Origin of the sequence: Pseudonocardia oroxyli, from assembly GCF_900102195.1 — a bacterium.
Taxonomy (GTDB): Bacteria; Actinomycetota; Actinomycetes; order Mycobacteriales; family Pseudonocardiaceae; genus Pseudonocardia; species Pseudonocardia oroxyli.
This window is the reverse complement of the sequence record NZ_FNBE01000009.1, coordinates 55679-168057: the sequence shown is the minus strand read 5'-3', so window position 1 is coordinate 168057 and position 112379 is coordinate 55679. Positions and strand designations below refer to the sequence as shown.

Here is a 112379-nt window from a genome sequence, read left to right as displayed (position 1 = left end):
ACAGCGCCGCGCCGCCGACGACCGCGACGGCCAGGCTCATCCAGACCGGGCGCCGGGTCAGCGCGCGGAGCTCGTCGGCGAGCCGCGCGGGCTCGCCGTCGGGCCGGACGTCCGGCACCACGAACCGGACGGCGACCGCGGTGGCCAGCGCGATCACCCCCACCAGGGCGAAGGTCCAGCGCCAGCCGACGAGCTGCCCGAGCAGCGTGGACAGCGGCACCCCGACGATGTTGGCGACCGTCAGCCCCATGAACACCTGCGCCATGGCGCGCGCCCGTCGCTCCGGGCGGGCCAGCATCCCGGCCACGATCGCCGCGATCCCGAAGTACGCGCCGTGGGGAAGGCCGGAGAGGAACCGGGCGACGAGCAGCAGCGGGTAGTTCGGCGCCACCGCCGACAGCAGGTGGGCCACGCCGTAGAGCCCGATCGTGAGGATCAGCGCCTGCCGACGCGGCAGCCGGGTGGCCGCGGCGATCAGCAGCGGGGCGCCCACGACGACGCCGATCGCGTACGCGGACACGAGGTTGCCCGCCTGGGGGATGCTGATCGCCAGGTCGGAGGCGACCTGCGGCAGCAGCCCCATCACGGTGAACTCGCCGGTCCCGAGCGCGAAGGCGCCCAGGGCCAGCACGAGCAGCGGGAGCCGCACGGCACTGTCCTCACTGATCCGGGAACGGAGACGACCGGTTCAACTCTAAAGCGCTTCAAAGCCTTCCGCGGAGTGTCGCGCGTCTCGTTGCACTCAGTGCAACGAGGCTCCTACGCTCGATCGAGTGACCTCCGTGGCGCGTGATGCGCAGAAGGCGCGCACGCACCGTGCCCTGATCGACGCCGCGTTGGCCCTCACGAGCACGCACGGCCCCGAAGGGCTGACGGTCGACACCGTGGCCGAACGGGCCGGTGTCTCGCGGCGGACGGTGTTCAACCACTTCGCCACGCTCGACGAGATCCTGCTCGCCGCCTGCACCGAGGTGCTCGACGTGCTGGTCGACGGCTTCCTCGCCGCGGCCGCCGCCGCTCCCCCGGGCGAGCCGACGATCAAGGCCGTGGTCGACGACGTCGTCGGGGCCATGCGGGTCACCGACCTCGTCGGCCCGATGGCCTACCTCACCCGCGCGCTCGGCGGCCACCACGACGACCCCCGCGTCCGCGGTTTCGTCGAGACCGCCTTCGGCCGCTGCACCCGGCACCTGAGCGCCGCCGCGACCGAGCGCTACCCCACCGTCGACCGGCTCGACGTCGAGCTCGCCGTCGGAGCCCTGCTCTCCGGGGTGCTCGTCCTGCACGGGCACTGGTGGGAGCGCACCGGCGCCACCGACGACGCCGCCACCCGGGCGGAATGGGACCGCCTCCTCGACCACCTCGTCTCGACCCTGCGAAAGGCCTTCTGATGGCTGAACTCCTCCACCGCCTCGGCCGGTTCTCGGCCCGCCACGCCTGGCGGGTCGTGGCCGCGTGGATCGCCCTGCTGGCCGCGGCGGTGGCCGGGTTCGCGCTGTTCGGCGGCGCGCTGACCACCGCGATCACGATCCCCGGCACCCCGACGGACGAGGTCTCACAGCGGCTGTCGGCCGAGCTGCCCGAGGCGGGTGGCGGCGTCGGCCTGGTCGTGCTGCACACCGCGGACGGCTCGCCGTTCACCGCGGCGCAGCGCCAGGAGATCTCCGCCGTGCTGGCCCGCGCCGGGCAGGTCGACGGTGTCCGCCAGGTGGTCGACCCCTTCGCGATCGCCGCGCAGCGCGAGCAGGGCGCGCAGCAGCTCGCGGCCGGCCGGGCCCAGCTCGACCAGGCGCGGGCCCAGCTCGACGCCGGCCAGGCCCAGCTCGACGCCGCGCGCGCCGCCGGGGCACCGGCCTCCGCGCTCGCCCCCCAGCAGCAGCAGATCGACGCGGGCCGCGCCCAGCTCGCCGCCCAGACCCCGCAGATCGAGCTCGGCGAGTCGCAGCTGCGCCTGGCCGAGGGCATCCGCACCGTCTCGGCCGACGGCAGCGCCGCGATCGCCACCGTCGCGTTCACCGCCCCGCAGATGGAGGTGACGACCGCGACCAAGGACGCGGTCGTGGCCGCGGTGCGGGGCACCGACGTCCCGGGCGTCGTGGTCGACGTGTCCTCCGAGCTCACCCAGAGCGTCGACGGGCTGGCGGGCCCCGGCGAGATCATCGGCGTGGTGATCGCCGGGATCGTGCTGGTGGTCATGCTCGGCACGCTGCTCGCGGCCGGGCTGCCCATCCTGACCGCGCTGATCGGGGTCGGGGTGGGCGTGGCCGGGGCGATGGCGCTGTCCGGTGTCGTCGACATGACGTCCGTGACGCCGATCCTGGGCCTCATGCTCGGCCTCGCCGTCGGCATCGACTACTCGCTGTTCATCCTCAACCGACACCGCAGGCAGCTCCGGGCGGGCATGGCGGTGGAGGACTCGATCGCGCTGGCCAACGGCACGTCCGGCAACGCCGTCGTGTTCGCGGGGTTCACCGTCGTGATCGCGCTCGCCGCGCTCAACGTCACCGGCATCCCCTTCCTCGGCATGATGGGCACCGTCGCCGCGGCGTGCGTCGCGATCGCGGTACTCGTCGCCGTCACGCTCACCCCGGCACTGCTCTCCCTGCTCGGCCCGCGGGTGCTGCCGCGCAAGGTCCGCGGCACCCGGTCGAGCTCGCACGCCGCGCCGGTCCCCCCGATGCGCACGCGCAGCGCCGTCGTGCGGACGGTCGTCGGGATCGGCCTGCTCGTGGTCGTCGCGCTGCCCGCGTTGTCGCTGCGCCTCGGCCTGCCGGACGGGTCCTCGGAGCCGCAGGACTCCACGCAGTACCAGGCCTACTCGGTGGTGGCCGAGAAGTTCGGGGCGGGCCAGAACGGCACCCTGGTCGTCGTCGCGGACGGGCCGGTCGACCCCGCGTCGCAGGTCGCGGTGGCCTCCGCCATCGGCGCGGTGCCGGACGTCGCCGGCGTCGCCCAGATCGCCGCCACCGCGGACTTCACCGTCTACCAGGTCGTCCCCGCACAGGGGCCGACCGCGGAATCGACCGAGGAGCTCGTCGACACCCTGCGCGCCGACGGGTTCGCGGTCGCGGGCGTGCCGTCGGGCAACATCGACATCTCGGCCAAGCTGGCCGCCGCGCTGCCGCTCTACCTCGGGGTCGTCGTCGGGCTGTCCCTGCTGATCATGATCCTGGTGTTCCGCTCCATCCTGGTGCCGGTCACCGCGACGGCCGGGTTCGTCCTCTCCTACTTCGCCGCCATGGGCGCGGTGGTCGCGATCTACCAGTGGGGCTGGCTGGGCGGCGTCTTCGGCGTCCACGACCCGGGCCCGGTGCTGAACTTCCTCCCGACGATCCTGGTCGGCGTCCTCTTCGGACTCGCCATGGACTACCAGCTGTTCCTGGTGTCCGGCATGCGGGAGGCGTTCGCGCACGGGACGCCTGCCCGCCGCGCGGTCATGGAGGGCCTGCACGCGGGCCGCGCCGTGGTCACCGCCGCCGCGATCATCATGTTCTCGGTGTTCGGCGGGTTCGTGTTCTCCCACCTCGCGATGGTCCGGCCGATGGGCTTCGGCCTGGCGATCGGCGTCCTGCTCGACGCGTTCGTCGTCCGGATGCTGATCATCCCGGCGGTCATGCACCTCGCGGGCGACGCGGCGTGGTGGCTGCCCCGGTGGCTCGACCGCATCCTGCCCGACGTCGACGTGGAGGGTGCCTCCCTCGAGCGTCGCCACCCGTCGCCCGAGATCCCGGACCCCCGCTCCGAGAGCGAGGGCGCCCCGGACCGCGTCGACGCCTGACCATGCGCGAGCAGGCCCTCCAGGGTGCCCGGCGGCGGGTCGCCGACGCCGTGGTCGGGGGCCGTGCCGACGGCCGTCGCGAACACGACGTAGCGAGCCCCGAAGGAATGGGCGAGGTGGGCTCCGGCGGAGGTCCATCGCAGGTCCAGGCCGTCCGGCAGCGCGACCTGCGTCCGCCAGACCAGCTCCGCCACCAGGTCGCGCAGCTCGGCGGGGACGGCGATCGGCCGCGTCCAGAGATCGTCGTCTCCGATCAGTGCGTCGAGGCGCGCCCAGGTCCCGGGCCGTCCCGCGGCCTCGTGCAGCAGCCGCACGGACCGCCGCGGACTCTCCCCGCCGCGAAACCCCACCGGCCCCATCGCGACCACCCGCGCACGCCGCCCGGAGACGAACCGCACCACCTGCTCGACGATCACGACCCGACGCTAGCCGGCACCAGCCGGATCCCTCGACGCCCCGACCGCCGACGCAAACACACCGCAACACGGTTCCGAGAGCGGAAACGAGTACCACGGCGGCGGTCCTGCCGAGTACGGTCCGCCGGCGCGGCTCCGGAGAGGCGCGCCGACCCCGAGGAGCCGATCGTGCCAGTGGCCGTACTGCGAGGCGTGACCCTCGACTGCGCCGACCCGCAGACCCTGGCGAGCTTCTACGGTGCACTGACCGGGATGCGCACACTCTTCAGCTCGGACGGGTACGTCGCGCTGACCGACGACTCCGCCTTCGCACTGGGGTTCCAGAAGGTCGACCGATACCGGGCCCCGCAGTGGCCTGGTCAGGACGTGCCCCCGCAGCTGCACCTCGACTTCCGCGCCGACGACGTCGATGAGCTCGAAGAGCTGGCCCTCCGACTCGGCGCGGTCAAACCGGACCATCAACCCGGCGACGGACGGTGGCGCGTCCTCCTGGACCCGGCAGGCCACCCCTTCTGCCTCACCCCCTGACCCCGCGCCGGCCGCCCCGGATGTGCCCCAGGCCCCCGAAGGGCGCGGGGAGGAGAAGGAGAAAGCCACGGTAGGCTCACCGCAGGCCCTCGTAGCTCAGGGGATAGAGCACCGCTCTCCTAAAGCGGGTGCCGCAGGTTCGAATCCTGCCGGGGGCACTCAGGTCAGCGTGGGTGTGGTCGACCTCGCCCGCAGGTTCGGAGCGGGCGGCCGGCTTCCGTCCTGGCTCTCCGTCGTGCGCCAGCCGGGGTCACGCGGGCTCCGAATCTCGCGGCTCACGCTCCCGCACAGCGCGGCTCGGCGGTGTAGTTTCACTCCGTCGGGAGCATTCCGCGCCCGGGCGTCGGAGCCCGGGTCGTTGTCGATGAGCGGCTGTGCCGGGCCCTGCGTCCGGGGATCCGGAGCATCGACATGACGTCGACGACCACTGCCGTGCGTCCCTCCGTTGTGGACGCCGGGCTCGACGACCGGCCGGAACCGCCGCGGGTGAGGCTGCGCAGCGGACCTGCGACCGGGAGGATCGATGGGGCGTGGTGGCCTCGGACCTGCGTGCCGGCGTCGGAGCTCCCGACGCTGATGGGCCCCCTCGCCCAGGTGCTCGGCACCCTGACCCGGGTCGGTTTCCACCCAGCGGACTGGAGCGAGGCCGACCGGCTGCGGTCCGCCGCGGGTCCGGTCGCGATGAGCGCGTCGGCCGGCCTGCACACGGTGCGGGTTCAGGGTTCGCACGGCGGCCGAACCCTGCTGATCCTGCCTCCTCGGACCGGGGAGATGAGGGCGGCGGACATCCTCGCAGCCGTCCTCGTCCACGGACACCGCTTGGGAACGTCCGAGCTGTTGCACCCGATCGGGCGAGCGCTGATCCGGACTCCGGCATACCCGGCAGTGCCCGCTGCTCGTGGCGAGACGACCCCGCTGCAAGCTCCCCGATGACGTCGACCCCGGGGGCGGCGCCAGGTGCAGCACCTCGGGTCGTCGGGGCACAGACGGCCCCGGGTGCTGCGAGGGCTCGCGGCCGGTGGGCTCGGCTCACCGGCCGCGATCGTCGAGACCCGTTCGCGCAGTCGGCGGCCCGCCGCCACGGCTCTGGCGGCGCAGGTGGCCCGGGAGCACCCCGCCCACATCGGCGGGCCGCGGCGGTCAGCCGGTGATCGGACTCGGCTCAGTGGCGGGCGCGACGACCCCGGCGGCATATCCGACGACGTCCGCGACACTGCCGCGGTGGCCGAAGTACCCGTCCGGCCGCACGCCCAGCAGCGTCCCGTCGACGGCCGCGTAGGCCGCGCGGAACTCGCCCGCCGCGTCCTGCAGCACGGGTGTCACCAGCCCCGCCGCCGCCACGCCGTCCGCCAGGACCGCGTGCACGACGAGGTCGTCGCCGAACGCCGCCCGTGCCGCATCGGCGACGTCGTCGAGGACGGCGACCGTCGCGGCGGAGTCCGTGTAGAGCAGCAGCGAGTGGCCCGGCGTGCGGAACAGCTCGAAGAGCCGGACCGGGAACCGCACGATGTCGCGGACGAGCCCGCGGGCGTCGGGAGCCCGGTCGCAGGCCTGCGGCACGCCGGGCGCGAGGGCCTCGTCGACCGGCCCGACGATCGGGCTCCCCCGGTACCCGACGAGCAGCTGCGCCTCGCGCCGGATCGCCAGGAACGGGTCCGCCGTGTCGAACCGCACCCCGGTTGCGGCGGCCTTCACCGTGCGACCGACGACCTCCTCGCCGATGGGGCGGCGCTCGGCGTCGTAGCCGTCGAGCAGGCCGGGCGCCGCGGTGCCGCGGACCGCGGCGGCGAGCTTCCAGGCCAGGGTGGATGTGTGCGGCGTCGCCCGCGATGAACACCCGTCCCGACGAGTACGCCCCCGCGATGCGGTGACTGATCCGGAACACCGAGGACCAGCGCAGGGTGTGGGCCGTGGTGGGCTCCGGTGAGAGCCGGTCCAGCACGGCCTGGATGTGGTGCAGCTCAGGGGCCCGCCCCGCCTCGAAGCCGTGGGCGATCTCGCCCGACGCGGGCGCGGCCGAGGACAGCTCCGGCGGGACGAGCATCGACATCCGTTAGCGGCCCCGGCCCGGCAGCGGGATGCAGACCAGCAGGTCCTGGACCCTCCCGCCCTCCTCGCGGGTGGCACGGATGCCGTAGCCGGGCGGGATCGACCACTCGACCTCGACGTCGCCGAGCATGTGCTCCTCGGTGAAGGCGCCGCCCTCGAAGCGGAATCCGAGCGTCTTGGGCACGATGCTGTGCGCGGCGTCGCCCCCGACGAGGTAGCGGGCCCGCACGGTCTCCGCCCCGGCCGGACCGACGAGCTCGGCGGTCACGCCGTCCTCGTCCTGGGTGAAGGAGATCGGCTCGACGCCCCGCTCGGGCTCGACACCGTGGCGCGCCAGTGCCTGACCGAGCAGCCGCTCGGTCTCGTACTGCGGCAACGCCGCGAACCCGTGGGACATGTCCGGCGGCAGCGCCGGCTCCATCGCGGCCACCTGCGCACCGGTTGCGGTAGACGAGCCGGCACTCGGCCGGCCGCACCGACCCCTTGCCCCGCCTCGCGCTCAGTGCGCACGCCTCCCGCCGGACTCGTCCACGGGGCTCAGCAGCCGCCGCACGAGCCCCCGCGCCGCCATCAGCACGACGATGAGCGAGGACACCGCCAGGAATCCGCCCAGGTCGGCCCGGTCACCGAAGACCAGGTCGACGAGCTCGAGCACCGCGAACTTGCTGCCGAACAGGACCAGCCACAGCAGCAGCCCGGCACCGATCCTGCCGGGCACGGTCTCGGCCGCCCGGAAGCGGTCGACCGCGCGGCCCTTGAGCAGGAGGACGACCTCGAGCACCACCTTGAGCAGCACCGCGGTCAGCAGCGAGACCGTGAAGGTCTCGGTGACCACGCCGGGCAGGTACTCGACGAAGAGGTTGAGCACGACGACGTAGACGAACACGTCGACGAGGGCGGCGGCTCTGGCCTGCTGGTCCACTGTCTCGCTCCCGAGGGGTCGGCTGCGGGGCCCGGCCCCGCGACGCCCTCTGCCGAGAGGGTGCGCTCAGTCTGCCGCGAGAAAGGGCTGCAGGAGGATGTCCGCGACCTCCGCCGCGATCTCCTCCAGGGTCAGCGGGCCGTCGGCCCGGTACCAGGAGTGCAGGGACTTCTAGAGGACGATCGAGGGGGACTCGGGTCGGCGCCTGCCGTGCTCGGGCCCCAGCACGTCGGGTTCGGGAGTGGACAGGGCGGACCGCAGGAACCGCCGCATCACCGGCGAGTCCTCGTCCGGCCGCCACAGCGCGGCCGTCTCCACCACGGCCGTGTGCCGGCGCAGCTGCCGGGCCACGAGCCCCTTCCAGGCAGGCCCCACGTACTGCGCGGGCAGCAGGGTGACCCCGACGCCCGCCTCGACGAGAGCGAGCGCGTGCATGATCGAACCCGCCTCGTGGCGGGCCCCGGCGGAGCGCCCGTCCCCGGCGACGAGCCTCCAGACCGCGCGGGTGTGGGCGGCGAACCCCTCCCCGGCGGAGTCGGCGAGCACGACGCGCGGGCCCGCCAGGCTCGCGAGGTCGACCCGCTCGTCGGACGCGGCCGGGTGCCCCTCCGGGAGCACCGCGACGAGCGGCTCCCGGGCGACCACCGCCACCTCCAGCCCCTGGGCCCGACCGTGGACGTGGCGGGTGTCGCCCGGGACCGCGGGCGGGAGGTGCAGGAGTCCCGCGTGGGCCTCGCGGTGGTGGACCCGCTCGACCACGTCGACGTCGGTGACCTCGCTGAGCCGGAGGTCGACGTCCGGCCCCAGGGTCGCGCTGCCGGTCAGGTGCGGCAGCAGCCGCGGCGAGACCGTGTGGCCGACGACCACCCGCAGCGCCCCCCGCGTTCCCGAGCCGACGGCCCGCACCATGTCCGAGGTCGCCGCGAGGTCCGCCAGGTGCCGACGGCTGCGTTCGGCCAGCAGCCGCCCGGCCGCCGTGAGGGTCACGCCCCGCCCGTGGCGCACCAGGAGCGCGGTGCCCAACTCGCGCTCGAGGGCCTGCAGGCGCACCGTCAGCGGCGGCTGGGTCATGTGCAGCGCGGCGGCGGCCCGGCTGATCGAGCCCTCCTCGGCGACGGCCAGGAAGCACTCCAGATCCCGCAGAACCATATGCTGACGCTATACGAGTACTCCCGAATCGGTATTGGACGAATGAATCAGTCGTCCATAGCCTGGCTTGTGAGCTGAGGCACAGAGGTGCCGGACGACATCGCACCCCAGAGACGAGGCGGCGTGAGCGCAACGCAGGACAGTGCCGAACAGATCCTCAGCACGGACGTGCTGGTCATCGGGAGCGGCCCGGCCGGAGCGTCCGCGGCCCTCTTCCTGGCGACCTACGGCGTGGACCACATCGTCATCACCAAGTACCGCTGGACGGCCAACACCCCCCGCGCCCACATCACCAACCAGCGGACCGTGGAGATCCTCCGCGACATGGGGATCGAGGACGACATCCGGGCGCAGGGCACGCCGTCGACCCTCATGGGCGACACGGTGTTCTGCACCAGCCTCGTCGGCGACGAGATCGGCCGGGTGCGGACGTGGGGCACGCACCCCGCCCGGCGCGCGGACTACACCCTGGCCAGCCCGTCGGACAACTGCGACCTCCCGCAGACCCTGCTCGAGCCGATCCTGATCGGCCACGCCGCCGAGCGCGGCAGCCGCATCCGGTTCGACACCGAGTACCTCTCCCTCGCCCAGGACGACGAGGGCGTGACGGTGACGGTCCGGGACCGGCTGTCCGGACACACCTACGCGATCCGGGCCAAGTACGTGATCGGCGCCGACGGCGGCCGCAGCCAGGTGGCCCAGGACGTCGGCCTGCCGTTCGAGGGCCGGATGGACCTCGCGGGCAGCATGAACATCGTGTTCCACGCGGACCTGACGAAGTTCGTGGAGCACCGGCCGAGCGTCCTGTACTGGGTGCTGCAGCCGGGCTCGAACATCGGCGGCATCGGGATGGGCCTGGTCCGGATGGTCCGGCCGTGGGACGAGTGGCTGGTCGTCTGGGGCTACGACATCGATCAGGCCCCGCCGGAGGTCGACGACGCCATGGCGACCAGGATCGTCCACGACCTCGTCGGCGACGACACCGTCCCGGTGACCATCCGCTCCACCTCGTTGTGGGGCAACAACAAGATGTACGCCACCCGCTACCGGGCGGGCCGGGTCTTCTGCGCCGGGGACGCCGTCCACCGGCACCCGCCGTCGAACGGGCTCGGCTCGAACACCTCGATCCAGGACTCCTACAACCTGGCGTGGAAGCTGGCCGCGGTCCTCTCCGGCGAGGCGGGCGAGGAGCTGCTGGACAGCTACGACGCCGAGCGCGCACCCGTCGGCAAGCAGATCGTGCTGCGCGCCAACAAGTCCATCGAAGAGTTCGGCCCCATCTTCGAGGCGCTCGGCTTCACCGACTCCGACGACCCCGCCGCGCAGCTGGCGAGCATGCGCGCCCGGTCCGAGGACACCCCGGAGGCGGCCGCGCAGCGGATCGCACTCCGCGAGGCCCTCGAGCTGAAGGACTACGAGTTCAACGCCCACGGCGTGGAGCTGGGCCAGCGGTACCGCTCCGGCGCGGTCGTCGGCGACGACACGCCCGAGCCGGAGCACGACCGCGACCCGGAGCTGTACTACCACCCGACGACCTGGCCGGGCGCCCGGCTGCCGCACTGCTGGCTCGGGCGGGGCGGCCACAAGGTGAGCACCCACGACATCACCGGCAAGGGCCGGTTCACGGTGCTGACCGGCATCTCCGGGCAGGCCTGGGCCGAGGCCTCCGCGGGGGCCGCGCGGACGCTCGGCCTCGAGATCGACGCCCACGTCATCGGTCCCGGCCGCGAGTACACCGACGTGTACGACGACTGGGCGCGGCTGCGCGAGGTCGGCGAGTCCGGCGCGGTGCTCGTCCGGCCGGACGCGCACGTCGGGTGGCGGGCCCACGAGCTGCCCGCCGATCCCGAGAAGGCGCTCACCGAGGCCCTCGCCCAGCTACTGTCCCGGTCCTGACCGCGCCCCGAGAAGGAGGCACCTCCGTGGTGACGAGCTTCGTCCGCACAGTCCACCCGGCCCGGATCGTGTTCGGCCGCGGCACGCTGGAGACCGTCCCCGAGGAGGTGGAGCGGCTCGGCCGCACCCGGGCGCTGGTGCTCGCCTCACCGGAGCTCGCCGAGCTCGGGGACCGGGTCGAGAAGGCCCTCGGTCCGCTCGCCGTGGCCCGGTTCGACGGTGCCGCGATGCACACCCCGGTGGAGGTGACGACCACCGCGCTCGAGGTGCTGCGCGAGGTCGGGGCCGACTGCGTCGTCGCCGTCGGCGGCGGCTCCACCACCGGGCTGGCCAAGGCCCTGGCCGTCCGGACCGGGGTGGACCAGGTGGTGCTCCCGACCACCTACGCCGGCTCGGAGGTCACCCCGGTCCTCGGGGAGACCGCGGACGGTGTCAAGACCACCCGCTCGGCGCCGGAGATCCTGCCCGAGACCGTCGTCTACGACGTCGAGCTGTCCGCGGACCTGCCCGTCGCGATGTCGGTGACCAGCGCCGTCAACGCGCTCGCGCACGCCGTCGAGGCCCTGTACTCCCCGGACGCCGAACCGGTCACCGACGCCCTCGCCCTCCAGGCGATCCAGCTGCTGGCCCGCGGGCTGCGCGCACTGCCCGCGGACCCCCGTGACCTCGACACCCGCTCGGACCTGCTGCGCGGGGCCTGGCTCGCCGGGACCTGCCTCGGCTCTGTGGGCATGGGCCTGCACCACAAGCTCTGCCACACCCTCGGCGGCAGCTTCGACCTCCCGCACGCCCCGACCCACACCGTGGTCCTCCCCCACGCCATGGCCTACAACGCCGACGCCGCCCCGGAGGCCATGCGGCGCATCGCCGAGGCGCTCGGGGCCACGAACGGGCAGGACGCCCCGACCGCGGTGTTCGACCTCATCGGCCGGGCGGGCGGGCCGACGTCGCTGCGGGAGCTCGGGCTCGCCGAGACCGACCTCGACCGGGTGGCCGACCTGGCGAGCGCCACGCCGTACCCGAACCCCGCCCCGCTGACCAGGGACGGGCTCGCCGGGCTCCTGCGCCGGGCGTGGGCGGGCGAGCGCCCCGCGGGGAGCTCCACAGCGGCGACGGCAGCGGCGACGGCCCGCATCACCGAGCAGGTCGTCGAGAGCGTCGCCGACACGCCGGATCCGCGGCTGCGCCACCTGCTGACCGACCTCGTGCGGCGCCTGCACGCCTTCGCCGTCGACAACGACCTCACCCAGCCCGAATGGCAGTACGGCATCGACTTCCTCACCCGGGCGGGCCACATCACCAGCGACACCCGCCAGGAGTTCGTGCTGCTCTCGGACACCCTCGGGTTGTCCAGCGTGGTCGACCTGCTGACGAACTCCCGCACCCCCGACAGCACGCCGTCCGCGGTGCTCGGCCCCTTCTACGTCGAGGGGCCGCCGGAGCTGCCGCAGGGCAGCGACATCAGCCGCGGCGCCCCCGGCGTCCCGCTGTCCGTGGACGTCCTGGTCACCGACACCGCCGACCGGCCGGTGCCGGACGCGGTCGTCGACGTCTGGCAGTCCGACGACAACGGCTTCTACGACGTGCAGCTGCCCGACCTCGACGGTCCCGTCCTGCGCGGGCGGCTGCGCACGGACGCCGAGGGCAGGCTGCGGTTCCGGTCCATCCTCCCGTCGGAGTACCCGATCCCGGACGACGGGCCGGTCGGCGGCATGCTGACCGCGACCGGGCGGCACCCCTACCGGGCCCCCCACCTGCACTTCCTGATCCGCTCGCCCGGCCACCAGCAGCTGGTCACCCAGCTGTTCGTGCGGGGCGGACGCTACCTGGACTCGGACGCGGTCTTCGGGGTCAAGGACGATCTCGTCGTCGACTTCACGCCGCACACCGGCCCGGACGGCGAGGAGCGGCGCGAGCTTACCTTCACGTTCCGACTCGCCCCGGCCTGAGCGCCGGGGCGGCTCGACCCGCATCCGGGCGGGGCGCTCACGGGACGGGGTCCGGGGCGACGGCGAGCGCCGCTCGGACCTCGACGTAGCGGCGGAGGAAGGCGTTCTCGTCGAGCCGCTTGCGGCGCATCCAGCCGGTGACCTCGGCGTTGCACTTGCTCGCGTTGCACGAGCGGCAGGCGGGGACGACGTTCTCGACGGTGTAGCGCCCGCCCCGCGAGATGGGCAGGACGCAGTCGCGCTGCGGGGCGTCGTCGAGCGCGCCGCAGTAGGCGCACCCGCCCCAGGCCTCGCGCAGCGCGGCCCACTGCGCGTCGGTCAGGTCGTTGACGGCCGCGGCCACCCGCCTGCGGCGCCGCGCGCCGATCCGGGCCTTGCGAGTCACCACCAAGGCAGTCTAGGAGCGGCCACCCGGGATCTCGGGTTGCACACGCCCGGCGAACCAGGTGAGCACCGCCAGCACGCGCTGGTTGTCCTCGGGCCCGGCTTCGAGCCCCAGCTTGTCGACGATCGAGCGGAGGTGGGCCTCGACCGTCCGTTTGGAGATGACCAGGTCCGCGGCGATGCCGGCGTTGCTGCGACCCGACGCGACACGCCCCAACACCTCCACCTCGCGGTCGGTGAGCACCGCGAGCTCGGCGTGGCCGTCCAGCACCGCCGGGTCGATGACGGTCCCCCCGGAGCCGACGGTCTCGATGTCGTCCAGGAACACGGCGGTGTCCAACACACGGTCCTTGAGCAGGTACCCGAAGGCCGTGACCCGGCCCCCGGCGAGGTCGGCGACGAGTGTGGGGTCGATGGCCTGGCTGAGCACGAGCACGGCGAGCTGCGGGAACCGGTCGCGCAGGTAGACGGCGGCGCGGGCGCCGTCGTCGGTGTAGGTCGGCGGCATCCGCACGTCCGCGATCACCAGGTCGGGGCGGTGCCGATTGACCTCCTCGACCAGCACGCGGGCGTCCCCGACCTGCGCGACGACGATGTGTCCTGCCGATTCGAGCAGCCGGACGAGCCCGTCGCGCAGCAGGACCTGGTCCTCGGCGATCACGATCCGCACGGGACCACCGCCTCGACGGCGGTGCCGGTGGGGACACCGTCGCGGACCACCAGCACCCCACCTCCGGCGGCGACCCGCTCGGCGAGGCCGCGCAGTCCGGACCCGAGGCGCGGATCAGCGCCGCCGCGGCCGTCGTCGGTCACCGTCACGGTGAGGGCGCCCGCGGCGAACTCGACACGGACGTCGACCCGGCTGGGCGAGCCGTGCTTGAGCGCGTTCGCGACGGCCTCCCCGGCGACGTAGTACGCCGTGGTCTCGACCTCGGGCGGGAAGCGGGCCGCGGTCACGTCCAACGAGACGACCGGCCGCGCGGCGCGGAAGAGCGAACCCAACGCGACCGCGAGTCCCTCGCGGGCCAGCAGCTCCGGCTGCCGACCGCCCCCGAGCGCCCGCACCTCCTCCACGGCCGACCGCAGCGTCCCGACCGTCTCCTCGAGCAGCAACCGGGTCGCGGGATCGTCGACCCCGCGGCCACTGAGCTGCAGGTTCAGCGCGAGACCGAGCAGGCGCCCCTGGAGGCCGTCGTGCAGATCCTGGGCGATGCGGCGACGTTCGTCCTCGGCGGCTGCCGCCGCACGGCCGGACGCGTACTCGAGTGCGGCCTCCTGGGCAGCCGGGCGCAGGATCGCCGCGAGGTCGCCGAGGGAGTCCAGCCGGGCCGCGCCCTCCGGTGCGCCCGGCAGCGCCACGACGGTCGGCTCCCCGTCGGTGGTGGCGAGCACGACGTGTCCGGGCAGGTCCCGCATGGTCCCCTCCATCCCGATCCAGGTGCCGGGGGCGACCCGGAAGGCCAGCGTGAGATCCGGGTCCTCCACCAGTCGGCGCAGCACCACCAGGACGCTGCGGCGATGCTGCCCCTCCCCGACGTCACCGACCAGGGACAGCTCGTGGCGCAGCTCGGCGGAGGGGTCGACGACCCGGGCGAGCCATCCGTGCAGCCGCAGCCAGGGCCAGGTCAGCAGCCCGGCCACGGCCGCGCCGGCGAGCAGCGCCCAGCCCGCCGCGATCGCGGGCATGAGCAGCGCGGCGACGGAGCCGACGATCAGCACGAGCGTGCCGAGGACCCCGTGGAGCGCCAGGACCACAACCCGGGTCCGTAGGATGGGCGAGCCCGCGGGGGCCGTCGTCGCCGTCGCGATGAGGCCGCAGAGCAGCGCGCCGACCGCGAACCCGAGGAACAGTGCGGTGAGCGACGCGTCCTCACCGGCTCCGACCCCGGCCGCGAGGAACCCCAGCGCCGTACACCACACGATGATCGCGACCGGGATCATCGCCGCCACCGCGGCGAGGATCGCCCGCCGTCGGGTCTCGCCGCCGGACCCGACGACGGCTCGCCAGGTCGCGATGGGGGCGAGGAGGAACGAGCCGAACCAGAGCACGCCTGACGGCACCTCGGCGCCCGGCACCCCCGCAAGAACCAGCCCGACCATCCCGATCCCGACGACCGCGAGCAGCAGGATCGCGGTCTCCCAGCGCCGGTCCCGGTTCCCGACCACCCTGGTACGGGCCAGCACCGGCACCAGCTGGACCAGCGTCAGCGGGAAGATGTGCCAGCCGTCGGCGAGCAGGCCGACCACGAGTCCGAGCATCAGCACGGTCGGGTACGCCGCCGTCGTGGCGCCGAGCAGGCCGACGCCGGGGACCACGCCCCGGGTCGCGCCGCGCGGCCGGGAGGCCGCGACCAGCAGGACGGCGACGCCCGCGGCGAGCATCGCGGGCCCCACGCCCGGGCCGAGCCGGAGCTCGGCAGCGGGCAACGGCATGAGCGACACGGTCACGTACGCGGCGACGAACGCGCCCGCAGCCACGGCCCAGACCGGCCTACTCGGCTTCATCGGGCCATCCTGCCGGAGCTCGGGGCCCGGAGGATCGGTGTTCACGCCGATGTTCCCGGGGCACGGGCCACCTAGCGTCCTCGCTCACCATCCGCCGAACGAGCGAGGTCGTCATGAGCTCCACCATCGCCCCCACCACGTCGAGTGCATCGGTGACGCCACTTCCGGGCGGCGCCGCCGCCGCGATCGGCGGCGCCCTCCTGCTCGCGGTGTGCAACGTGCTGTCCGCCCTCGCTCCCCAGACGGGGACGACCCGCGACACGATCGCCTGGTTCGGGGAGAACCCGGGTCTGGCCGAGGCCGTGAGCGCCACCGGGCTCCTCGCCGCACTGCTGCTCGTCCCCGGCATCTGGGCGGCCGTACAACGGCTGCGGGGGGTCGTCGCGGGCGTCGGCGGATGGCTGATGGGCAGCGGATACCTGCTCTCTACCGTGCTCTCCTTCGAGACGCTGACGGTGTCGGCGATCCTCGCTGCGGGCGGGGATCCCGGGCTCCTCGCCGTGGCGTCCGACGCCCACGCGCCCACTACCGCCTTCGCGGTCTACGTCCTGTTCGGGCTCGGCGCGCTGGTCGGCACGCTCCTGCTCGGCATCGCCATGCTGCGGTCGGGGGTCCCCTCCTGGGCGGGCTGGGCGATGATCGCCAGCGTCCCGGTGCGGATGATCGGGCTCCTGACCGGCCTTACCCTCGTCGGCCCGCCGCTCGCCTCGCTGCTGATCGCGGTGGGTTTCGCGGGAGTGTTCGTCGCCCGGCGTCGATGAGAGGTCCCGGATGTCGTGCACGCTTGTCCCCTCTGTGTGCCCCCACGTAGGGTCGAACGCACCGCGCGACGCGGCGGCGTCGATGCCGGCCGTGTGGGCGGCGGCGAGCACGAGGTCGAACGTCGCCGGGGCCACCGCGGGGAGCGGGGCGGCCGCCCCACCGAGATCAGCCTGGTCGCCTTCCTCGCCCTCGACGCGGCCCGCGGCTACGCCGCCCGTGCGCGGTAAGTGGTGCCAGAGCACCACTTACCGCGCACGACAATGGCGGGATGAGCCTCGTCGAACTGGTGGTCGGCCGCGCGCCCGGCCCGGGCGGCTGTCGGTTGGTGACGATCGACGGCCGCTCGGGCGCGGGCAAGTCCACCCTCGCGGAGCGGCTGGGTGCCGAGCTCGGTGCACCGGTGCTGTCGATGGAGGAGCTTTACCCGGGCTGGTCGGGGCTGGCCGCGGCCGTACCCCTGGCCCGGGACTGGATCGCCGCGCCGCTGTGGCGCGGCGAGCCCGCGCGCTGGTGGCCGTGGGACTGGGCCCGCGGGGAACGCGGGTCCGCGCGGGTCCAGCCGGTGGCGCCGATCGTGCTGGTGGAGGGCTGCGGCTCCGGGGCCGCGGCGCTGCGGCCCTTCACCTCCACCGCGGTCTGGCTCGAGTGCCCCGAGCCCGACCGGGACCGCAGGTTGCGGTCCCGGTCGGACTGGTCGGGCTACGCGCCGCACGCGGCGGACTGGCGTGCCCAGGAGGACGCGCTCTACGCGCACCACCCGACCCCCGACGTCACGCTGCGGTGCCCACCGCACGGCTCCGCAGCGTGAGGACCGGGCCGGGCCTGCCCACCCCCCAGCGGGCGGGCCCGGCGGCCGGTCACGGCTGGGCCCGCCGCAGCAGCAGGTACGTCACGCCCCAGAGGACCACCGCCAGGACCGCGGGCACCAGCGCCAGCGCGGTCAGCGGCGGGACACCCGCCAGGAACGAGCCGAACGCGCCCCACGCCTGCCGCCAGGTCAGCAGGGCCGCGCCCAGCCCGACCGCCAGGACCACCACGATCGTGGCGACCCACATGCCCGCCTGGCCGAACCGCTTGAAGATCGCGCCCGTGACCAGCCCCAGCCCCGCCAACCCGAGGAACGGCACGGAGTAGACGAGCCACTGCAGGAACCAGTTCTCCTGCACCAGGTACGGCACGCCGAAGAAGGTCAGGTCGATCCCCCAGCCGCCGGTCAGCTCCTCGACCGCGCGCAGCAGGGTCAACACCAGCCCCTGACCGAACGCCTCCACCACCGTGAGCCCCGCGGTCCCGAGCAGGAAGTGCCTGCGCGTCACCGACAGCCCGAGTGCGAACGGGAACCACTGCACGACCGTGAAGGCCTGGCCGATCAGCACGAAGATGTAGATCGACAGGACGCCGCCGGTGATCCGCGGCTCGTTCGGACTCTCCGGGATCAGCGACCAGATCAGGAGGTTGACCACGAAGGCGGACCCCAGGATCGCCCACGGCATCCCGAGCGAGAGGCCCTTGTTCACGTTCTGGATCCGCGCCGCGGCCAGGACGCGGTGGCGCCGCAGGGGCGCGTCGAGGGCGAGGGTGCTCGTACTCATCAGACGGCCACCTTCCGGTCGTGGAGGTCGCCCCGCGCCTGCTGGGTCGTCCGCACGACCAGCTGCTGCAGGGACACGGGCTCGAACTCGAGGCCCTCGGCGCGCAGCCGCGGATCGGGGCCCGCACCCTGGAGCGTCACGCGCAGGAAGCCCCCCAGCTGCTCGCGGTGCAGCTCGGTGTAGCCCGCGGCGAAGGCCTGCACCGCCGCCGTCGGGCCGGTGACGGTGACGGCCCGACCCCGCAGGACGTCCGCGTCCTCGTCGATCACCACCCGGCCGCGGTCGACGACGACGACGTGCTCGATCAGGTCGCTGACCTCGTCGATCAGGTGGGTGGACAGCACCACGGTGCGCGGGTGCTCCGCGTAGTCCGCGAGCAGCCGGTCGTAGAACAGCTGCCGGGCGACCGCGTCGAGCCCCAGGTAGGGCTCGTCGAAGAAGGTCAGCGGCGCCCTCGATGCGAGCCCGATGATCACCCCGACCGCGGAGAGCTGACCGCGGGAGAGCTTCTTGATGCCCTGCTTCGGGCGCAGGGCGAAGTCCTCGACCAGCTCGGCGGCGAAGGCCGCGTCCCAGCTCGGGAACAGGATCGCCGCGGCGCGCAGCGCGTCCCGCACCCGGTAGCCGTCCGGGTAGCGCTGCGCCTCGCGGATGAAGCAGACCCGGTCGAGCACCCGCGCGTTCTCGTAGGGGTGCTCCCCCAGCACCTCGACCTGCCCGGCGGTCTCGACGTTCTGACCGGTCAGGATCTGCATGATGGTGGTCTTGCCCGCGCCGTTGCGGCCGAGCAGACCGTGGATGGTGTTCTCCCGGAGCTCGAGGCTCACGGCGTCGAGCGCGGTGACGTCGCCGTAGCGCTTGGTGACCCCCCGCATCCTGACGGCAGTCATGTGTCGTCCCCCCAGACGTCGATCATCTTCTTGATCTGCTCGGCGTCCATGCCGAGCTTGCGGGCCTCCGCCAGCAGCGGGGCGATGTAGCCCCTCGCGAACTCCTCGCGGCGCCGCTCCAGCAGCTGTGTCCGCGCCCCGGTGCTGACGAACATCCCGATCCCCCTCCGCTTGTAGAGCACCCCGTCGGCGACCAGCCGGCTCACGCCCTTGGCCGCCGTCGCCGGGTTGATCCGGTGGAACGCGGCCAGCTCGTTGGTCGACGGGACCTGCCCCTCCTCCGGCAGCGTGCCGTCGACGATCGAGTTCTCGATCTGTTCGGCGATCTGCTGGAAGAGGGGCTTCCCGTCGTCCCTCACGGCGACCGCACCACCCGGTCCGGGTCCGTTGGTTCGTTACTCATGTAGGTAACCATGCAGCCACTGCACCCACGATGTCAAGCGGCGGGACCGGTCAGCGGCGGCGCGCGACGCCGACCGCCACCGCGGAGGCGGCTCCGACCAGCAGGAACGCCACCGCGAGCGGCACGAGGAAGGCGCTCGGCCCACGATCGTCGGCGAGCGCCGCGACGGCCGCCCCCACCGGCGGGAGCCACGGCTGCACCGCCGTACAGAGGACCACGATCAGCCCGATGAGCAGCGACCACCCGATGCGGGCGACCAGCGGCCGCGCGACGAGCAGGCCCACCGCCGTGCCGGTCACCCCGGCGGCGAGGTGGGCCAGCACGCCCTCGACGACGTGTGCGGCGCTCGCCCCGCGGGCCACCATCGACCCCGCACCGACGGACAGCGCGGTGAGCAGGACGACCCCGGCCAACGCCACGAGCACGGTCCCACGCACGACGGGCCCCGGCCCGCCCGCCGCGGCGACGGTCACGCTGCGCTGCACGGGGTCCTCGGTGTTCGCGACGGCCACCGCGAGCCAGGTCGCCACCGGGTAGAGCGCGAGCGACGAGGCCGCCCACGGTGCGGGCAGCGGGCCGGGATCGCCGCCGAAGAGCACCGCGAGCACCGCGAGCTGCGCCACGATCGGGATGAGCACCCGCTGCGCACGCCAGACGTCGGAGAGCAGGTAGCGGGCGACGGCGAACGAGGTCACGCCGGACCCACCGACACGACCGAGCCACCGTGCCGCAGCGCGGCGAGCAGCACGGCGTCGACCTCGCCGGGCGGGAGCGTGAGACACGCCCGGTCCGCGTCGACCCGGCCGCGGAGGCCGAGCTCGGCGAGCAGGGCCGCGGGGTCGACCGCGCGCAGCACGACCGCCACCGCGGGCGCCGCGAGCGGGCCGGTGTCCGCGTCGGCCGGCTCCGGGATCAGCACGCCGTCGACCAGCCGTACGTGCCGCGCCCCGGGGATCCGGGCCGCGCGGCCGGTGTGGTCGGTGACCAGCAGGGGCACGTCCAGGTGCGCCAGCAGCACCGGCAGGTGGTCGGCGGCCGCACGGTCCAACCCCGCCCACGGCTCGTCGAGCACCACCAGCCCGGGACCGCCGCCGAGCGCCTGGGCGAGCCCGACCTTCTGTGCGTTGCCCTTCGACAGCCGCGCCATCGCCTCCTCGCGCGGCCCGGCGAACCCGAGCGCGTCCAGCAGCTCCGGTTCGGCCGCCGTGCCGCGGATCGCGGCGAGATGACGCAGGTAGACCCCCGCCGGCATGCGGAGCTGGGCGGGGAACCGGTCCGGCAGGTACCCGACGACGCGGGGGCGGCCTCGCACCCGTCCGGCGGTCGGGGAGGTGCACCCGGCCACGATCCGCAGCAGCGTCGACTTGCCCGAGCCGTTGGCCCCGGACAGGACCACCGGGCCGTCGAAGGCCAGGTCCACGCCCGCGAGCACGGGTGGGTTCCGTCGGTACCGCTTGTGGATCCCCTCGGCCCGCAGCACGCCCTCAGGCTGTCAGACGCCCCGGCGGGCCGTGCTCACAGCTCCCCGCGCCGGGCCGCGAGGGTCTCCGCGACCTGGGCGAGCTTCACGTTGAGGTCCTGGGAGGTCCGCCGCAGGATGTCGAACGCCTCCTGCGCGGTGATCCCGCGCCGCTCCATGAGGATGCCCTTGGCCTGGCCGATCACGTCCCGGCTGCGCAGGGCCTCGCGCAGCTGGGCCGCCTCCAGCTCCGCCGCCTCGCACGACCGGGTCGCCGCCAGCGCGGTCGACGCGTACGCCGCCAGCACGAGGGTCAGGTCCCGGTCCTTCGCGTCGAGCGCGCCCGGGGTCAGCGAGTACAGGTTCAGCGCCCCCATGCGGGGCGTCTCCCCCTGCGGGAACAGCCCGACGGCGAGCACCCCGCCCACCCCCAGCTCCAGGGCGGCGGGCGCCCACCGGGGGAACTGCAGCGCGTCGGCCAGCGCAGGCTCGTGCACCACGCCCAGCCCACCCTTGCGCGTCGCCGCCACGCAGGGCCCCTCGTCGAACCGGTACTGCAGCTCGTCGAGCCGGGTGGCCAGGGCGTCGGTCTCGACGGGGGTGCGGAAGAGGTCCGCGGAGTCCCGGAGCGTCACGCTCACCAGGTCCGCCCCCGGCACGACGGCCCGCGCGGCGTGGACGACCTGATGCAGCACCTCGGACACCGTGGAGACCCGCGACAGGCTCTCCCCGAGGCGCACGAACTCGTCCGCCAGCGGCCCGGTGTCCGCACCGCCTGCGGCCACGAAGAGGTCGCGGTCCTCCGTCCACTCCTGCTCGGTGGTCACTCACATCCGCCCTTCGCTCGGCCCGACCAGGAATCGTGTCCTGCTCCGGCGACGAGGGCAACCCGGCCCACGCGCGTGTCCGCGCGGGCGGGCGCGCGTCACCGCCGGTGTTGGCCCTGGTAGGCGTTGCGCGCGCGGAGCCGGCGCAGGACGAGCCAGACCACGACCAGCACGCCGACGACGAGCATCACCTTCGAGACGGGGTCGACGTATCCCTCGACCTGGTCCCAGTTCTCGCCCAGGACCCACCCGAGGCCGATGAACAGGCCGTTCCACACGGCGCTGCCGAGGGTGGTGAGCAGGGTGAACCGCCACAGCGGCATCCGCGCCAGGCCTGCCGGGATCGACACCAGGCTGCGGATCAGCGGGACGCACCGGGCCAGCAGGACGATCTTGCCGCCGTGCCGCTCGAAGAGGGCGTAGCCCTTCTCCAGGTCCTTCTGGCTCGACAGGACGAACCACTTCTTGCCCGCCAGGTGGTGCAGGCGCTCGTAGCCCAACCAGGCGCCGACGCCGTAGAGCACCAGGGCGCCGAGCACCGACCCCGCGGTGGCGGCGGGCCACACCCAGAAGGCGTCGACGGCGCCGGTGCGGGCGCGGAAGCCCGCCAGCGGCAGGATCAGCTCGGACGGGATCGGCGGGATCACGTTCTCGAGGAAGATCAGGAACCCCACCCCGGCGGCTCCGAGACGGTCGACGATCGAGAAAATCCAGTCGGCCACGGGCTGCAGTTTGCCCGATTCGCCTGAAAGCTTCCTGAGGAGACGACGCGACCGACCCGTGAGTGGCGATAGTCGCCATAGCGACTATCGCCACTCACGGGGGATCAGGCGGTGGCGCGCTCGCGGAGGGACTTCGGCACGTCGAAGCGGGGGCCGTACTTGTCGCGGAACTCGTCCGCGCGCTTCACGAAGCCCGCGACGCCACCGGGGTAGCCCTCGACGTACTGCACGACGCCGCCGGTCCAGGCCGGGTAGCCGATGCCGAAGATCGAGCCGATGTTCGCGTCCGGCACGGTCTCCAGCACGCCCTCGTCGAAGCAGCGCTGCGTCTCGATGGCCTCGATGAACAGCATCCGCTCGGAGAGCTCGTGCAGGTCCACGTCGTGGTTGGTGGCGTGGAACGTCGAGCGCAGGTCCTTCCACAGCCCGACGCGCTTGCCGTCGACGTACTCGTAGAACCCGGCGCCGCCGGACTTCCCGGTGCGGCCGAGGTCGACCAGCGTGTCGACGATCGCGTCCGCCGGGTGGGCCACCCAGGCGTCCCCGGCGGCGGCCTGGGACTCCTTGCGGATCTTCTGCGGCAGGGTGAGCGTCAGCTCGTCCATCAGCTGCAGCACCGGCGCGGGGTAGCCCGCCTGCGAGGACGCCTGCTCGATCGTCTGCGGGTCGATGCCCTCGGCCAGCATCGAGACGCCCTCGTTGATGAACGTCCCGATGACCCGCGAGGTGAAGAAGCCACGCGAGTCGTTGACCACGATCGGCGTCTTGCGGATGCCCAGGGTCACGTCGAAGGCCTTGGCCAGCGTGGCGTCCGACGTCCGCTCGCCCTTGATGATCTCGACCAGCGGCATCTTGTCGACGGGCGAGAAGAAGTGCAGGCCGATGAAGTCACCGGGCCGCTCGATGCCCGCCGCGAGCTCCGTGATCGGCAGCGTGGAGGTGTTCGAGCACAGGAGCGCGTCCGGCTCGATCACCTTCATGGCCTCGCGGAAGACCTCCTGCTTGAGCTCCACCGACTCGAACACGGCCTCGATGACGATGTCGCAGCCGGCGAGGTCGTTGTAGTCGGCGGTCGGGGTGATCTTCTCGAGCAGGGCCTCGCCCTTCTCCAGCGTCACCTTCCCACGCTTGACGCCCTTGGCCACCAGGCCCTCGGAGTACGCCTTGCCCTTCTCGGCCGCCTCGAGCGAGACGTCCTTGAGCACGACCTCCCAACCGGCCTGCGCGCAGACGTAGGCGATGCCCGCGCCCATCATCCCGGCGCCGAGCACGGCGGCCTTGCGCGGCGTGTACTTGTCGTACCCGTCCGGGCGGGACTTGCCGCCGTTGATCGCCTGCAGGTCGAAGAAGAAGGCCTTGGTCATGTTCTTGCTGACCTGGCCGACGACGAGGTCGACGAAGTAGCGGCCCTCGATGCGCAGGGCGGTGTCGAAGTCCACCTGCGCGCCCTCGACGGCCGCGGCGAGGATGTTGCGTGGCGCCGGCATCGGCGCACCCTTGAGCTGCTTGCGCAGGTTCGCCGGGAAGGCCGGGAGGATCGCGGCCAGCTTCGGGTTCGACGGCGCGCCGCCCGGGATCTTGTAGCCGGGCTTGTCCCACGGCTGGGCCGCCTCCGGGTTCGCCGCGATCCAGGCCTTCGCGAGCGTGATCGTCTCCTCCGTGGAGGTGGCGAGCTCGTCGATGATCCCCAGCTCCAGTGCCTTCTGCGGCTTGTGCCGCTGACCCTGCGCGAGGACGTTCATGAAGCCGTTCGCGATGCCGAGCATCCGGGTGATGCGGGTGACGCCGCCACCGCCCGGGAGGAGCCCGAGGGTGACCTCCGGCAGCCCGTACACGACCCCGCGGGCGTCCAGCCCGACGCGGTGGTGACAGGCCAGCCCGATCTCCAGGCCGCCGCCGAGCGCGGTGCCGTTCATCGCCGCGACGACGGGCTTGCCGAACTTCTCCAGCCTGCGCAGCTGCGCCTTGACCTCGGTGACGTTCTCGAACACCGCCGGGCCGTCGTCCGGGCCCGCGGAGGACAGGTCGTCGAGGTTGCCGCCGGCGAAGAAGGTCTTCTTGGCGGACGTGATCACCACGCCGCTCAGCTCGTCCCGCGCCGCCTCCAGCTCGGTGATCACCTCACCCATGGCCTGCTTGTAGGCGTCGTTCATGGTGTTGGCGCTCGCGTTCGGATCGTCGAGCGTGACGATCGCGACGCCGTCGGAGTCCTTCGCCCAGCGGACTGCCTTGTCAGACACAGATTTCCCCTCAGACCCGCTCGATGATGGTCGCGATGCCCATGCCGCCACCGACGCACAGCGTGGCGAGCCCGCGCCGCAGGTCGCGGCGCTCCAGCTCGTCCACCAGCGTGCCGACGATCATGGCGCCGGTGGCGCCGAGCGGGTGGCCCATGGCGATGGCACCGCCGTTGACGTTCGTCTTCTCGGCCGAGATCCCCATGTCGCGCATGTAGCGCAGGGCCACCGCGGCGAACGCCTCGTTGATCTCGAAGAGATCGATGTCGTCGACCGTGAGCCCGGCCTTGGCCAGCGCCTTGCGGCTGGCGGGCGCGGGACCGGTGAGCATGATCGTCGGGTCCGCGCCGGACAGCGCGGTGGAGACGATGCGAGCGCGCGGGGTGAGCCCGTTCGCCTTGCCCGCCGCCTCGGTGCCGATCAGGGTGAGTGCGGCGCCGTCCACGATGCCGGAGCTGTTGCCCGCGTGGTGTACGTGGTCGATCTTCTCGACCCAGTGGTAGCGCTGCAGCGCGACGGCGTCGAACCCGCCGTCCTGCCCCATCATCTCGAACGACGGCTTCAGGCCCGCCAGGCTCTCCAGCGTGGCGCCCGCACGCACGTGCTCGTCTCGGTCCAGCACGGTCAGGCCGTTGCGGTCCTTGACCGGGACCACGGACTTGGCGAAGTAGCCGTTCGCCCACGCCTTGGCCGCGCGGGTCTGCGACTCGACCGCGAAGGTGTCGACGTCCTCGCGGGAGAACCCCTCGATCGTGGCGATCAGGTCGGCGCCGATGCCCTGCGGCACGAAGCCCGTGGTGTAGGCGGTGTCGGGGTCCATCGCCCACGCGCCGCCGTCCGACCCCATGGGAACTCGACTCATGGCCTCGACGCCGCCGGCCAGGACCAGCTCCTCCATGCCGGAACGCACCTTCAGCGCCGCGGTGTTCACGGCCTCCAGGCCCGAGGCGCAGAAGCGGTTGAGCTGCACCCCCGCCACCGTGTCCGGCAGCCCGGCGGCGATCGCGGCGGTCTTGGCGATGTCGCCGCCCTGGTCACCGATGGGCGAGACGACGCCCAGCACCAGGTCGTCGATGGTGTTCGGGTCCAGCTCGGGGAAGCGGGCACGCAGCTCGTCGATCAGCCCGACCACGAGCGAGATCGGCTTGACCTCGTGCAGCGAGCCGGACGCCTTGCCCCGGCCACGTGGTGTGCGGATCGCGTCGTAGATGTACGCCTCGGGGATCTCGCTCATGCGAACCCTCTCGTGGGTGGGGACAGTCATCGTCACCACCTTTGTTACAGCAGGACTGTCACATAGCGCAAGCCGTCGGCTAGCCTGGATCACATGGCCGAACCCGAACTGCTGACGGTCGACCAGCTCGCCCTCCGGACCGACACCTCCGTCCGGACCATCCGGTACTACGCGGGTCGCGGGCTGCTCCCTCCGCCGCGGCTGCGCGGTCGCACCGGCCTGTACGGCCCCGACCACGTCGCCCGGCTGATGCTGGTCGCCGAGCTCAGCGCGCTCGGGTTCACCCTGACGGCGATCGAGCGCCACCTCGAGCGCCTGCCCCCGACCGCGGGCCCCGAGGAGCTGGCCCTGCAGCTCGCCCTGTTGACCCCCTGGGCGCCCGAGCAGCTCGACGAGGTCGACCGCGCCGGCTTGGAGGAGCGCGCGGGCCGTCCGCTCGACGAGCAGGCGGTGGAGCGGCTGATCGCCTACGGCGTGGTCGAGCGGCTGGACGGCGACCGGTTCCGCGTGCAGGGCCAGGTCGCCCTGGCCGCGGTCATGGACCCCCTGGACGTGGACCTGCCCGTCGAGTTCTGGGCCCGCTCCCGAGAGATCATCGACCGGCACACCTCGGCCCTGGCGGACGACCTGATGGCCCTGTTCCAGGAGCAGGTCCTGCAGCCCTACCGGGACGCCGGGCGGCCCGCCGACCAGCGCAGCAGGCTCGCCGCCGCCCTGTCCCGGCTCAAGCCGATCACGGTGCAGGGGGTGGTGACCGCGTTCGGCCGGGCGGTGAACCGGTCCATCCGGGAGCGTGCGACACGAGTGAACAGCGAAGCTATCCGATAGTTACAGTATCGGCCATGCGCATGGCCGAGCTCAGCCGCACCACTGGGGTCCCGGTCGCGACGATCAAGTACTACGTCCGCGAAGGTCTGCTGCCCCGCGGCGAGGTCACCACGTCGCCGAACCAGGCGGACTACGGCGACCGGCACGTGCGCAGGCTGGCCCTGGTGCGGTCGCTCGTGGAGGTCGGCGGGCTGTCGATCGCCGCGGTGCGGGCCACGCTCGCCGCCGTCGACGATCCCGCGGTCCCGCTGCACGACACCCTGGGCATGACGATCGAGGCCGGCGACCCGGCGTCGACACCGGCCCCGGACGACGACGCGCAACGCGCCGCGGAGGCGCGGGTGGACGAGCTGCTCGCGAAGCACGGCTGGTCGAACCGCCCCGGCGCGCCCGCCCGCCAGGCCGTGATCGACGTCGTCGCCACCATGTCGCGGGTCACCGGCACCCGCCTGGACTCCGTGCTGGAGCCCTACGTCGAGGCCGTCGCCGCGATCGCCGAGGCCGACCTCGACACCGTCTCCGCCCTGTCGGACGTCGAGGAGCGCGTGGAGACCGCGCTGGTCGGCACCGTGCTGGGCGACCGCCTGATCGCCGCCCTGCGCCGGATCGCGCAGGAGACCGTCTCGGCCCGCCGATTCCCACCCCGGGAGACGCTCTGATCCGCGGGCACCGCCCCGCTCCTGCTCGCCGCCGGGCCGGTTCACCCGGGGCGAACGCCGTCCGCCCCGGGTGAAAGCCGGGCCGTCCGGCGGCCGACCGGTCCTAGCGTCGACCACACCAGGTCGAGATGAACCTCAGGGCGATGCGACCGCCTGCGGAATCGCCTTCAGGTTCATCTCGGCGGAGCGTCGAGCGCCAGGAGGACACCGTGCCCGTTCCGACCCCGAAGCCGAACCCGCCGTTCCGGATGCCGGCCACCCCGCTGGACCAGGCCCTGCCGCCCACGCGGATGAGCGCGACCGCCTCGGTGCCCGGGCTCGGCGACTCGGTCTTCGAGCGGCTGCTGACCCACCGGATCGTGGTCCTGGGCCAGGAGGTCGACGCCGACATCGCGAACCGGATCGCCGGCCAGATGCTGCTGCTCGCCGCGGAGGACCCCGAGGCGGACATCTCGCTGTACATCAACTCGCCCGGCGGGTCGGTGCACGACGGGCTCGCCGTCCTCGACACCATGCGGTTCATCCCGTGCGACGTCGCGACCTACGGCATGGGGCTCGCCGCCTCGATGGGTCAGGTCCTGTTGTCCGCGGGCACCCCGGGCAAGCGGTACGTGCTGCCGCACACCCAGGTGTTGATGCACCAGCCGAGCGCGGGCGTCGGCGGCAAGGAGACCGACATCCGGATCCGGGCCGAGCTGCTGCGGCGCAACAAGGAGGAGATGGCGGGCCTGATCGCCGCGCACACCGGGCAGACCCAGGAGCAGATCCTGGCGGACTTCGACCGGGACCGCTGGTTCACCGCCCAGGAGGCCCTGGAGTACGGCTTCGTCGACCACGTCGTCGCGCGGGCCGGGCAGGCCTGATGCCCGAGATGCGCTACACGCTGCCGTCCTTCGTCGAGCGGACGAGCTACGGGGTCAAGGAGTCCAACCCCTACAACAAGCTGTTCGAGGAGCGGATCGTGTTCCTCGGCGTCCAGATCGACGACGCCTCCGCCAACGACGTCATGGCCCAGCTGCTCTACCTGGAGTCCGCCGACCCGGACCGGAAGATCTCGCTCTACATCAACTCACCCGGCGGCTCGTTCACCTCGCTCATGGCGATCTACGACACCATGCAGTTCATCCGCCCGGAGATCGAGACCGTCTGCCTGGGGCAGGCCGCCTCCGCCGCGGCGGTGGTGCTGGCGGCGGGCTCGCCCGGCAGGCGGCTCGCCGTGCCGAACGCGCGGGTGCTGATCCACCAGCCCGCCACGGACGTCGTGCAGGGGCAGATCTCGGACCTGGAGATCCACGCCGCCGAGATCGCCCGCATCCGTCGCCAGATGGAGGAGGCGCTGGCCACGCACACCGGCCGCAGCCTGGAGCAGGTGCACACCGACATCGAGCGGGACCGGATCCTCACCGCCGAACAGGCCCGCGAGTACGGGATCGTCGACGACATCATCACGCCCCGGAAGCTGCGGCTCCGCCGCCTGTGAGCGGCGAGTGGTGCCAGAGCACCACTCGCCACTCACGACCGCGTCGGCGCGCGGTTCCGGCCCCGGCGGCCGAGACTCGGGACATGGACGCTCTGATCTCCGGGGCCGGGATCGCCGGACCCGCGCTCGCCTACTGGCTCGATCGGTACGGGTGGACCACGACCGTCGTCGAGCGGGCCTCGACGACGCGGGACGAGGGACAGAACGTCGACGTCCGGGGTGCGGCCCGGGAGGTGCTGCGGCGGATGGGGCTCGAGGAGACCGTGCTCGCCGCGCACACCGGCGAGACCGGCACCGAGTTCGTCGCGTCCGACGGCCGGGTCGTCGCCGCGTTCCCCGCGGGCGAGGGCGACACCGCGGGCGGTACGGCGGAGGCGGAGATCCTGCGCGGGGAGCTGTCCCGGATCCTGCGCGAGCACACGCCGCACACCGAGTACGTTCTCGGCGACCGGATCGCCGCCGTGACGGAGGACGGGGAGGTGGAGCTCGCGTCCGGCGGCGGTGGCCGGTACGACCTGGTCGTCGCGGCGGACGGGCTCCGGTCGAGCACCCGGGCCTTGCTGTTCCCCGGGGACCCCGTGCGCGAGCTGGGCATGTACGTCGCCTACCTGGCCCTGCCGCGCACCGCCACGGACACCACGCAGTGGCGCTGGCTGACCGCGGGGCGCAGGCGCAACGTCTGGCTGCGGCCGGACAACCTCGGCTCCGTCCGCGCGGGCCTGGCCTTCCTCTCCGACGTCCGCGGGCTGGCCGAGCTCGACCGTGCGGCCCAGACGACGATCCTGCGCCGCACGTTCGCGGACGTCGGGTGGGAGACCCCGCGCATCCTCGACGCCCTGGACGACACGCCCTTCTACTTCGAGGCGGTGGGCCAGACCCGGCTGCCGTACTGGAGCCGCGGCCGGGTCGCGCTCGCGGGGGACGCGGCGCACTGTGCCTCGCCGATCAGCGGGATGAGCACGAGCCTGGCCCTGGTCGGGGCATACGTGCTGGCGGGTGAGGTGAGCGCGGACCCCGTGCACGGCCTCCGCCGGTACGAGGAGGTCCTGCGCCCCTACGTCGAGCGGGCGCAGAAGCTGCCACCCGGCGCCCCCGGCCTGCTCAACCCGAGGACCCGGGTCGGGACGGCGGTCCTGCGCGCGGGCTTGCGGGTCGCCTCCACGGCGGTCGGCCTGGGCCTCGACCGGGTCTTCTCCCCGCCCGCCGACTCGTTCACCCTTCCCGACTACGCGATTCGCGCTCGTGCGTGGTAAGTGGTGCTCCAGCACCACTTACCACGCACGGGGGAGGGTGGGTGAGGGTCGTCGAGGAGCGGCATCTCGGGCTGAGGGTGCTGTGCCCCGCGGAGGAGCCGCCGTTCGACGAGGTCGGCGACGAGCTCCTGCCGCCGCACTGGGCCCGGCTGTGGCCCAGTGCGCTCGCGTTGGCGGAGAGCCGGTTCCCGGCCGGGGCGCGGGTGCTGGAGATCGGGTGCGGGCTCGGGTTGCCCGCGCTCGCCGCGGCCCGGGCGGGCGCGGACGTCACGGCCGTCGACCTGTCGCTGACCGCCGTCGACCTGGTGCGCCGCTCGGCGGCACTCAACGGGCTCACTCTGCGCGCCCAGGCCCGCAGCTGGACCGACCTCCAGGGCGAGTGGGACCTCGTGCTGGCCGCGGACGTGCTCTACGGGCACCGCAACGTCGTCGAGCTGCGGGAGGTGCTGCCGCGGCTGGCCCCGGAGGTGTGGCTGACCGACCCGGGCCGCCCGCTGACCCCCGAGCTGCTCGCCGACTGGGACGTGACCAGCGCCGCCCCCGGCGAGGTCACCCTCCATCGGCTCCGGCGACGCTGACCGGGTCCGGGGCGTAGGCGACCATCCAGGTGGGCTCGATCCGGTAGAACACCACGTCCGTCCACACGAACGCGTCGGCGCCGTAGTGCCCCTTCAGGTACTCGAGGGTCTCGGGCCAGGCGGGATGGTCCGGGTTCAGCCGGACGGCCCGGCCGTGGGTGAAGATCCCGAGATCGTCGCCGCGCAGGTGGGCCGCGCTCACCGCGGGCCGCGCCGCGAGGTGGCGGGCCTTCGCCGCCGACGGGTCGGTGCCGAACACCCACCGCCCGTGCAGGAGGTGGCCGTCCACCCCGCTGACCCGGGGCTCCCCGGCGCGCGTCACGGTGGACACCGCGAGCGTGCACATCCCCCGCGCCACCCGCACCAGCTGCGGCGCCGTCAGCGTCCGCTCCCCCGGCGCGACGATGGACCGCAGGTGGCCGGTGGAGCGCTGCAGCGAGGAGTCCAGGAGGTCCTGGAGGGCGGCGATGTCGTCAGGGGTCTCGAACACGGGACCAGTGGACCGCGAAACCCTGACAGGTCATGACATGGTCAGCCCGCCGCTCACGCTGACGGTCTGCCCGGTCAGGTACGCGGCGTCCGCCGAGGCGAAGAAGGACACCGTGTTCGCGAGGTCGCTCGGCTGCGCGAGCCGTCGGAACGGAATGGCCTTGACCAGCGCCTCCTTGAGCGCGTCGCCGCCCATCGACGCGAACAGCTCGGTGTCCGTCGGGCCCGGGCACACGCAGTTGGCGTTGATCCCGTGCCGGGCGGTCTCGCGGGCGATCGTCTTGGTGAACGCGATGACGCCGCCCTTCGCGGCCGAGTAGACGGCCTCACCGGAGGAGCCGACCCGGCCCGCGTCGGACGCCACGTTGACCACCGTGCCGCCACCTTGGGCGATCATGATCGGCAGGATCGCCTTGCACGTGTGCAGCACCCCGTACAGGTTGATGGCGACGATCCGGTCCCAGACCTCGGGATCCGAGTCGACGAAGGGGCAGGCGACGTCCCAGCCCGCGTTGTTGACCAGGACGTCGATGCGGCCGTGCTCGGCCCTGACCTGCGCCACCATCGTCTCCACCGACGCACGGTCGGCCACGTCCGCCCGCAGCCCGAGGCCTCCGACGGCGCTGCCGGTCTCGACGGCGGCGTCGAGGTCCACGTCGGTCGCGACGACGAGGCACCCGTCGGCGGCGAGGCGCTCCGCGACGGCCCGGCCGATCCCGCGACCGGCACCGGTCACGACGGCGATCCTGTTCATGGCGAACTCCTAGGGTGCGAGATCGCGACCCACCCGTTCACGGGCGATCACGAGCTTCATGATCTGGGCGGTGCCGTCGCCGATCTGCAGGCCCAGCACGTCGTTCATGCGTTGGGCGAGGGGCAGCTCGGTGCGGTAGCCGTACTGGCCGTGCAGCAGCACGCACTGCGTGACGGCGTCGTGGGCGACCTTGGGTGCCCACCACTTGCACTTCGCGGCCTGGGCGGTGTGCGGGAGGTCGCGATCCTTGCGCCACAACGTCTCCAGACACAGCAGGCGCGCGGCGTCGAGCAGGGTGTCCGCCTCGGCCAGCGGGAAGGCCACGCCCTGGTTCGTCGAGAGGGGGCGGTCGAAGGCCTCGCGGCGGGCGACGTACTCCCAGGTCTCGTCGACGCTCTGCGCGGCGCAGCCCAGGCACTGCAGGCCGATCAGTGCACGGCTGAAGTCGAAGCCCCGCATGACCTGGGAGAACCCGCGGCCCTCGGCGCCGATCAGGTGGTCGCCGGGGATCCGGGTCCCCTCCAGGTGCACCGCGCCCCGTTGCACCGCACGGGTGCCGACGTCCGGGTAGGGCTCGCGGCGCACCCCGTCCAGCGGCACGAGGAAGGCGCTGATGTCCTTGCCGCGGGCCTGCGACGGGCCGGTGCGGGCGAACACGACCGCGGCCGCGGCGTCGAGGGCGAACGACAGCGACTTCACCCCGTCGAGCACCCAGTCCGAGCCGTCGCGGCGGGCGGTGAGCCGGGGGACGCCGGCGTCGGACCCGGCGTGGGGCTCGGTCAGCCCGATCCCGACGACGTCCGCCCCGGAGCAGATCCTCGGCACCCACTCCGCGGCGAGGTGCGGAGCGGCGCCGACGAGGATCTGGCCGACCAGCGAGCCCACGACCTGCAGGTATCCCGCGCTGATGTCGCCGCGGCCGATCTGCTCGACGATCAGGCCGGTGGTGACGCGGTCGGTGCCGCCCCCGCCGTACGCCACGGGCAGTTCGGAGCCGAGCAGACCGGCCGCTCCGATCTCCCGGCGCAAGGAGGGCTCGAGCCGGGTCCGACCGCGGTAGCTCGGGAGGAGCACCTCCTGCGCGATCCGCCGCGCCGACCCGACGAGCTCGGCCTGCGCAGGAGTGGGCGCGAAGTCCATCAGTGCGGCCGGTAGTACTTGTCGAACTCCGGCGGACGCTTCTCGGCGAAGGCCTTCGCGCCCTCCATGCCCTCCTCCGACACCGCGAACAGGTCGAGCGCGGACATGGCCATGTTGGACAGCCCCGCCTGGTGGTCGGTGTCCGCGTTGAAGGACTGCTTCAGCACGCGCAGGGCGGTGGGGCTCTTGTCGGCCACCTCGGCCGCCCAGGCCTTCGCGGTGTCCATCAGCTCGTCCGCGGGCACGATCTCGTTGACCAGGCCCATCTCGAGCGCCTGGGCGGCGGAGTACTGCCTGCACCAGAACCAGATCTCACGCGCCTTCTTCTCCCCGACCACGCGGGCGAGGTAGGCCGAGCCGAACCCCGCGTCGAACGAGCCCACCTTCGGACCGGTCTGGCCGAAGCGCGCGGTGTCGGCGGCGATCGAGACGTCGCACAGCACGTGCAGGACGTGTCCGCCCCCGATCGCCAGGCCGTTGACGGCGGCGATGACCGGCTTCGGGACGTCCCGGATCAGCTTGTGCAGGTAGCCGATCTCGAACATCCCGGAGTCGCTCGGGCCGTAGTCGCCGGTCTCGGCGCGCTGCTTCACGTCCCCGCCGGTGCAGAACGCCTTGTCCCCGGCGCCGGTGAGGATGATCGCGCGGACGGCGTGGTCGGCCCACGCGGCCCGGAACGCCCTGGTCAGCTCCTCGACGGTCTTCGCGGTGAACGCGTTGTAGCGGTGCGGGCGGTTCATGGTGATCACGGCGGTGGTGCCGTCGACCTCGTAGACGATGTCGGTGTAGTCGGCTGGATGCATGCGGGAACTCCTTCGTTCGTCGACCACCGTGACAAAGTTTGACTCATGGGTCAAGATGTGAACCGTGAGTGAGCGGGTGGCGCGCAAGCGCGGCGAACGGGTGCGGGCGATCCTCGCCACGGCCGCCGACCTGCTGGGCGAGCGCGGGTACGCCGGGGTGAACCTGGAGGACGTCGCCGAACGGCTGGACGTGACGAAGGGCTCGCTGTACTACTACTTCGCGAGCAAGGACGAGCTGGTCACGGCCGCAATCGAAGCGCTGGGCGCCGAGTGGACCGACCGGCTGGAGGCGCTGCCCGCCCACGGCCCACCGACCGAGCGGCTGCGGGCGCTGCTGCGCGAGCACATCCGGATCGCGGTGCGCGAGCACCCGGCCGCGCTGCGGCTGTTCCTCGTGCCGGACGAGTGGCCAGAACCCCAGCGGGACCGGATCAAGGCCCTCCGCCACCGGCACGACGCGGTGTTCCGGGCCGTCGTCGAGGAGGGCGCGCGGACCGGGGAGTTCGCCGTGGTGGCGGTGGACCCGACCCTGCAGGTCCTGCACGCCGGCATGTCGCAGGCCCCGCTGTGGGTGCGGACCGACCGGGAGATCGAGCAGCTCACCGAGACGCTGCTCAAGCTGGTGGCCGCTACGGCGTGACCGTGCCGCGGACCTCGCCGAGGGAGATCCGACCGCCGTCGAGGCGCGGGGCGGTGCCCACGATGGACACCTCGTCCCCGTCGTTGAGGTAGTGGCGGGTGGTGCCGTCGGCCAGGGCGAACTCGTCCCGGCCGCCCCAGGTGAACTCGAGCAGGCAGCCGCGTTGGTCGCGGCGCGGGCCCGAGACGGTGCCCGAACCGAGCAGGTCGCCCGGTCGGACCGGGGCCCCGCCCGAGGTCAGGTGCGCGACGAGCTGGGCCGGGGTCCAGTAGAGGTCCGCGGCGGGCGGGGTGGAGATCCGCTCGCCGTTGATCCGCACCTCCAGGGTCAGGTCCAGGCCGCGGTCGGCCTTGCCGAGCAGGTACGGCAGCGGCTGCGGGTCCCGGGCGGGCGGGTCGACCCAGGCTCCCGCCAGCTCGTCGAGCGGGGTGACCCAGGCCGAGATCGACGTGGCGAAGCTCTTGCCCAGGTGCGGGCCCAGCGGACGGGACTCCCAGGCCTGCACGTCTCGCGCGGACCAGTCGTTGAGCAGGACCACACCGAAGACGTGGTCGAGGGCCTCCTCGATCGGGACCGGGCCGGTGCGGCGCCCGCCGAGGACGAATCCGAGCTCGGCCTCCAGGTCGAGCGCCTTCGTGGGGCCCAGGTCGCCACGCCCGCGCTGGCCGTGCGGCCGGACGACGGGGGTGCCACTGACCTGCACCGTTCCGGCGCGGCCGTGGTAGCCGACGGGCAGGTGGTACCAGTTCTCGCTCACCGTGCCGCCCGCCCGCGCGATCGCCGAGGCGTTCGCGGCGTGCTGCTCGCAGGCGTAGAAGTCCGTGTAGTCCGCGACGGTGAACGGCAGCACTGGCACCACGCCCGCCTGCGGCAGGACGTAGGGCGCGAGGCGTTCGGGATCGACGAGCCAGTCCCCCAGCCACTCCCAGACCTCCCGCCAGGCGGGGCGCCCGGCCGCGAGCAGCCCGTCCAGGGTGGGCTCGCCGAGCAGCGCGGGGTGGGGGCCGCCCTGTGCCGCGGCGAGGGTGCCGACGTCGACGTACGCGCTGCCCACCGGCACCACGATCCGCGAGGGCCCCGGCCTGCCGGAACCGGCGACCACCCCCAGCGCCGTTCCCAGCGGGGGTTCCGGGGGCAGCAGGGCGGCGGCGCTCATGGGGTCAGGCTAGTGGTCGGGTCCGTGTGGAGCGGGGGGTCGATCTCGCGGGGTGACGCATGAAAGGGTGCGCATCGGTCGTATCGACGAGGGAGTACAGCATGTCGCAAGAGGTCCGCGGGGTCGTCTCGATGAAGAAGGGTGAGCCGGTCTCGGTCGAGACGATCGTGGTGCCGGACCCGGGCCCGGGCGAGGCCGTCGTGGCGGTGCAGGCCTGCGGGGTCTGCCACACCGACCTGCACTACAAGCTCGGCGGGATCAACGACGAGTTCCCGTTCCTGCTCGGCCACGAGGCCGCCGGGATCGTCGAGTCCGTCGGCGAGGGCGTCACCGAGGTGGCCCCCGGGGACTTCGTGATCCTGAACTGGCGCGCGGTGTGCGGGCAGTGTCGGGCCTGTCGCAAGGGCAAGCCCTGGTACTGCTTCAACACCCACAACGCCACCCAGAAGATGACCCTCGCCTCCGGGCAGGAGCTCTCCCCCGCCCTCGGGATCGGCGCGTTCGTGGAGAAGACCCTCGTCGCCGCCGGCCAGTGCACCAAGGTCAACCCCGCGGTGAAGCCGCAGGTCGCCGGGCTGCTCGGGTGCGGGGTCATGGCGGGCATCGGCGCGGCGATCAACACCGGCGGGATCGGGCGCGGGGACTCCATCGCCGTCATCGGCTGCGGCGGCGTGGGTGACGCGGCCATCGCCGGGGCCACCCTGGCCGGCGCGACCACGATCATCGCCGTGGACACCGACGACCGGAAGCTGGAGTGGGCCAAGGGCTTCGGCGCCACCCACACCGTCAACGCGACGCAGACCGACGCCGTCGAGGCCATCCAGGCCGCCACCGACGGGTTCGGCGCGGACGTGGTGGTCGACGCCGTCGGGCGCCCGGAGACCTGGAAGCAGGCCTTCCTCGCCCGCGACCTCGCCGGCACCGTCGTCCTGGTCGGCGTCCCGACCCCGGACCTCAAGGCCCCCGAGCTGCCGCTGATCGAGTACTTCGGCCGCGGCGGCGCGCTCAAGTCGTCCTGGTACGGCGACTGCCTGCCCTCCCGGGACTTCCCGATGTTGGTCGACCTGCACCTGCAGGGCCGGCTGCCGCTGGAGAGGTTCGTGTCCGAGGAGATCGGGCTCGGCGACATCGAGAGCGCCTTCGAGAAGATGCACCACGGAGACGTGCTGCGCTCGGTCGTGGTGTTCTGATGGCGGGCCCCACCCACACCGGTATCGATCATGTGGTGACCTCCGGGACGTTCTCGCTCGACGGGGGCACCTGGGACGTCGACAACAACGTCTGGATCGTCGGGGACGACACCGAGGTGATCATCGTCGACGCCGCCCACGACGCGGACGCCATCGCCGCGGCCGTCGGGGACCGGCGGGTCAAGGCCATCGTGTGCACCCACGCCCACGACGACCACGTCAACCAGGCCCCGGCCCTCGCCGACCGCTTCTCCGCCCCGATCCTGCTGGACCCGGCCGAGGCCCCGCTGTGGGAGATGACCTGGCCGGACCGCAAGCCGGACGGGCGGGTCGAGGGCACGCTGACCGTCGGCGGCCTCGACATCCAGGCCCTGGTCACCCCGGGCCACTCGCCCGGCTCGACGTGCCTGTACATCCCCGAGCTGGGCACCGTCCTCACCGGGGACACCCTGTTCGCGGGCGGGCCCGGCGCGACCGGCCGCTCCTACTCGAGCTTCGACACCATCATCGACTCGATCCGGACCACGCTCCTGCCGCTCCCGGGCGACACGACCGTGCGCACCGGCCACGGCGACGCCACCACCATCGGCACCGAGGCCCCGCACCTCGAGGAGTGGATCACCCGCGGCCACTGACCCCCGTGAGCGGCCACCGACACCCGTGAGTGGCGATAGTCGCCAGAGCGACTATCGCCGCTCACGGGGTCGGTGAGCTGCGGCGGCGGGTGAGCGGGGTCGTGGCGAGCAGGAGGAGCGCGGCGACCCCGAAGGCGGCGCGGAAACCGAAGGGTTGGGCGACGGCGCCCAACCCGCTCGCCCCGGCGCCGGTGCCGGCGTCGAAGCCGATGTTCCAGGCCGCGCTCGCGGCGCCGTAGCGGGCGGGGCCCGCGGCGGCGAACAGGGCGACCAGCGAGTCGTTCTGCACCAGCCCGAACCCCAGCCCGACGGCGAGGGCGCCGGGCACGAGCAGCCACGGGCTCAGGCCCACGGCCAGCAGCTCCACCCCCATCCCCAGGGCGGACAGCACTCCGCCGGGCAGCAGCAGCCTGCCCGGCCCGCGGCGGTCGACCAGCGGGCCCGCCACCCCCCGGCCGAGCACACCCCCGAGCGCGAGGGCGAACAACGCCACCGGCACGGCGACGCCCGCACCGGGCGCCACCAGCGGGAGGAACGTCGTCAGCCCGCCCTGGGCGACGGATCCCGCGAGCATCGCGGCCATCGGACCGAGCCCGGCGAGCACGAAGGCCCGCCTGCCCGCCACGGGGTCCGGTGATACGCGGTCCACCCCCGCCTCGGAGCGCGCGAGCTCCTCGACCCCGGGGTCGGACGCGTGCCTGCGGGGCGTGGGGCTCGTGGCGCGGAGGAACGGGACGAGCAGGGCGGCGAGCAGCGGGCTGGCCGTCGCGGTCCAGAAGACCCCGGTGAACCCGAGGGCGTCCACGGTCGCGACGCCGAGCGGGAGCAGCGCCAGGCCGGGGATGCCGATGGCGAGCCCGTAGCGGGAGGACGCGCGGCCGTGCTCGGCGGGCGGGACGAGCTCGGCGACGAGGGCGCTGCCGGCCACGGTGATCAGCCCGAACCCGATGCCGCGCACCGCGTTCAGGGCCAGCACCGGACCGAGCTCGGCGGTGCCGAGCACGAACGGGGTCGGCGCGGCGAGGAGCACCAGGCCGCTCGCGAAGACGGCGCGGTAACCGAGCACGCGGAGCAGCCACGGCACCGCGAGCTGGGTCAGCACCGTGGTCAGCATGAACACGCCGGTCGTGGCGCCGGCACCGAACTCCCCGCTGCCCGCGCGGCTCACCCACAGCGGCAGCACCGGGAGCAGCAGCGCGTGCCCGCCGAAGCCGAGGACGGTCACCGCCAGCATGAGGCGGAACGCGGCTGTTCTCATGGCCGACGGCCTCCGGCGTCGAACGTTCTCACGGCCGACGGCCTCCGGCGTCGGGCGTCCTCACGGGCGCCAGACGCGGGTGTCGGTGACGATCGCCGTCACCAGGTCCGCCGGGGTGACGTCGAAGGCGGGGTTCCACGCGTCGAACCCGACGACCACCTCGGCCGGGTCCCGCTCCTCGATCTCGATCTCCGCGCCGGACGCGGTGCCCGGGTCCACGGTGGTCTCCGGCGCCGCCACCACGAACGGGATCCCGGCCCGGGCGGCGGCCAGGGCCAGCGGATACGTGCCGATCTTGTTCGCCACGTCGCCGTTCGCCGCGATCCGGTCCGCCCCGACCACCACGGCGTCCACCAGCCCCCGGGCGATCACCGAGCCCGCCGCGCCGTCGACGACCACCCGGTGCGCCACCCCGATCGCCGCCAGCTCGACGGCGGTGATCCGGGACCCCTGCAGCAGCGGCCGGGTCTCGTCCGCCACGACCAGCGACACCCGCCCCGCGGCGTGCAGGGACCGCACCACCCCCAGCGCCGTGCCCCACTCCACGCACGCCAGGGCGCCCGCGTTGCAGTGCGTGTGCAGGCTCAGGGGGCGGTCGCCGCAGAGCTCGGTCAGCAGGGCGGCGCCGCGGTCGCCGATGGCGTGGCAGGACGCCACGTCCTCGGCCAGCACGGCCCGGGCCTCGGCCAGGGGGTCCGCCGCGGCGGCCGCCCGTTCCACCCCGCGCCGCAGGTTGACGGCGGTGGGGCGGGCCGAGGCGATCACCTCCGGGTCGATGCCCTCGCGCCGCGCGAGGACCACCCCGAAGGCCCCGGCCACCCCGAGGGCCGGGGCGCCCCGGACCACCAGACGTCGGATCGCGGAGACCAGCTCGGCCACCGTGCGGACCGTGAGCGTCTCGATCGCGGGCAGGCGGGTCTGGTCCAGGAGGACGAGCGCGTCGTCCCGCCAGCGCAACGTGGGCGGGAGCTCGGTGGCGTCGGGGGCGTCAGTGGCGGAGGACACCCTCAGACCTTCTCAAACGGAGACACCGCGGGCGGGTCGGGCACCCTATAGTCAGCGCACCTGTTAGAGGGCTCTCACCTTCGAAGTAGACGAGGCTATATGCGGATCCGGGCGGTCCTGGCGCTGCTGGCGCTGGTCCTCACGGGCTGTGCCGCCCAGACGGTCACGGCCGACCGCGCCCCCGTGGCCGAGCGGAGGCTGCAGGTCACCACCACCACGACGATGATCACGGACGCGGTGCGCCGGATCGGCGGCGACCGCGTCGAGGTGACCGGGCTGATGGGGCCGGGGGTCGACCCGCACCTGTTCAAGGCCAGCGCGCGGGACGTGCGCACCTTCCGGAACGCGGACGTGATCTTCTACGGCGGCCTGGAGCTGGAGGGCAAGATGGGCGACCTGCTCGCCGACCTGTCCGCCCGCCAGCCCACCCGGGCCGTCACCGACGGGATCCCGCGCGACCGGCTGCTCCTGCACGGGAACGCGCCGGACCCGCACGTCTGGTTCGACGTCTCGCTCTGGCGGGACTGCGCCCGCACGATCGCCGAGGAGCTGACCGCGCTCGATCCCACCCACGCCGACGGCTACCGCGCCCGGCTCGCCGAGTACGACGCCGAGCTCGTCGCGCTGGACGGCGAGGTCGCAGCCCTGATGGCCGCGATCCCGCCCGCGCACCGCATCCTCGTGACCAGCCACGACGCGTTCACCTACTTCGGGCGCCGCTACGGCGTCGAGGTGGCCGCGATCCAGGGCATCTCGACGGCGGCGGAGGCGACCACGGCGGACGTCGAGCGGGTGGCCGCGGAGATCGCCGCGCGGCAGGTGCCCGCGGTGTTCATCGAGACCTCCGTGCCCCGCCAGACCGTGGACGCCCTGCTGGCGGCCACCCGGCAACGCGGCTGGACCACCCGGATCGGCGGCGAGCTCTACACCGACTCCGCGGGCGCCGAGGGCACCCCCGAGGGAACGTACGTCGGCATGGTCCGGGCCAACGCCCAGCTGATCGCCTCAGCATTGGAGAACCGCGCATGAACGCCCTGGAGATCAGCGGCCTCACGGTCAGCTACCGCGCCGCGCCCGCGCTCTGGCAGGTGGACGCCGCGTTCCCCGCCGGGGCGCTGTCCGCGATCGTCGGGCCGAACGGGGCGGGCAAGTCCACGCTGCTCAAGGCCGCCCTCGGCCTCGTCACCTCGGACACGGGCACGGTGCGGATCGCGGACGTGGAGGGCCGCGCGGGCCTGGCGAACCTCGCCTACGTGCCCCAGGCCGAGTCCGTGGACTGGGACTTCCCGATCACCGTCGCCGAGGTGGTGGCGATGGGCCGCTACCGGGCGGCGGGCTGGTTCCGCCGCGTCGGACGCGCGGACCGGGCGATCGCCGCGGACTGCCTGGAGCGGGTGGGCATGTCCGCCTTCGCCCGACGGCAGATCGGCCAGCTCTCCGGCGGCCAGCGACAGCGCGTCTTCCTCGCCCGGGCCCTGGCGCAGCAGGCGGAGGTGCTGGTCATGGACGAGCCGTTCGCCGGCATCGACGCCCGCACCCAGGCCGACCTCCTCGAGCTCCTCCAGGAGCTGTCCGCGGACGGGGGCTCCACGGTCGTCGTACACCACGACCTCGCCCAGGTCCGCAGCGCGTTCGAATGGGTGCTGCTGCTGAACGTCCGCGCGCTCGGCTGCGGGCCGGTCGCCGACGTGCTCACCGAGGACCGCATCCGCGAGGCGTACGGCGCGGGCCTGCCGGAGGGGACCCCGGTGTGGACCGGCTGAGCGCGTTCCTCGGGCTGCCCTACACCGACACCGTCGTCGTCGCGGGAGCGCTGGTCCTCGGCATCTCCGCGGGGGTGCTCGGCTCGTTCGCCGTGCTGCGGGGCCGGTCCCTCGTCGGCGACGCCATCGCGCACGCCACGCTGCCCGGCGTCTGCGTGGCCTTTCTCGTCACCGGGACGAAGGAGATCGCGGGGCTGCTCGCCGGGGCGGCGGTCGCGGGGCTGGTGGCGGCGTTGTTGATGGTGGCCGTGGAGCGCAGCGTGCTGCGGGCGGACACGGCGATCGGGGTGGTGCTGTCCGGCTTCTTCTCGTTGGGGATCGTGCTGCTCACCCACATCACCGCGACGGGAGACGCGCAGCAGGCCGGGCTCGAGGCCTTCCTCTTCGGCCAGGCGGCGGGCCTGCTCGAACGGGACGTCGCCGTGATGGGGCTCCTCGGTGCCGTCGGGCTGCTCGCGGTGCTGCTGCTGCGACGGATGCTCGTGACCACGCTGTTCGACCGGGCCTACGCCGGGGCGATCGGCGCACCGACGAGGCTGGTCGAGGTCGCCGTGACGGCGTTCCTGGTGGCGGCCGTGGTGATCGGGGTGCGGCTGGTCGGCGCGATCCTGATGGTGGCGATGCTCGCGGTGCCGACGGTCGTGGCGCGCCAGCTCGCCGACTCGTTCGGCCGGGTGCTGGTGCTGGCCGGGATCGTCGGCGCGGTCGTGGGGGTGGCGGGCGCGCTGCTCGCCACCCGCGCGCAGCTGCCCACCGGGCCGGTCGTCGTGCTGGTGGGGGTCGCCGTGGCGGTGCTGGCCGTGCTGCTGGCGCCGCGCCGCGGGGTGCTCGCGCGCCGCGCACGGCTGACGCGCCGCCGTCGTCGGATGGAGCGGGACCGGCTGCTGTTGGCGGGCGGCACGAGCAGGCGACTGGTCCGGGCCAACCTGATGACGCCGGACGGCGTGTTGACCGTCGCCGGGGAACGGGCGCGCCGCGAGGCCCAGGACCGGGACGAGCTGTGGCGGGCCTGGTTGCGGTACGGCCCGCAGATCCGGCTCCGGGACGCGCGCGAACCCGACCTGCACGACCTGCGCCGCACCCTCGCCCCCGAGGCGCTCGCCGAGCTGGAGAGGCTGGCGCGATGACCGCGGACGACCTGGTGATCGTGCTGGTCGCCGGCCTGACGGCGACCGCGTGCGGCCTCCTCGGCCCCTTCCTGGTGCTGCGCCGCATGGCCCTGCTGTCCGACGCCGTGAGCCACGCGGTGCTGCCGGGGATCGTGGCCGTGTGGCTGATCGGCGAGACCCGCGCGCCCGTCCCGGTGGTCGCGGGGGCGGCGGCGTTCGCGGTGCTCTGCGTCCTCGGCATCGACGCGATCCGCGCCACCGGCCTCGTCGCCTCCGACGCCGCGATCGCACTCGTCTTCCCCGCGCTGTTCTCCCTCGGCGTCCTGGGCATCACCCGCTACGCCTCGGACATCCACCTCGACCTCGACTCCACCATCTACGGCGAGATCGCGTTCGCGCCCTTCGACACGGTGACCGTCGGCGGGGTCGTCCTCGCCCGGTCCGGGGTGGTGCTGGCCTGCGTCGCGGTGCTGAACCTGCTGCTGGTCACGGCGCTGTGGAAGGAGCTGCGGGCCACGACGTTCGACCCGCAGTTCAGCCGGGTCACCGGGCTGCGCCCCCGGCTGCTGTCCCGCCTGCTGCTGGTCGCCGTGGCGATCACCGCCGTGTCGGCGTTCGAGGCGGTCGGCGCCATCCTCGTCGTGACGATGCTGATCGTCCCCGCCGCCACGGCCTACCTGCTGACCCGGCGGCTGGGCGCGATGGTGGCCGTGGCCGTGGGCGTCGGGTGGGTGGGTGCGATCGTGGGGCACGTGACCGCCCTGACCTTCGACACCTCGATCGCCGGCGCCATGGGGCTCGTGTGCGCCGCCTGCTTCGTCGTCGCCCTCACGATCCGCGCCTTCGGCGCCCGTGCGCGGTAAGTGGTGCCAGAGCACCACTTACCGCGCACGACCGACCTCGACTTCCGCGACGCCGACTACCCGGCCGAGCCGTACCCGGGGGCGGTGCCCGCGGAGTCGTACGTCCACGTGCCGGGCGGCGGGCTGGTCGGCGACCCCGACGCGCTGCTCGCCGAGCTCGGGGACGTGCCGATGGCGGGCCGGGTCCCCGTCCTCACCTACGGGTCCAACCGGAACCCGGCGAAGATCGGGTGGCTGCGCGCGACGCTCGGCCTGACCGGCGCGGTGGTGGTGCAGCGGTGCACGACGCGGGACCTGGCCGCGGTGTGGGCCGTGGGCCTGCGGGTCGTGGACGACCAGCGGCCCGCCGTCCTGGTCTCGGCCCCGGGCGTGGTGGAGGAGCACGCGGTCTGGTTCGCCACCCCGGCCCAGGTCGAGGTGCTGGACCGGTGCGAGGGCCGGGTCGTCGGCCGCTACCGCCTGGCCCGCCTGCACTCCGGGACCGTCGACCTCGTGAGTGGCGATGGTCGCCATGGCGACCATCGCCACTCACGGGTGGGGTCGCCGTTCGTCTACCTGGGTGCGGCGGAGGTGCGACGGCCGCTCCTCGTCGACGGTGCCCCCGTCCGGTGCGCGGACGTGCCCCAGTCCGCGGCGCGGGGACTCGTCGGCGTCCCCGGGGACGACCGCCTCGACGCGACCACGGTGCACGGTCCGCCGAACCCAGACTCCTGGCCCGACCGGCTCTTCGTCTACGGCACGCTCCAACCCGGCGACCGCGCCTGGCACCTGCTGGAGCCGCTGGCCACCGCGGTGTCCCCGGCCACGGGACGCGGCAGGCTGTTCGACACCGGCCTCGGCTTCCCCGCGCTCGTGCCGGGCGCGGATCCCGTGCCCGGCCACGTCGTGACCCTGCGGGACCCCGCCACCGCCCTCCCCGGCCTGGACGAGTACGAGGGCCCGGAGTACGCCCGGGTGCGCGTCAGCGTGGAAGGACGTCCGTGTTGGACGTACGTATGGATCCGCGCCACCGAGGGGTTCCGGCCGATAAGCGGTTGGTGAGCCCGACGGACCTGTTCCTCGCCGACCCGGAGGAGGACCGGGACGGCGGCACCGCGCTGTTCCACCTCGCCCACCCGGACGGCTACGCCTCCTACCGCCTGCACAACGACCGGAGCACCCTCGTGGTCCGGGACCTGTTCGCCGCGACGCCCGAGGCGCACGCCGCCCTCTGGCGCGTGCTGTTGAGCGGCGACTTCGTCTCCCACCTCGAGACCGGCGCCTCTCCGCCGGGCGACCCGCTCGGCTTCCTGCTCACCGACCCGCGGCTCGTCGAGACGAGCGAGGTGCGCGACGGCGTGTGGATCCGGGTGCTCGACCCGGTCGCCGCGCCGGCCGGGCGGCGCTCCGCCATCGACGTCGACCTCGTCCTGGAGGTGGACGGCACCCGGCTGCGGCTGCGGGGCGGCCCGGACGGCGCCGAGTGCGCCCGCACCCACACGACGCCGGACGTCCGACTGGGCACCTCGGCCCTCGGCTCGCTCTACCTCGGCGGCCACCGCGCCCGCACCCTCGCCCGCGCGGGCCTGGTCGAGGGTCGGGGCGTCCCCGCCCTGGACGCCGCCTTCACAGCCGACCGCCCACCGCATCACGGCACCGGTTTCCAGTGTCGTCGCCCGGTGCCCCAGCCTGCGCGGGCGGGGGTGCTCGCCTAGCGTGGGCGGGCACTCGAGACCAGGGGACGTGATGAGCGAATCGAACGCAGAGGGTCAGGGTGAGGTGAAGGTCGACGAAGCCGACCTCCCCACCGTGCGCAAAGCGGTCGCCGGAGCCGCGATCGGGAACGGTGTGGAGTGGTTCGACTACGCCGTCTACGCCTACCTGACGGTCCAGATCGGGTTGAACTTCTTCCCCGACTTCAGTCCGGCGGCCCAGTCGCTGCTCGTCTTCGCCGGGATCGCGATCCCGTTCGTGCTCCGTCCGCTCGGCGGGATCATCCTCGGCCCGCTGGGCGACCGGTTCGGGCGCCGCCAGGTGCTCGCCGTGACCATCGTGCTGATGTCGGGTGCGACCTTCCTGATCGGTCTGCTGCCCAGCTTCTCGGTCATCGGGTTCGCGGCGCCGATCCTGCTGCTGACGTTCCGGCTGGTCCAGGGCTTCTCGACGGGTGGCGAGTACGGCGGTGCCGCCACGTTCATCGCCGAGTACGCCCCCGCCAAGCGGCGCGGCTTCTTCGGCTCGTTCCTCGAGTTCGGCACCCTCGCGGGCACCGTGCTCGGCGCGATCCTGGCGACGGGCGTGCAGCTCGGTCTCCCCGAGGAGGACCTCAACAGCTGGGGCTGGCGGATCCCGTTCCTCGTCGCGGGCCCGTTGGGGCTCGTCGGGTTCTACCTGCGGTCCAAGCTGGAGGACACCCCGGCGTTCCGGGCCGCGGAGAAGCAGGACACCACCGCGTCCGCGCCGTTCCGCGAGGTGCTGCGCAACGTCGGGCCGCAGATCCTGCACCTCATCGGCTTCGTGATGCTGCTCAACGTCGCCAACTACACGCTGCTCACCTACATGCCGACCTATCTCACCCAGACGATCGACATCGACGAGACCGAGGCGCTCGTCGTGCTCATCGTCGTCATGGTGGTGATGATGATCGTCATCACCCCGATCGGGCGGCTGTCGGACCGCATCGGCCGCAAGCCGCTGTTGCTGGGCTCCGCCATCAGCACGTTCGTGCTCGCCATCCCGGCCTTCTGGCTGATCAGCCAGAAGGGCTGGGTGCCGGTGACCATCGGCATCGCGATCCTGGGCATCCAGCTCGTCCTGATGCTGGGCGTCATCGGCTCTGCGCTGCCCGCGATGTTCCCGACCCGCAACCGCTACGGCGGCTTCTCCATCGGCTACGCCCTGTCCACGGCGGCCTTCGGCGGCACGGCACCGCTGATCAACACGGCGCTCATCCAGGCCACCGGGAACACCTACATGCCGGCGTTCTACCTGATGCTCGCCGCGGCCGTCGCGATCTACCCGCTGATCAAGATGCCCGAGACGGCCGGGCTGGACATCTCCCACCCCACCCGCATCCCGGGCACGGACCGCTACGTCTCCGACCGCGAGCCCGCGGCCACCTGACCATGGCGAACGGCGCGCTCGCTCACAAGGTGTGAGCGAACGCGCCGTTCGCCGGGGGCGGATCAGCCCATCGACGGGCCGAGGCCCAGGGACTGCGGGGTCGAGCTGTCCGGGCTCGGCTGCGGGATGCCCTCGTCGAGGGGGCCGTACTCCGTCATCAGCGCCTTGTTCCAGGGGGTCTGCTCCTCGGCGACCAGGCTGTTGGTCGTGAGGATCAGGCCGGCCACCGAGGCGCCGTTCTGCAGCGCGGAGCGCACCACCCGCAGCGGGTCGATGATGCCCATCTCGATCATGTTCCCGAAGCGGCCCTCGAGGGCGTCGAATCCCTCGTCGACGCCCAGGTCCGAGACCTGCTTGACGACGTCCGCCCCGTCGTAGCCCGCGTTCGAGGCGATCAGCGTGACGGGCTCGGTCAGCGCCGCCCGCACGATCTCGACGCCGATCCGGTAGTCGCCCTGCACGTCCAGGTCGTTGAGCGCGGACTCCGCGTGCAGCAGCGCCGAGCCGCCGCCCGCCACGATCCCCTCGGCCATGGCGGCCCGGGTGGCCTGCAGCGAGTCGTCGACGCGGTGGCGGATCTCCTTGAGCTCCGCGTTCGTCGGCGCCCCGACGGAGATGATCGCGGCCTTGCCGGACAGCCGGGCGATGCGGTCGTTGAGCCAGTCCTCGTCCGTGCCGATGGAGGCGCGGGCCATCTCGGCCCGCAGCTGCGCCAGACGTCCGTCGACGGCCTCCCGCGCCCCACCGCCGCCGATGATGACGGTCTCCTCGTTGGTGGCCCGGACCTGCGCGGCCCGGCCCAGGTGCTCGGCGGTCATCTGCTCCAGCGCGAAGCTCGACGCCTTGGAGTGCACCTTCGCGCCGGTGAGCGCGGCCATGTCCTCCAGGAGGTGGATGCGCTTCTCCCCGAAGCCGGGGGCCTGGATGGCGGTGACCTTGAGGTGGCCGTTGACGTGGTTGTGCACCAGCATCTGCAGGGCCGTGCCCTCGACCTTCTCGGCCACGATGACCAGCGGCCGCGGGTCGCGCATGATCTTCTCGAGCACCGGCATGAGCTGCCGGACGTCGGTGATCTTCTCGGCGGACAGCAGGATGTACGGGTCGTCGAGCACGGCGGTCATCGAGCCCGGGTCCGTGACCAGGTAGGGCGAGACGTAGCCGTTGTCGAACTCGAAGTCCTCGACGAAGTTCACCTGCAGGCCGAGCACCGGGCCGTCGTCGACGGAGATCACGCCGTCGTCCCCGACGGTGTGCAGGGTCTGCGCGACGACGGAGCCGATGCCCTCGTCGTCGTTCGCCGAGATCGCGGCGACGCGGGAGAGGTGCTCGAGCGAGTCGACGGGGTGGGCCACCCCGGACAGGTGCTCGACGATCCGCCCGACGGCGAGGTCGATGCCCCGCTTGACCAGCACCGGGTTCCCGCCGGACTGGATGGCCTTCATGCCCTCACGGACGATGGCCTGCGCCATGACGGTGGCGGTGGTGGTGCCGTCCCCGACGATGTCGTTGGTCTTGATCGCGGCTTCCTTGAGGATCTGCGCGCCCATGTTCTCGAAGGGGTCGCGCAGGTGGATCTCGCGGGCGATGGTCACGCCGTCGTTCGTGACCTCGGGCGTGCCGGTGATCTTCTCCAGGACGACGTTGCGGCCCTTGGGGCCGAGCGTGGACTTGACGGCCTCGGCGAGCTGGTCCACACCGGCCTGGAGCGCCCTGCGGGCGTCCGCGCCGAACTTGAGTTCCTTGGCCATGACTGCGGGTCCTCCTGGGATGAGAGCGACGTCGGTCTCGTGCGCGGGTGAACCGACCTCCCCGTCGACGTCCGGCTGCGGAACCGGACGTCGACGGGAACGGTGCGGCGAAGGCGACCGTCGGCGCAGTGGGCCTCACCAGGGCCGACGGGGGTCGTGAGCGGCGATGGTCGCCATGGCGACCATCGCCGCTCACGGGTTACTTGACGGCCGGGGGGAGCATGTCGCCGATGAACTCGGCGGCCTCCTCCAGGTTGCCGAACATCACGGTCCGGTCGTCCATGTGGATCATCTTCCCGTAGTGGGTCGACATGTTCTCCTCGAACTCGGCGGCGTCGTAGAAGCCGGGCTCCTCGCCCAGTGCCTCGGAGATGTCGTCGTAGACGAAGTCCATGCGGCCCACGCAGTCCACGCGGATCATGGACGGCAGGTGCGTGATCGTGACGTTCTCCTGCTGGTCCATCACCTCCGCGACGACCACGCCGATCTGGTTGTTCATCAGCGTCACCCCGGCCTTGCCGGACGCGGTGTTGTCCGCCTTGAACGGACTCTCTGCGGTCTTGAACGACGTCACTGCGACAGCTCCTTCGGGACGGAGAGACCGAGGTCGGTCACGATTCCGGAGAAACGGCTCTTGGCGCGGTCGAGGCTGTCCTCGAAGCGCGGGGGCTTGGCGTCCGGCAGCGACCAGATCGGCTGCAGCACACGGGCGGCCTCGATGGCCTGCGGCACCCAGTGCGAGAGCCAGCCCTGCATCAGGTCCTTGTTGTGGTCCGCGAACTCCTTGTCCTGGGTGAGCGGACCGAAGCAGGCCTGGGTCCAGCGCAGGTCGCGCTGGGCGAAGTCGAACTCCGCGGCGCCCATGACCGTGGGCGTCACGAAGTCGCCGTTGCCCGCGGCGGCCTGCATGACCAGGTTCGAGCGGAAGAGCTCGCCGAGCAGCGGCTCGAAGACGACGTTGGTGGCGAAGATCGACTCGCCCCAGTCGTCGTCGACCGCGGTGAGGGCCTCGGTGACCTTCCGGACGCCCTGCCACTCCGGGTCGGAGTTCCACGCCTCCAGGTGCGCGGTGCCGTCGAAGCCCTCGATCTCCTCGGTGAGGGTGAGATTGTACAGCGCGAGGTCCTGGGCGAACCGGATCTTGTGCATGCTGTTCACCGCCATGGCGGTGTTGTGCATGTTGGTCGGTCCGGAGCGGTTGCAGGCCGCGAAGACGTAGAGGCCGAGGATGTGCTCGATGTGCATCCAGGCGCCGACGTTGCGCTCCACGAACTGGATCCAGTTCGGGGTCCACTGCTCGAACGCCTTGGCGTTGCGGGCGTTCTCGATGTTCTGGTTCACCTGCCGGACGACGTTGGCGTTGTACCGGTAGAAGGTGAGCTCCCACTCCTCGTTGGGGTCGCGGAACTCGTGCCAGCCGTGGGCGGGCCACTCGTAGCCCTTGCCGCCCGAGCCGGGGAAGCGCTCGGGCTCGGGGCGGTCCACGCCCCACGCCTTGAGCTTCGTCCAGGTCAGCGGGTATCCGGCGGAGCCGTCGGCGAAGCCGTAGATCCAGCCCTGGGACAGGTAGTGCCGGGGGTCCGGCTGGACGTCGACCGTGACGTCCTCGTAGTGGGTCTGCTTGCGCTTCGCCGGCTTGTAGTAGTTGTACCGGCGGGCGCTCGCGCCCGAGTCGGGGAACTCGCGTGCGCCGGCTTCCGCGTCGGTGAAGACGGGTTTCGGGACACTGCGTTCGGGCCGTTCCGTGGTGGTCATCAGCCGTCCTCGCCTTCTGTTTCACCGGTGGTGGTGAACTTGTCGTAGAAGATGTTCTCCTCGCGCACGCCCAGTGCCGTCAGCGTCGCGATCGCCGCGTCGACCATGGGCGGCGGACCGCAGACATAGGCATCGGCTCCTTCCAATGTGGACTCGTTCGCCTGCAGGACCTCCGTGATGAGGCCCGTCTGGCCCGACCACGGCTCGTCGTCGGGGTGGGAGAGCGCCGGGGTGTAGGTCAACCCCGACGGGAGCTGCTCCCCCAGTGCCGCGATCTCCTCGGCGAAGCACAGGTCACGGGTGGCCCGGGCGCCGTAGTAGAACCGCGCCCGCCGCTCGACCCCGCGCTCGGCCATCGACCGCAGCAGCCCCAGGATCGGCGCCATGCCCGCGCCGCCGCCGACGAACACGATGTCCGACGTGCGGTTCTCGCGGAGCGTGAAGGTCCCGAAGGGCGCCTCGACCTCGAGCTGGTCACCGACCTGCACCTTCTCCGCGAGGAACTCGGAGAACAGGCCGTCGGGGTAGATCTTGATGACGAACTCGAACTCCCCCTCGCGGTTCGGGGTGTTCGCCATCGAGAACGACCGCGACTCCTCCGTGCCCGGGACGATGAAGTCCATGTACTGCCCGGGGAAGAACTTGATCTCCTCGGGCTCGATCAGCTTCACGACGAGCCGGCGCAGGTCGTGCGTGACCTCGTCGTTGGCCACGACCTGGACCTTGCCCTTACGCAGCGGCAGTCCGGACCGGATGATCTCCTCGTCGTAGTTGAGGAGCTCGATGGTGAGGTCCTCGTAGGCGTGGGCCCGACAGAGCAGTGTCGAGCCCTCCTCCTTCTCGTAGTCGGGGAGGGCGAAGGTCGAGTAGCTGTCCAACTCGATGTCCTCGCCCTCGAGGACGAACGACTTGCAGGCCGCGCACTGGCCCTCCTTGCAGCCGTGCATCAACTGCACGCCCTGCTCGGCGGCCGCACGCAGGATGGTCTGGTCCTCGTCGACCTCGATCTCGATGCCGACCGGCTCGAACCGGACGACGTGCTTGTCACCCAAGGTGGTGGACCCCTCTCGAAAACGTTCGCGGGAAGAGGGCAGGAACAGCGGGGGAGGGCACGGAGGCCCCGTGCCCTCCCCCTCGCCTGACCCGCGCTCAGGCGCCTGTGACTGAGCTAGTGGTTGCTCAGCTCTTCGGCGCCGGGCGGCCGGCGGGGCCCTGCTTGACGTAGTCGGCGACGTAGGCGGCCCGTTCCTCGTCGTTCATCTCGTTGAACAGGACGTTCGGCGACTGCAGCGGAGGACACCGCCGCATGTGGTCCAGCGTCCACATCTTCTTGGGGTCGAGGTCGAGATGCGGCTGGGCCGTCATCGTCTTCCCGTCGTCCCGGACGAAGCCCATGTCGGAGACCACGTCGGCCCAGTTCCAGCCGTGGTAGAGCGTCTCCCACTCGCGCTTGCCGACGAGGCGGCCCATGTTCGGCGTCTCGCGACCCTGGAACGTCGGACGGAAGGCCTCGACGTCCGTCCAGCGGCAGACCTCGTGGCAGTAGGTCCGGTGCTGGCCGTCCACCTCGGCCGTGACCATGTCCTCACGGACCAGACACGGGACCATGCAGGTCCAGCACCGGGCCGGGTAGACGTAGTCCACGTCCTCGAAGACGATCGGGTTGTGCCCGTTCGGCTTCGACAGGCGGTTGTAGTTCTCCCACCACTTGCCGTACTTGTCGTACCAGCCCGGGTACTTGTACTCGAACCACTCGAAGTCCTCGTCCGTCATCGAGTCGATGCGCCAGTAGTTGGCGAGCCACCCGGTGGCGAAGAACTGCGCGACCTCGTGGACGTAGCCCTTCTCCCAGATCTGCTTCCACGACTCCTCGATCAAGTCGTGCGGGATGACCAGGCCGTACTTCTCCAGCGGGATCAGGTACGCACGGTAGTAGTCGTCGTAGATCCAGCGGCGCCACATCTCGGCGTAGGACTCGCGGTCCTTGCGCCGGTCCTTGGTGCCGTACTCGATGAACGTGCCGATCGCGGCGTCGACCACGCGGTGGTTGTTCCACCACGCGTACCGCAGGTCACGCTCGAGCAGCTGGCGGTTGTCCTCGTCCGACAGCGCCATGAGCAGCGTGGCGTAGCCGTTGGAGATGTGGCGGGACTCGTCGGACTGCACCGAGTGGAACACCGTGGGCAACAGGTAGTCACCGTTGGCGGCCGCCTCGGCGGGCATCGCGACGAACAGGGTGTTGGTGAACGCGGTCTCGGCCACGATCGTCAGGTAGATCGACGCCGCGGTGATCGCGTCGCCCGTGATGAACCCCTCGGCGAACTGGCGGCCGATGGTGCCGCAGTAGTCGCTGTGGAAGTTCCGGAGGCTGTTGTTGAAGCCCGCCGGGTCGATGTAGTTGTTCATGTACAGGCGCTTGAGGTTCTGCTGGATCGTCGAGTGGCGTACCTCGTCGATCATCTGGATCGCCTGACCGTTGTGCAGCTCCGGGTTCGGAACCACGTGGAACAGCATCGGCATCGAGCGCGCCGCCGATACCTCCGGCAACGGGATGATGCTCAGGAACAGCTTCTGCCACTCCAGCCAACGCTCCTGGACCTGGCGGAACATGTTCCCGCGGATGGCACCGTCGGACGCACCGTAGACGCGGTGGTCCTTCTCCTCCTGCATCGGGAAGTAGCTCCGGAGGACCTGCTTGAGCGGGTCCTTCTTCGCCGCCTTCCGGAAGGTGTAGTCGGTTCCGTACTTCATGTACGGCTCGTGGTACTGCGGCTCCCAGGCGAGTTCCTGGATCTTCTGGTGAGCCTTCGCCAAGCTCTGCCGACTCACGTCGTCTCCTCACGGTGGTGGGTGAGTGGCACAGAGGGCGACGCGGCACCGACGGCGCGGGTGTGCGGTCTCGTCATCGTCCCTGTGTGATCGGACGGTTGCGACGTGGGTCACATCCGTCCGACGTGCAGATCACACCTCCGACGCGTCTCCTGTGCGGTCTCAATCTGAGACGGTGCCCCCCTGACCAGGGCCTATCGTTCCTCACGTCCGGGCGGTAGCGTCCGGATCGATACCGGCTGCCGCGTCACCGCGGACCACAGCTGCTCCGAGAAGGGCAACCGGTTGGTCAAGATGTCTGAGCGCACCACCCACCACGAGGCGCCGGATGCCGAAGTCGGGTCCGGAGCCGGAGTCGTCGCGCCCGTGGCCGTCGGGCCGGCGGCCGAGCGGATCGCCCTCGCCCGCGAGTCCTTCCTGCACGACGAGGAACCCCCGCCGGGTCTCGTCCGGCCGCCGATCCTCGCGTCCTGGACGCGGTCGCGGAGCTTCTCCGTGGCCAGCGACCACCTCGAGCTGCCGTACGAGATCGACGCCGAACCCGACAGCCCGCTCATGCGCGCGGCCGGTCCCGTGGTCGAGGACATCGCGGACACCTTCGCCACCGAGCCCGTCTCGGTCATCCTGTGCGACGACGAGGGTGTGGTCCTCGACCGGCGCACCGGCGACAGCGCGCTGCGCCGCCAGCTCGACCGGATCTGGCTGGCCCCGGGCTACAGCTACGCCGAGCAGTACGTCGGCACCAACGGCATCGGCACCGCGCTGGAGGGCCGCGCCCCCGCGCAGGTCTACGGGCACGAGCACTACGTCGACCACCTCGAGGACATGGCGTGCGCCGGCGTCCCGATCCACCACCCCGTCTCCGGGAAGCTGCTCGGGGTGCTGGACCTGACGTGCTGGCGGAACGAGGCCAGCGCGCTGATGGCCGCCACCGCCGCCACCATCGCGCACCGCATCGAGGAGCGGCTGCTGGAACAGTCGGGCCGCCGCGAGCTGACCCTGCTGCACGACTACCTCGCCGCCTGCCGCCGCGGGCGGGGGGCGGTCGTCGCCGTCGGCGCGGACCTGATGATGATGAACGACAAGGCCCGCGAGCTGCTCGACGCGGGCGATCACGGCCCGCTCATCGCCGAGGCCACCGAGGCGCTGCGGACCGGTCGGCGCCGCCAGCTGCTCGTCGACCTGCCCAGCGGGAACACCGCGCGGGTGCAGTGTCGACCGAGCTGGGCCGAGGGCTCGCTCTCCGGCGGGGTCCTGCAGGTCCAGCTCGTGTCGAAGGCGCCGGTCGCGACCCGGCACACGGCGGCCGCCGTCGGGGCCGCGCTGCCCACCGCCGTCGGGTCCGGGGCGCTGTGGACGAAGTGCGCCCAGACCGTCGACCGGCACTTCCGCATGCGGGAGTGGCTGGTCCTCGAGGGCGAGGAGGGCACCGGCCGGACCACGCTGGCCCGGGCCACCCACCAGGCCCACTCCCCCGCCGGGCACGTCCGGGTGCTCGACGCGGCGCACGCCTCGCCCGCGTGGCTCGCCGAGGTCGCGGACGAGCTCGCGACCGGCGGCGGCACGCTGGTGCTGCAACACATCGACGTGCTGTCCGCGGAGCACGCGCTGGCCCTGGCGGACGTCCTGGACCCGCACCGGGAGTCGACCGACCCCGAGCGGCAGTGGGTCGTCGCGACCCGGGCGCACGGCACCGACGGCCCGGACTCCCCGGAGCTCGCCGAGCTGCAGGGCTGCTTCCCGCGCAGCATCGAGGTGCCGCCGCTGCGCCACCACATCGAGGACGTCGCCGAGCTGGTGCCCTACCTGCTGGCCCGGCTCACCCGCGGCGCCGACCTGCACTGCTCGCCCGAGGCCATGCGGGTGCTCATGCGCAACCGCTGGCCCGGCAACGTCGACCAGCTCTACCAGGTACTGCGCAAGGTCGTCGCGCGGCGGCGGACCGGGGTGATCCGGCCGGAGGACCTGCCGCCCGAGGTCCGGGCGATCACCCGTCGGGTGCTCACGCCCCTGGAGGCGATCGAGTGCGACGCGATCGTCGACGCCCTGCTGGACACCGACGGCAACAAGGCCGAGGCGGCTCGCAGGCTGGGCATGAGCAGAGCGACGATCTACCGACGCATCCGCGGCTACGGCATCACGATGCCCGACGGTTCCGCCGTCTGACCCACCGCATTATGGAACCATAACGTCGTTTTCAGGGCCCGAAACGACCATTATGGTTCCATAATGCGTCGGGTCAGTGGGTGAGTAACGCCAGGAGTTCGGTGTAGGGGCCCACCACGTAGGCGTCGTCGCCGCGGGCGAAGCGGGTGTCTCTGCGCGGGGTGTCGACCGTGCCGTCCGCGCGGCGCAGGGCGACCACCCGGGTGCGGGCGGAGAGCTCGCGCATGGCGCGCCCGTCGAGTTGGGGGCCGATCGGGAGGCGTCCGACCATGAACGGGGTCCGGTCGACGTAGAAGGTGCCGAGCACGTCCAACCCGAGCGCGGCGCCGACGAACCACGGGGCGGCGAGCGCGGCCGTCGAGCGGACGTGGTCGAAGCCGAAACCCTCCTCGACCGCCTCGGACAGGTCGCGGTCGAAGAGCCGCAGCACCACCGGGACGTCCCGCCAGCGGTCGCCGAGCTGGTCCCGCACGGCAAGACCTGCCTCGATGTTCACGAGATCGTCGCTGGTCAGCACGGCCACCGCCGCACACTCGGCCAGGTTGACCGCCGCGAGCACGGAGGTGTCCGTGGCGTCCCCGATGACGATCGGCACGCCGAGCTGCCGGGCCCGCGGGAGGTGCCGGTTGGCCTCGTCCCGCTCCAGTACGAGCGGGCGCGCGCCCGCCGCGAGCAGCCCCTCCAGCACGCCGATGCCCACCGCGCCGAGCCCGACGACGAGCACGTGCCCGCGCATCGTCTCGACCCGGCGCCTGCCCAGCGACCGCTCGAGGCCGTTGCTGACCAGCATCTGGGTGAGCAGGGCGAACAGCACCGCGGCGAGGACGACGCCCAGGAACATCATCCCGATCGCGTAGATCCGCAGCCAGGTCGCCTGCTCGGCGAAGGAGAAGTCCCCGTAGCCGACGGTGCCGATGGTCTCCACGGTGAAGTAGACGGCGTCCACCCAGCTCATACCCCGGCCGTCGGGCTTGACGTAGCCGGCGCGGAGCACGAACACCGACAGCGCGAACACGGCGAGCAGGACCAGGGCCGTCGCCTTCAGGGGGCGCTCGGCCTCGGCGAGCAGGCTGCGGATCAGGGTGAGCGCCCCCGCGCGCCCACCCTCGTCCGCCCGGCGCACCGCCCGCTCGGCGCCCGCGCTGCGCGCCCCGACCCGCACGGGTTCGGGGACCTCCTCGACGAGCGGCCCGAACTCCTCCGGCGTGCCGATCAGGGTGACCTCCTCGCCCGCGGCGACGGGATGGTCGCGGCCCGGGCAGAGCGCGTCCTCCGCGGCCAGCGGGGCCAGGACGCCGTAGAGGGAGCGCAGCGTGCCCGCCCGCGGTGCCTCCACGGTCGCGACCACGAACCGTCGTCCGCCCAGGTCCAGCGGGTGCGGGCGCCGCCCCAGACAGGCCTCGACGACCGACGGCGCCGCCAGCGCGGCGACGTCCAGCACGGTGCCGTGCCCGCCGAGCGCCCGGCCCACCGCGCGGTTCTCCACCCGGACGACCAACCGGGTGTCCGGGGCGACCTGGTGGGCGAGCAGGGCGGCCTCGGTGGCGACGAGATCGTCGTCCGGGGCCACGACCACCGCGGCGGCCTTCTCGGCGCCCGCCGCACGCAGCGCCTCCCGCAGCCTGCCGGGGTGCCGGGGCACCCCCCAGCCCACCAGCAGGTGCTCGGTGACCGGGTCGGGCCGGTCGGTCGCGTCGACGACCGCGCACTCGATGCCGGCGTCCACCAGCTGCTCGACGATGCGCAGCGCCACGGCACCGACGCCGCAGACCACGACGTGGCTCATCGGGCGAGTGTCTCGGCCGTGTATTGCCTGCGTGTTGCCGGACACCAGTAGGTTCGGTGATCGTGTTGGACATCGGGGGGCTACGGAAACGGTTCGGGACCCGCACGGCGCTGGAGGACGTCACCTTCTCGGTGCGTCCGGGCGAGGTGTTCGGGTTCGTCGGCAGCAACGGGGCCGGCAAGACCACGACCATGCGCATCGTGCTCGGGGTGCTGAGCGCGGACGCGGGCGAGGTGCGGTGGAAGGGCACGGCGATCGACGCCGAGGCGCGGCGGCGCATCGGGTACATGCCCGAGGAACGCGGGCTCTACCCCAAGATGAAGGTCGGTGAGCAGCTCGCCTACCTGGCCCGGCTGCACGCGGTGTCCGCCGCGGACGCGGCCGCCGCCGTCACCCGCTGGACCGAGCGCCTCGGCGTCGCGGAACGGGTGGGTGACGAGGTCCAGAAGCTGTCGCTGGGCAACCAGCAGCGGGTGCAGCTGTGCGCGGCGCTGGTCCACGACCCCGAGATCCTGGTGCTCGACGAGCCCTTCTCCGGGCTGGACCCCACCGCCGTCGAGGTGATGAGCCGGGTGCTGCGGGACAAGGCGGACGAGGGTGTGCCGGTGGTGTTCTCCTCCCACCAGCTGGATCTCGTGGAGCGGCTCTGCGACCGGGTCGGGATCATCGCGGCCGGTCGGATGGTGGCCGTCGGGAGCGTGCCGGAGCTGCGCTCGGGTGGGGTGTCCCGGATCGACGTCGTGGGGCCGCGGGACTGGGCGGGCGCGGTGCCCGGGGTGAGCGTGGTCTCAGAGGACGGCCCGCACACCCGGGTGGAGCTGGCCGGCGCCTCCGACCAGGACGTCCTCGCCGCGGCGCTGGCCGCCGGGCCGGTGCACGAGTTCACGCCGCACCGACCGCCCCTGACCGAGCTGTACAAGGACGTGGTGTCGCGATGAGTGGATTGTCTCCGCAGCAGGCGATCGGGCTGGTCGCCCGGCGCGAGTTCACCACGCAGGTGCGCTCGCGGAGCTTCGCCGTCGGGATCGTGATCTCGCTGGTCATCTTCGGTGTCTACGCGCTGATCTTCCAGTTCATCGGCAGCCGGACGTCGTCGGACTCGCTGGGGGTGACGCCCGCGGCCCAGTCGATGGTCCCGGCGCTCCAGCAGGCGGCCACGGTGGCCGGCCGCACCCTGACGGTGGTGGACGTGTCGGCCGCCGAGGGCGCCGAGGGCGCCGACCAGCTGCTGTCCGGGGACCTCGACGCGGTGCTGGACCACCCGTCGGGGTGGACGCTGACCGGACGGGACGCCGTCGGGTCCGAGCTGCAGGTGCTGGTCTCGACCGTGGTCCGGCAGGCCACCCTGGACCAGGCGCTGCAGGCGGCGGGGCAGAACCCGGCCACCGTCGCGGCGGCGGGCGCCGTCGCCGTGCAGACGCTCGAACCCGAGGACCCCGAGCGGGGACAGCGGCTCGGGCTGGCGATCGTCACCTCCGTGCTGCTGTTCATGTCGCTGATCGGGTACGGGTCGGCGGTCGCCCAGGGCGTGGTGGAGGAGAAGTCCTCGCGGGTCGTCGAGCTGCTGCTCTCCACGATCCGGCCGCTGCACCTACTCGCGGGCAAGGTGCTCGGGCTGGGCGCGGTCGGGCTGCTGCAGCTGCTCATCCTGGGGGCGATCGGGGTGGTCGTCGGGTCCGTGACGGGGGTGCTGAGCGCGCCGTCCGCGGCCGGGCCTGCGCTGGTCGCGGCCGTGATCTGGTACCTGCTGGGGTTCTTCCTCTACGCATCCGTCTACGCCGCCGCGGGGTCGATGGTGTCCCGGCAGGAGGAGCTGCAGTCGCTGGTCGCGCCGATCATGTTCCCGCTGCTGCTGCCGTTCATCTTCGCGGTGTCGGTGCTGCCGGGAGACCCGCGCAACACCCTCGCGACGGTCCTGTCCTTCGTCCCGTTCTTCTCCCCCACGCTGATGCCCGCGCGGCAGGCGCTCGGCGTGGCGCCGTGGTGGCAGGTCCTGATCGCGATCCTGCTGACGGCGGCCACGATCGTCGCCGTCGTGGCGGTGGCGGCGCGGATCTACCGCAACTCAGTGCTGCGCACGGGGGCGCGGGTGTCCTGGTCGGAGGCCCTGCGCTCGTCGTAGTCCCGGTGGACGGGGGCCCGGTGGCGCTCGGCCCGGTCCGTGAGCAGGGGGCTCCCGTGCTGCCTCGGTGAGCCGGTACTCCGTCCTCGGCGACCGGCGATGATCCACTCGTGGGGTGGTGGGCGGTCGAGATTCGACCGTTCCGCTCCCGAAGAGTGGATCAGGTGGCGCGGGGCTTGGGCTTCCACTCGGTGAAGCCCGCCTTCTCGGCGTCCTCCGCCGTGCGGAACCAGGCCTCGGGCTTCGTGCGCCGGAAGTACGGGCTCGACGGCGGGTGGAACAGCATCGACGACGCGTTCCCCTTGATCGTGTACTCCGGGCCGGGAGCCGACCCGTCCGCGAGCGGCGCGGCCGACCCGGGGCCGTAGGGCTCGGCGGGGTTGACGGCGGGGATCGCCACGGTGGGGGTGTCGTCCGTGGGCGCCGCGCGGGGGGCGGGCGAGGGGGTGAACCCGGGCGCCGTGGAGGGGGTGGTGGCGTCGAAGAGGGTGGCGGGGCGGGCGGGCTCGGCGGGCTCGTCCTCGACGACCGCGCCCACCGGCTCGACGCTCGACGTCGCCGGCATGTCGGTCGGCTTCGGAGCCTCGTCGGTGGGGTCGGCGGCGGCTGCCGGAGCCTCGGGGGCGGAGGGGTCGGACGGCTCGGGCGACGGCTCGGTTCGCGCCTCGGGTTCGGACGCCACTTCCGGCTCGGCCGGCTCGGCAGCGGCGTCGGGCTCGGCCGCGGAGTCCGGCTCGGTCCGCGCTTCCGGCTCGGTCCGCGCTTCCGGCTCGGTCCGCGCTTCCGGCTCGACAGCAGCGTCGGGCTCGGCAGCAGCGTCGATCTCGGCCACGGCGTCCGGCTCGCTCGGCTCGGACGGGGCCACCGGGGCAGGCGGCACCGTCGGCACGGGCGGCGCCGACAGTTCGCCCCGCACCCCGGGCTCGCTGGGGACGGGTGGCGCGACCGAGCGGGCGGCGGGAGGAGCGGTGGCCACGGCCCACTGGTCGGTGAGCGGGCGGCCGTCCGGGCGGCGCCGGAACCACCAGACGCCCGCGCCCGCGGCCCCGGCCAGCAGCCCGACCAGCACGATCCCGCGCGTCGGTCGGCGTCGGTCGGCCATCGGGTCTCCCCTCGTGAAGTGCTGGGGCCAGCCTAGGCGTTCACCCACATGCCGCGTCGGGTGGCCCGTGGGGGCCGGGCGCAGGCCACCTCACCGACGTGCGTTCTTCACCTGCTCGTAGCGGTCCAACGCCTCCTGCCGCTCGGCCTTGTGGTCGACCATCGGCTCGGGGTAGCCCTCCGGCACCCCGACCTTCCACGGCTGGTGCACCGCCTTGCCCTCGATGCCGCGCAGCTCGGGGACGTACTTGCGCACGTAGTCGCCGTTCGGGTCGAAGCGCTCCCCCTGCGTGATCGGGTTGAAGACCCGGAAGTAGGGCGAGGCGTCCGTGCCGCTGCCCGCCGTCCACTGCCAGCCGTGCTGGTTGGAGGCGAGGTCGCCGTCGACCAGCAGCTGCATGAAATGGCGGGCACCCCACCACCACGGCAGATGCAGGTCCTTGACCAGGAAGGACGCCACGATCATCCGCACCCGGTTGTGCATCCACGCCTCCGCGCGCAGCTGGCGCATCCCGGCGTCGACGATCGGGAAACCGGTGCGGCCCTCCTTCCACGCCTCGAACGCGGCGTCGGCCTCCTTGCCGGTGGCGACCGGCAGGGCGTCGAAGGAGCGGTCGTAGTTGCGGCGGGCGGAGTCCGGGCGCTGGAACAGGATGTCCGCGTAGAACTCGCGCCAGGCGATCTCGGTCCGGTAGGTGTTCGCGCTCTCGGAGCGGCGCTGCGCCAGGTCGGCGAGGATCGTGCGGGGGTGGATGCAGCCGTACTTGAGGTACTGCGACATGCGCGAGGTCCCGGGCCGGTCGGGGCGGTCCCGGGTGTCGCCGTACTCGTCGACGATGTCGAGGAAGTCCCGCCACGCGGCGCGGGCCGCCCGCTCGCCGGGTTCGGGCAGCTCGGCGTCCACCGCGACGTCGTCGGGGACCCGGACGGCCCGGGGGCCGCCGTCCTTGTCCGACGGGTCCATCCAGGTCACGGTCGCCGCGGAGGTGTCGGCCGGGTCCCGCCAGCCGTGGTCCGCCCAGGCGCGGCGGAACGGGGAGAAGACCTTGAACGGGTCGCCGTCGGACTTCACGACCCGCCCGGGCGCGACGGCGTAGGGCGACCCGATCCGGTGCAGCTCGCGACCCGCGTCCGCCAGCGCCTTCTCGACGCCCTCGTCCCGCTTCGCGCCGTACGGACCGAAGTCCGCCGCCACGTGCACCACCGACGCGGACACGGCCTCGGCCACCCGCGGCACGACGTCCACCGGGTCGCCCTCGACCACCAGCAGCCGGTCGCCCAGCGCCGCGGACAGCTCCCGCAGGCAGCCGTAGAGGAAGGTCAGCCGCGCCCCACCGCTCGGGGCGATCAGCGCCGGGTCGAGCACGAACAGGGCCAACACCTCGTCGGAGTCGGCCGCGGCGAGGAAGGTGGGCTGGTCAGCGACCCGCAGGTCACGCCGGAACCAGACGATGGAGCGGTCGGGCATGGATCGACGCTAGCGGCGCAGGCCCCCACCCGCGCGTCGAGCCGACGTCCGGCGCACACGCCCGGGTGTCCGACTCGCGTGTCCGAAGGGAGGGACTCGCGGGTCGGGGGTCGTGCGTGGCGAGTGGTGCTCTGGCACCACTCGCCACGCACGGGCGCGTCAGCGCTTCTCGACGTCCACGTAGTCGCGGGCGCCGGAGCCGACGTAGAGCTGGCGGGGGCGGCCGATCTTGTTGGCCGGGTCCCCCATCATCTCGCGCCAGTGGGCGATCCAGCCCGGGAGCCTGCCGAGGGCGAAGAGGACCGTGAACATCTTGGTCGGGAAGCCCATGGCCCGGTAGATCACGCCGGTGTAGAAGTCGACGTTCGGGTAGAGCTTGCGCTCGACGAAGTAGTCGTCCGCGAGGGCCTTCTCCTCGAGCCGCATCGCGATGTCCAGCAGCGGGTCGGTCACGCCGAGGGCCTTGAGCACCTCGTCCGCCTTCTGCTTCACGATCTTGGCCCGCGGGTCGTAGTTCTTGTAGACCCGGTGGCCGAAGCCCATGAGCTTGACGCCCTGCTCCTTGTTCTTCACGCGCTCCATGAAGGCGTCCGCGTTGCCGCCCTCCTCCTGGATGCGGGTGAGCATCTCGAGGACGGACTGGTTGGCGCCGCCGTGCAGCGGGCCGAACAGGGCGTTGACGCCCGCGGAGATGGAGGCGAACAGGTTCGCCTGGGAGGAGCCGACGAGCCGCACCGTGGACGTCGAACAGTTCTGCTCGTGGTCCGCGTGCAGGATCAGCAGCGTGTCCACGGCCTTGGCCATGGTCGGGTCGACCTCGTAGGGCTCGGCCGGGAAGCCGAACGTCATGCGCAGGAAGTTCTCCACCAGGCCCAGCGAGTTGTCCGGGTAGAGGAACGGCTGGCCGACGGACTTCTTGTACGCGTAGGCCGCGATCGTGAAGACCTTGGCCATCAGGCGGACCGTGGAGAGCTCGACGGCGTCGTCGTCGAACGGGTCCAGCGAGTCCTGGTAGAAGGTCGACAGCGCCGAGACCGCGGACGACAGCACCGGCATGGGGTGCGCGTCCCGCGGGAAGCCGTCGAAGAAGCCCTTGAGGTCCTCGTGCAGCAGCGTGTGCCGCGAGATGTCCGTGGTGAACCTCTGCAGCTGCTCGGCGGTGGGGAGCTCGCCGTAGATCAGCAGGTAGGAGACCTCGAGGAAGCTCGAGTTGTCCGCCAGCTGCTCGATCGGGTAGCCCCGGTAGCGGAGGATGCCGGCGTCGCCGTCGATGTAGGTGATCGCGGAGGCGCAGGCGGCCGTGCTGGTGAATCCGGGGTCGAACGTCGTCATCCCCGTCTTCGCCAGGAGCTTGCTGACGTCGACCGCCGACGCTCCCTCGGTCGGCGTCTTGATCGCCATGTCGTGCGTGCCGCCCGGGTAGTTCAGGACGGCGGTGTCTTCGTCAGCCATGTGGAGGTTCCCTCTCACCCTGGTTTCTTCTGCGTTTCCGCCACGCTAGTGCGCCGGGGCGCGATCCGTACCCCTCGGGCGACGCCGTGACGGCCGTAAGCGGTAAGGATCACTCACCCGGACACCTCTTACGGGGTGTGGGCGACGGGCGCGCGGTACTCCCAGAACTCGCGGTAGCGGAACACGACCAGCAGGGTCACCACGACCACGGCGACGCCGCCGATCCAGGCCGCCGTCCCCGGCCCGACGGCGTCCGCCGCGGCACCGTGCCACAGGTCCGCCAGCCGCGGGCCGCCCGCGACGACCACGGTGAACACCCCCTGCATGCGCCCGCGCATCTCGTCGGTGGCCACGGACTGCAGCATCGAGTTGCGGTACACCGAGCTCACCAGGTCGGCCGCCCCGGCGACGGCCAGGAAGAACACGGCGAGCCACAACGAGGACGTCAGGCCGAAGAGGGCGACCCCCAGCCCCCAGACGCAGATCGCGAGGGTCACGGCCACACCCTGCCGGGCGACCCGCGCCAACCAGCCGGACAGCACCCCACCGGCGACCATGCCCAGGGGGATGGCCGCGAACAGCAGGCCCATCGCGAAGCCGCCGCCGACGGGATCCCCGAACACGGTGTGGCTGATCTCGGGGAACAGGACGCGGGGCATGCCGAAGGCCATCGCGACGATGTCGACGAGGAACGACACCAGCAGGATCTTGTGCATCGCGGCGTACCGGAACCCGTCCACGATCTGGCGCAGGCCCGCCTTGCGCGGGCTCGCCTCCTGCGGGGGCAGCGTCGGCAGCCGGAAGGTCGCCCACAGCGTGGCGAGCAGCAGGATCGCGTCGAGCAGGTAGATCATGCCCAGCCCGATGACCGGGATGAGGACGCCGGCCAGCAGCGGGCCCGCTACGGCGCCGAGCTGGGTGACCGTCATGTTCAGGGCGTTCGCGGCGGGCAGCTGGGCCGCCGGGATGAGCCGCGGGATGACCGCCGCGCGGGCGGGCATGTTCATCGCCAACATCGACGACTGGAGCGCGAACAGCACCAGGACGACCCAGACGTTCCCGATGCCGCTCTCGGCCACCACCCACAGCGCGAGCGAGGTCAGGGCGATGCCGGTGCCCGTGGCGAGCAGCATCACCCGGCGGTCGACCGCGTCCGCGATCGCCCCGCCCCACAACCCGAACACCACCAGCGGGACCAGGCCGAACGCCCCGGTCAGCCCCACGTAGGTCGAGGACTGCGTCATCGCGTAGATCTGCGCGGGGACGGCGACGACGGACAGCTGGGCGCCGATCGTCGTGACGACGCCTGCGGCCCACAGCCGCCGGTAGGCGGGCGTGCGCAGGGGGGTCGTGTCGGCGAAGGCGCCGCGCGCGATCCGGGACAGCCGGGTGCGGGCGTGCGGGGAGGAGGCGGAGGCGGAGGCGGAGACGACGGTGGGGGCCTCCGGCTCCGGGGGCAGCCGTGCGGTGTCCCCGTCGGCCGGTCCCGGGGTCGGGACGGTCGGCGGGTCCGGACAGAGGGGGTCCGTCGGCTGCTCCGGGGGTGGCGTACTCACGCCGCCATCACTACCACCGTGTCATGGCGCAAGCCTGATGACCTTCCAGGTGCGGGTGTCCCGGTCGCCCACGAACCGCAGCCGGTCGTGCATCCGGTCGGTGCGGCCCTGCCAGAACTCCACCTCGTCCGGCACGATCCGCCAGCCGCCCCAGTGCGGCGGGCGCGGGACGACCTCGGTGTCGGCGAACCGCCGCTCGACGTCCGCGAGCGCCTGGTCGAGCACGCTCCGGTCGGCGACGACGGCCGACTGGGCCGAGGCCCACGCGCCCAGCTGCGAGCCGCGCGGCCGGGTGGCCCAGTAGGCGTCGGCCTCGGCGTAGCTGGTCTGCTGCACGATCCCGCGCACGTGCGCCTGCCGGTGCAGCGGGTACCAGGGGAAGGTCGCGGACGCCTCGTGGGACTGCCGCAGGTCCTGGCTCTTCGCCGAGGTGAAGTTCGTGAAGAAGACGACACCCCGCTCGTCGAGGCCCTTGCACAGCACCGTGCGCGAGGCCGGCCTGCCCGCCGGGTCGGCGGTGGCCAGCACCATGGCGTTCGGCTCGGCGACCCCGGCCTCCTCGGCCTCGGCCAACCACGCCGCGAGCTGCTCGTGCCACGTGGGCGCGAGCTGGTCGACGTCGAACCCGCTCGTCTGGTAGTCGACCCGCATCCGCGCGAGCGTCGTGTCCGTCATGCCCAGACGGTAGGCAACCCCGGTGACGACGGAAAACCCTCCGTTCGGGTCCGTGACCCAGGACACCGCCCGGCCCGGCCCCGGCGTGAGAAGGTGACGACGGCATTTCTGGGATGTGGCCGACGGCGCCGACCGGTCCTCGTCGGTGTCCGACGACGAAGGAGAGACCCGGTGCCCGAGGACAACACTGCACCTCCGCCCCCGCCCGGTTTCAAGTCCGGTCTGGAGGGCCACGTCGCCTTCCGCACCGAGATCGCCGAGCCGGACAAGGACGGTGGCGCCCTGCGCTACCGCGGCGTCGACATCGAGGACCTCGTCGGGTCCGTGACCTTCGGCAACGTCTGGGCCCTGCTCGTCGACGGCCGCTTCGGACCCGGCCTGCCCCCCGCCGAACCCTTCCCCATCCCCGTCCACACCGGCGACGTCCGCGTCGACGTCCAGGCCGCCCTCGCCATGCTCGCGCCGCACTGGGGCTACAAGGCGCTCCTGGACACCGACCCCGGCGAGGCCCGCGACCAACTCGCCCGCGCCTCGGTCATGGCCCTGTCCTACGTCGCCCAGTCCGCCCGCGGCATCGGCGTCCCCGCCGTCCCCCAGTCCCGCATCGACCAGGCCCAGACCATCACCGAACGGTTCATGGTCCGCTGGAAGGGCGACCCCGACCCCGCCCACGTCAAGGCCATCGACGCCTACTGGGTCTCCGCCGCCGAGCACGGCATGAACGCCTCCACCTTCACCGCCCGCGTCATCGCCTCCACCGGCGCGGACGTCGCCGCCTCGCTCTCCGGCGCGATCGGCGCCATGTCCGGCCCCCTGCACGGCGGCGCCCCCGCCCGCGTCCTCCCCATGATCGAGGAGGTCGAGCGCACCGGGGACCCGGAGGCGCTCGTCCGCGGCATCCTCGACCGCAAGGAGAAGCTCATGGGCTTCGGGCACCGGGTCTACCGGGCCGAGGACCCCCGCGCCCGCGTGCTGCGGCGCACCTGCCAGGAGCTGGGCGCCCCGCGCTACGAGGTCGCGGCCGGACTCGAGCAGGCCGCCCTGCGGATCCTGCGCGAACGCCGCCCCGACCACCCCATCGAGACCAACGTCGAGTTCTGGGCCGCGGTCATCCTCGACTTCGCCCAGGTCCCGCCACACATGATGCCCGCCATGTTCACCAGCGCCCGCACCGCCGGCTGGTCGGCGCACATCCTGGAACAGAAGCGCGAGAACAAGCTCGTCCGCCCCTCCGCCCAGTACATCGGCCCCGGCCCCCGCAAGCCCCAGGACGTCGAAGGCTGGGACCTGCTCACCTGAGCCGTGAGCGGCGATAGTCGCCATGGCGACTATCGCCGCTCACGGGGTGGTGGGGACCGGCGTGCGCTGCCTGCGGATCGCGATGCTGGCGAGCGCGGCGACGCCGCAGAGGACGGCGCCGCCGTACCAGGCGGCGTCGTAGCTGCCCAGCGCGTCCCGCACCAGGCCCGCGGCCAGGGCGGCGGCCGCCGCGCCGAGCTGGTGGCTCGCGAACACCCAGCCGAAGACGATCGGGGCGCGCGCCCCGAAGGCCTGCCGGCACAGCGCCATCGTCGGCGGCACCGTGGCGACCCAGTCGAGGCCGTAGAAGATGACGAACGCGAAGATGCTGGCGTCGAGGTCGGCGCCGAACAGCGGCACGAGCAGCGCCAGCGACACCCCGCGCAGCGTGTAGTAGGCCAGCAGCAGGATCCGCGGGTCGAAGCGGTCGGTCAGCCACCCGGAGCAGATCGTCCCGGCGATGTCGAAGATCCCGACGAGCGCGAGCAGGCTCGCCGCGGTGGTCGCGGGCATCCCGTGGTCGTGGGCGGCCGGGATGAAGTGCGACTGGACCAGCCCGTTCGTCGTGGCGCCGCAGATGAAGAAGCCGACCACCAGCAGCCAGAACGTGCGGCGGCGCGCGGCCTCGGCCAGCGTCCCCACCGCGAGGCGGGCGGCGCCCGACCGCAGCGGCTCGACGACGTCCTCCGCCGTACCGCCGTAGGGCAGCTCGCCGACGTCCGCGGGGCGGTCCCGCAGGAACGCCAGCACGACCGGCACCACGAGCAGGGCGGCCGCGGCGACCGCCACGGCGGCGGTGCGCCAGCCGTCGGTCTCCACCAGGTGGGCCAGCAGCGGCAGGAAGATCAGCTGACCGGTGGCCGTCCCCGCCGTCAGGACGCCGGAGACGAGCCCGCGGCGGGCGACGAACCACCGCCCGACGACCGTCGCCACCAGCGCCATCGCCATCGACCCGGTGCCCAGGCCCACGACCACGCCCCAGAGCAGCACGAGCTGCCACGACGCCGTCATGAACACCGTGAGGCCCGAGCCGATCGCGACCAGGACCAGCGCGACCGCCACGACCCGGCGCACCCCGAAGCGCTCCATCAGCGCCGCGGCGAACGGGGCGGTGAGCCCGAACAGCGCCAGGTTGACCGCGAGCGCACCGGAGATGGTGCCGATCGACCAGCCGAACTCGGCGTGCAGCGGCTCGACCATCACCCCCGGCGTCGAGCGGAAGGCGGCGGCGCCGATGAGCGCCAGGAACGTCGCGGCGGCGGCGTACCAGGCGGGGTGCACGCGCCGCCGGGACCGGAGTTCTGTCACGAAACCCAGCGTTCCCTACGGGACCGCCGCGGGGAAGTGGCCCGGCGGTCATGCGCCGTCAGGATCCGGTCACGCCGCGATCGAGGCCATCCGCCGGACCGTCTCGGCGAACTCCGCGAGCTCCACCCCGACGTCCGCGCTGCGGGGCCGCAGCAGCAGGCCCGCCGGACGCAGGCGCCGGACCAGGCGCTCGAGGTCCGCGCCCGGCGCGACCTCGACGACCGTGCGCAGCGCCGTGCCCCGCGGCGCGGGCGCACCGAGCGGCTGCGGCACGTACGCGCTCGCACCCGGCTGGGCGAGCCAGGTCGGCAGGCCGGTCACCCCGTGCCGACGGGCCAGCTCCGTGCGCACCTCGGCCGCGTGCGCAGCCGGGTCCCGGCCGGTCCCGCCCGGCGACCCGACGACGAGCTCGGCCCGCCCGCGCGCCCGCGCGGCCAGGTCCGCCAGGGACTCGGCATCCGTGGCGGACCGCCGCCAGTGGCCGCCGACCGCGAGGCCGATCCGGATCCGGGAGGTGCGCCCGGCCGCGACCGCCAGCGCCATGCCGGAGTCGCCGTAGCTGGCGGGCGCCTCGTGGCACCAGGCACGGGTGAAGCCCAGCTCCTCCGCGAGCGCGACGTGCTCGGGCGTGGCCACCCCGACGGCGAGTGCGCAGTCGATCTCCATGACGGTCCTTCCCTCACGACGCAGACCTCAGTCTTCTCGATCGATCCCGAAGCCTTGTTTCACGTGTCACCCGCTTGGCCGACACGCCGTGACGGAGGGACCTGCGGACGATCACCGCCCGTGCTGGGACGGGCCGACCCCACGCGCCCGCGCGCGACTTGCGACACTGGGACCCGTGAGCGACCTGCAGATCCCCGCGGACCTCCTGCCCGGCGACGGACGGTTCGGCTGCGGACCCTCGAAGGTCCGTCCCGAGCAGCTCGAGGCCCTCGCCCGGGCGGGCGACGTCATGGGCACGTCCCACCGCCAGAAGCCGGTGAAGTCCCTGGTCGGACGGGTGCGCTCCGGCCTGCGCGAGCTCTTCTCGCTGCCGGACGGCTACGAGGTGGTGCTCGGCGACGGCGGTTCCACCGCGTTCTGGGACGCCGCGGCCTTCGGCCTGGTGAAGGAGCGCTCGCTGCACCTCACCTACGGTGAGTTCTCCGCGAAGTTCGCCGAGACCACCCGGGGTGCCCCGTTCCTGGCCGACCCGGTGGTCGTCGCCGCGGACCCGGGCAGCGCGCCCGAGCCGACCGCCGACCCGTCGTGCGACGTGCTGGCCTGGGCGCACAACGAGACGTCGACCGGCGTCGCGGTGCCGGTCGTGCGGCCCGAGGCGGCGATCGACGGCCAGCTCGTCGTCATCGACGCCACCTCCGGCGCCGCGGGCCTGCCCGTCGACATCACGCAGGCGGACGCCTACTACTTCGCCCCGCAGAAGGGCTTCGCCTCCGACGGCGGCCTGTGGCTCGCGCTGATGAGCCCCGCCGCGCTGCAGCGCGTCGCCGACCTCGCCGCGGGGGACCGCTGGATCCCGCCGTTCCTGTCCCTGGCCACGGCCGTCGACAACTCGGTGAAGGACCAGACCTACAACACCCCGGCCGTCGCCACCCTGATCATGCTGGCGGACCAGATCGACTGGATGCTCGGCCTCGGCGGGCTCGACGGGTGCGTGGCCCGGACCAAGGACTCCTCCGACCGGCTGTACACCTGGGCCGAGAAGTCCGAGTTCGCCACGCCGTTCGTCACCGACCCGGCGCACCGCTCGCAGGTCGTCGGCACGATCGACTTCGCGGAGTCCGTGGACGCCGCGGCGGTCGCCAAGGTCCTGCGGACCAACGGGGTCGTCGACACCGAGCCCTACCGGAAGCTGGGCCGCAACCAGCTCCGGATCGGCATGTTCCCGGCCGTGGAGCCCGCGGACGTCTCGGCGCTGACCGCGTGCGTCGACTGGGTCGTCGAGCACCTCTGACCGATCCCGCCGTCGAGAGGGGCCGGGCCGCGTGGTCCGGCCCTTTTTCCACGCCCGAGCGTGACGGAATGTAGTCACACCAGTAACATCCACCCCACACTGCTCGACTCCGGCACGCCTTGTGACCGCTCGGGGTCGTGCTCGTCGGGAGAGGCACGGGAAACGCCCGGTAGCGGGCACGGCGCGCCTCACCCGTCGGACACGATTCGGCATCTACCGTCACCCGGACGGGGGCCGAGGTCGGGCTTCGGGCGAGTGCGGAGGTGCGGCGGAGATGCGGTCGTTGCGGGTCGTCGGGATCGCCGAGGACGGTGCGGTGGTCCTGGAGGACTCGGCGCGCCGCGAGCGGTACACGGTGCCCGCGGACGAACAGCTCCGCGCCGCCGCCCGGGGAGACCTGACGCGGCTCGGCCAGATCGCGATCGAGTTGGAGAGCCAGTTGCGCCCACGCGAGATCCAGGCCCGCATCCGTGCCGGGGCGTCCGTGGACCAGGTGGCCGCCGCCGCCGGGGTGCCCAGCCAGAAGATCGAACGGTTCGCCTACCCCGTGCTGCTCGAACGCGCCCGCACGGCCGATCTCGCGCGCAACGCCCACCCCGTCCGCGAGGACGGCCCGGACCTGCGGACGCTCGACGAGACCGTCGCGCACACCTTCGGGCTGCGCGGCCAGGACCCGACGACCGTCGACTGGGACAGCTGGAAGGGCGAGGACGGCAAGTGGGTCGTCGGCCTGTGCTGGCGGTCCGGGAAGTCGGACATCCGCGCGCACTGGAGCTTCCAGCCCGGCGCGCACGGCGGCACCGTCACCGCGCTCGACGAGCACGCCCGGGACCTGGTCGAGGGCCGCCCGCAGCAGCCGCTGCGGCCCGTCGGCCCGGTGATCGACATGGCGCGCACCGAGGAGGCCGAGGCACCGGCCGCGGAGGCGGAGCAGGCGAGCGAGAGCGTGCCCGCGGCGGTGAACGGGGGCGCCCCGATCGCGCCGGAGCAGCGCCGCGCGGCCACCGCGCGGACCGCCGTCCGCACCCGCACCGAGTCGCGCACCGAGTCGCGTACCGAGTCGCCCCGCACCGAATCACCCCGTACCGAGAGCGCCCGGCCCGTGCAGCGGGAGGCGGCGCCGACCCACCCGGCCGCCCGCAACAGCGACACCCGCCCGGCTCCCGAGCCCACCCCTGAGCCGACCCCCGAACCCGTCCCCGAGCCCGCTCCCGAACCCGCAGCCGCAGCCGCCGAGGCGGAGCCGCAGGCCGAACCGAGCAAGCAGCCCCCGGCCCGCCCGCGCGCGAAGAAGGGCAAGCCCGTCATGCCGAGCTGGGACGAGGTCCTCCTGGGCGTCCGCGGCAAGTAAGGGCGGCAAGTAAGCGCATTGTGGCTCCACCACTGGCGTTCTGCGGCCGCGAAACGACAGTTGTGGCTCCCTGATGCGTGGGGCTAGGTGAGGAACTCCCCCAACAGGAGCACCACCCAGGCCGCGGCCAGGCCTGCGGCCACACCCAGGGCGATCCAGCGCCAGAACCGCTGCCTGCGGGCGAGCCAGAGCGACGGCGCGAGCCCGCCGACGACCAGCAGGTTCGCCGGGATCCACAGCAACCCGAACGCCTCGCCGAAGGCCCGGGACAGCGCGACGTCCCCGATGGCCGCGAGCACCGCGAAGAAGGCGGCGACGGGCAGGCCGGTCTCCCAGGGGGTCGGCTCGCTCGGCGCCGTGCGGGGCAGCGGGATCGGCCCGGTCTGGGAGCGCCCGACCACCCGCTCGCGCCCGCCGGTCAGCGGGTCGACGTACTCGACGGGCCTGCCCAGGGCGTCGGACACCCGGCCGGCGAGCTGCCTGCCGCGGCGGGACACGATGTCCCGCTGCTCCGGCAGGATCGGGGCGCCCGCGATGCTGGTCGCGACCGCGGCCCACTGCTGCAGGTCGGACGTCAGGTCCTCGGGCAGGCCGGCATCGCCCGGTCGCCTCTCGCCGAGCACCACCCGACCCCCCGCACCGAGGTGCACCGGTTCAGAGTACGGACGCCGCCACGGCATGGAAGGCCACGGCCGCAGCCGTTGCCACATTGAGAGAGTCGACGCCCGGGGCCATGGGGATGCCGACGCGGACGTCCGCGGCGGCGAGTGCGGCGTCCGTCAGGCCCGGGCCTTCGGCGCCGAGCAGCAGCGCGACCCGGGACCCGGCCAGCCCCGCGGGCAGCGGGGTGCCGGACGGGGTCAGGGCCGCGACGGTCAGCCCGCTCTCGCGCAGCAGGTCCAACGAGTCCGGCCACGGCTCGTCGAGGTGGGCGAACGGCACGCGCAGGACGTGGCCCATCGACACCCGGACCGAGCGCCGGTACAGCGGGTCGGCGCAGCGCGGGCCGAGCAGGATCCCGTCGACTCCCAGCGCGGCGGCGTTGCGGAACAGCGAGCCGAGGTTCTCGTGGTCGTTGACCCCCTCGCAGACGGCGAGCACCCGTGCCGTCCGGGCGAGGGACGCGGCGTCCACGGGCGCGGCCCGGTCGGCGACGGCGAGCACGCCCCGGTTGAGGTGGAACCCGACGGTCGTCGCCATCGTGTCGGCACTGGCCGCGTAGGCGGGGACGTCCAGGGGCGCCAGGTCGACGGACAGCTCCTCGATCCGGCGGGGGACGCCCAGCAGCGACCGGACGGGGTAGGGGGACTCCAGCAGACGCCGTACCACCACGACGCCCTCTGCGATGACCAGCCCGCGGCCACCCGGACGATCCGGCCGGCGGTCCGCCGTCGTGAGGTCGCGGTAGTCGTCGAGCCGCGGGTCGGCGGGGTCGTCCACGGTGGTGATGATGGCCACGATGACCGATCGTCCCAGGTCGTCTGCCGTTCGTCGCACCGGGTCGCCCGGACAGCCGGTACCGCCAAAGTCGGGGATGTGTCACGGTGGAAAACCGCGCGCCTTTCGAGGGCGCGGCAGGAGGAGGCATCGGGAGAGCATGGGCCAGGACGTCGACCGGACCCGGTTCAGTCGGCGGGAGCGCCAGCGGTATCGAGCCAAGGTGCAGCGTTGCCTCGAGGCGTTGACGACGATGCTGCGGGAGCACCCGTTCGCCGAGGACGACCCGATGACCGGCATCGAGGTGGAGCTCAACCTGGTCGACGGCGCCCTCGCTCCCGCGATGACCGGCCGGGAGGTGCTCCGGGCCATCGGTGGCACCGAGTTCCAGACCGAGCTGGGCCGCTGGAACATCGAGCTGAACCTGCCGCCGCGCCCGCTGCCCGGCGACCAGTGGCGCCACCTCGAGCACGAACTGCTCGACGAGCTGGCCGTCGCGGGCGCGAAGGCGCGGGACTGCTCGTCCAGCATCGCCATGATCGGGATACTGCCGACCCTGGAGCGGAACCACCTCGTCTCGGACTCGATCTCGGCGGACGATCGTTACGCCGTCCTCAACGAGCAGATGCTCGCCGCGCGCGGCGAGCCGATCCACATCGACATCGCGGGCGGCGACCCGGCGGGCAGGCACGCGGTGGCCGCCGAGCGGTTCGCCGCGGACTTCGAGACGATCATCCCCGAGGCCGCCTGCACGTCGATGCAGCTGCACCTGCAGGTCTCGCCGAGCTCCTTCCCGGCGTACTGGAACGCGGCGCAGTGCCTCGCGGGCGTGCAGCTCGGGCTGGGGGCGAACTCCCCGTTCCTCCTCGGCTCGCGGCTGTGGGCCGAGACCCGGATCCCGCTGTTCACCCAGGCCTGCGACGTCCGGACGGTCGAGCTGCGCAACCAGGGCGTGCGGCCGCGGGTGTGGTTCGGCGAGCGCTGGATCTCCTCCGTGCTGGACCTGTTCGCCGAGAACGCCCGATACTTCCCCGGCATCGTCCCGTTCCCCGGGGACTCGGATCCGATCTCCACGCTGCACGAGGGCGGCGTCCCCGACCTCGACGAGCTGAAGCTGCACAACGGCACGATCTGGCGCTGGAACCGTCCGGTGTACGACGTGGCGGACGGCCAGCCGCACATCCGCCTGGAGAACCGGGTGCTCCCGTCTGGGCCGACCGCCGTCGACATGGTGGCGAACGCGCTGTTCTTCTACGGGCTGCTGCGCGTGCTCGTCGAGGCGGACCGCCCGCTGTGGCAGTCGATGAGCTTCGAGGCCGCCGAGGAGAACTTCTCGACGGCCGCACGCCACGGCATGGACGCGCCGCTCTACTGGCCGGGGACCGGGTGGATCAAGCCGGACGAGCTCGCCCTGCGCAAGCTCCTCCCGCTCGCCCACGAGGGCCTCTCCCGGTGGGGGGTGACGCCCGCGGTGCAGGACCGCTACCTGTCCGTCATCGAGCGGCGGTGCGTGACCGGGCAGACCGGCGCCGCCTGGCAGCTGCAGACCGTCGCCGCGCTGGAGCGGCGCGGGGCGTCCCGGGCGGGCGCGTTGCACGGGATGCTGGAGCGGTACCTGGAGTTCTCCGAGGCCAACGAGCCGGTGCACGCCTGGCAGCTGCCCGGCCCGCGCTGACGCGCCCGTGCGCGACCGGAGCAACGGCAGCTCGCGCATCCCGCCCGGCCACGGGACACCGCAGGAACGGCCGACCGCCGCGTTCGCGATCGTGAACGGGATCCCCCGAAACCGCCCGGACGCGGCGCCGGGTTCCTAGCGTGCCCCCTCGTCGTCGGCAGCCCGCCGGCGAGGGGAGGCAGCACCATGTCGGCGTTCCGGTTCTTCGGCAGGCCCGAGCCCGCCGAGCGCGAGATCGCGCCCGACAGCGCGACGGGCCACGCGCGCCCCGCCCGCCGCGCGGAGGACCTCCTGGCCCCGCCCCCGCAGGCGTGGGGCGGGCCTCCCCACGGAGCGGCCGGCGGGCCGGAGCCGTACCCGGAGACCAGGCCCCGTCCGGTGGACACGCACGGGTGGGCGGGTGCTCCGGTCGGCGGCGGGTGGTCCGCTGCGCCGGAGCCGTACCCGGAGGCCCGGCCCGGCCCGATGGACACCCACGGATGGGCTCCGGTCGGCGGCGGGTGGTCCGCTCCCACCGAGGCGCCCCGGTGGACGGACACCCCGGCGCAGGTGCAGGACGAGACCCCGTACTGCGCCTGCACGGTGCGCGAGGGCGACCCACACCCGGCGGAGGCCGCCGCGCTCGCGACCGCGTTCGCCGCCGACTACCTGTCCTGGGACGAGGACGACCCCGACCTGCGGGCCCACGTCCTCGGCGAGTACCTGGCCGCCCGCCGCCCCGTGCTGCTGGGGTGGTCCGGACAGGGCAGGCAGCGGGCGGACTTCGCGGTCCCCGGCGTGGTCCGCCCGGACGGCGACGGGCGCGTGCTGGTGGACGTCCGCGTCCGGGTCACGCCCTACCGCCGGGTCCCCGGCGGCAGGCCCCTCCCACCCGACGATCCGGACGAGGACGGCCCCACCGTGCCCGCCGCCGCCCCGGCGCCCGCGGCCCGCGGGTGGCGCGGACTGCCCGGCCGCTGGGTGCGGCTCAGCGTCGCGGTGCTCGCGGCGGGCGACCGGCTCGTCGTCGACGCCGAGGACGAGTCCGAGGACCCCTGGGTCGAGCCCGCGCCCGAGCTCGCCGACGACCTCCCCGAGGAGACCCTGTGAGCGGCTACCGACCGCCGATCGTCGCCGGGGTGTCCGGCGGGGTCGGCACCACGATCCTCGCGCTCGCGCTCCACGGGCGGGACGCGGGCACCGACACGGCGCAGGCCGACCTCCTGGTGTGCCGCAGCAGCGTCGAGTCGCTCGACCGGGCCGCCCGGATCGCCGACCTCGCCTGGCCGGGTCGCTACCCCGTCCTGCTCGTCACCCTCGACGGCACCGAACGGCGCCCGCCCGCGCGGCTCGCGCGGCTCCACGACCGCTGGACGGCGGTGGTTCCCGTCCCGCACGTCGCGCTGTGGCGGGAGCTGGCCGATCCCTACCGCGAGGCCGCGGGGCTGCTCGGGTCGCCGCGGGCGGACCTGCCCCGCCCGGTCCGGGCCCTGGCGGACGCGATCCGGCGCGCCGCCCGGGTCGTCGCGGAGTCGGGCCGGCTGTCGGGCCCGCCGACCGCGCCGACGGACCGACCCGCAGCGGAGGTCGTCCCCGCACCGACCGGGTTCGGCACGGGCCTGCCGCACGCCCCGTTCCCCGGGCCTGTCGCGGGGCCGCCGCCCGCCACCGGCCACTTCCCCGCCGCCGGGCCGATCCCCGGGCCGTTCCCCGCCACCGGGCCGATCCCTACCGCCGGGCCGATCCCTACCGCCGGGCCGTTCCCCGCTGCCGGGCTCGTGTCGGCCACCGGGTCGTTCCCCAGTCCGATGCCGCCCGGCCCGCCGCCGCGCTGGGCCCAGGCCGTCCCGCACGAGATCGGCACCGCCGCCGGATCGGCGCCACACGGCACCGCCGAGGACCGGCACGGGCTCGCGGTGCCACCCCACCCGCCGGCACCGAAGGCCCCGGTGCAACCCGACGAGCCCGGGCCGCTCCGACTCGTCCACACCCCTGTTGATTCCACTGTGGACTCCACAGGCTGTGGAGAACCCGAGCACCGGCTGCCCGAGCTCCACCCGGTCCGCGGGATCCGGGTGCTCGACGCGGGCGGGGTCGCCGGATGAGGGCCCGGCGGTAGCGGTGCGACTCCTGCTCGCCGCGGTCCTGACGGCCGGGGCCACCCTCACCGCGCCCCCGACCACGCCGGCGGCCGCGATCACCACGGTCACCACCCCACACCAGCCGGTCGTGGTCGTGCCCGCGCCGGCTCGCGCCCCCTTCCCGGAGCGGTGGAGTGCCCTGGCCTGCCCCGAGCTGGCGCCGAACGCGCCGGACGGGCGGGTCCGCCGCGTCGCGGCACGCACCGACGAGCCTGCTCCCCTCACGCAGCTCCGCCGGGCCTGCTCCCGGGTCCGCAGCGGGCTCGCCGCACTCGCGCGCACACCCGTCGCACCGGCCGTCGGGCCGGAGGCGCTGCGGCGCAGCGTGTCCGCGGCCGTCGAGCGGGCGGCGGCGACACCCTCGCCGCCGGCGCCGCCGGTGCCCTGGACCGGCGGGGCGTCCGGCTGCGCCGTGCCGGATCCGACCGGCGGCGGAGGTTGTGTCACCGAGGCGACGCGGCACGGGCTCGCCGCGGTCGAGGCCGCGTTCGGCCCCCTCGCCGCCGGGCCGACCGTCCGGTCCGCGAGCTGCTGGGACGAACACGCCTGGAACCCCACCAGCGACCACCCGCGCGGTCGGGCCTGCGACCTCTTCCCCGGCACCGCGGGCGCGTTCCCCTCCGACGCCGAACAGGCGGCCGGCTGGCGGGTCGCGGACTACCTGCGCGCCCACGCCGACGCGCTCGACGTCTCGTACCTGATCTGGCAGGGCCGCTACTGGGATCCGTCGGTCCGCGACGGCGACGGCTGGGGCAGGCCGTACTCCAGCACGGTCTACGACACCGCGGACGTCACCAGCGGCCATTACGACCACGTCCACGTGAGCTTCGCCGAGTGAGGTCCGATGCTTGAGCTCCCCCCGCAGCTCGTCCGGTTGCTGGTCACCGGCCTGACCACCCTCATCGGGTTCCTCTCGCCGACGCCCGCCGAGACCGTCGCGCCCCTCGTGCCCGTCGTCCGGACCGCGGCCGAACGGGCGGAGAGCGGCGGTGAGCGGGTCCGCCGGATCCCCGCCCCACCCCGCCGCGGCGCGGACGCGCGGTCGGGTAGGAACACCACGGTGATCCCCGACGACGACGCACCCACCGGAGGCGCGGGCGAGGCGACCCGACCCGATCGCGAACGCGGGAGGCCTGCGGACACCGAGCCGCGCACGGGCCGGACCGGCACCGGGACGACCGGCGGGAGCCGTGCGAGCGGCGGGTCCGGCGCCGGCGACCCCACCGCCGCGGCGACGCACGGCTGGGGCACCCCGACCCGGGTGGACGAGTTCGACGGCGGCGTCGGTGGGGACTGGGGGATCTACGACGGCTCCGGCCACGACGGCAACGGCCGCCGCTCCCCCAGCGCGATCTCCGTGGCCGACGGGATCATGACGATCACCGGCACCCCCGACGGCACCACCGGCGGCATGGCGTGGAACCCCGGCCGCATGTACGGCCGCTGGGAGGCCCGCGTCCGCTCCCCCGCGGGCGACCCCGACTACCACTCCGTGCTGCTGCTCTGGCCGGACGCGGAGAACTGGCCGGTGGGCGGCGAGGTGGACTTCATGGAGATCTCGGACGCCTCGCGGCAGAACGTCGAGATGTTCCTGCACTACGGCGCGGACAACTCGCAGGTGCAGGGGGACGTGGACATCGATGCCACCGAATGGCACACCTGGGCGGTCGAGTGGACGCCCGACCACATCGCGGCGTTCGTCGACGGCGAGGAGTGGTGGCGCACCGACGACACCGGGATCCTGCCGCCCGGGCCGATGCACCTGACGATCCAGCTCGACAACTTCGGCGGCCCCGGCCGGGAGACGCAGATGCACGTGGACTGGGTCAGGGAGTACGACGTGTGAGAGGAGCGTGCGGAACGCACCATCGACGCCCGAAGGGCCCCGGCCGATGCGGCCGGGGCCCTTCGTTCCCGAACTGACGCGCCGCTCCCACCACGAAGCGACGTGACTGAAGTTAGCCTACCCTCATCTTCGCCGCAAGACCCGGACCGAAATCCGCGCGAGATCCGTCCGTCCACGCTCTACCGTCCGCGTGTGAACGACTCCCGCCGCGCGCTCGCGGCCGTCGCGGTGACCGTCCTCGCGTGGGCGAGCGCGTTCGTCGGCATCCGGTTCGTCGGGCGCGCCTACGACCCGGGCTCGCTCGCCCTGGGCCGCCTGCTCGTCGGCACCCTGGCGCTCGGCGCGATGCAGCTGGCCCGGGGCCGCTGGGTGCGTCCGACCGGGCGGGAGTGGGGACTGCTCGTGCTCTGCGGCGTGGCCTGGTTCGCGGTGTACAACCTGGCGCTCAACGCCGCGGAGCAGCGGGTCGACGCGGGGACCACGGCGATGCTGGTCAACATCGGCCCGATCCTGATCGCCCTGTTCGCGGGCCTGCTGCTCGGCGAGGGCTTCCCGCGGCCGCTGCTGGTGGGCGCGGCGGTCGCGTTCGGTGGCGTTCTGGTGATCGGCGCGGCCACCGCGACGGGCGAGCAGACCGACCTGCTCGGCGCCGCGCTCTGCATGGTCGCCGCGGTGACCTACGCCGTCGGCGTGCTCGCCCAGAAACCCACGCTGCGCAGGATCCCCGCCCTGCAGGTCACCTTCCTCGCCTGTGCGATCGGGACGGTGGGCTGTCTGCCGTTCGCGCCGGCGCTGGTCACGGACCTCGCGAGCGCGCCGGTGTCCGCCACCGCGGCGTTGGTCTACCTCGGGCTCGTGCCGACGGCGCTCGCGTTCAGCACCTGGGCCTACGCCCTGTCCCGGATGGACGCGGGCCGCCTCGGCGTGACCACCTACCTCGTGCCGCCGATCACCGTGGCGATGGCGGCGGTCCTGCTGGCCGAGGCGCCGCCCGTGCTCGCCCTCGCCGGCGGCGCGTTGTGCCTGGTCGGCGTGGCCCTGACGCGGATCAGGCCCCGCGACCGGAGCCGCGGGGCCTGACCTCTTCCCGAACTGACGCGCCGCTCCCACCACGAAGCGACACGAGTGAAGTTAGCCTAACCTCACTTGCTCGTCAACCCCGCGTCGCCACTGCTGTCGCCAGCCACCCTCGCCGCGACGCGCGAGCACCACCGCGACGGCCAGGACGGACAGGACCGTCACCACCCCGCCGACGATCAGCGGGGAGCGACCGCCGAAGTGCTCGGCCACCACGCCGAGCACGGGGGCGCCCAGCGGCGTACCCCCCAGCAGCAGGAGCATGTAGATGCCCATGACCCGCCCACGCACGGTCGGGTCGACGGAGAGCTGGACCGCGGAGTTCGCGGACGTCGTGAAGAGCAGCGCGGCCAGCCCGACGGGGACGAGCGCGAGCCCCGCGGTCAGGTAGGTCGGCATGGACCCGGCCACCACGAGCAGCACCCCGAACACCACGCCCGACCCGGCGACCATGCGCAGCCGCGGCTTGGTTGTGCGTCGCGCGGCGAACGTGGCGCCGAGGACGGACCCGACCGCCAGCAGCGTGGTGAGCAGGCCGTAGCCCTGGGCGTCCCGACCGAAGACGTTGCGGGCCAGCAGGGCGATGGTCATGAAGAAGTTGATCCCGAACGTCGAGACCAGGAACACGAGCACCATGATCGCGACGAGGTCCGGACGCGCGCGGACGTAGGCCAGCCCGTCGCGCAGCTGGCCGGGCGCGCGCGGCACCCGCTCGCTGCGGTAGAGCCGCTCGGGCCGCATCAGCAGCAGGCCGGAGATCACGCCGACGAAGCTCGCCGCGTTGATCAGGAAGACCCACCCGGTCCCGACCGCGACGATGAGCGCCCCCGCCACGGCGGGCCCGATGATCCGCGCCAGGTTGAAGACCATCGAGTTCAGCGCGACGGCGTTGACGACCTGCCCCGGCCCCACCATCTCGCTGACGAACGACTGCCGCATCGGGGTGTCGAACGCGGAGAAGCAGCCCAGCAGCAGGCACAGCAGGTAGACGTGCCACAGCTGGACGACGCCGGTGAGGACCACCGTGCCCAGCGCCACCGCGCAGAGCCCCATCGCCGCCTGGACGACGACCAGCACGATCCGCTTGTCCACCCGGTCGGCCAGCACACCGCCCCACAACGTGAGGAACAGCATGGGGGTGAACTGCAGCGCGGCCGCGATCCCCAGCGCCGTCGCGCTCCCGCCCGTCAGGTCCAGGACCAGCCAGTCCTGGGCGATGCGCTGCATCCAGGTGCCGACGTTCGACACGATCTGACCGGACAGGAACAGGCGGTAGTTCGGGACGCGCAGCGAGACGAACATGCCTGCTCGAGTCTCGACTGCCGTCACATTTGATTAGCTTACAGCAATGACCTGAGGGGTCCGATGGCGAAGTAGCCCACGAACGCCACGGCGACGACCCACATCAGCGGGTGCACCTGCCGGGCCCGGCCCGTGGTCGCCGAGAGCAGCACGTAGCTGATGAACCCCGCGCCGATGCCGTTGGCGATGGAGTAGGTGAACGGCATGACCACGACGGCGAGGAACGCCGGCAGCGCCGTGCGCAGATCGGTCAGGTCGATGCCGCTGACCTGCCGGAACATCATCGCGCCGACGATCACCAGGGCGGGCGCGGCGGCCTCGACCGGCACGATCGCGTAGAGCGGTGTGAAGAACATGGCGAGCAGGAACAGCACGCCGGTCACGACGTTCGCGAGACCGGTCCGCGCCCCCTCGCCGATCCCGGAGGCGGACTCCACGAACACCGTGTTCGACGAGCTCGACCCCAGACCCCCCGCCACCGCACCCGCGCCCTCGACGACGAGGGCCCTGCCGATGCCCGGCAGCGTGCCGTTCTCGTCCGCGAGCCCCGCCTGCCGGCCGAGCCCGGTCATGGTGCCCATGGCGTCGAAGAAGTTCGCCAGCACCAGCGTGAAGATCAGCAGTGCGACGGTGAGGACGTCGAGCCGGGAGAACGCCCCGAACGACACCTGCCCGACGAGCGAGAGGTCCGGCAGCCCGACGATGCGGTCCGGCAGGGCGGGCACCGACAGCGACCAGCCCTTCGGGTTCGTCGCCGACGAGCCCACCTGCACGATCGCCTCGACGACGATCGCCACGACCGTCGTGGCGGCCACGCCGATCAGCAGGCCCGCCCGCACCCCCTTCACCACCAGCACGCCGGTGAGCAGCAGGCCGAAGACGAACACCGCCGTCGGCCAGGAGGCGATCGACCCGCCGATGCCCAGGCCGACGGGCACGGTGGTGTTCGCGGCGTCCGGCAGCCTGCGGACGAAGCCGGAGTCCACCAGGCCGATCAGCGCGATGAACGCCCCGATGCCGACGGCGATGGCGGCCTTGAGCGAGGCGGGCACGGCGTTGAACACCGCCGTGCGGAACCCGGTGACGGCGAGCAGGACGATGACCAGGCCGTCGATCACGACCAGGCCCATGGCCTCCGGCCAGGTCATGAGCGGCGCGATCGTCACCGCGAGCAGCGTGTTGATGCCCAGACCGGTGGCGATGGCGAACGGCAGGTTGGCGATGAGCCCGAACAGGATCGTCATGACGCCCGCGACGAGCGCCGTCACGGCCGCCACCTGCGAGATCGGCAGGATCGCACCGAGGACGTCGGTCTTGGCCCCGGGATCGGTCGGCGCGAGGCTGCCGAGGATGAGGGGGTTGAGGACGATGATGTAGGACATCGTCACGAAGGTGACGAGTCCGCCGCGCAGCTCCCGGGGAACCGTGGACTCCCGCTGCGACACCGAGAAGAGCCGCTCGATCACCGGCACACCGTAGGGGCAATCCCCAGCGCGTGCTCAGGTCGTCACCGGTACGGTTCGCGGCATGGTCGACCCGCCCGCGCTGCCCCGCGGCACCACCGACGTCACGTTGGTGGTCGCGATCGGCACGCTGGCCTGGGTCACCGGGGCCGCCGTGCTGTTCCTCGCCCACGTGGTCGGCGGCCGCCCGCTGGACGTCTGGTTCACCACCTGCGTGGTCGGCGCGGGCCTGGGCGCCCTGGGCTTCGGGGTGTTCCGCTGGCAGCGCGCGGCGGCCCGCCGCGGCGCCCGCGGCGCCCAACGCGGCCTCGAGGACTGACCCGCCCGTCTCATCCCGCGCGGCGAGCGGCGCGTTCGCTCACACCTGCTGAGCGAACGCACCGTTCGCCGGGTGGGGGCGGCATAGGGTTGGGGCATGACCGCACGTCCCACCGCCGTCGTCACCGGGGCCAGCTCCGGCATCGGCGCCGCCACCGCCCGCGCCCTGGCCGCCGCCGGGTTCCACGTCGTCCTCGGGGCCCGCCGGGTGGACCGGCTGACCGCCATCGCCAAGGAGATCGACGGGACCGCGCTGCCCCTCGACGTGACCGACAAGGCGTCGGTCGCCGCCTTCGTCGAGGCGGTCCCGGAGTGTCGGCTGCTCGTCAACAACGCCGGCGGCGCGAAGGGGCTCGAGCCGGTCGAGGAGGCCGACGAGGCCAATTGGATCTGGATGTACGAGGTCAACGTGCTCGGCACGCTGCGCCTGGTCCAGGGCCTGCTGCCGACGCTGCGCGCCTCCGGGGACGGTCACATCGTCACCGTGACCTCGATCGCCGCGCTGCAGTCCTACGACAAGGGCGCCGGCTACACCGGGGCCAAGCACGCCCAGGCGATGCTGCACCGCACCCTGCGCGGGGAGCTGCTGGGCGAGCCGATCCGGCTCACCGAGGTCGCGCCGGGCATGGTCGAGACGGAGTTCTCCCTGGTCCGCTTCGGGGGCGACCAGGAGAAGGCGGACAACGTCTACCGCGGGCTCACCCCGCTCACCGCGGAGGACGTCGCGGACGTCATCGCCTTCGCCGCCACCCGGCCCAGCCACGTCAACCTGGACCAGATCGTGCTCAAGCCCAGGGCCCAAGCGGACGCGATGCGCGCCCACCGGGACGCTTAGACCCCTTCGTCGGACGCGCGGTTCTCCTCCGCGGCGTCGGCAGGGGCGTTGCCGTCGAGGGCTCCGGCGATGCGCTCCTCCGACTCCTCCAGGATCTGCTCGGCCTCGTCGCGGCGGTCGGTGACGTCCCCCGCGGCGCGCTCCTCCGGGAGCGGCTCGGCGCGGGTCTCGGCGCGCTCGGCGGGGATCTCGTTGACGGACGGATCGGTCATGCCCTCGGCCTACCCCGTCAGAGCGCGGACAACTCCTGCCACTGGGCCCAGCTCAGGGTCCAGTCCCACACGTCCCCGTCCCGCGCGGAGAGCTGCACCGGGGTGCCGGTGACCTCGACGGGGTCGCCGTAGAGGGCGGTGTCGTAGTAGGCGCGGGCGTTCTCGGTGGACAGGTTGATGCAGCCGTGGGTCACGTTCGACGAGCCCTGCGCACCCGCCGAGGCGGGGTTGGCGTGGATGAACTCGCCGTTGTTGCTCATCCGCACGGCCCACTTCTCCATGACGTCGTAGCCGTACTGTTGGCTGGTCATGCGCTTGTCGGTGAACTTCTCCGTGACCACGTGCACCCCGGAGCGGGTGTTGCGGTCCGGGTCCGACGCGAGGCCGTAGCTGGCCGGGTAGTCCGCGACCTGCTGCCCGTCGCGCTCGACGACCATCCGGAACGACTGCGCGTCCGCCTTCACGATCTGCGCGCGGCCGATCTCGAAGTCGCTGGTCACGTCCGCGGCGCCGTACCGGCCGCCGCCGTAGGAGACGCCGTAGAGCTTCGCCCCGACGTGGACCTTCGTGTACGCGGGCCAGTACTCCTTGGGCCGCCAGTGCACGCGCGAACCGCCCGCCTCGTCCGGCAGCCAGCCCCAGGCGCCCTCGACCGGGACCGAGGTCTCCACCGTGAGCGCCCGCTCGACGGCCGCCCGGTCCTCCACGTGGGCGTTGAACTGGATCTCGATCGGCGCGGCGACGCCGACGGTGCGCCCGTCCCCGATGTTGAGCACACCGCGGACGACCTTCGCGGGCGCCAGGGTGTGGAAGCCGCCCGCCAGCGGGACGGCCACGCCGTCCGCACCGACGGCGGTGCCGGTCCAGGTGTACTGCGCGTCGTACCCCAGCGGCTCGGTGGTGCTCCAGGTGTTCCCGGTCAGGGTGCCCGCGACCGGCTCACCCTTCGCGTTCACCAGGGACACCTGCGCGAAGGTGCCGTCGCTCACCGTGACGGTGGCGGGCGCGGTGGGGGCGACGTCGGTCGCGCCCGGACCCGGCGCGTAGGCCACCGTGGCGGACTTCGCGAGCAGGGTCGGCAGACCCGGGCCCCCGCGGCCCGCGGCCGTGGCCGCCGTGACCACCCCGACGGTCCCGACCAGGATCACGGCCAGGACCAGCAACAACCGCCTCATCACACTCCCCCGCTGCGGACAGTTCCCCGAATGGACGGACGTGTGAACGTCTGTCGGGTTGCGTCCCGAAAGGGAGGTTACGCGCCACCACCGACAGCGACGACGCGCGCCACGATCGTGTGATAGTGCCCCACTACAGCCGGCACCCGACCAGCACCGGCTCCGGCTCGAGCGTGATGCCGAACCGGTCCCGCACCCCGTCCCGCACCGTGCGGGCCAGGGCCAACAGGTCCGCGGTGCGGCCTTCCCCGCGGTTGGTCAGGGCGAGGACGTGCCGGGTGGACAGGGCGACCCGCCCGCCCGGGCCGGGATGCCCGGGGGCGAAGCCGGAGTGCTGGATGAGCCACGCGGCGGGCAGCTTGACCCGGCCGTCGACGGGCCAGCGCGGCATCTCGGGGTCCGGTGCCTCGTCGACGACGGGGTTGGTGAAGAAGGACCCGACGCTCCAGGTGTCGTGGTCGGCGGCGTCGAGCACCATGCCCTTGCCGCGGCGCAGGTCGAGGACCGCCTCGCGGGCGACCGCGGCCGGGACCGTGGTGCCGGGGTCCACCCCCAGCGTGCGGGCCAGCTCGGCGTAGGCGATCGGCATGCTCGCGCCGCCGCCGGGCAGGACGAACCGGACCCGCAGGACGACGCCCGCGTCGGTCCCCTTGAGCGTGCTCGTCCGGTAGCCCAGGCCGAGGTCCGCGGCGGGGACGCGGGAGACGGTGGCGGTCGCGCGGTCGTAGAGGTCGACGGACTCGAGGAGCGTGGCGACCTCGACGCCGTACGCCCCGACGTTCTGCACCGGGGTGGCGCCGGTGCGGCCGGGGATCCCGGACAGGCACTCCAGCCCGCCGAGCCCGTCCGCGACGGTCGCGGCGACGACGTCGTCCCAGTTCTCGCCCGCCTCCACGGTGAGCAGCACCGAGCCGTCCGACCGGCGGTCGGTCACGATGCCGGTCGACGCCACCCGGACCACCGTGCCCTCGAAGCCGGAGTCCGCGACGACGACGTTCGACCCGCCGCCGAGCACCAGGACCGGCTCCCCCGCGGCGTCCGCCTTGTGGACCTCCTGGACCACGGCCGCCGCGTCGGTGGCCTCGACCAGGCGGCCTGCGGGTCCGCCGAGACGGAGGGTGGTCAGGTCGGAGAGCGACTGCACGCGCCCGACGGTAGCGGTAGCCTCCGCGCGTGCCCCGCTCGACCGAGTTCCGCGCCACCAGCAGCCATCCCGTCGACGCGGTGTACGCCGCCATGATCGACGAGCAGATCCTCAGCGACCGGCTCGCCCGCATGGGCGGCCCCGGGGCCGGGATCCTCGAGTACACCTCCGACGGTGAGAACGCGAGGTACCGCGTCAAGCACGGGATCGACGCGAAGGACCTCCCGGGCGTCGTGAAGACGGTGGTGGGGAACGACGGCATCCAGATCGAGCGGGACGAGACCTGGACGAAGGTCGGGGACCACTACGAGGGCACGGTGGCGGTGGCGCTGCCGGGGCTGCCCGCGCAGGCCTCCGGGGTGATGCGGCTGTCCCCGAGGCCCGAGGGCTCGGAGCTGGTCGTGACCGTGGACGTCGCGGTGAAGGTGCCGATCATCGGCGGGAAGATCGAGGAGACCGTCGGGCAGCAGATCGTGCGGCTGCTGGAGATGGAGACCGGCTACACCCTCAGCCGGCTCTGACGCCGCGCCGCCCCGGCCCAGAGCAGGAACCCGAGCGTCGGGAACGCCGCCCCGACGATGCTCACGCCGAGCCAGCCGTGGCTCGCGTAGACCGCGCTCGACAGCCCGCTGCCCAGCGCCCGCCGAGGAAGTAGCTGGTCATGTAGGCGGTGTTCAGCCTGCTGCGGGCCTCGGGGTGCAGCGCCTAGATCGACGCGTAGCCGCACGCCCCGACCGCCATCCGGAAGCGCAGCACCGGCTCCTCGCGGATCAGCGTGAGCACCGAGCCCAGCAGCTTCGGGTACCGCAGGTCGGTGGCGGGCTGGAGCACGGGCAGGGTCCGCCACAGGGCCAGCGCCGAGACCGCCGTGAGCACCGCACCCAGCACGAAGACCCCGCGCCAGCCGACGAGCTCGGCCACCACCCCGGCGACCACCCGCGACACCAGGATGCCGATCAGCAGCCCGCTCATCACGGTGCTGACGGTCTTGCCCTGCTCACCCGGCCTGGCGATCGTCGCGGCGAAGGGCACGAGGATCTGGGCGGCGACCGTCGTCAGGCCGACGACGCCCGCCGCGGCGGCCGGCAGCGGGAGGGTGGGCGAGAGGGCCACCCCGACCAGTCCGAGGACCGTCACCCCCAGCAGGGTGACGACCAGGCGCCGCCGTTCCAGCAGGTCACCGAGGGGCACGAGGGTGGCCAGGCCCAGGGCGTAGGACAGCTGGATCAGGGTGAGGACCGCCCCGATCGCCGAGGACGGCACCCCGAAGTGCGCGCTCAGCTCGGCATCGAGGGGCTGGGCGTAGTAGTTGTTCGCGATGATCGCACCGGTGGCGAACGTCATGGCGGCGACGGCGGACGTACGGCTCACCGGCCCACCCTGCGCCCGCACGCCCGGCTGCGCATCGGCTGCGCACTGTGATCTGCGACGATCGTGCCGTGGAGCTCGACCGCCGGTACGTCATCACCTTCAGCTGCCCCGACCGCACGGGCATCGTCGCGCGGATCTCCGGGTTCCTCGCCGAGCTGGGCGGCTGGATCGTCGAGGCGGCCTACCACGCGGGCGACAACTGGTTCTTCACCCGCCAGGCCGTGCGGGCGGACTCACTGCCCTTCGGGGTCGACGAGCTGCGGGCCCGGTTCGCCGCGGTCGCCGACGAGTTCGGGCCGGAGGCCACCTGGCAGGTCACGGACACCGGCGTCCCGAAGCACGCCGTGCTGTTGGTGACCCGCGAGCCGCACTGCCTGCACGACCTCCTGGGCCGCATCTCCGCGGGCGAGCTGCCGGTGACGCTGGACGCGGTGATCGGCAACCACGAGGACCTGGCAGGACTGGTCGAGGCGCACGGGGTGCCGTTCCACCACGTGCCGTTCCCCGGCCCCCGCGACCCCAAGAAGGAGCAGGGCAAGGTGGCGTCCTTCGAGAAGGTGCGCCAGATCGTCGACTCCTTCTCCCCGGACGCCATCGTGCTCGCCCGGTTCATGCAGATCCTGCCCGCGCACCTGTGCGAGGAGTGGGCGGGCCGGGCGATCAACATCCACCACAGCTTCCTGCCCTCGTTCATGGGCGCGCGGCCGTACCACCAGGCGCACCAGCGGGGCGTCAAGCTGATCGGCGCGACCTGCCACTACGCCACCGCGGACCTCGACGCGGGCCCGATCATCGAGCAGGACGTCATCCGGGTGGACCACGGCGACACGGTGCCGGACATGGTCCGCCGGGGCCGGGACATCGAGCGCCTCGTGCTCGCCCGCGGCCTGCGCTGGCACCTGGAGGACCGGGTCCTGGTGCACGGCAACAAGACCGTCGTCTTCCGCTGACCCGCGGCTCCGCCGCCCGTGCGTGGTGAGTGGTGCTGGGGCACCACTCACCACGCACGACCTCAGGCGGGCGCGATGTTCGCGTTGACGTGCAGGAGGTTCTCGGGGTCGTACTGCGCCTTGACCCGGCGCAGGCGGTCGAGCTTGCCGGCGTAGACGTCGTCGACCAGGGCGTTCTCCAGGTCGCCCACGAGGTTCACGTAGCCGCCGGCGTTCGTCGCGTACGGGCGCAGGGCGGCCCAGGTACCGCGCGCCCAGTCCCGCTCGGCGGCGTCCTGCGCGGGATCCGGGTCGATCCCCTCGATCGCGACGGCCAGGCCGGTCCGCGGGCCACCGAAGGCGGTCGCGGCGTCCGGGACCGCGGAGATGGCCTGGTCCAGGCGGAACGCCAACAGCTGTGCCGTGGGCGAGCGGCGGCCGGTCCACTCGGCGAGGACCGCGGCGACGTCCGGGGTGATCGCGTCGAGGTAGAGGCCCTTGGTGTAGTCCCGGGTGCCGTGCAGGGCGGCGGCGTCCAGCATCTGCTGCAGGGCGACGTAGGGCAGCGGTGCCTCGGCGGCGAACAGCGGGGCCGTGCGCTCGGCCGCGGCCTTCACCGCGGCGGCGTGCTCCGCCGGGTCGCCGAAGCCGGCGAGCACCAGGGCGACGCCGGCCGCGAAGTGGTGCTGGGCCGGCACGAACGGGGCGGGTGGCGCGGCGGCACAGGCGATGCCGCCGGAGACCGACGCGGGCCACTCGCGCATCAGCTCGTCGTAGGCCTGCAGGGCCGCGGCAGCCCGCGCCTGCTCCACGAACACCATCCCGAACTGGATCACCGGCCCCACCGGGTGCAGCCGGAACTCGAACTCGGTCACGACCCCGAAGTTCCCGCCGCCACCGCGCAGCCCCCAGAACAGCTCCGGGTTCTCCGCGTCGCTCGCCCGCACCACCCGGCCGTCGGGCAGGACGACCTCGCAGGAGAGCAGGTTGTCGATGGTGAGCCCGTACAGCCGGGAGAGCCAGCCCCAGCCGCCGCCGAGCGTCAGCCCGCCGATGCCGGTGTTGCTCACCGTGCCCGCCGGCACCGCGAGACCGTGGGCCTGGGTGGCGGCGTCGAGATCGGCGAGCAGGGTGCCGCCGCCGCAGCGCACGGTGCGCTCGACCGGGTCGACCTCGACGGTGTTCAGGGCTGCGAGGTCCAGCAGCAGGAACCCCGGCTCCAGCCGCGCCGTCCAGACGCCGTGGCCGCCACCGCGCACCGCCACCTCCAGGCCGGCCGAGCGGGCGAACGCCAGCGCCGCGGCGACGTCGTGCGGCCCGGTGCACCGGGCGATGAGGCCGGGCCGGTGGTCGATCAGCCCGTTCCACATCGACCGGGCCTCGTCGTAGCCCGGGTCCGTGGGCAGGAGGACCGGGCCGGTCATCCCGGTGATCGGTGCGGTGCTGGTCATGGGTGCCTCCCCCGTCGGTTGCGGGAGAGGCTGCTCCGGTCGGCGCCGATACCGCTGTACGTAGTTCCCGCCCCCGAACAGCTCTGAGTGGCGATGGTCGCCATGGCGACCATCGCCACTCACGGGGTGCTCAGGCCGAGACGGTCGAGTCCGCAGACTCCAGGGCCAGCGCGAGGACGTCGGCGACGTCCGCGACCGGGTGCACCCGCAGCTCCGCGAGGACCGACTCCGGCAGATCGTCCAGGTCGGGCTCGTTGCGCTTCGGGATGATCACGTCGGTCAGGCCCGCGCGGTGGGCGGCCAGCAGCTTCTGCTTGACCCCGCCGATCGGCAGGACCTTGCCCTGCAGGGTGACCTCACCGGTCATGCCGACCGACGACTTCACCGGGCGTCCCGACGCCAGCGACGCGAGCGCCGTGGTCATCGTGACGCCTGCCGACGGGCCGTCCTTCGGGACCGCGCCCGCGGGGACGTGCACGTGCAGCTTCTTCGACGCCAGGTCGCCCGCCAGACCCTTGCTGCGCAGGTACGACAGGGCGATGGAGACGGACTCCTTCATGACGTCGCCGAGCTGGCCGGTGAGCGTCAGGCCGGGGTCGCCGTCCATGGCGGTGGCCTCGATGAACAGGACGTCTCCGCCCGCTCCCGTGACCGCCAGGCCCGTCGCCACACCGGGGACGGAGGTCCGCTCCGCGGACTCCGGCGTGAACTTCGGCCGGCCCAGGTAGGTGACCAGGGTGTTGGCGTCGACGTGGATCGGCGTCTGCTCCCCGGTGTCGATCGCGACGGCGGCCTTGCGCAGGACCTTCGCCAGGCCCCGCTCCAGCTGCCGCACGCCCGCCTCGCGGGTGTACTCGGCGGCGATCATGCCGAGCGCGACGTCCGAGAACTCCACGTCCGTGGGCTCCAGGCCCGCCTTGACGAGCTGCCGCGGCAGCAGGTGGTCGCGCGCGATGGCGACCTTCTCCGCCTCGGTGTAGCCGTCCAGCGTCACGACCTCCATGCGGTCCAGCAGCGGGCCGGGGATGGTGTCGTAGGCGTTCGCGGTGGCGAGGAACAGGACGTTGGACAGGTCCAGGTCCACCTCGAGGTAGTGGTCGCGGAACGTGTGGTTCTGCGCCGGGTCGAGCACCTCGAGCAGGGCCGCGGACGGGTCGCCGCGGTAGTCGCTGCCGACCTTGTCGATCTCGTCGAGCAGGACGACGGGGTTCATCGTCCCGGCCTCGCGGATCGCACGGACGATGCGGCCGGGCAGCGCGCCGACGTAGGTGCGCCGGTGGCCGCGGATCTCCGCCTCGTCCCGCACGCCGCCGAGGGCGACGCGGACGAACTTGCGACCGAGCGCGCGGGCCACGGACTCGCCCAGGGACGTCTTGCCGACGCCGGGCGGGCCGACCAGCGCGAGCACGGCACCGGAGCCACGACCGCCGACGTTCTCCACGCCCTTGCGGTTCAGCCTGCTCCGGACGGCTAGGAACTCGATCAGCCGCTCCTTGACGTCGTCGAGTCCGGCGTGGTCGCTGTCCAGGATCCGGCGGGCCTCCACCAGGTCGTCGGTGTCGACGGTGGTGGACTTCCACGGGATGTCCAGGATCGTGTCGAGCCAGGTCCGGATCCAGCCGGACTCCGGGCTCTGGTCGCTCGCGCGCTCCAGCTTGCCGACCTCGGTCAGCGCGGCCTTGCGCACGTCCTCGGGCAGGTCGGCGGCCTCGACCCGGGCGCGGTAGTCGTTCTCGCCCTCGGGGTCGTCGTCGCCGAGCTCCTTGCGGATCGCGGCCAGCTGCTGGCGCAGCAGGAACTCGCGCTGCTGCTTCTCCATGCCCTCGCGGACGTCACCGGCGATCTTCTCGGTGACCTCCTGCTCGGCCAGGTGCTCCTTCGTCCACTCCAGGAGCAGCTCGAGCCGACGGGTCACGTCGGTCTCGTTCAGCAGCTGCGACTTGTGCTCCAGGTCGAGCCACTGGTTCCAGCCGGCCGTGTCGGCCAGCTCGGACGGGTCCGTGATCTGCTGGACGCCGTCGATGATCTGCCAGGCGCCCCGCTGCTGCAGCATGGAGACGACCAGCGCCTTGTACTCCTTGGCCAGCTCCTGGGTCCGGCCGGTGACGGGGGACTCCGCCACCGTCTCGGCCTCGACCCACAGGGCCGAGCCGGGCCCGGTCACACCGGAGCCGATGCGCGCCCGCGTCTCACCGCGGACGACCGCGGCACGCTCACCACTCGGGAGCCTGCCGATCTGTTCGAGGACCGCGACCACACCGATCGCGGCGTACTTGCCGTCCAGACGGGGGACGACGAGGACCTGCTTGCCTTCAGCGGCACCGACCGCTGCCTGAACCTCCGGCGCGTCGAGCCGGACGGGCACCACCATGCCGGGCAGCACCACCGAGTCGGTCAGCGGAAGCACCGGCAGCTTCAGCGTCTGTGTCATGTCCTGCCCAACGCTTACACCGCAAGCCTCATTCCAGCGCTCAAGTAATTCTTCCCGGAGCGAACACAGGAACCTTGAGCGTCCTTCACTCAGGTTCCCCGAAGTAGCTGCCCGGCGCCACCCCGGTCCGGCGCCGGAAGGCGGCGATGAAGGCACTGGGGCTGCGGTAGCCCACCCGGTGCGCCACGGTGCCGACGGGCACGCCGTCCGCCAGCAGGGCGAGCGCGGCCCGCAGCCGGACCTGCGTGCGGTACTCCGTGAAGCTGCTTCCCGGCTCCGCCGCGAACGCCCTGGTGAGAGTCCGCACCGAGGCGCCGACCTGCCGCCCCCAGGCCTCGAGGCCGCGGTCGTCCGCCGGGTCCACGGCCAGCGCCCTGGCGACCTCGGCCGCCCGGGGGTCCGTGGGCTCCCGCACCTCGATGGTGGCCACGCCGACGGGGTGGAGCACGTCGGACAGCACCTGTTCGGCGGGGCGGCGCCGCTCGACGGGCAGGTCGGGATCGGCGAGGTACTCGATGAGCCCACGGGCCAGCGGCGCGATCCGGACGACCGTGGGGGACGCCCAGTCCCGGGGGAAGCGAGCGGGATCGAGGTAGGGCGCGAGCATCGTCGTGGCCCGGTGGGCGCCGGTCGAGTGCCGCAGCCCGGCGGGGATGAAGAGCCCGAGGTGCGGCGGCAGCACCCAGGACCGCGCCCCGACGCGGACGGTCAGCACCCCCGCGGGCGACCAGGCGAGCTGGTGCACCGGGTGCTCGTGGTCCGGGAAGAACTGCCCGTGGGCCAGCGCGAAGTCGAGCACCGAGATCGCGGGCCGGCCGCTGTCCGACACGAGTTGGGATCCTATCGCCCACGCGCCGGCCCACCCGTTCCGTCGCCGTGACCGCGATGACATTCCGGACATCCGACCGCAGGCCGGGGACGGGATGGCCGATCCGCCGCCGAAGCCGGCCTCCCCTCGATATGAGGCATGGCTAACCTCACCTCGTGCTTCGCCCTCTGCTGACCGGCCTCACGGTCGCCACCTTCGCCCTGGTCACGGCCGCCTGCGGCACGGCCGCCCCCGCAGCGCCCCCCGCCGCCACCCGCACGGTCGACACCATCCGGGGCCCGGTGGAGATCCCCGCGACCGCGACCCGGATCGTCGCGATCGGCTTCCCGGAGGCCATGGCCCTGCTGGACCTGGGGATCGTCCCGGTCGGGCTGCCCACCTACGTGCCGAAGGTGCCCGCCTACGACGCGCTGATCGCGAACGTCCCGCGCGTCGACGACAACAACCAGGTCGACGTCGAGAAGGTCGCCGCGCTGAAACCGGACCTCGTCATCGGCGGCGACTTCTCCCCGAGCTCGGGCATCCAGCGGGCCGGTGGCGCGCTCCCCTACGAGGCGCTGTCCGCGGTCGCCCCGACCGTCCTATTCGAGTGGAAGACCGCGGGCGGGAACTGGCAGGACGAGGCCGCCCGCACCGCCGCGGCCGTCGGGCGCGAGGCCGACATGGCCGCACTGGCCGCAGGGATGCACCAGAAGGCCGCGCGGATCGCGAGCACCCACGCCGACGTCCTCGGCCGCACCACCTGGGACCTGGTCAGCGGCCAACCGGGCGCCCCCTGGTACCTCTACGGACCCGAGTCGTCGCACGGGGTCGTGCTCAAGGAGGCGGGCGTCCGGTTCGGCGCCGCGGCCGGGCAGCAGGCCAACTTCGTGCAACAGTCGGAGGAGAACTTCGGCGTGCTGAGCGGCACGAACGGTCTGATCGTGGCCGTCGACGCCGCCGGCGACAACCCCCTCGCCGGGCAGGCGGGCTACGAGAACCTCGCCGCGGTGCGGGCGGGGCACGTCACCGCCACCCGATGGTTCTTCCCGGCCGGCTACCAGGCCGCCGAGTTGCTGCTCGCCGACCTCGACACGGCCCTGCGCGCCTATCCCTGACCGCACCGGGTATCTCGCCGCGACCCTCGCGGCTCGTTCCAGCATGCCTCCCGCACCAGCCGACCTCTTCTTCCCGCGCACCGTCGACCCGGGCCACGTGTACGACGTCATCGTCGTCGGGTCCGGGATGGGCGGCGGCGTGCTGGCCTCCCAGCTGGCCCGCCGCGGCGCGGACGTCCTCGTGCTGGAGGCGGGCGGATACCTGTTCCCGACGCACGTCGGCAACCTCGCCCGGCAGATCCCCATCGGCCGGTTCAGCAAGCACATCTGGTCGCTGTGGGACGAGTTCAAGACCGTCAACTACGAGGGCGCGGGCCCGGACGTCGACAGCGGACAGGCCTTCGCCCTGGGCGGCCGGTCGCTGTTCTGGGGCGGGCTGATCCCGCGCCAGGCGCCGTGGGAGCTGGCGGGCTGGCCCCGGGCGGTGGCCGACGACCTCCTGCTGAACGGCGGGTTCGCCGCCGCCGAGGCCGCCCTCAACCGGGCCCGACCGGACTTCGCCGACTTCCAGCGCGTCGCCCGGGTGGAGCTCGAACAGCGGATGCCGGGGTTCGTCGCGGAGGACGCCCCCCTGGCCGTGCAGTACAACGGCGCCACCCCGCTCGCGCTGCCCGCCGGCCTGTTCTCCACCGCCGACCTCCTCCTGGAGGACAGCCTCGTCGACGATCCCGGACGGGCGAGGCCGCAGGTCCACCTCGAGACGGCGGTGCAACGCGTGCGCCCGGGCACCCCGATGGTCGTCGAGTGCTGGGACGGGCTGCCCCGCGAGTACCGCGCCGAGCGGGTGGTGCTCAGCGCGGGCACGATCGAGTCGGCCAAGATCGCGCTCGCCTCCGGGCTCGGCGGGCCGCGGACGGGCGTCGGGATCACCGACCACACCATCCGCTTCCGGCACTTCGCGCTGCCGCCGGGCACGTTCGGCATCACACCCGGCGACTCCGCCAAGGTGGTGCTGCGGCACCCGCTGTCGAGCCGGACGGACAAGGGGTTCCTCGTCGTCGTCGAGATCGGGGCCAACCTCAACCAGGGCCGCTTCGTGGATCCGGCCAACCTCGCCCGCGACCGCGCCGTCCGCAACGGCTGGACGGCCTGCGAGATCGTCTATCTGCACTACGCGGACCTCGACGACACCAACGCGGTCCGGCTGAGCGGCCCGGACCCCGCGGCGCCGGTCAAGCTGGAGCTCAAGCGGGTGCCGCCGCCCGCCGCCGACCTCGCCCTGGCCGACGACCTCACCGCCGCCCTGTTCGCCGGGCTGGGCGCGACCCCGGTCGCCGAGGAGCAGGGGCTGTTCCTGGAGAACGGCAGGCTGGGCGGGGTGGCGCACGAGGTCGGGACGCTGCGGATGGGCGCGGTGGTGGACGAGAACCTGCGCTTCGCCGACGTCGAGCACCTCTACGCCTGCGACAACTCGGTCTTCCCCGCCTCGCCCGCCGCCAACCCGAGCCTCACGACGGTGGCCCTGGCGATCCGGCTGGCCGCGCACCTGAGTTGATCACGACGGCGTCACTCGTCGAAGGTCTCCCAGCCGGGCCCTGCCATGGGCCGATATCCCGGCGGCACCGTGCCGGTCAGCCGCGCCAGAACGCGCAGGTGCGGAGGCGCCTCCGGGCCGTTGACGTGCTCGACGGCCAGCCGCACGGGACCGGCGCTCTGCATCGCGCCGAGATGCTCGAGCAGCATGTCGGGAACGTAGCCCAGAGGCTGCCCCCCGGCCGTCGTGACGGACTGCGCAGCCGGGTTGAACCGGTTCGTTCGGTCCGGAACCACTCCGAGCTCGTCGCCGCGAACCAGGACAGGCATTGCGCCGGTGACGACGTGCCGGATGCCGTGAACCAGGAGCAACGTGTCGGAGCGCAGATCCGGACCGACGTCCGGAACGGGCAGGACCTGGATGGTGTCGCCGGTGCGACGGCCCTCCGACCTCGCCATCTGCTCCCAGGGCGTCGCATCCGGGCTGAGATGCAGCTGGTCGAGGTAGGCCCTGAAGTCCGGCCTGCGTGGGCTCATGACCCGGGTGGCGAACAGCGGGAAGAGCCTTTCCGCCTCGTAGGTCTGGTCGAGTCGGGGGAATCCGAGGAACGGGCGGAAGTCCTGGACACCCGCCGCGCGACGGAGATAGCGGAACCGGAAGCGCCCCTCCGGCTCGCATTCCAGCATCCCGATTGCGGAGATCAGCCGCGTCTCCGGATGCTGCCAGGCGACGACGAGCCGACGGGCCGACGGGAGAGCAGACCGTTCAGGGACGTCGGCCAGGGTCTCAAGCGACATCGAGCAGCCTCCTCCGGTTGATCGACAGCAGCTCGAACACGAATGTAGCCGCCGGGGCCGACATTTTCGGCACTCGTCCGATTATCCGGGCTACCGTCTCGTCCTCCACCCGGTCGAGGGCGGTGAGCCATCTCGCGCGAGCTCGTTCCCCGACGCCACCCAGGGCTCGGGCCGCATGCTCCACCAGCGTCGGAACCTTCTCGCCTGCGACGTGCTCGAACTCCACTGCACGGCCACGGCCTGCGAACCGGCGCAGGAGCTCGGCCTCGGTGATGTGGTGCAGCCGAGCCGCATCCGTCAGGTTGAACCCGAGGCTAGAGGTGTGGTCGTACGACGGCGCCAACCGAAGCGTCGAACGGCCGGAGTCGGCGAGGACCGCCCAGTTCCGGTCGTGCCGGTCCTGGTTCGCGACCCAGGCATCGAGCATCAGATACCCGGCGAACACCTCCATGCCGGTGAGCTCTGTAGGACCGCCCGGCGAAGCAAGGCAGCCGTCGAGAGCCCGCGCGATCGCGGCGAGACTGTGGCCCGGCCGCCCCCGCAACCGCATGCCACCCACGTAGGACGGATCCGCGGCGGACATCAACACGACGCCGTCGAGGAGAGCCCATCCGTCCGGCGCCACATTCCGCGAGAGCGAGCCGGCCCGTCCGTGTCTCACGGCGAGCTCGACCTCTGCGGAGGGCAGGCCCACCTCGCGGGCGAGCTCCGCCACGATCTTCTCCGACCAGTCGCCGCCCTGGCGGTGTCCGTTGCCGTGCACGACGACGGGTTTGAACAACCAGTCGTCCGCCCGCGTGTCCGCGGAGACCGGCGTCCTCGCATGCCGGAGCCAGTCCTTGCCGCTCCGGCCCTGCGGCTCCGCTCGAACGACGGGCCACCGGCTGACGTCGATGACGGGAAACGGGCTCACCCGAGTGACGCTAGTCCGAACCGGCGGCGAGCCCTCAGTTCCCCAGGCCCTCGACGACCTCGGCGCCGGGGAGCCCGGCCAGGACCGCGCCCGGGACGGCGAGCTTGGAGCCCCGGATGCCGCTGCCGACGATCACGGCCTCGGCGGCCGCGACCCGCGCGTCCACCAGGACCGGCCAGTCCGCGGGGAGGCCGAGCGGGGTGATGCCGCCGTACTCCATGCCGGCCAGCTCCACGGCCTGGTCCATGGGGGCGAAGCTGGCCTTGCGGACGTCCAGCCTGCGCTTGACCAGGCCGTTGACGTCCGCCCGGGTGGTCGCGAGGACCAGGCAGGCGGCGAAGCGGACCTCGCCGGCGCGCTTGCCGGACACGACGACGCAGTTGGCGCTCGCCTCGAGCGGGGACCCGTAGGCCTCGCAGAACGCGGCGGTGTCCGCCAGCGCGGGGTCGATCTCGGCGACCTCGACCCCGGACAGACCGGCGACGGCCTTGGCGACGGGCTCGGCGAGCAGGTCGGGCCGGTCGGCCGCGGGAACCGCGGACAGGCTGCCCCAGACGCTCACCAGCCGTTGCCCCCGCGGGAGGCCGCGACGACGGCGGGCCGCACGTCGACCATGTAGACCAGCATCGCCACGGTGCCCGCCAGCCAGAACAGCGTGAGCTCGCTGCGCAGCCCCTGGAACGACATGATGACGCCGTAGACGCTGGGCTGGGAGATGACCCCGAAGATGGGGATGACGAGTAGGAACAGCGCGGCGGCACCGGTGATGCCCAGCCACGCGTTCTTGGTCAGCTTGCTCGCGGCCTGGAACGCGTCCGCCCGCTGACGGATCGCGTGCACGAAGGCGTACCCCGCGCACACCGCGACCACGATGCCGATGACGAACAGCACCAGTCGGTCGAGCATGGTGAACACGTTCACCGGGTCAGACTACGTGGGTCGCCGCGATCCCGACATACCCGCACCGTGACCGACGCGTGAACGGCCCCGGAGCCCGCGCTCGGCGGTGTCTCCGGGGCCGTTCGACGGCGTGGGTCAGGAGTCCGACTTCGGCTCCGCCTGGGGGGCGGCCTTCGCCGTGGTGGTGCGACGCGCGGCGGGCTTGCGGGCCGCCTTCGGTGCGGTCTTCGGCTCGGCCTTCGCCGGGGCGGTGCGGTTGGTCGCGCGGCGGGTGGCGCTGCGCGTGGTGGAGGCCGCCTCGTCGCCCGCGGTGTCCACGGCCTCGGCCGCCTCCTTGCCGGCCTCGGCGAGGCTCTCCGACACCTCGGCGGAGACCTCGGTGATGGTCTCGGCGACCTCGTCCGCGGCCTTCTGGGTGCGGACGGCGACCTTCTCGCCCACCGAGCGGGTCTGGGTCGTCAGGGTGGAGAGGGCCTTCTCGGCGACGTCGTGCGCGTCGTCGACGAGGGCGTCCACCCGGGCGTCCACCTTGCCGGTGAACTCCTCGACGGAGCTGAAGGCCTGCTTGACCTGCGGCTGCTTGCGGATGGTGGTCCAGGTGGACTCACCGTGCTTGGCCAGGTCGGCGTAGTACTTCTCCGCCTGCGCCCGCAGCTGCTCGACGAGCTTGCGCAGCTCCTCGGTGCTGAGCTTGCCCCGCAGCTCCTCGAGCTCGCCCGGCAGCTCGCCTGCGAACTTCTGCGCGGCCTCGGCCCGCTCGGTGGCGCGGGTCTTCACCGTGGAGTAGGCGCCGAGCACGGTGGAGTACGCGTACTCGCCCGCGCCCAGCACGGCGAGCGCCGGGGTCTTCACGACTCCGGCCTGGTCGGCCACGGACTCGGCGAACTGCTCACGGACCTTGCGGACGTCCGCGGCGGTCGGCAGCGACACGGCCATGGTGATCACTCTCCCTGTTCTGTCGATGCGCCCGGCTCGTTCTCGCGCCGGAAGGACTGGTAGATGTCCAGCAGCACCTGCTTCTGCCGCTCGGTGAGGTGCGGGTCGATCAGCACCGCATCCGTGACGGCACCCGCGGGACGCTGCTCGAGGATCCCGGCCTTCACGTACAAGGCCTCCGCCGAGATGCGCAGCCCCTTGGCGATCTGCTGCAGGATCTCGGCGGACGGTGTGCGCAGCCCGCGCTCGATCTGGCTGAGGTACGGGTTGGAGACCCCCGCGGTCTTCGCGAGCTGACGCAGGGAGACCTGCGCCGACTCGCGCTGGGCGCGGATGTAGGAGCCGATGTCGTCGACGGTCTTCTCGACCTTCTCGACGACGTGCCCCACCTGACCCACGGCCTGGTTGAGCTTGTCGGTCGACCCCTCGGACACGTCTCCGACCGTACGCGGCAGTGCTAGCTCCTGCAAGCGCAGTGCTTGCGCTGGTCGCGTGGCCTCGGACACGATTCAGCTCGTGCCGTGACCGCGAACCCTCGCCGGGTGGTCGCGGGATCCGGGTGGTTCCGTGCAAGGCGGCGCGCGAGGACCGGTGAGCGTCCGTGGTCACCGCACTAGGCTCCCGTGGTGATCTCCGAGGTGCTGCGCGGGCAGAGCCGCCCCGTGCCGGCGGTCGCGGCGGGCGGGGTGCTCGGCGCGCTCGCCCGGTGGGCCGTGGGCCTCGCGCTCCCGGGCCCCCCGGGCACGTTCCTGATCAACGTCGTCGGGTGCTTCGCGATCGGCGTGGTGCTCACGGTGCTCATCGCGCGCGGCGCCCACCCCCTGCTGCGGCCCTTCCTGGCCACCGGGGTGCTGGGCGGGTTCACCACGTTCTCCACCTACGCCGTGGACGCGCAGCGGCTCCTGCTCGAAGGGCGGATCGGGCTCGGTGCGGCCTACCTGGTCGGCACGCTCGCGGCCGCGCTGGTCGCGACCTGGGCCGGGATGTGGGCGGGGCGATGGTTCCACTGATGGTCGTGCTGGGCGCGGCCGTCGGGGCCCCGGCCCGCTACCTGACAGACCGGCTGGTCCAGTCCCGCCACACCAGCGGCTTCCCGTGGGGCACGTTCGCGGTGAACGTGGTGGGCTCGTTCGTGCTGGGCCTGGTCACGGGGGTGGCCGCGAGCCCCTGGGTCACGGCGCTGGTCGGCACCGGCTTCTGCGGCGCCCTGACCACGTACTCCACCTTCGGCTGGGAGACGGTGCACCTGCCGCGCCCCCTCGCCGTCGCGAACACCGTGGCCTCGGTGCTCGCAGGCCTGGGCGCGGCGGGCCTCGGCCTGGCGGTGGGCGCGGCACTCTGACCGCATCGTGGAGGGGCTCAGAAGACGAGCTGGGACACCGTGTAGATCACCAGGCCGGCGAGGGCACCCACCACCGTGCCGTTGATCCGGATGAACTGCAGGTCGCGGCCCACCTGGAGCTCGATCTTGCGGCTGGTCTCCTCGGCGTCCCACTTGGCGACGGTGTCGGTGATCAGCGTGGTGATCTCGCCGCGGTAGTGCCGCACGACGTACCCCGCCGCGTCCGCGAGCCAGCCGTCGAGGCGGCCCCGCAGCTCCGCGTCCTGCTCCAGGCGGGCGCCGAGGCTCATCAGCCCGTCCCGGACCCGGGACCGCAGTTCGCTCGACGGGTCCGACGCGGCGTCGAGGATCATGCCCTTCGCCACGCCCCAGGCCTGCCCGATGAACTTCTGGACGTCCGGGTGCTCAACGACCTGCTGCTTGACCCGCTCCGCCCGCTCGATCGTCTTCGGGTCGCTCTGCAGGTCCTTCGCGAACTCGGTGAGGAAGCGGTCCACGGCGTGCCGCAGGGGGTGCTCGGGGTCCGTCTTCACCGCCCACGCGTAGCCCTGGACCTCGGTGAACAGCTTGTCGGCCATCATGTCGTCGAGGAACCGGGGGGTCCACATGGGCGCCCGGTCGTGCACGACCCGCAGCACCATCTCCTGGTTGGCGGTGACCCAGTCGTAGGCGCGGTCGCACACGAGGTCGACGAGGTGGCGGTGCGCGCCGTCCGCGAGGACGCCCTCCAGCAGCTTGCCGAGCGGCGGCCCCACCTCCTTGTCCAGCAGCTTGCGCACCAGGACCTGCTCGATGAGGTCCTGCACGACGTCGTCCTTGAGGATGGTGACGACGCCGCTGGCCGCGGTGGCGAGCTCGGCGGTGACCCGATCGGCGTTCTCCCGCTGCGCGACCCAGGTGCCGACGCGCTGCGAGACCTGCACCCGGCCGAGCTTGTCCCGGACGACCTCCTCGGACAGGAAGTTCTCCCCGACGAAGTCCCCCAGCGCGTCGCCGATCGTGTCCTTCTTGCGCGGGATGATCGCGGTGTGCGGGATCTTGAGCCCGAGCGGGTGCCGGAACAGGGCGGTCACGGCGAACCAGTCGGCGAGCGCGCCCACCATGCCCGCCTCGGCCGCGGCCCGGACGTACCCGGCCCAGGCCAGGCCCTGGCGCAGCTCCAGGTAGCGCATCACGAAGAACACGATCGTGGCGCCGACCAGGAACCCGGTGGCGACCATCTTCATCCGGCGCAGGTCGCGCCGCTTCTGCTCCTCGGCGACCGGGCCGAGCTCGAGACCCGCGGGTGTGCTCACCGCCCCATAGTGCCCGAATCCGCTGAGGGTTCCTCAGCGGAGCCGCGCTCACCGACCGGCACCCGGCCCGACGACGGGCGGGTCATGAGACCGGCCGGGTCCGGCGGTGATCCGCCGGACCCGGCCGGGGGTCCGTGGTGCGGCAGCGGGGCGATCGCGCCACACACGGGTGCGTCCGCAGCCCGGGCGCGCGGTCGACGCCGCGCGAGACCGTCCGGGCGGGACGCGGGGGTCGGCTAGACCCCGCGGGCGATCTGCGCCACGGATCGCTGGGTGTCCGGGCGCTCGACCTCCTCCACCGCACTGCCCGCCCGGCGCCGGACGGCGGCCAGGACGGCATCGATGATCATGTCGGCGTCCGGCACCCGATAGCCGGTGAACGCCGGACGGACCCGCCACTGCACCCAGCCGTCGGGCCGCTCGGTCGGCGGGGCGAGCACCCCGATGCCGTCCGTGTGCAGCACGACGTCCGTGTGCAGCGAGAGCTCCGCCGGGAGCGGGTGGTTCGGGGTCATCGGGAACCACCATGTGTCGTGGGGGGTCGCCGCGACGGGCACGACCATCCCGCGGTCACGCAGAGTGGCGCACACGCGGCGGCCGATCTCGGCGGGAACCTCGATCACGTCGAGCACGGTCCCGGTGTCCAGCAGCACGTCCGCGCCCGGGCCCGGCACCAGCGGCCACCCGTGCTCGACGTACTCCACCGCGGCCGCCCGCAGCTCCGCGCCGTACACGGCCCGGTAGCTGTCCCACCACGACATCCGACCCACTCCTCGTTCCGTACCCGCGTCCCGGCGACGTCTCCGTCGCCCACATCACATGCAACACCATCGACGGGGGCCGAGGTACGCGTGACACGGGGGCGAACGGTGACCGCGCGTGACGTAGAGACGAGTGGCGACGATCACCGATCATCGGTGATCCGGGTGCCGGTGGGCGGCGGGCGACCGGTCGGGTGCCCGAGATCGGCGGATACTCCGTTCGAGGCACGCAGCGCCGGACGCCGCTCGACGCGGCTCGGGGATGATGGCGCCATGCTGCTGGTGACGGGCGGGACCGGTTACCTGGGGAGCGCGCTGGTGGCCCAGGCGCAGGGGCGTGACCTGCGGGTCCTCGTGAGGGACCCGGCGAAGGCCGCGGCGGTGCTGCCCGCCGGGGTCGAGACCGTCGTCGGTCGACTGGAGGACCCGAGCTCCCTCGACGCCGCGCTGGCGGGCTGCTCCGCCGTCGTGCACCTCGCCGGGCTGGTCGGCGGGACCGAGGCCCGGATCCGGGCGGCGAACGTCGACGGCACCCGCGCCCTGCTCGCCGCGATGGGCCGCGCGGGGATCCGCAGGCTGGTGCACTGCAGCTCCGGCGCGGCCGTCATGGACCCGACCGGGCTGGTCAGCGAGACGCCCACCGGGCCGCAGGCTCTGACCGATTCCTACTCCCGCGCGAAGGCCGAGGCGGACGAGCTGGTCCTCGCCGCGGACGTCGAGGCGTCCCTCCTGCTGCCCGGCAGCATCTACGGCCCGTCCCCCGCGGGTCCGCACAGCTACAACGGACTACTCCTCGCGGCCGCCCGCGGGGAGCTCGACGCGGTCGTGGACGCCCCGATCGGCTGGACGCTCGCGGCGGACACCGCCCGTGCCGCGCTGCGGGTGCTCGACGCGGGCGCGGCGGGGACCCGGTACGTGCTCTACGGCGAGGTGGCGCCGTTCGGCCAGGTCGTGAACCGGGCCTGCGCGCTGCTCGGCAGCCCGCACCGGGTCCGGACGCTGCCACCGGGTTCCGACCTCGGCCCGGACGCCCCGACCTTCGCGCGCCGCTCCGAGGTCTACGGCCGCTTCCCCGCCGTCCACGTGGAGGACGCGAACACGCGGGGGCTGGGGATCGAGCTGCGCGGCGTCGCGGACGGGCTGCGCCTGACCTGCGACTGGTTGACCCCCTGACACGCCGCTGCCGGCGACCCCGAGGGGATCGCCGGCAGCGGAAAGCCTTGGTGTTGCCGCTTAGAGCGGGGTCACCGAGTCGGCCTGGGGGCCCTTGGCGCCCTGGGACGACTCGAAGGAGACGCGCTGGTTCTCCTCGAGGGTCCGGAAGCCGTTGGTCTGGATGGCCGAGTAGTGGACGAAGACGTCCGGCCCGTTGTCGTCGGTGGCGATGAAGCCGAAGCCCTTCTCGGCGTTGAACCACTTCACGGTGCCCTGCGGCATAACTGTTCTCCCACACACTGAACGGATCCGCGCGACGTGTCGACGCCCGGAGGTTGCACGGGTACACGAACTGTGGGAGTCATCCCCCCGACCGCGCGTGCGGAGCCCGCTGTCACACACATCCACGCACGCTGTCTCAACGATCGAGGAAGACACGACTGCAACCGGCACCGAACCTATCACGCCGACGGCCGACTGCGGTCGAGTCCGCGGATGCTCATTCACCGCACATCTCCGCGACCACTCCTTGTCCTGTTCGTTGCGCTACCGTGACCTTCGGCCGCCGTGCGAGTCCCGACGGGGTCGCATGCGGCGGCCGGAGCCGGTCCTCCCCCGACCGACCCCCGCAACGTGAGGCCCCTGCATGTCGATACTCGCCCCGGACCGACCGGACCGTTCCCGAGCCGCGGAACCCGCCACCGAAGGCCGCCGCTCGATGCTCGAGCACGTCCTCGTCATCGCCTTCATGATCATCCCGCTGCTCGCCGTGGCGGCGGCGGTCCCGGTGGCCTGGGGCTGGGGTCTCGGCTGGACGGACGTGGCACTGTTCGCGGTGTTCTACGTGGTCAGCGGGATGGGCATCACCGTCGGGTTCCACCGGCACTTCACCCACGGGTCGTTCAAGGCGACACCCGCCCTGCGCGTCGGTCTGGCCGTGGCGGGCTCGCTCGCGCTGCAGGGCTCGCCCCTCTCCTGGGTCGCCGACCACCGCCGCCACCACGCCTACTCCGACAAGGAGGGCGACCCGCACTCGCCGTGGCTGTTCGGGACGGGACCGCGGGCGCTGGCCCGCGGGTTCTGGCACGCCCACATGGGCTGGCTGCTGGACCGCGACAAGACGAACTTCCGCCGGTTCGCGCCCGACCTGCTGGCCGACCGGGCCGTCAGCCGGGTCTCCGACCACTTCCTCTGGTACGCCCTGACGAGCCTGCTGCTGCCCGGCCTGCTCGGCGGACTGCTCACCTGGTCGTGGGGCGGCGCGCTGTCCGCACTGTTCTGGGCGGGACTCGTGCGGGTCGCGCTGCTGCACCACGTCACGTGGTCGATCAACTCGGTCTGCCACATCTGGGGCGATCGGCCGTTCGCCGCGCGGGACCGCTCCGCGAACGTGTGGTGGCTGGCCCTGCTGTCCTTCGGCGAGTCGTGGCACAACCTCCACCACGCCGACCCGACGTGCGCGCGCCACGGGGCCAAGCCCGGGCAGATCGACGTCTCGGCGCGCGCGATCCGCATCTTCGAGCAGCTCGGCTGGGCACACTCCGTGCGCTGGCCGACGGCGAGACGACTCGATCGACTCATCCGCTCTGCTGACGCTGCGTAGAGCACGCGTCGGTGATTCTCCACGTTCGGTGAGTGTGCCCCCGAACGGGTGAGGGTGATAGCGGAAGTACGCCAGTGGGTGACACGCACCGGCGCGTCGGGCCACCCGGACGGGGTGTCGCCCGACGGGCGGAGCCGGACTCCCCGGTTCGGGGTCGCCCGATCGAGAGTATCCACACCTCTTCGTCACTCTGTGCGATCTCGCTGTCGGCTCCTGCACGATCGGGTCATGGCCTGTCGGCGCGCCGCTTCGCATGATTCCGCCGTTCCCGCTCGGAGAATCATGAGGAGACACGCCGTGCGAAAGAAGATCGCGCTGGCCGTCGTCGCGGTGGCGACGAGTGGCAGCGTCGCCGTTCTCGGGGCGGGCACTGCGCTCGCCGCCCCCGCGGCGGAGCAGCTACCGGCCGTACCCGCGGTACCCGCGTTGCCCGCGGTGCCGCTCGAGCCCCCGTCGCTGCTCGGCGGCCTGCTCAACGACGTCCTGACCACCGCGCAGGGGCTGCTGCCCTCGCTGCTCGGTGGTCTCATCCCGCCCGACCCGGTGGCCGTGGTGCCCGCGGTCCCCGCGGTCCCCGCCGTGCCTGCCGTGCCCGTGGTCCCGGCGGCGCCCGCGCTGCCCGTGGACACCCCGGCGCTCCCGGTGGGGACGGCGGCCGAGCAGGACCTCACCGTCCCGCTGCCGGACCCGTCGGTCCCGGTGCCGGACCCTGCCGCCCTGCCCGCAGCGCCTGCGGTGCCTGCGGTGCCTGCGGTGCCGGACCCGGCCGTCCCGGACCCCGCCGTCCCGGACCCCGCAGCGGTCGACCCGGCCACCGGTCTCCCGGTGCCCGCGGTGGACCCGGCGACGGGCCTGCCCGTCGACGCGCCCGCCGTCGACCCGGCCACCGGTCTGCCGGTCGACGCCCCGGCCGTGCCCGAACCGCCCACCGTGCCCACCGTGCCCGCGGCGCCCGCCGTGCCGGGGGCCCCGGACGTTCCGGCCGTTCCGGGTGCTCCCGAGGTCCCGGCCGCGCCGGCCGCGGGTGCTGCTCCGGCCGCCGGTGCGCTGCCCGGGGTCGCGGTGACGCCCGGTTCGACCCCGCTCCCGCCCGTCGCCACCCCCTGATCGCGAGCTCGACCACGGCCCGGTCACCGGCACGTCCGGTGGCCGGGCCGCTCGACGTGCTCCGACGACTCCGAGGCTGGCGGCCCGTTCACGCGCTTGAGCGGCCCAGTGACGCTTAACGTGCCGCTGACGCTTGAGCGGCCCACTGACGCTTGGGACGCCCAAGCATCGCTCAGCGGCGCTTGGGCGTCCCAAGCATCACCCGGCCTCCGACACTTGGGCGTCCCAAGCGTCGCTCAGTGGCGCTTGGGCGTCCCGAGCGTCAACCCGGCCTCTAACGCCCGGGCGCCCCGAACGCCGCTCCGTGCTGCTCGGGCGTCCCAAGCGTCACCCAGCGGTGCTTGGGCGTCCCAAGCATCACTCGGCCTCCGACACTTGGGCGTCCCAAGCGCCACTCAGCGACGCTTGGGCGTCCCAAGCGTCAGCCCCACGCCGGCGCCCCGACCATCAGCCCACCCGGATCTGCGCGAACCCGGTCTCCAGGGCCGCGAGCACCTCGTCGAGCAGGTCTCGCAGCTCCGCGTCCTCCGTTGCCAACCACTGCTCGTACGCCGCCAGCGCCGCGCCGAGGCACAGGTGTCCCAGCGTGCGCGGGAGCAGCGCCGTGGGCTCCTGTCCCAGGCGCGCGCCCGCGTAGTCCGCGACCACCCGCCGCCATTCGGCATAGCGCAGCGCGGAGTGGGCCTGGAGCGCGGGCGTCTCGAGGATCAGCCGCAGCCGCTGCCGGTGCCAGGGCTGCTCCTCGACCGGGATGTCGTTGAAGTCCAGCACGGTCGCCCGGATCCCGGCCATGACCGACACGTCCGGGGGCAGGGCGGCGAACCGCGCGCGCATCCGGTCGAGCATCTCGTCGAACGCACCCCACGGCACGTCGTTCTTGGAGGCGTAGTAGCGGAAGAAGGTCCGTCGCCCGATGCCGGCGGCCTGCGCGACGTCGTCCACCGTCGTCGAGTCGAACCCGCGCGCGCTGAAGAGCTCGAGGGCGATGTGCTCGATCTCGTCCCGGCTGGTGACCGGCCTGCGGCCTGCCCGTCGGGTGCCGGTGGTTGCGGACATCGAGCCTTCCTCCGCCCGAGGGCTGACGTCGAGGGACCGGGCACCTGGTCCCTCACGCATCCTAGTGCTGCACCGCCGACCGTCGGTTCCGGACGCATCGGCGCACACCCGCTGCTTTTGTCGGTGGTGCACGGCACACTCGGGGGACCACGATCGGACCACCCAGGGGGACAGGCGAGATGAGTGCGCCCGCAACGGCACCGACCCGGGACGAGCTCGAGCCACAGCTCGAGCAGTTCCGGGGTGAGCTCACCGGCTACAGCTACCGCATGCTCGGCTCCTCCTTCGAGGCCGAGGACGCCGTGCAAGAGACCATGATCAGGGCGTGGCGGGCCCTCGACAAGTTCGACGGGCGGTCCTCGCTGCGGTCCTGGCTCTACCGGATCGCCACGAACGTCTGCATCGACGCGCTGAACGGCCGGAAGCGCCGCGCCACCCCCATGGACTTCGGGGGTCCCTCGGAGCCGCGGGCCGAGCTGCTGCGCGAGCCCTTGTCGGACGACACGTGGCTGGAGCCGATGCCGGACGCGCGGGTCACCCCGTCGCACAGCGACCCGGCGGAGACGGCCGTGGCGCGGGAGTCCATCCGGCTCGCGTTCGTGGCGGCGCTGCAGCACCTCCCGCCGCGCCAGCGCGTCGTGCTGATCCTGCGCGAGGTGCTGTGTTGGAAGGCCGCGGAGGTCGCCGAGCTGCTGGGCACGTCGGTGGCCTCGGTGAACAGCGCGCTGCAGCGGGCACGGGCCACGCTGGACGAGCGGGGCATCGGCAGCGCGGACGATGCGTCGGCGTCCCCGCCCCCGCAGGAGCACCTCGAGCTGCTGGCCAAGTACGTCGCGGCGTTCGAGGCCTTCGACATGGAGGGTCTCGTGGCCCTGCTGCACGAGGACGTCGAGCAGAACATGCCCCCGCTGGAGTTGTGGCTGCGCGGCCGGGAGAACCTGCTCGCCTGGATGCAGGGGGCCGGCATCGGCTGCAAGGGCTCGCGCATGCTGCCCACCTCGGCGAACGGCGCGCCCGCCTTCGGTCAGTACCGCCTCGGCGAGGACGGGGTGCACCGTCCGTGGGGCCTGCAGGTGCTGCGGATCGAGGGCGACCGGATCACCGGCATCACCTCGTTCCTGGACACGAAACTGTTCGCCCTGTTCGGGCTCCCTGCGGAGCTGCGGCCCGATTCCTGACCGTTCTCCGGCGGCGTCGGAATCCGTTTTCGAGCCCATCCGGAAACAGGGACGCACCGGACCCGCGGAAGCGGATCCGGTGCGTCATCCCCGGTGGAGCTGAGTCAGCTCACTTCTGCCAGATGCCCGCGGAGTCGCCGGCGTCGCAGGCGACCGACTGCGGGGCGGCGTCATTGGCCGCCTGGCCGCCCAGGATGCCCAGGACCGACAGCGCCGCGTCGACGTCCACGCCGCAGACGTTGACGTTCTTGAGGACCTCGGCGTCGTTCAGGGCGTTGACGGCGACCAGGCCGTTCGCGCTGGACGAGCCGCCGTCCGAGATGACGCCCACGTTCTTCGGCGACGAGGAGTGCTCGTGGTGACCCTCGCCGGCGAAGGCAAGCGGCGAGACCGCCACGAGGGACGCAGCGACGCCAGCGGTGAGGATCGCAGCCTTCTTCAGCACAGTGCTTCTCCTGTTACGTACGGGGATCCGAAGTCGAACCCATCGTGTTTCAGCGTGTGACTTGGGGAGCCCCGCTGATGACAAAAAGCTATCCGGCCCCCGACCGAGGTATCGAGCCATCTACCACCATCGTGTGAACGGAATTACTGTGCGTGTGGTTATTGCTCTCATCAGGCATCGCCGGCGGGCCGAGTCAAGCCCGATCGCCCGAAGGTCGTCACTCGATGCAGTGAGCCGTGACCCGTTCGGCCGCATATCCTTTGATCAGCTCACGCTTGGTGAGCAACGCCCCGCACGGTGGGGGCACGCGGACCCCGAACGGGCAGGAGTGGGTGCGGCGAAACCATGACCGAGGCCACTCCGACGGGCTCGTCGACGCGCGCCGCGCCGTCACCCAGGGCGATCGACCCGGGCGGCCTGCTCCCGGCGGCCGGGATCGGGGTGCTCGTCGCCGCGCTCCTGATCGCTCTGAGCAGCGGATACGGCTACCACCGGGACGAGCTGTACTTCCTCGAGGCCGCACGTCACCCGGCGATCGGCTACGTCGACCAGGGCCCGCTCACGCCGTTGCTCGCCCTGCTGGGCGGGGACTCGCTGATCGTGTTGCGGGTGGCCCCCGCGCTGCTCGCGGGTCTGGTCGTGCTGGTCACGGGCCTGATCGCGCGGGACCTGGGCGCCGCGCGGGGCGCCCAGGTGTTCGCGGCGGGCTGCATGGCGGTGTCGGCGATCCTGCTGCAGACCGGGCACCTGCTGTCCACCACGACCGTGGACCTGCTCGTGTGGGCGCTCGTCACGTGGTTCACGGTGCGAGCGCTGTCCGCGGGCGGGCCGCGGTGGCTGCTCGTGGGTCTCGCGGCGGGCGTGGGCCTGCAGAACAAGATGCTGGTGGCGTTCCTGCTCGCGGCGTTGCTGGTCGGTGTGCTCGTCGCCGGGCCGCGCCGGGTGCTGCGGGACCCGTGGCTGTGGGGCGCGGGCCTGCTCGCGCTCGCGATCTGGTCGCCGTTCCTGGTCTGGCAGGCGTGGCACGGCTGGCCGATGCTCGCCCTGTCCCGGTCGATCGCCGCAGGGGCCTCCACCTCCAGCGAGCCCTGGTGGCTGGTCGTGCCGTTCCAGGCGGTGCTGGTCGGGCCGCTGCTCATTCCGGTCTGGGTGGCGGGGCTGGTCGCGCTGTGGCGGCGGTACCCGCTCCTCCCGGTGGCGGCCGCGGTGCTGGCCGTGCTGTTCACGGCGACCGGGGGCAAGCCCTACTACCTCGCGGGCCTCTTCCCGCTGCTGCTCGCGGCGGGCGCGGGGCCCGTGCTGGGCTGGGCGCGCACCAGGCTGCGGCGGGTGCTGCTCGGGGTGGCCGTGGCGCTCACAGCACTGGTCAACGTCGTGCTCATGCTTCCCGTCGTGCCGGTCACCGCGCTGGCGGACACCCCGATCACGGCGATGGTCGGAGACGTCGGCGAGACGGTGGGCTGGCCGGAGTTCGCGCGCACCGTGTCCGCGGTGGTGCCACCCGGCGGCGTGGTCGTGGCGGCCAACTACGGCGAGGCCGGGGCACTGCGCCGCTTCGCCCCGGACGTCCCGGTCCTGAGCGGGCACAACGCCTTCGCCGACTGGGGAGCGCCACCCGCGGGGGCGGTCCCCGCCGTCGTCGTCGGCTACCCGGAGGCGCGGGTGCGGGAGTGGTTCCCGGACTGCACGGTCGCGGCCACGATCGACAACGGCGTCGGGCTGGACAACCAGGAGCAGGGGCGCCCGGTGTGGCGGTGCGGGCCGCCGCGGGAGGGCTGGGCGGCGCTCTGGCCGCAGCTGCGGCGGGTCGGCTAGGACGGTCTCGCGATCCGGCGCCGCCGGATCGCGAGACCGTCCTAGGCCCGCAGGCGCCCCTTCGGCTTGACGACGGACAGCACGGTGGCGACCACGAGCGCGGCCGTCGAGACGATCGGCGGCATGTACAGCCGCGGCACCTCGACGGCGGGGACCTCCCCCGCGGCGAGCGCCCGGCCGAACTCCCCCGCGGCGTCGAGACCGGGGCCGAGCAGGAGCGCCACCAGCACGATCAGCACGAGATTGATCACCAGCTTGATCGCGACCCACCAGTGCCGCACGAGCCCCCACCGCGTGACCAGGCCGAGGGCCACACCGCTGAGCGCGCTCAGTAGCCCGGCGGTGAGCAGCGGCCAGAACAGCAGCGGCAGCACCTGGTAGCACGCGGCGGTCCACTCGTGCGCCGCCATCGGTACGAGCACCAGCAGCCCGAGCGCGACGTCGAGCCCGATCCACGCCGCGATCGCCACGAGGTGCACGATCAGCAGCACGCTGCGGGCCGCCCGGGGCACGGGCACGCGCACGGAGGTCACTGCGGTCACGGTCCCTCCAGGGTTGTCGGTGGGACGAGCCTCGCCCAGCCCGCGCCCGGGCGAATCGGACGAGCGCGGACACCTCGGCTACTCCCCGCGGGGACGACAGCACGCCGGACGTACTCCCGCAGGCGTAGACCCGACGACGCGGTCGAGCTCGTGCTGGTCGTCCCCGACCCAGGCGACGTGCCCGTCCGGCCGCAGCAGGGCCGCGGGCACGTCGAGCTCCACCGTCGGGTCGACGACGGCGTCGACGCCGTCCGGCGCCGCGAGCAGCCCGGTGCGGTCGAGCAGCAGCCACCGGCCCGCGTGCATCCGCTCGTAGAGCCGTCCCTGCCGCAGCGGCAGGTCCCGCAGCCGCCGCCCGACCAGCGGATGGTCGCCGCCGAGGTCGTAGCGGACGTCGATCCCGATGATCTTCCCGACCAGGTGGCGGTTGACCTCCGGGAAGTCCATCAGCTCGGTGAGCAGCCTCCGCACGGCCTGCGCCCCCGGTTCGAGGGCCATCAGCTCGCCCTGCGCGAGGGTGTTGTCCAGGACCGCGGCGGCGACGGGGTGCCGTTCGGTCTCGTAGGTGTCCAGCAGGTCCGCCCGGCCATGGACGGTGGCGGCGAGCTTCCACCCGAGGTTGAACGCGTCCTGGATGCCCAGGTTCAGGCCCTGCCCGCCCAGCGGCGGGTGGACGTGGGCGGCGTCCCCCGCCAGCAGCACCCACCCGACGCGGTAGTGCTCGGCCTGCCGGGTCGCGTCCCCGAAGCGGGAGAGCCACCGCGGCGAGTGCGCGCCGAAGTCGGTGCCGGCGATCGCGCGCATCCGCTCGGTGAGCTCCTCGAAGGTGGGCGGCTCCGCGCTGTGCTCGAGCGCGGGCGCGACGACCCGGAACCGCCCGTTCCCGGCAGGCCCCACGCCGAACCACAGGTTGGTCCGCCGGATCTCGGCGACCCGCGCGGTCACCTCGGCGAGCGGCGCGGTCAGCTCGATCTCGCCGAGGAGCCACTGGTGCCGTGCCGCGATCCCGGGGAACCGGACGTCGAGCAGCCTGCGAACCGTGCTCCGGCCGCCGTCGCACCCGACGAGGTACCGCGCCCGCAGCGGGCCGGCCGAGGTCTCGACGGTGACCCCGTCGTCGTCCTGGGTCAGCCCGACGACCTCGGTCCCCCGCCGGATCTCGGCGCCCTGCTCGACCGCGTGCTCGGTCAGCAGCCGCAGCGTGGTGGGCTGCGGGATGCCGAGCGTGTAGGCGTGCGCGGTGTCCAGGCCCTCCGGCGCCGCCTTGGTGATCCCGGCGAAGAACCCGCCCAACGGGTGCCGCATACCCACCTCGAGGAACCTGTCGAGGAGTCCGCGCTGGTCCAGGATCTCGATACTGCGGGCGTG

111 protein-coding genes, 1 tRNA gene and 2 pseudogenes (2 of these 114 running past the window's edge) are annotated in these 112379 nt (G+C 73.0%); 51 read left to right on the top strand and 63 right to left on the bottom strand.

Annotation, left to right across the window (positions count from 1 at the left end):
- Positions 1 to 649, bottom strand: partial view of an MFS transporter gene (locus BLS43_RS15500; RefSeq protein ID WP_093084770.1) — the 5' portion only. Its footprint begins 518 nt before the window's first position; only the first 649 of its 1167 coding nucleotides appear in the window; the start codon lies at positions 647 to 649; its stop codon lies beyond the left edge, outside the window.
- Positions 650 to 773: 124 nt separating this feature from the next.
- Here BLS43_RS15500 and BLS43_RS15495 point away from each other — a divergent pair, with 124 nt between their 5' ends.
- The 5 genes from BLS43_RS15495 (at position 774) to BLS43_RS32035 (ending at position 5655) form a co-directional block, all read left to right on the top strand.
- Positions 774 to 1391: a TetR/AcrR family transcriptional regulator gene (locus BLS43_RS15495; protein WP_093084764.1), complete on the top strand. Its 618-nt coding sequence runs from the start codon at positions 774 to 776 to the stop codon at positions 1389 to 1391.
- On the top strand, positions 1391 to 3778 hold the full coding sequence (locus tag BLS43_RS15490) for an MMPL family transporter (RefSeq protein ID WP_093084761.1): 2388 nt from the start codon (positions 1391 to 1393) through the stop codon (positions 3776 to 3778). Before BLS43_RS15495 ends, BLS43_RS15490 begins: the two co-directional genes overlap by 1 nt.
- A 584-nt stretch (positions 3779 to 4362) precedes the next feature.
- Positions 4363 to 4722 (top strand): VOC family protein, encoded by a 360-nt coding sequence (locus BLS43_RS30555; RefSeq protein WP_218129838.1) that lies wholly within the window; start codon positions 4363 to 4365, stop codon positions 4720 to 4722.
- Between the two features lie 85 nt (positions 4723 to 4807).
- Positions 4808 to 4880 (top strand) — tRNA-Arg (locus BLS43_RS15480).
- A 253-nt stretch (positions 4881 to 5133) separates the two neighbouring features.
- On the top strand, positions 5134 to 5655 hold the full coding sequence (locus BLS43_RS32035) for a DUF5994 family protein (protein ID WP_425438549.1): 522 nt from the start codon (positions 5134 to 5136) through the stop codon (positions 5653 to 5655).
- A gap of 207 nt (positions 5656 to 5862) precedes the next feature.
- Here BLS43_RS32035 and BLS43_RS31130 read toward each other — a convergent pair whose 3' ends face one another.
- The 6 genes and pseudogenes from BLS43_RS31130 to BLS43_RS15460 all read right to left on the bottom strand — a co-directional run bounded on the left by BLS43_RS31130 (position 5863) and on the right by BLS43_RS15460 (position 8842).
- A complete protein-coding gene (locus BLS43_RS31130) occupies positions 5863 to 6417 on the bottom strand; it encodes an FAD-dependent monooxygenase (RefSeq protein WP_245707526.1) in 555 nt (184 codons plus the stop codon).
- A 15-nt stretch (positions 6418 to 6432) separates the two neighbouring features.
- A pseudogene (locus tag BLS43_RS31125) lies at positions 6433 to 6766 on the bottom strand (FAD-dependent monooxygenase); the annotation flags it as partial.
- A 9-nt stretch (positions 6767 to 6775) separates the two neighbouring features.
- Positions 6776 to 7192 (bottom strand): FAD-dependent monooxygenase, encoded by a 417-nt coding sequence (locus tag BLS43_RS30545; protein WP_245707522.1) that lies wholly within the window; start codon positions 7190 to 7192, stop codon positions 6776 to 6778.
- Positions 7193 to 7270: 78 nt separating this feature from the next.
- Positions 7271 to 7693, bottom strand: a complete 423-nt coding sequence (locus BLS43_RS15465) for a hypothetical protein (RefSeq protein ID WP_093084756.1) — start codon at positions 7691 to 7693, stop codon at positions 7271 to 7273.
- Between the two features lie 66 nt (positions 7694 to 7759).
- Positions 7760 to 7858, bottom strand: coding sequence for a TetR-type transcription factor C-terminal domain-containing protein (locus tag BLS43_RS32030; RefSeq protein ID WP_176921348.1), 99 nt, complete (start codon positions 7856 to 7858; stop codon positions 7760 to 7762).
- A gap of 6 nt (positions 7859 to 7864) precedes the next feature.
- A complete protein-coding gene (locus BLS43_RS15460; RefSeq protein ID WP_093084753.1) occupies positions 7865 to 8842 on the bottom strand; it encodes a LysR family transcriptional regulator in 978 nt (325 codons plus the stop codon).
- A gap of 123 nt (positions 8843 to 8965) precedes the next feature.
- Between BLS43_RS15460 and BLS43_RS15455 the strand changes: the two genes are divergently transcribed.
- Both BLS43_RS15455 and BLS43_RS15450 read left to right on the top strand, forming a co-directional pair.
- Positions 8966 to 10738, top strand: coding sequence for an FAD-dependent oxidoreductase (locus tag BLS43_RS15455; protein ID WP_093084750.1), 1773 nt, complete (start codon positions 8966 to 8968; stop codon positions 10736 to 10738).
- 26 nt (positions 10739 to 10764) lie between these two features.
- A complete protein-coding gene (locus tag BLS43_RS15450; protein ID WP_425438548.1) occupies positions 10765 to 12687 on the top strand; it encodes a maleylacetate reductase and hydroxyquinol 1,2-dioxygenase domain-containing protein in 1923 nt (640 codons plus the stop codon).
- Positions 12688 to 12724: 37 nt separating this feature from the next.
- Here BLS43_RS15450 and BLS43_RS15445 read toward each other — a convergent pair whose 3' ends face one another.
- From BLS43_RS15445 to BLS43_RS15435, 3 genes are read right to left on the bottom strand one after another with little or no spacing between them, the layout of a single operon-like run.
- A complete protein-coding gene (locus BLS43_RS15445; protein ID WP_245707512.1) occupies positions 12725 to 13075 on the bottom strand; it encodes an HNH endonuclease in 351 nt (116 codons plus the stop codon).
- 9 nt (positions 13076 to 13084) lie between these two features.
- Positions 13085 to 13741, bottom strand: coding sequence for a response regulator transcription factor (locus tag BLS43_RS15440; RefSeq protein WP_093084744.1), 657 nt, complete (start codon positions 13739 to 13741; stop codon positions 13085 to 13087).
- Positions 13729 to 15576, bottom strand: coding sequence for a sensor histidine kinase (locus tag BLS43_RS15435; protein WP_143030064.1), 1848 nt, complete (start codon positions 15574 to 15576; stop codon positions 13729 to 13731). The genes BLS43_RS15440 and BLS43_RS15435 overlap by 13 nt, the downstream gene beginning before the upstream one ends.
- A 113-nt stretch (positions 15577 to 15689) precedes the next feature.
- Here BLS43_RS15435 and BLS43_RS15430 point away from each other — a divergent pair, with 113 nt between their 5' ends.
- From BLS43_RS15430 to BLS43_RS15425, 3 genes are all read left to right on the top strand, one after another.
- Entirely contained in the window at positions 15690 to 16337 is a 648-nt protein-coding gene (locus BLS43_RS15430; RefSeq protein ID WP_093084738.1) for a hypothetical protein, read from the top strand.
- A 93-nt stretch (positions 16338 to 16430) separates the two neighbouring features.
- A complete protein-coding gene (locus tag BLS43_RS31690) occupies positions 16431 to 16565 on the top strand; it encodes a hypothetical protein (RefSeq protein ID WP_281245838.1) in 135 nt (44 codons plus the stop codon).
- Between the two features lie 41 nt (positions 16566 to 16606).
- Positions 16607 to 17146, top strand: a complete 540-nt coding sequence (locus BLS43_RS15425) for a nucleoside/nucleotide kinase family protein (RefSeq protein ID WP_093084735.1) — start codon at positions 16607 to 16609, stop codon at positions 17144 to 17146.
- A gap of 49 nt (positions 17147 to 17195) precedes the next feature.
- Here the strand turns inward: BLS43_RS15425 and BLS43_RS15420 are convergent, their stop codons facing one another.
- The 9 genes from BLS43_RS15420 to BLS43_RS15380 form a co-directional block, all read right to left on the bottom strand.
- A complete protein-coding gene (locus tag BLS43_RS15420; protein WP_093084732.1) occupies positions 17196 to 17930 on the bottom strand; it encodes a hypothetical protein in 735 nt (244 codons plus the stop codon).
- Positions 17930 to 18820: an ATP-binding cassette domain-containing protein gene (locus BLS43_RS15415; RefSeq protein WP_093084729.1), complete on the bottom strand. Its 891-nt coding sequence runs from the start codon at positions 18818 to 18820 to the stop codon at positions 17930 to 17932. The genes BLS43_RS15420 and BLS43_RS15415 overlap by 1 nt, the downstream gene beginning before the upstream one ends.
- Positions 18817 to 19179: a GntR family transcriptional regulator gene (locus tag BLS43_RS15410; RefSeq protein WP_093084726.1), complete on the bottom strand. Its 363-nt coding sequence runs from the start codon at positions 19177 to 19179 to the stop codon at positions 18817 to 18819. Before BLS43_RS15410 ends, BLS43_RS15415 begins: the two co-directional genes overlap by 4 nt.
- 94 nt (positions 19180 to 19273) lie before the next feature.
- A complete protein-coding gene (locus BLS43_RS15405; protein WP_093084723.1) occupies positions 19274 to 19918 on the bottom strand; it encodes a hypothetical protein in 645 nt (214 codons plus the stop codon).
- Positions 19915 to 20703 carry an ATP-binding cassette domain-containing protein gene (locus BLS43_RS15400; protein ID WP_218129836.1) on the bottom strand — a complete coding sequence of 263 codons (789 nt, stop codon included), beginning with the start codon at positions 20701 to 20703 and terminating at the stop codon, positions 19915 to 19917. Before BLS43_RS15400 ends, BLS43_RS15405 begins: the two co-directional genes overlap by 4 nt.
- A gap of 35 nt (positions 20704 to 20738) precedes the next feature.
- Positions 20739 to 21509: an ANTAR domain-containing protein gene (locus tag BLS43_RS15395; protein WP_093084720.1), complete on the bottom strand. Its 771-nt coding sequence runs from the start codon at positions 21507 to 21509 to the stop codon at positions 20739 to 20741.
- Positions 21510 to 21607: 98 nt separating this feature from the next.
- On the bottom strand, positions 21608 to 22231 hold the full coding sequence (locus tag BLS43_RS15390) for a DedA family protein (RefSeq protein WP_245707511.1): 624 nt from the start codon (positions 22229 to 22231) through the stop codon (positions 21608 to 21610).
- A 104-nt stretch (positions 22232 to 22335) separates the two neighbouring features.
- The gene (locus tag BLS43_RS15385) at positions 22336 to 24471 is read right to left on the bottom strand and encodes a 3-hydroxyacyl-CoA dehydrogenase NAD-binding domain-containing protein (protein WP_093084717.1); all 2136 of its coding nucleotides are present in this window, start codon (positions 24469 to 24471) and stop codon (positions 22336 to 22338) included.
- 10 nt (positions 24472 to 24481) lie between these two features.
- Positions 24482 to 25702: an acetyl-CoA C-acetyltransferase gene (locus BLS43_RS15380; RefSeq protein ID WP_093084715.1), complete on the bottom strand. Its 1221-nt coding sequence runs from the start codon at positions 25700 to 25702 to the stop codon at positions 24482 to 24484.
- Positions 25703 to 25795: 93 nt separating this feature from the next.
- Between BLS43_RS15380 and BLS43_RS15375 the strand changes: the two genes are divergently transcribed.
- From BLS43_RS15375 to BLS43_RS15350, 6 genes are all read left to right on the top strand, one after another.
- A complete protein-coding gene (locus BLS43_RS15375) occupies positions 25796 to 26530 on the top strand; it encodes a MerR family transcriptional regulator (RefSeq protein ID WP_176921339.1) in 735 nt (244 codons plus the stop codon).
- 14 nt (positions 26531 to 26544) lie between these two features.
- Positions 26545 to 27189, top strand: a complete 645-nt coding sequence (locus tag BLS43_RS15370; protein ID WP_093084711.1) for a MerR family transcriptional regulator — start codon at positions 26545 to 26547, stop codon at positions 27187 to 27189.
- Positions 27190 to 27479: 290 nt separating this feature from the next.
- Positions 27480 to 28052, top strand: coding sequence for a ClpP family protease (locus BLS43_RS15365; RefSeq protein WP_093085041.1), 573 nt, complete (start codon positions 27480 to 27482; stop codon positions 28050 to 28052).
- Positions 28052 to 28669 carry an ATP-dependent Clp protease proteolytic subunit gene (locus BLS43_RS15360; protein WP_093084709.1) on the top strand — a complete coding sequence of 206 codons (618 nt, stop codon included), beginning with the start codon at positions 28052 to 28054 and terminating at the stop codon, positions 28667 to 28669. The genes BLS43_RS15365 and BLS43_RS15360 overlap by 1 nt, the downstream gene beginning before the upstream one ends.
- Before the next feature lie 83 nt (positions 28670 to 28752).
- Complete coding sequence (locus BLS43_RS15355) at positions 28753 to 29922, top strand: FAD-dependent monooxygenase (RefSeq protein ID WP_093084707.1); 1170 nt, start codon at positions 28753 to 28755, stop codon at positions 29920 to 29922.
- A gap of 41 nt (positions 29923 to 29963) precedes the next feature.
- Positions 29964 to 30500: a class I SAM-dependent methyltransferase gene (locus BLS43_RS15350; protein ID WP_176921338.1), complete on the top strand. Its 537-nt coding sequence runs from the start codon at positions 29964 to 29966 to the stop codon at positions 30498 to 30500.
- On the opposite strand, the gene BLS43_RS15345 is transcribed toward BLS43_RS15350, so the two are convergent.
- From BLS43_RS15345 to BLS43_RS15330, 4 genes are read right to left on the bottom strand one after another with little or no spacing between them, the layout of a single operon-like run.
- Positions 30472 to 30990 carry a pyridoxamine 5'-phosphate oxidase family protein gene (locus BLS43_RS15345; RefSeq protein ID WP_093084702.1) on the bottom strand — a complete coding sequence of 173 codons (519 nt, stop codon included), beginning with the start codon at positions 30988 to 30990 and terminating at the stop codon, positions 30472 to 30474. The two genes, BLS43_RS15350 and BLS43_RS15345, sit on opposite strands and share 29 nt — an antisense overlap.
- Positions 30991 to 31020: 30 nt before the next feature.
- Positions 31021 to 31743, bottom strand: coding sequence for an SDR family NAD(P)-dependent oxidoreductase (locus BLS43_RS15340; RefSeq protein ID WP_093084700.1), 723 nt, complete (start codon positions 31741 to 31743; stop codon positions 31021 to 31023).
- 9 nt (positions 31744 to 31752) lie between these two features.
- Positions 31753 to 32883 carry an acyl-CoA dehydrogenase family protein gene (locus BLS43_RS15335; RefSeq protein WP_093084698.1) on the bottom strand — a complete coding sequence of 377 codons (1131 nt, stop codon included), beginning with the start codon at positions 32881 to 32883 and terminating at the stop codon, positions 31753 to 31755.
- Positions 32883 to 33686 carry an enoyl-CoA hydratase-related protein gene (locus BLS43_RS15330; RefSeq protein ID WP_093084694.1) on the bottom strand — a complete coding sequence of 268 codons (804 nt, stop codon included), beginning with the start codon at positions 33684 to 33686 and terminating at the stop codon, positions 32883 to 32885. The genes BLS43_RS15335 and BLS43_RS15330 overlap by 1 nt, the downstream gene beginning before the upstream one ends.
- Positions 33687 to 33750: 64 nt before the next feature.
- Between BLS43_RS15330 and BLS43_RS15325 the strand changes: the two genes are divergently transcribed.
- Positions 33751 to 34326 (top strand): TetR/AcrR family transcriptional regulator, encoded by a 576-nt coding sequence (locus BLS43_RS15325; protein ID WP_093084689.1) that lies wholly within the window; start codon positions 33751 to 33753, stop codon positions 34324 to 34326.
- Here the strand turns inward: BLS43_RS15325 and BLS43_RS15320 are convergent.
- A complete protein-coding gene (locus tag BLS43_RS15320; protein ID WP_093084686.1) occupies positions 34316 to 35482 on the bottom strand; it encodes a fumarylacetoacetate hydrolase family protein in 1167 nt (388 codons plus the stop codon). The genes BLS43_RS15325 and BLS43_RS15320 overlap by 11 nt on opposite strands.
- 101 nt (positions 35483 to 35583) lie before the next feature.
- Between BLS43_RS15320 and BLS43_RS15315 the strand changes: the two genes are divergently transcribed.
- Both BLS43_RS15315 and BLS43_RS15310 read left to right on the top strand, forming a co-directional pair.
- Positions 35584 to 36672 (top strand): S-(hydroxymethyl)mycothiol dehydrogenase, encoded by a 1089-nt coding sequence (locus BLS43_RS15315; RefSeq protein ID WP_093084683.1) that lies wholly within the window; start codon positions 35584 to 35586, stop codon positions 36670 to 36672.
- A complete protein-coding gene (locus BLS43_RS15310; RefSeq protein ID WP_093084680.1) occupies positions 36672 to 37307 on the top strand; it encodes an MBL fold metallo-hydrolase in 636 nt (211 codons plus the stop codon). Before BLS43_RS15315 ends, BLS43_RS15310 begins: the two co-directional genes overlap by 1 nt.
- Positions 37308 to 37368: 61 nt before the next feature.
- Here BLS43_RS15310 and BLS43_RS15305 read toward each other — a convergent pair whose 3' ends face one another.
- Both BLS43_RS15305 and mtnA read right to left on the bottom strand, forming a co-directional pair.
- Positions 37369 to 38565 (bottom strand): MFS transporter, encoded by a 1197-nt coding sequence (locus BLS43_RS15305; protein WP_093084677.1) that lies wholly within the window; start codon positions 38563 to 38565, stop codon positions 37369 to 37371.
- Between the two features lie 60 nt (positions 38566 to 38625).
- Positions 38626 to 39570, bottom strand: coding sequence for an S-methyl-5-thioribose-1-phosphate isomerase (mtnA, locus tag BLS43_RS15300; protein WP_093084674.1), 945 nt, complete (start codon positions 39568 to 39570; stop codon positions 38626 to 38628).
- 99 nt (positions 39571 to 39669) lie between these two features.
- Between mtnA and BLS43_RS15295 the strand changes: the two genes are divergently transcribed.
- From BLS43_RS15295 to BLS43_RS15265, 7 genes are all read left to right on the top strand, one after another.
- Entirely contained in the window at positions 39670 to 40599 is a 930-nt protein-coding gene (locus BLS43_RS15295; protein WP_093084671.1) for a metal ABC transporter solute-binding protein, Zn/Mn family, read from the top strand.
- Complete coding sequence (locus BLS43_RS31120) at positions 40596 to 41333, top strand: metal ABC transporter ATP-binding protein (RefSeq protein ID WP_093084668.1); 738 nt, start codon at positions 40596 to 40598, stop codon at positions 41331 to 41333. Before BLS43_RS15295 ends, BLS43_RS31120 begins: the two co-directional genes overlap by 4 nt.
- Positions 41321 to 42460, top strand: a complete 1140-nt coding sequence (locus BLS43_RS15285) for a metal ABC transporter permease (protein WP_176921334.1) — start codon at positions 41321 to 41323, stop codon at positions 42458 to 42460. The genes BLS43_RS31120 and BLS43_RS15285 overlap by 13 nt, the downstream gene beginning before the upstream one ends.
- Positions 42457 to 43305 carry a metal ABC transporter permease gene (locus BLS43_RS15280; protein WP_093084662.1) on the top strand — a complete coding sequence of 283 codons (849 nt, stop codon included), beginning with the start codon at positions 42457 to 42459 and terminating at the stop codon, positions 43303 to 43305. The genes BLS43_RS15285 and BLS43_RS15280 overlap by 4 nt, the downstream gene beginning before the upstream one ends.
- 3 nt (positions 43306 to 43308) lie before the next feature.
- Positions 43309 to 44346: a gamma-glutamylcyclotransferase family protein gene (locus BLS43_RS15275; RefSeq protein WP_245707510.1), complete on the top strand. Its 1038-nt coding sequence runs from the start codon at positions 43309 to 43311 to the stop codon at positions 44344 to 44346.
- Positions 44343 to 44999, top strand: a complete 657-nt coding sequence (locus BLS43_RS15270) for a sterol carrier protein domain-containing protein (protein WP_176921337.1) — start codon at positions 44343 to 44345, stop codon at positions 44997 to 44999. The genes BLS43_RS15275 and BLS43_RS15270 overlap by 4 nt, the downstream gene beginning before the upstream one ends.
- A gap of 64 nt (positions 45000 to 45063) precedes the next feature.
- Positions 45064 to 46407: an MFS transporter gene (locus tag BLS43_RS15265; protein WP_245707509.1), complete on the top strand. Its 1344-nt coding sequence runs from the start codon at positions 45064 to 45066 to the stop codon at positions 46405 to 46407.
- Positions 46408 to 46469: 62 nt separating this feature from the next.
- Here the strand turns inward: BLS43_RS15265 and groL are convergent, their stop codons facing one another.
- The 5 genes from groL to BLS43_RS15240 form a co-directional block, all read right to left on the bottom strand.
- Complete coding sequence (gene groL, locus BLS43_RS15260; RefSeq protein ID WP_093084650.1) at positions 46470 to 48155, bottom strand: chaperonin GroEL; 1686 nt, start codon at positions 48153 to 48155, stop codon at positions 46470 to 46472.
- Between the two features lie 199 nt (positions 48156 to 48354).
- On the bottom strand, positions 48355 to 48729 hold the full coding sequence (gene mimD, locus BLS43_RS15255) for a propane 2-monooxygenase effector subunit MimD (protein WP_093084648.1): 375 nt from the start codon (positions 48727 to 48729) through the stop codon (positions 48355 to 48357).
- Positions 48726 to 49910, bottom strand: coding sequence for an aromatic/alkene monooxygenase hydroxylase subunit beta (locus tag BLS43_RS15250; protein ID WP_093084645.1), 1185 nt, complete (start codon positions 49908 to 49910; stop codon positions 48726 to 48728). Before BLS43_RS15250 ends, mimD begins: the two co-directional genes overlap by 4 nt.
- Positions 49910 to 50962: an FAD-binding oxidoreductase gene (locus tag BLS43_RS15245; RefSeq protein WP_093084642.1), complete on the bottom strand. Its 1053-nt coding sequence runs from the start codon at positions 50960 to 50962 to the stop codon at positions 49910 to 49912. Before BLS43_RS15245 ends, BLS43_RS15250 begins: the two co-directional genes overlap by 1 nt.
- Before the next feature lie 127 nt (positions 50963 to 51089).
- A complete protein-coding gene (locus BLS43_RS15240) occupies positions 51090 to 52724 on the bottom strand; it encodes a ferritin family protein (protein ID WP_176921347.1) in 1635 nt (544 codons plus the stop codon).
- A gap of 309 nt (positions 52725 to 53033) precedes the next feature.
- Between BLS43_RS15240 and BLS43_RS31685 the strand changes: the two genes are divergently transcribed.
- Positions 53034 to 54905 (top strand): sigma-54-dependent Fis family transcriptional regulator, encoded by a 1872-nt coding sequence (locus BLS43_RS31685; protein WP_093084636.1) that lies wholly within the window; start codon positions 53034 to 53036, stop codon positions 54903 to 54905.
- 73 nt (positions 54906 to 54978) lie between these two features.
- On the opposite strand, the gene BLS43_RS15230 is transcribed toward BLS43_RS31685, so the two are convergent.
- Complete coding sequence (locus tag BLS43_RS15230) at positions 54979 to 56691, bottom strand: potassium channel family protein (RefSeq protein ID WP_093084633.1); 1713 nt, start codon at positions 56689 to 56691, stop codon at positions 54979 to 54981.
- A gap of 56 nt (positions 56692 to 56747) precedes the next feature.
- On the opposite strand from BLS43_RS15230, the gene BLS43_RS15225 reads away from it, so the two are divergent.
- Both BLS43_RS15225 and BLS43_RS15220 read left to right on the top strand, forming a co-directional pair.
- Positions 56748 to 57629: an ABC transporter ATP-binding protein gene (locus BLS43_RS15225; protein ID WP_093084630.1), complete on the top strand. Its 882-nt coding sequence runs from the start codon at positions 56748 to 56750 to the stop codon at positions 57627 to 57629.
- Complete coding sequence (locus tag BLS43_RS15220; protein ID WP_093084626.1) at positions 57626 to 58813, top strand: ABC transporter permease; 1188 nt, start codon at positions 57626 to 57628, stop codon at positions 58811 to 58813. The genes BLS43_RS15225 and BLS43_RS15220 overlap by 4 nt, the downstream gene beginning before the upstream one ends.
- A 160-nt stretch (positions 58814 to 58973) precedes the next feature.
- Here the strand turns inward: BLS43_RS15220 and BLS43_RS15215 are convergent, their stop codons facing one another.
- The 5 genes from BLS43_RS15215 to pdxH form a co-directional block, all read right to left on the bottom strand.
- Entirely contained in the window at positions 58974 to 59915 is a 942-nt protein-coding gene (locus BLS43_RS15215; protein WP_093084622.1) for a sunset domain-containing protein, read from the bottom strand.
- 90 nt (positions 59916 to 60005) lie between these two features.
- The gene (locus BLS43_RS15210) at positions 60006 to 61382 is read right to left on the bottom strand and encodes a cryptochrome/photolyase family protein (protein WP_093084619.1); all 1377 of its coding nucleotides are present in this window, start codon (positions 61380 to 61382) and stop codon (positions 60006 to 60008) included.
- A 159-nt stretch (positions 61383 to 61541) separates the two neighbouring features.
- On the bottom strand, positions 61542 to 62834 hold the full coding sequence (locus BLS43_RS15205) for a citrate synthase (RefSeq protein WP_093084614.1): 1293 nt from the start codon (positions 62832 to 62834) through the stop codon (positions 61542 to 61544).
- Positions 62835 to 62962: 128 nt separating this feature from the next.
- Entirely contained in the window at positions 62963 to 64219 is a 1257-nt protein-coding gene (locus BLS43_RS15200) for an MFS transporter (RefSeq protein WP_176921346.1), read from the bottom strand.
- A gap of 192 nt (positions 64220 to 64411) precedes the next feature.
- The gene (gene pdxH, locus BLS43_RS15195) at positions 64412 to 65065 is read right to left on the bottom strand and encodes a pyridoxamine 5'-phosphate oxidase (RefSeq protein WP_093084611.1); all 654 of its coding nucleotides are present in this window, start codon (positions 65063 to 65065) and stop codon (positions 64412 to 64414) included.
- Positions 65066 to 65236: 171 nt separating this feature from the next.
- Between pdxH and BLS43_RS15190 the strand changes: the two genes are divergently transcribed.
- Positions 65237 to 66364 (top strand): citrate synthase 2, encoded by a 1128-nt coding sequence (locus BLS43_RS15190; RefSeq protein WP_093084607.1) that lies wholly within the window; start codon positions 65237 to 65239, stop codon positions 66362 to 66364.
- A gap of 39 nt (positions 66365 to 66403) precedes the next feature.
- Here BLS43_RS15190 and BLS43_RS15185 read toward each other — a convergent pair whose 3' ends face one another.
- Both BLS43_RS15185 and BLS43_RS15180 read right to left on the bottom strand, forming a co-directional pair.
- Entirely contained in the window at positions 66404 to 67672 is a 1269-nt protein-coding gene (locus BLS43_RS15185; protein ID WP_093084604.1) for an MFS transporter, read from the bottom strand.
- 69 nt (positions 67673 to 67741) lie between these two features.
- Entirely contained in the window at positions 67742 to 68338 is a 597-nt protein-coding gene (locus BLS43_RS15180; protein WP_093084601.1) for an LLM class flavin-dependent oxidoreductase, read from the bottom strand.
- Positions 68339 to 68513: 175 nt separating this feature from the next.
- Here BLS43_RS15180 and serC point away from each other — a divergent pair, with 175 nt between their 5' ends.
- A complete protein-coding gene (serC, locus tag BLS43_RS15175; protein ID WP_093084598.1) occupies positions 68514 to 69629 on the top strand; it encodes a phosphoserine transaminase in 1116 nt (371 codons plus the stop codon).
- Between the two features lie 274 nt (positions 69630 to 69903).
- Positions 69904 to 70980, top strand: a complete 1077-nt coding sequence (gene sepH, locus BLS43_RS15170) for a septation protein SepH (RefSeq protein ID WP_093084595.1) — start codon at positions 69904 to 69906, stop codon at positions 70978 to 70980.
- A gap of 83 nt (positions 70981 to 71063) precedes the next feature.
- Here sepH and BLS43_RS15165 read toward each other — a convergent pair whose 3' ends face one another.
- Together BLS43_RS15165 and BLS43_RS15160 are read right to left on the bottom strand one after the other, a co-directional pair.
- Entirely contained in the window at positions 71064 to 71630 is a 567-nt protein-coding gene (locus BLS43_RS15165) for a DUF2537 domain-containing protein (protein WP_176921336.1), read from the bottom strand.
- A gap of 4 nt (positions 71631 to 71634) precedes the next feature.
- Complete coding sequence (locus BLS43_RS15160) at positions 71635 to 72438, bottom strand: TrmH family RNA methyltransferase (protein ID WP_093084589.1); 804 nt, start codon at positions 72436 to 72438, stop codon at positions 71635 to 71637.
- A gap of 139 nt (positions 72439 to 72577) precedes the next feature.
- Between BLS43_RS15160 and BLS43_RS15155 the strand changes: the two genes are divergently transcribed.
- The 6 genes from BLS43_RS15155 (at position 72578) to BLS43_RS15130 (ending at position 79138) form a co-directional block, all read left to right on the top strand.
- Positions 72578 to 74092, top strand: a complete 1515-nt coding sequence (locus tag BLS43_RS15155; protein ID WP_093084586.1) for a glutamate-cysteine ligase family protein — start codon at positions 72578 to 72580, stop codon at positions 74090 to 74092.
- A 186-nt stretch (positions 74093 to 74278) separates the two neighbouring features.
- The gene (locus BLS43_RS15150) at positions 74279 to 75181 is read left to right on the top strand and encodes a hypothetical protein (RefSeq protein WP_093084583.1); all 903 of its coding nucleotides are present in this window, start codon (positions 74279 to 74281) and stop codon (positions 75179 to 75181) included.
- Positions 75178 to 76176 (top strand): hypothetical protein, encoded by a 999-nt coding sequence (locus BLS43_RS15145; protein ID WP_093084580.1) that lies wholly within the window; start codon positions 75178 to 75180, stop codon positions 76174 to 76176. The genes BLS43_RS15150 and BLS43_RS15145 overlap by 4 nt, the downstream gene beginning before the upstream one ends.
- A gap of 16 nt (positions 76177 to 76192) precedes the next feature.
- Entirely contained in the window at positions 76193 to 77050 is an 858-nt protein-coding gene (locus BLS43_RS15140) for a VldE C-terminal domain-containing protein (RefSeq protein ID WP_093084576.1), read from the top strand.
- A 6-nt stretch (positions 77051 to 77056) separates the two neighbouring features.
- On the top strand, positions 77057 to 78058 hold the full coding sequence (locus tag BLS43_RS15135) for a glycoside hydrolase family 16 protein (protein ID WP_093084573.1): 1002 nt from the start codon (positions 77057 to 77059) through the stop codon (positions 78056 to 78058).
- Between the two features lie 192 nt (positions 78059 to 78250).
- A complete protein-coding gene (locus BLS43_RS15130; RefSeq protein WP_093084570.1) occupies positions 78251 to 79138 on the top strand; it encodes a DMT family transporter in 888 nt (295 codons plus the stop codon).
- A 51-nt stretch (positions 79139 to 79189) separates the two neighbouring features.
- Here BLS43_RS15130 and BLS43_RS15125 read toward each other — a convergent pair whose 3' ends face one another.
- Positions 79190 to 80437 carry an MFS transporter gene (locus BLS43_RS15125; protein ID WP_093084567.1) on the bottom strand — a complete coding sequence of 416 codons (1248 nt, stop codon included), beginning with the start codon at positions 80435 to 80437 and terminating at the stop codon, positions 79190 to 79192.
- Between the two features lie 38 nt (positions 80438 to 80475).
- Positions 80476 to 81903 carry an NCS2 family permease gene (locus tag BLS43_RS15120; protein WP_093085035.1) on the bottom strand — a complete coding sequence of 476 codons (1428 nt, stop codon included), beginning with the start codon at positions 81901 to 81903 and terminating at the stop codon, positions 80476 to 80478.
- A gap of 61 nt (positions 81904 to 81964) precedes the next feature.
- Between BLS43_RS15120 and BLS43_RS15115 the strand changes: the two genes are divergently transcribed.
- Positions 81965 to 82219, top strand: a complete 255-nt coding sequence (locus BLS43_RS15115) for a DUF2530 domain-containing protein (protein ID WP_093084564.1) — start codon at positions 81965 to 81967, stop codon at positions 82217 to 82219.
- Between the two features lie 96 nt (positions 82220 to 82315).
- Entirely contained in the window at positions 82316 to 83053 is a 738-nt protein-coding gene (locus BLS43_RS15110; RefSeq protein ID WP_093084561.1) for an SDR family NAD(P)-dependent oxidoreductase, read from the top strand.
- Here the strand turns inward: BLS43_RS15110 and BLS43_RS15105 are convergent.
- The 3 genes and pseudogenes from BLS43_RS15105 to BLS43_RS15095 form a co-directional block, all read right to left on the bottom strand.
- Complete coding sequence (locus BLS43_RS15105) at positions 83050 to 83265, bottom strand: hypothetical protein (RefSeq protein ID WP_093084558.1); 216 nt, start codon at positions 83263 to 83265, stop codon at positions 83050 to 83052. The two genes, BLS43_RS15110 and BLS43_RS15105, sit on opposite strands and share 4 nt — an antisense overlap.
- 17 nt (positions 83266 to 83282) lie before the next feature.
- Positions 83283 to 84440 (bottom strand): L,D-transpeptidase, encoded by a 1158-nt coding sequence (locus tag BLS43_RS15100; protein WP_093085032.1) that lies wholly within the window; start codon positions 84438 to 84440, stop codon positions 83283 to 83285.
- Positions 84441 to 84573: 133 nt separating this feature from the next.
- A pseudogene (locus BLS43_RS15095) lies at positions 84574 to 85611 on the bottom strand (UDP-N-acetylmuramate dehydrogenase); the annotation flags it as partial.
- 2 nt (positions 85612 to 85613) lie between these two features.
- Here BLS43_RS15095 and BLS43_RS15090 point away from each other — a divergent pair.
- Positions 85614 to 86105 (top strand): DUF2505 domain-containing protein, encoded by a 492-nt coding sequence (locus tag BLS43_RS15090; protein ID WP_093084554.1) that lies wholly within the window; start codon positions 85614 to 85616, stop codon positions 86103 to 86105.
- Positions 86106 to 86289: 184 nt separating this feature from the next.
- Here the strand turns inward: BLS43_RS15090 and BLS43_RS15085 are convergent, their stop codons facing one another.
- Positions 86290 to 86955 (bottom strand): MFS transporter, encoded by a 666-nt coding sequence (locus tag BLS43_RS15085; protein ID WP_218129835.1) that lies wholly within the window; start codon positions 86953 to 86955, stop codon positions 86290 to 86292.
- A 68-nt stretch (positions 86956 to 87023) separates the two neighbouring features.
- On the opposite strand from BLS43_RS15085, the gene purU reads away from it, so the two are divergent.
- Positions 87024 to 87905: a formyltetrahydrofolate deformylase gene (purU, locus tag BLS43_RS15080; RefSeq protein WP_218129834.1), complete on the top strand. Its 882-nt coding sequence runs from the start codon at positions 87024 to 87026 to the stop codon at positions 87903 to 87905.
- A 62-nt stretch (positions 87906 to 87967) separates the two neighbouring features.
- On the opposite strand, the gene BLS43_RS15075 is transcribed toward purU, so the two are convergent.
- From BLS43_RS15075 to BLS43_RS15065, 3 genes are all read right to left on the bottom strand, one after another.
- Positions 87968 to 89335: an FAD-binding oxidoreductase gene (locus BLS43_RS15075; RefSeq protein WP_093084550.1), complete on the bottom strand. Its 1368-nt coding sequence runs from the start codon at positions 89333 to 89335 to the stop codon at positions 87968 to 87970.
- A gap of 130 nt (positions 89336 to 89465) precedes the next feature.
- Positions 89466 to 91766, bottom strand: a complete 2301-nt coding sequence (gene lon / locus BLS43_RS15070) for an endopeptidase La (protein ID WP_093084547.1) — start codon at positions 91764 to 91766, stop codon at positions 89466 to 89468.
- An 85-nt stretch (positions 91767 to 91851) separates the two neighbouring features.
- A complete protein-coding gene (locus BLS43_RS15065) occupies positions 91852 to 92595 on the bottom strand; it encodes an AraC family transcriptional regulator (protein ID WP_245707508.1) in 744 nt (247 codons plus the stop codon).
- A 155-nt stretch (positions 92596 to 92750) separates the two neighbouring features.
- Here BLS43_RS15065 and BLS43_RS15060 point away from each other — a divergent pair, with 155 nt between their 5' ends.
- Both BLS43_RS15060 and BLS43_RS15055 read left to right on the top strand, forming a co-directional pair.
- Positions 92751 to 93692, top strand: coding sequence for an ABC transporter substrate-binding protein (locus BLS43_RS15060; RefSeq protein ID WP_093084541.1), 942 nt, complete (start codon positions 92751 to 92753; stop codon positions 93690 to 93692).
- A 43-nt stretch (positions 93693 to 93735) separates the two neighbouring features.
- Entirely contained in the window at positions 93736 to 95187 is a 1452-nt protein-coding gene (locus tag BLS43_RS15055; protein WP_093084538.1) for a GMC oxidoreductase, read from the top strand.
- A gap of 11 nt (positions 95188 to 95198) precedes the next feature.
- On the opposite strand, the gene BLS43_RS15050 is transcribed toward BLS43_RS15055, so the two are convergent.
- The 6 genes from BLS43_RS15050 to BLS43_RS15025 form a co-directional block, all read right to left on the bottom strand.
- Positions 95199 to 95963: a hypothetical protein gene (locus BLS43_RS15050; RefSeq protein WP_093084535.1), complete on the bottom strand. Its 765-nt coding sequence runs from the start codon at positions 95961 to 95963 to the stop codon at positions 95199 to 95201.
- Positions 95953 to 96876, bottom strand: a complete 924-nt coding sequence (locus BLS43_RS15045) for a HipA domain-containing protein (protein ID WP_093084533.1) — start codon at positions 96874 to 96876, stop codon at positions 95953 to 95955. Before BLS43_RS15045 ends, BLS43_RS15050 begins: the two co-directional genes overlap by 11 nt.
- Before the next feature lie 34 nt (positions 96877 to 96910).
- A complete protein-coding gene (locus BLS43_RS15040) occupies positions 96911 to 97438 on the bottom strand; it encodes a YbaK/EbsC family protein (protein WP_425438547.1) in 528 nt (175 codons plus the stop codon).
- Positions 97435 to 97797, bottom strand: a complete 363-nt coding sequence (locus BLS43_RS15035; RefSeq protein ID WP_237194163.1) for a DUF2516 family protein — start codon at positions 97795 to 97797, stop codon at positions 97435 to 97437. Before BLS43_RS15035 ends, BLS43_RS15040 begins: the two co-directional genes overlap by 4 nt.
- Before the next feature lie 114 nt (positions 97798 to 97911).
- Entirely contained in the window at positions 97912 to 98712 is an 801-nt protein-coding gene (locus tag BLS43_RS15030) for a hypothetical protein (RefSeq protein ID WP_143030062.1), read from the bottom strand.
- 5 nt (positions 98713 to 98717) lie between these two features.
- Positions 98718 to 99110, bottom strand: a complete 393-nt coding sequence (locus tag BLS43_RS15025; RefSeq protein WP_176921344.1) for a helix-turn-helix domain-containing protein — start codon at positions 99108 to 99110, stop codon at positions 98718 to 98720.
- Between the two features lie 228 nt (positions 99111 to 99338).
- Here BLS43_RS15025 and BLS43_RS15020 point away from each other — a divergent pair, with 228 nt between their 5' ends.
- Together BLS43_RS15020 and BLS43_RS15015 are read left to right on the top strand one after the other, a co-directional pair.
- On the top strand, positions 99339 to 99722 hold the full coding sequence (locus BLS43_RS15020; protein ID WP_245707507.1) for a fluoride efflux transporter FluC: 384 nt from the start codon (positions 99339 to 99341) through the stop codon (positions 99720 to 99722).
- Positions 99710 to 100054, top strand: coding sequence for a fluoride efflux transporter FluC (locus BLS43_RS15015; RefSeq protein WP_093085018.1), 345 nt, complete (start codon positions 99710 to 99712; stop codon positions 100052 to 100054). The genes BLS43_RS15020 and BLS43_RS15015 overlap by 13 nt, the downstream gene beginning before the upstream one ends.
- Positions 100055 to 100071: 17 nt before the next feature.
- On the opposite strand, the gene BLS43_RS15010 is transcribed toward BLS43_RS15015, so the two are convergent.
- Both BLS43_RS15010 and BLS43_RS15005 read right to left on the bottom strand, forming a co-directional pair.
- Positions 100072 to 101349, bottom strand: coding sequence for a DUF445 domain-containing protein (locus BLS43_RS15010; protein WP_374204892.1), 1278 nt, complete (start codon positions 101347 to 101349; stop codon positions 100072 to 100074).
- Between the two features lie 236 nt (positions 101350 to 101585).
- Positions 101586 to 102110 (bottom strand): hypothetical protein, encoded by a 525-nt coding sequence (locus BLS43_RS15005; protein WP_093084522.1) that lies wholly within the window; start codon positions 102108 to 102110, stop codon positions 101586 to 101588.
- Positions 102111 to 102383: 273 nt separating this feature from the next.
- On the opposite strand from BLS43_RS15005, the gene BLS43_RS15000 reads away from it, so the two are divergent.
- Positions 102384 to 103283 carry an NAD-dependent epimerase/dehydratase family protein gene (locus tag BLS43_RS15000; protein WP_093084520.1) on the top strand — a complete coding sequence of 300 codons (900 nt, stop codon included), beginning with the start codon at positions 102384 to 102386 and terminating at the stop codon, positions 103281 to 103283.
- A gap of 60 nt (positions 103284 to 103343) precedes the next feature.
- Here BLS43_RS15000 and BLS43_RS14995 read toward each other — a convergent pair whose 3' ends face one another.
- Positions 103344 to 103547, bottom strand: a complete 204-nt coding sequence (locus tag BLS43_RS14995; protein WP_093084517.1) for a cold-shock protein — start codon at positions 103545 to 103547, stop codon at positions 103344 to 103346.
- A 364-nt stretch (positions 103548 to 103911) separates the two neighbouring features.
- Between BLS43_RS14995 and BLS43_RS14990 the strand changes: the two genes are divergently transcribed.
- Positions 103912 to 104868: an acyl-CoA desaturase gene (locus tag BLS43_RS14990; protein WP_093084514.1), complete on the top strand. Its 957-nt coding sequence runs from the start codon at positions 103912 to 103914 to the stop codon at positions 104866 to 104868.
- Between the two features lie 297 nt (positions 104869 to 105165).
- Entirely contained in the window at positions 105166 to 105975 is an 810-nt protein-coding gene (locus tag BLS43_RS14985; RefSeq protein ID WP_093084511.1) for a hypothetical protein, read from the top strand.
- A gap of 447 nt (positions 105976 to 106422) precedes the next feature.
- On the opposite strand, the gene mftR is transcribed toward BLS43_RS14985, so the two are convergent.
- Positions 106423 to 107031 (bottom strand): mycofactocin system transcriptional regulator, encoded by a 609-nt coding sequence (gene mftR, locus BLS43_RS14980; protein ID WP_093084508.1) that lies wholly within the window; start codon positions 107029 to 107031, stop codon positions 106423 to 106425.
- Between the two features lie 179 nt (positions 107032 to 107210).
- Between mftR and BLS43_RS14975 the strand changes: the two genes are divergently transcribed.
- Entirely contained in the window at positions 107211 to 108209 is a 999-nt protein-coding gene (locus BLS43_RS14975) for a sigma-70 family RNA polymerase sigma factor (protein ID WP_093084505.1), read from the top strand.
- Between the two features lie 109 nt (positions 108210 to 108318).
- Here BLS43_RS14975 and BLS43_RS14970 read toward each other — a convergent pair whose 3' ends face one another.
- Positions 108319 to 108654, bottom strand: a complete 336-nt coding sequence (locus tag BLS43_RS14970; protein ID WP_093084502.1) for a hypothetical protein — start codon at positions 108652 to 108654, stop codon at positions 108319 to 108321.
- Between the two features lie 345 nt (positions 108655 to 108999).
- On the opposite strand from BLS43_RS14970, the gene BLS43_RS14965 reads away from it, so the two are divergent.
- On the top strand, positions 109000 to 110469 hold the full coding sequence (locus tag BLS43_RS14965; RefSeq protein WP_093084499.1) for a glycosyltransferase family 39 protein: 1470 nt from the start codon (positions 109000 to 109002) through the stop codon (positions 110467 to 110469).
- Between the two features lie 41 nt (positions 110470 to 110510).
- Here the strand turns inward: BLS43_RS14965 and BLS43_RS14960 are convergent, their stop codons facing one another.
- Both BLS43_RS14960 and BLS43_RS14955 read right to left on the bottom strand, forming a co-directional pair.
- On the bottom strand, positions 110511 to 111011 hold the full coding sequence (locus BLS43_RS14960) for a hypothetical protein (protein WP_218129832.1): 501 nt from the start codon (positions 111009 to 111011) through the stop codon (positions 110511 to 110513).
- A gap of 78 nt (positions 111012 to 111089) precedes the next feature.
- Positions 111090 to 112379 carry the 3' portion of an FAD-dependent monooxygenase gene (locus tag BLS43_RS14955; protein ID WP_093084496.1) on the bottom strand. The gene runs 135 nt beyond the window's last position, so only the last 1290 of its 1425 coding nucleotides appear in the window; its start codon lies beyond the right edge, outside the window — the gene reads right to left on this strand; the stop codon is at positions 111090 to 111092.

Coding starts and splice junctions, on each gene's coding strand:
- BLS43_RS15490 (WP_093084761.1), top strand. CDS start 1,391: ATGGCTGAACTCCTCCACCGCCTCGGCCGGTTCTCGGCCCGCCACGCC.
- BLS43_RS32035 (WP_425438549.1), top strand. CDS start 5,134: ATGACGTCGACGACCACTGCCGTGCGTCCCTCCGTTGTGGACGCCGGG.
- BLS43_RS30545 (WP_245707522.1), bottom strand. CDS start 7,192: ATGGAGCCGGCGCTGCCGCCGGACATGTCCCACGGGTTCGCGGCGTTG.
- BLS43_RS15460 (WP_093084753.1), bottom strand. CDS start 8,842: ATGGTTCTGCGGGATCTGGAGTGCTTCCTGGCCGTCGCCGAGGAGGGC.
- BLS43_RS15435 (WP_143030064.1), bottom strand. CDS start 15,576: ATGAAGCCGAGTAGGCCGGTCTGGGCCGTGGCTGCGGGCGCGTTCGTC.
- BLS43_RS15430 (WP_093084738.1), top strand. CDS start 15,690: ATGAGCTCCACCATCGCCCCCACCACGTCGAGTGCATCGGTGACGCCA.
- BLS43_RS15425 (WP_093084735.1), top strand. CDS start 16,607: ATGAGCCTCGTCGAACTGGTGGTCGGCCGCGCGCCCGGCCCGGGCGGC.
- BLS43_RS15420 (WP_093084732.1), bottom strand. CDS start 17,930: ATGAGTACGAGCACCCTCGCCCTCGACGCGCCCCTGCGGCGCCACCGC.
- BLS43_RS15415 (WP_093084729.1), bottom strand. CDS start 18,820: ATGACTGCCGTCAGGATGCGGGGGGTCACCAAGCGCTACGGCGACGTC.
- BLS43_RS15380 (WP_093084715.1), bottom strand. CDS start 25,702: ATGAGCGAGATCCCCGAGGCGTACATCTACGACGCGATCCGCACACCA.
- BLS43_RS15375 (WP_176921339.1), top strand. CDS start 25,796: ATGGCCGAACCCGAACTGCTGACGGTCGACCAGCTCGCCCTCCGGACC.
- BLS43_RS15370 (WP_093084711.1), top strand. CDS start 26,545: ATGCGCATGGCCGAGCTCAGCCGCACCACTGGGGTCCCGGTCGCGACG.
- BLS43_RS15365 (WP_093085041.1), top strand. CDS start 27,480: ATGAGCGCGACCGCCTCGGTGCCCGGGCTCGGCGACTCGGTCTTCGAG.
- BLS43_RS15360 (WP_093084709.1), top strand. CDS start 28,052: ATGCCCGAGATGCGCTACACGCTGCCGTCCTTCGTCGAGCGGACGAGC.
- BLS43_RS15355 (WP_093084707.1), top strand. CDS start 28,753: ATGGACGCTCTGATCTCCGGGGCCGGGATCGCCGGACCCGCGCTCGCC.
- BLS43_RS15340 (WP_093084700.1), bottom strand. CDS start 31,743: ATGAACAGGATCGCCGTCGTGACCGGTGCCGGTCGCGGGATCGGCCGG.
- BLS43_RS15335 (WP_093084698.1), bottom strand. CDS start 32,883: ATGGACTTCGCGCCCACTCCTGCGCAGGCCGAGCTCGTCGGGTCGGCG.
- BLS43_RS15330 (WP_093084694.1), bottom strand. CDS start 33,686: ATGCATCCAGCCGACTACACCGACATCGTCTACGAGGTCGACGGCACC.
- BLS43_RS15320 (WP_093084686.1), bottom strand. CDS start 35,482: ATGAGCGCCGCCGCCCTGCTGCCCCCGGAACCCCCGCTGGGAACGGCG.
- BLS43_RS15315 (WP_093084683.1), top strand. CDS start 35,584: ATGTCGCAAGAGGTCCGCGGGGTCGTCTCGATGAAGAAGGGTGAGCCG.
- BLS43_RS15310 (WP_093084680.1), top strand. CDS start 36,672: ATGGCGGGCCCCACCCACACCGGTATCGATCATGTGGTGACCTCCGGG.
- BLS43_RS15305 (WP_093084677.1), bottom strand. CDS start 38,565: ATGAGAACAGCCGCGTTCCGCCTCATGCTGGCGGTGACCGTCCTCGGC.
- BLS43_RS15295 (WP_093084671.1), top strand. CDS start 39,670: ATGCGGATCCGGGCGGTCCTGGCGCTGCTGGCGCTGGTCCTCACGGGC.
- BLS43_RS31120 (WP_093084668.1), top strand. CDS start 40,596: ATGAACGCCCTGGAGATCAGCGGCCTCACGGTCAGCTACCGCGCCGCG.
- BLS43_RS15280 (WP_093084662.1), top strand. CDS start 42,457: ATGACCGCGGACGACCTGGTGATCGTGCTGGTCGCCGGCCTGACGGCG.
- groL (WP_093084650.1), bottom strand. CDS start 48,155: ATGGCCAAGGAACTCAAGTTCGGCGCGGACGCCCGCAGGGCGCTCCAG.
- BLS43_RS15250 (WP_093084645.1), bottom strand. CDS start 49,910: ATGACCACCACGGAACGGCCCGAACGCAGTGTCCCGAAACCCGTCTTC.
- BLS43_RS31685 (WP_093084636.1), top strand. CDS start 53,034: ATGTCTGAGCGCACCACCCACCACGAGGCGCCGGATGCCGAAGTCGGG.
- BLS43_RS15230 (WP_093084633.1), bottom strand. CDS start 56,691: ATGAGCCACGTCGTGGTCTGCGGCGTCGGTGCCGTGGCGCTGCGCATC.
- BLS43_RS15220 (WP_093084626.1), top strand. CDS start 57,626: ATGAGTGGATTGTCTCCGCAGCAGGCGATCGGGCTGGTCGCCCGGCGC.
- BLS43_RS15215 (WP_093084622.1), bottom strand. CDS start 59,915: ATGGCCGACCGACGCCGACCGACGCGCGGGATCGTGCTGGTCGGGCTG.
- BLS43_RS15210 (WP_093084619.1), bottom strand. CDS start 61,382: ATGCCCGACCGCTCCATCGTCTGGTTCCGGCGTGACCTGCGGGTCGCT.
- BLS43_RS15205 (WP_093084614.1), bottom strand. CDS start 62,834: ATGGCTGACGAAGACACCGCCGTCCTGAACTACCCGGGCGGCACGCAC.
- pdxH (WP_093084611.1), bottom strand. CDS start 65,065: ATGACGGACACGACGCTCGCGCGGATGCGGGTCGACTACCAGACGAGC.
- BLS43_RS15180 (WP_093084601.1), bottom strand. CDS start 68,338: ATGGAGATCGACTGCGCACTCGCCGTCGGGGTGGCCACGCCCGAGCAC.
- sepH (WP_093084595.1), top strand. CDS start 69,904: ATGCGGTCGTTGCGGGTCGTCGGGATCGCCGAGGACGGTGCGGTGGTC.
- BLS43_RS15155 (WP_093084586.1), top strand. CDS start 72,578: ATGGGCCAGGACGTCGACCGGACCCGGTTCAGTCGGCGGGAGCGCCAG.
- BLS43_RS15150 (WP_093084583.1), top strand. CDS start 74,279: ATGTCGGCGTTCCGGTTCTTCGGCAGGCCCGAGCCCGCCGAGCGCGAG.
- BLS43_RS15135 (WP_093084573.1), top strand. CDS start 77,057: ATGCTTGAGCTCCCCCCGCAGCTCGTCCGGTTGCTGGTCACCGGCCTG.
- BLS43_RS15125 (WP_093084567.1), bottom strand. CDS start 80,437: ATGTTCGTCTCGCTGCGCGTCCCGAACTACCGCCTGTTCCTGTCCGGT.
- BLS43_RS15115 (WP_093084564.1), top strand. CDS start 81,965: ATGGTCGACCCGCCCGCGCTGCCCCGCGGCACCACCGACGTCACGTTG.
- BLS43_RS15110 (WP_093084561.1), top strand. CDS start 82,316: ATGACCGCACGTCCCACCGCCGTCGTCACCGGGGCCAGCTCCGGCATC.
- BLS43_RS15105 (WP_093084558.1), bottom strand. CDS start 83,265: ATGACCGATCCGTCCGTCAACGAGATCCCCGCCGAGCGCGCCGAGACC.
- BLS43_RS15100 (WP_093085032.1), bottom strand. CDS start 84,440: ATGAGGCGGTTGTTGCTGGTCCTGGCCGTGATCCTGGTCGGGACCGTC.
- BLS43_RS15075 (WP_093084550.1), bottom strand. CDS start 89,335: ATGACCAGCACCGCACCGATCACCGGGATGACCGGCCCGGTCCTCCTG.
- lon (WP_093084547.1), bottom strand. CDS start 91,766: ATGACACAGACGCTGAAGCTGCCGGTGCTTCCGCTGACCGACTCGGTG.
- BLS43_RS15055 (WP_093084538.1), top strand. CDS start 93,736: ATGCCTCCCGCACCAGCCGACCTCTTCTTCCCGCGCACCGTCGACCCG.
- BLS43_RS15050 (WP_093084535.1), bottom strand. CDS start 95,963: ATGTCGCTTGAGACCCTGGCCGACGTCCCTGAACGGTCTGCTCTCCCG.
- BLS43_RS15030 (WP_143030062.1), bottom strand. CDS start 98,712: ATGGCCGTGTCGCTGCCGACCGCCGCGGACGTCCGCAAGGTCCGTGAG.
- BLS43_RS15015 (WP_093085018.1), top strand. CDS start 99,710: ATGGTTCCACTGATGGTCGTGCTGGGCGCGGCCGTCGGGGCCCCGGCC.
- BLS43_RS15005 (WP_093084522.1), bottom strand. CDS start 102,110: ATGTCGTGGTGGGACAGCTACCGGGCCGTGTACGGCGCGGAGCTGCGG.
- BLS43_RS15000 (WP_093084520.1), top strand. CDS start 102,384: ATGCTGCTGGTGACGGGCGGGACCGGTTACCTGGGGAGCGCGCTGGTG.
- BLS43_RS14995 (WP_093084517.1), bottom strand. CDS start 103,547: ATGCCGCAGGGCACCGTGAAGTGGTTCAACGCCGAGAAGGGCTTCGGC.
- BLS43_RS14990 (WP_093084514.1), top strand. CDS start 103,912: ATGTCGATACTCGCCCCGGACCGACCGGACCGTTCCCGAGCCGCGGAA.
- mftR (WP_093084508.1), bottom strand. CDS start 107,031: ATGTCCGCAACCACCGGCACCCGACGGGCAGGCCGCAGGCCGGTCACC.
- BLS43_RS14975 (WP_093084505.1), top strand. CDS start 107,211: ATGAGTGCGCCCGCAACGGCACCGACCCGGGACGAGCTCGAGCCACAG.
- BLS43_RS14965 (WP_093084499.1), top strand. CDS start 109,000: ATGACCGAGGCCACTCCGACGGGCTCGTCGACGCGCGCCGCGCCGTCA.